This is a genomic window from Nonomuraea sp. NPDC059194, assembly GCF_042754765.1.
GTDB lineage: Bacteria > Actinomycetota > Actinomycetes > Streptosporangiales > Streptosporangiaceae > Nonomuraea.
Map to the genome: position 1 here is coordinate 56,407 of NZ_JBHZBH010000018.1, position 107,974 is coordinate 164,380.

The 107,974-nt window shown below is 70.7% G+C and carries 113 protein-coding genes and 2 pseudogenes (2 of these 115 running past the window's edge); 66 read left to right on the plus strand and 49 right to left on the minus strand.

What is annotated here, in order from left to right; translation table 11 throughout:
• The 6 genes from ACFXJ8_RS22215 to ACFXJ8_RS22240 form a co-directional block, all read left to right on the plus strand.
• A protein-coding gene (locus ACFXJ8_RS22215) for a DHA2 family efflux MFS transporter permease subunit (RefSeq protein ID WP_379645828.1) crosses the window boundary here: on the plus strand, window positions 1-285 show its 3' portion. Its footprint begins 1,161 nt before the window's first position; the window shows 285 of its 1,446 coding nt (coding positions 1,162-1,446); its start codon lies off the left edge, out of view; its stop codon occupies window positions 283-285.
• 20 nt (window positions 286-305) lie between these two features.
• Window positions 306-665, plus strand: coding sequence for a cupin domain-containing protein (locus ACFXJ8_RS22220; RefSeq protein ID WP_379645829.1), 360 nt, complete (start codon window positions 306-308; stop codon window positions 663-665).
• Between the two features lie 125 nt (window positions 666-790).
• The gene (locus ACFXJ8_RS22225; RefSeq protein WP_379645830.1) at window positions 791-1,399 is read left to right on the plus strand and encodes a hypothetical protein; all 609 of its coding nucleotides are present in this window, start codon (window positions 791-793) and stop codon (window positions 1,397-1,399) included.
• Between the two features lie 55 nt (window positions 1,400-1,454).
• Window positions 1,455-2,021 (plus strand): CGNR zinc finger domain-containing protein, encoded by a 567-nt coding sequence (locus ACFXJ8_RS22230; RefSeq protein WP_379645831.1) that lies wholly within the window; start codon window positions 1,455-1,457, stop codon window positions 2,019-2,021.
• A gap of 73 nt (window positions 2,022-2,094) precedes the next feature.
• Entirely contained in the window at window positions 2,095-2,547 is a 453-nt protein-coding gene (locus ACFXJ8_RS22235; RefSeq protein WP_379645832.1) for a VOC family protein, read from the plus strand.
• Window positions 2,548-2,550: 3 nt separating this feature from the next.
• The gene (locus ACFXJ8_RS22240; protein WP_379645833.1) at window positions 2,551-3,411 is read left to right on the plus strand and encodes a pyridoxamine 5'-phosphate oxidase family protein; all 861 of its coding nucleotides are present in this window, start codon (window positions 2,551-2,553) and stop codon (window positions 3,409-3,411) included.
• Between the two features lie 46 nt (window positions 3,412-3,457).
• Here the strand turns inward: ACFXJ8_RS22240 and ACFXJ8_RS22245 are convergent, their stop codons facing one another.
• The 5 genes from ACFXJ8_RS22245 to ACFXJ8_RS22265 form a co-directional block, all read right to left on the minus strand.
• Window positions 3,458-4,069 carry a copper resistance protein CopC gene (locus ACFXJ8_RS22245; RefSeq protein ID WP_379645834.1) on the minus strand — a complete coding sequence of 204 codons (612 nt, stop codon included), beginning with the start codon at window positions 4,067-4,069 and terminating at the stop codon, window positions 3,458-3,460.
• Window positions 4,066-5,286 (minus strand): Dyp-type peroxidase, encoded by a 1,221-nt coding sequence (locus tag ACFXJ8_RS22250; protein ID WP_379645835.1) that lies wholly within the window; start codon window positions 5,284-5,286, stop codon window positions 4,066-4,068. Before ACFXJ8_RS22250 ends, ACFXJ8_RS22245 begins: the two co-directional genes overlap by 4 nt.
• A complete protein-coding gene (locus tag ACFXJ8_RS22255; protein ID WP_379645836.1) occupies window positions 5,279-5,866 on the minus strand; it encodes a copper chaperone PCu(A)C in 588 nt (195 codons plus the stop codon). Before ACFXJ8_RS22255 ends, ACFXJ8_RS22250 begins: the two co-directional genes overlap by 8 nt.
• A 126-nt stretch (window positions 5,867-5,992) precedes the next feature.
• Window positions 5,993-6,553, minus strand: coding sequence for an MFS transporter (locus ACFXJ8_RS22260; RefSeq protein ID WP_379645837.1), 561 nt, complete (start codon window positions 6,551-6,553; stop codon window positions 5,993-5,995).
• Window positions 6,554-6,674: 121 nt separating this feature from the next.
• Entirely contained in the window at window positions 6,675-8,162 is a 1,488-nt protein-coding gene (locus tag ACFXJ8_RS22265) for an MFS transporter (RefSeq protein WP_379645838.1), read from the minus strand.
• Window positions 8,163-8,325: 163 nt separating this feature from the next.
• On the opposite strand from ACFXJ8_RS22265, the gene ACFXJ8_RS22270 reads away from it, so the two are divergent.
• A complete protein-coding gene (locus tag ACFXJ8_RS22270; RefSeq protein ID WP_379645839.1) occupies window positions 8,326-8,967 on the plus strand; it encodes a response regulator in 642 nt (213 codons plus the stop codon).
• Between the two features lie 24 nt (window positions 8,968-8,991).
• Here the strand turns inward: ACFXJ8_RS22270 and ACFXJ8_RS22275 are convergent, their stop codons facing one another.
• Both ACFXJ8_RS22275 and ACFXJ8_RS22280 read right to left on the minus strand, forming a co-directional pair.
• The gene (locus tag ACFXJ8_RS22275) at window positions 8,992-10,638 is read right to left on the minus strand and encodes a GAF domain-containing protein (RefSeq protein WP_379645944.1); all 1,647 of its coding nucleotides are present in this window, start codon (window positions 10,636-10,638) and stop codon (window positions 8,992-8,994) included.
• Between the two features lie 77 nt (window positions 10,639-10,715).
• Window positions 10,716-11,186: a hypothetical protein gene (locus ACFXJ8_RS22280; protein WP_379645840.1), complete on the minus strand. Its 471-nt coding sequence runs from the start codon at window positions 11,184-11,186 to the stop codon at window positions 10,716-10,718.
• A gap of 179 nt (window positions 11,187-11,365) precedes the next feature.
• Between ACFXJ8_RS22280 and ACFXJ8_RS22285 the strand changes: the two genes are divergently transcribed.
• Window positions 11,366-11,995 carry a helix-turn-helix domain-containing protein gene (locus tag ACFXJ8_RS22285; protein WP_379645841.1) on the plus strand — a complete coding sequence of 210 codons (630 nt, stop codon included), beginning with the start codon at window positions 11,366-11,368 and terminating at the stop codon, window positions 11,993-11,995.
• A gap of 10 nt (window positions 11,996-12,005) precedes the next feature.
• Here the strand turns inward: ACFXJ8_RS22285 and ACFXJ8_RS22290 are convergent, their stop codons facing one another.
• The 5 genes from ACFXJ8_RS22290 to ACFXJ8_RS22310 are packed head-to-tail and all read right to left on the minus strand — an operon-like array spanning window position 12,006 to window position 16,041.
• The gene (locus ACFXJ8_RS22290) at window positions 12,006-12,947 is read right to left on the minus strand and encodes an asparaginase (protein WP_379645842.1); all 942 of its coding nucleotides are present in this window, start codon (window positions 12,945-12,947) and stop codon (window positions 12,006-12,008) included.
• Window positions 12,940-13,734, minus strand: a complete 795-nt coding sequence (locus tag ACFXJ8_RS22295) for an amino acid ABC transporter permease (RefSeq protein ID WP_379645843.1) — start codon at window positions 13,732-13,734, stop codon at window positions 12,940-12,942. The genes ACFXJ8_RS22290 and ACFXJ8_RS22295 overlap by 8 nt, the downstream gene beginning before the upstream one ends.
• On the minus strand, window positions 13,731-14,375 hold the full coding sequence (locus ACFXJ8_RS22300; protein WP_379645844.1) for an amino acid ABC transporter permease: 645 nt from the start codon (window positions 14,373-14,375) through the stop codon (window positions 13,731-13,733). Before ACFXJ8_RS22300 ends, ACFXJ8_RS22295 begins: the two co-directional genes overlap by 4 nt.
• Window positions 14,375-15,292, minus strand: coding sequence for a glutamate ABC transporter substrate-binding protein (locus ACFXJ8_RS22305; RefSeq protein ID WP_379645845.1), 918 nt, complete (start codon window positions 15,290-15,292; stop codon window positions 14,375-14,377). The genes ACFXJ8_RS22300 and ACFXJ8_RS22305 overlap by 1 nt, the downstream gene beginning before the upstream one ends.
• Before the next feature lie 20 nt (window positions 15,293-15,312).
• A complete protein-coding gene (locus tag ACFXJ8_RS22310) occupies window positions 15,313-16,041 on the minus strand; it encodes an amino acid ABC transporter ATP-binding protein (RefSeq protein WP_379645846.1) in 729 nt (242 codons plus the stop codon).
• Window positions 16,042-16,187: 146 nt separating this feature from the next.
• Between ACFXJ8_RS22310 and ACFXJ8_RS22315 the strand changes: the two genes are divergently transcribed.
• A complete protein-coding gene (locus ACFXJ8_RS22315; protein WP_379645847.1) occupies window positions 16,188-17,327 on the plus strand; it encodes an ROK family transcriptional regulator in 1,140 nt (379 codons plus the stop codon).
• A gap of 149 nt (window positions 17,328-17,476) precedes the next feature.
• Here the strand turns inward: ACFXJ8_RS22315 and ACFXJ8_RS22320 are convergent, their stop codons facing one another.
• Complete coding sequence (locus tag ACFXJ8_RS22320) at window positions 17,477-17,626, minus strand: hypothetical protein (protein ID WP_379645848.1); 150 nt, start codon at window positions 17,624-17,626, stop codon at window positions 17,477-17,479.
• 164 nt (window positions 17,627-17,790) lie between these two features.
• Here ACFXJ8_RS22320 and ACFXJ8_RS22325 point away from each other — a divergent pair, with 164 nt between their 5' ends.
• Window positions 17,791-17,922 carry a hypothetical protein gene (locus ACFXJ8_RS22325; RefSeq protein ID WP_379645945.1) on the plus strand — a complete coding sequence of 44 codons (132 nt, stop codon included), beginning with the start codon at window positions 17,791-17,793 and terminating at the stop codon, window positions 17,920-17,922.
• Window positions 17,923-18,144: 222 nt separating this feature from the next.
• On the opposite strand, the gene ACFXJ8_RS22330 is transcribed toward ACFXJ8_RS22325, so the two are convergent.
• The gene (locus ACFXJ8_RS22330) at window positions 18,145-20,103 is read right to left on the minus strand and encodes a DUF4132 domain-containing protein (RefSeq protein ID WP_379645849.1); all 1,959 of its coding nucleotides are present in this window, start codon (window positions 20,101-20,103) and stop codon (window positions 18,145-18,147) included.
• Between the two features lie 333 nt (window positions 20,104-20,436).
• The gene (ligA, locus tag ACFXJ8_RS22335; RefSeq protein ID WP_379645850.1) at window positions 20,437-22,527 is read right to left on the minus strand and encodes an NAD-dependent DNA ligase LigA; all 2,091 of its coding nucleotides are present in this window, start codon (window positions 22,525-22,527) and stop codon (window positions 20,437-20,439) included.
• 180 nt (window positions 22,528-22,707) lie between these two features.
• On the opposite strand from ligA, the gene ACFXJ8_RS22340 reads away from it, so the two are divergent.
• The 3 genes from ACFXJ8_RS22340 (at window position 22,708) to ACFXJ8_RS22350 (ending at window position 26,108) form a co-directional block, all read left to right on the plus strand.
• Entirely contained in the window at window positions 22,708-22,926 is a 219-nt protein-coding gene (locus tag ACFXJ8_RS22340) for a hypothetical protein (RefSeq protein WP_379645851.1), read from the plus strand.
• Window positions 22,927-23,190: 264 nt separating this feature from the next.
• Window positions 23,191-24,312 carry a tyrosine-type recombinase/integrase gene (locus ACFXJ8_RS22345; protein WP_379645852.1) on the plus strand — a complete coding sequence of 374 codons (1,122 nt, stop codon included), beginning with the start codon at window positions 23,191-23,193 and terminating at the stop codon, window positions 24,310-24,312.
• A 335-nt stretch (window positions 24,313-24,647) separates the two neighbouring features.
• Entirely contained in the window at window positions 24,648-26,108 is a 1,461-nt protein-coding gene (locus ACFXJ8_RS22350; RefSeq protein WP_379645853.1) for a hypothetical protein, read from the plus strand.
• Between the two features lie 35 nt (window positions 26,109-26,143).
• On the opposite strand, the gene ACFXJ8_RS22355 is transcribed toward ACFXJ8_RS22350, so the two are convergent.
• Window positions 26,144-26,755: a hypothetical protein gene (locus ACFXJ8_RS22355; protein ID WP_379645854.1), complete on the minus strand. Its 612-nt coding sequence runs from the start codon at window positions 26,753-26,755 to the stop codon at window positions 26,144-26,146.
• Window positions 26,756-27,064: 309 nt separating this feature from the next.
• Between ACFXJ8_RS22355 and ACFXJ8_RS22360 the strand changes: the two genes are divergently transcribed.
• A complete protein-coding gene (locus ACFXJ8_RS22360; RefSeq protein ID WP_379645946.1) occupies window positions 27,065-27,226 on the plus strand; it encodes a BRCT domain-containing protein in 162 nt (53 codons plus the stop codon).
• Between the two features lie 4 nt (window positions 27,227-27,230).
• Here the strand turns inward: ACFXJ8_RS22360 and ACFXJ8_RS22365 are convergent, their stop codons facing one another.
• Window positions 27,231-27,479, minus strand: a complete 249-nt coding sequence (locus ACFXJ8_RS22365) for an SCO4226 family nickel-binding protein (RefSeq protein WP_379645855.1) — start codon at window positions 27,477-27,479, stop codon at window positions 27,231-27,233.
• Between the two features lie 525 nt (window positions 27,480-28,004).
• Here ACFXJ8_RS22365 and ACFXJ8_RS22370 point away from each other — a divergent pair.
• The 12 genes and pseudogenes from ACFXJ8_RS22370 to ACFXJ8_RS22425 all read left to right on the plus strand — a co-directional run bounded on the left by ACFXJ8_RS22370 (window position 28,005) and on the right by ACFXJ8_RS22425 (window position 35,164).
• The gene (locus ACFXJ8_RS22370; RefSeq protein WP_379645856.1) at window positions 28,005-28,538 is read left to right on the plus strand and encodes a hypothetical protein; all 534 of its coding nucleotides are present in this window, start codon (window positions 28,005-28,007) and stop codon (window positions 28,536-28,538) included.
• A 187-nt stretch (window positions 28,539-28,725) separates the two neighbouring features.
• Entirely contained in the window at window positions 28,726-29,682 is a 957-nt protein-coding gene (locus ACFXJ8_RS22375) for a TIGR03619 family F420-dependent LLM class oxidoreductase (protein ID WP_379645857.1), read from the plus strand.
• A 232-nt stretch (window positions 29,683-29,914) separates the two neighbouring features.
• Window positions 29,915-30,424, plus strand: coding sequence for a hypothetical protein (locus tag ACFXJ8_RS22380; protein ID WP_379645858.1), 510 nt, complete (start codon window positions 29,915-29,917; stop codon window positions 30,422-30,424).
• Window positions 30,421-31,650: an SRPBCC family protein gene (locus ACFXJ8_RS22385; RefSeq protein ID WP_379645859.1), complete on the plus strand. Its 1,230-nt coding sequence runs from the start codon at window positions 30,421-30,423 to the stop codon at window positions 31,648-31,650. Before ACFXJ8_RS22380 ends, ACFXJ8_RS22385 begins: the two co-directional genes overlap by 4 nt.
• A gap of 29 nt (window positions 31,651-31,679) precedes the next feature.
• Window positions 31,680-31,880 (plus strand): annotated as a pseudogene (gene gvpJ / locus ACFXJ8_RS22390) (gas vesicle protein GvpJ); the annotation flags it as partial.
• 229 nt (window positions 31,881-32,109) lie between these two features.
• Window positions 32,110-32,889: a GvpL/GvpF family gas vesicle protein gene (locus ACFXJ8_RS22395; protein WP_379645860.1), complete on the plus strand. Its 780-nt coding sequence runs from the start codon at window positions 32,110-32,112 to the stop codon at window positions 32,887-32,889.
• Window positions 32,889-33,161, plus strand: a complete 273-nt coding sequence (locus ACFXJ8_RS22400; RefSeq protein WP_379645861.1) for a gas vesicle protein GvpG — start codon at window positions 32,889-32,891, stop codon at window positions 33,159-33,161. Before ACFXJ8_RS22395 ends, ACFXJ8_RS22400 begins: the two co-directional genes overlap by 1 nt.
• Before the next feature lie 4 nt (window positions 33,162-33,165).
• Entirely contained in the window at window positions 33,166-33,489 is a 324-nt protein-coding gene (gene gvpO / locus ACFXJ8_RS22405) for a gas vesicle protein GvpO (protein ID WP_379645862.1), read from the plus strand.
• Between the two features lie 4 nt (window positions 33,490-33,493).
• Window positions 33,494-33,850, plus strand: a complete 357-nt coding sequence (gene gvpJ, locus ACFXJ8_RS22410) for a gas vesicle protein GvpJ (protein ID WP_379645863.1) — start codon at window positions 33,494-33,496, stop codon at window positions 33,848-33,850.
• Window positions 33,840-34,628: a GvpL/GvpF family gas vesicle protein gene (locus ACFXJ8_RS22415; RefSeq protein WP_379645864.1), complete on the plus strand. Its 789-nt coding sequence runs from the start codon at window positions 33,840-33,842 to the stop codon at window positions 34,626-34,628. The genes gvpJ (ACFXJ8_RS22410) and ACFXJ8_RS22415 overlap by 11 nt, the downstream gene beginning before the upstream one ends.
• On the plus strand, window positions 34,618-34,848 hold the full coding sequence (locus ACFXJ8_RS22420) for a gas vesicle protein (protein WP_379645865.1): 231 nt from the start codon (window positions 34,618-34,620) through the stop codon (window positions 34,846-34,848). Before ACFXJ8_RS22415 ends, ACFXJ8_RS22420 begins: the two co-directional genes overlap by 11 nt.
• A gap of 7 nt (window positions 34,849-34,855) precedes the next feature.
• Window positions 34,856-35,164 carry a gas vesicle protein K gene (locus ACFXJ8_RS22425; protein ID WP_379645866.1) on the plus strand — a complete coding sequence of 103 codons (309 nt, stop codon included), beginning with the start codon at window positions 34,856-34,858 and terminating at the stop codon, window positions 35,162-35,164.
• Window positions 35,165-35,201: 37 nt separating this feature from the next.
• Here the strand turns inward: ACFXJ8_RS22425 and ACFXJ8_RS22430 are convergent, their stop codons facing one another.
• Entirely contained in the window at window positions 35,202-35,771 is a 570-nt protein-coding gene (locus tag ACFXJ8_RS22430; protein ID WP_379645867.1) for a TetR/AcrR family transcriptional regulator, read from the minus strand.
• Window positions 35,772-35,828: 57 nt separating this feature from the next.
• Here ACFXJ8_RS22430 and ACFXJ8_RS22435 point away from each other — a divergent pair, with 57 nt between their 5' ends.
• The gene (locus ACFXJ8_RS22435; RefSeq protein ID WP_379645868.1) at window positions 35,829-36,755 is read left to right on the plus strand and encodes an ATP-binding cassette domain-containing protein; all 927 of its coding nucleotides are present in this window, start codon (window positions 35,829-35,831) and stop codon (window positions 36,753-36,755) included.
• Window positions 36,752-37,534 carry an ABC transporter permease gene (locus ACFXJ8_RS22440; RefSeq protein ID WP_379645869.1) on the plus strand — a complete coding sequence of 261 codons (783 nt, stop codon included), beginning with the start codon at window positions 36,752-36,754 and terminating at the stop codon, window positions 37,532-37,534. The genes ACFXJ8_RS22435 and ACFXJ8_RS22440 overlap by 4 nt, the downstream gene beginning before the upstream one ends.
• A gap of 45 nt (window positions 37,535-37,579) precedes the next feature.
• On the opposite strand, the gene ACFXJ8_RS22445 is transcribed toward ACFXJ8_RS22440, so the two are convergent.
• Together ACFXJ8_RS22445 and ACFXJ8_RS22450 are read right to left on the minus strand one after the other, a co-directional pair.
• Entirely contained in the window at window positions 37,580-38,923 is a 1,344-nt protein-coding gene (locus ACFXJ8_RS22445) for an APC family permease (protein WP_379645870.1), read from the minus strand.
• 213 nt (window positions 38,924-39,136) lie between these two features.
• Window positions 39,137-40,024 carry a helix-turn-helix domain-containing protein gene (locus ACFXJ8_RS22450; protein ID WP_379645871.1) on the minus strand — a complete coding sequence of 296 codons (888 nt, stop codon included), beginning with the start codon at window positions 40,022-40,024 and terminating at the stop codon, window positions 39,137-39,139.
• A gap of 105 nt (window positions 40,025-40,129) precedes the next feature.
• Between ACFXJ8_RS22450 and ACFXJ8_RS22455 the strand changes: the two genes are divergently transcribed.
• A complete protein-coding gene (locus ACFXJ8_RS22455; RefSeq protein ID WP_379645872.1) occupies window positions 40,130-40,954 on the plus strand; it encodes a phytanoyl-CoA dioxygenase family protein in 825 nt (274 codons plus the stop codon).
• Here the strand turns inward: ACFXJ8_RS22455 and ACFXJ8_RS22460 are convergent.
• A complete protein-coding gene (locus ACFXJ8_RS22460; protein WP_379645873.1) occupies window positions 40,894-41,262 on the minus strand; it encodes an ROK family protein in 369 nt (122 codons plus the stop codon). The genes ACFXJ8_RS22455 and ACFXJ8_RS22460 overlap by 61 nt on opposite strands.
• A 334-nt stretch (window positions 41,263-41,596) precedes the next feature.
• Here ACFXJ8_RS22460 and ACFXJ8_RS22465 point away from each other — a divergent pair, with 334 nt between their 5' ends.
• The 5 genes from ACFXJ8_RS22465 to ACFXJ8_RS22485 are packed head-to-tail and all read left to right on the plus strand — an operon-like array spanning window position 41,597 to window position 46,354.
• A complete protein-coding gene (locus ACFXJ8_RS22465) occupies window positions 41,597-42,910 on the plus strand; it encodes a glycoside hydrolase family 36 protein (protein WP_379645874.1) in 1,314 nt (437 codons plus the stop codon).
• Window positions 42,911-42,945: 35 nt separating this feature from the next.
• The gene (locus tag ACFXJ8_RS22470; RefSeq protein ID WP_379645875.1) at window positions 42,946-43,812 is read left to right on the plus strand and encodes a carbohydrate ABC transporter permease; all 867 of its coding nucleotides are present in this window, start codon (window positions 42,946-42,948) and stop codon (window positions 43,810-43,812) included.
• Window positions 43,813-43,818: 6 nt separating this feature from the next.
• Window positions 43,819-44,625, plus strand: a complete 807-nt coding sequence (locus tag ACFXJ8_RS22475; RefSeq protein ID WP_379645876.1) for a carbohydrate ABC transporter permease — start codon at window positions 43,819-43,821, stop codon at window positions 44,623-44,625.
• Window positions 44,626-44,635: 10 nt separating this feature from the next.
• Complete coding sequence (locus ACFXJ8_RS22480; RefSeq protein WP_379645877.1) at window positions 44,636-45,952, plus strand: ABC transporter substrate-binding protein; 1,317 nt, start codon at window positions 44,636-44,638, stop codon at window positions 45,950-45,952.
• Window positions 45,953-46,003: 51 nt separating this feature from the next.
• On the plus strand, window positions 46,004-46,354 hold the full coding sequence (locus ACFXJ8_RS22485) for a hypothetical protein (RefSeq protein ID WP_379645878.1): 351 nt from the start codon (window positions 46,004-46,006) through the stop codon (window positions 46,352-46,354).
• On the opposite strand, the gene add is transcribed toward ACFXJ8_RS22485, so the two are convergent.
• Window positions 46,323-47,264, minus strand: coding sequence for an adenosine deaminase (gene add, locus ACFXJ8_RS22490; protein ID WP_379645879.1), 942 nt, complete (start codon window positions 47,262-47,264; stop codon window positions 46,323-46,325). The genes ACFXJ8_RS22485 and add overlap by 32 nt on opposite strands.
• A gap of 68 nt (window positions 47,265-47,332) precedes the next feature.
• Window positions 47,333-48,247, minus strand: a pseudogene (locus tag ACFXJ8_RS22495) (RNA polymerase sigma factor); the annotation flags it as partial.
• 127 nt (window positions 48,248-48,374) lie between these two features.
• Between ACFXJ8_RS22495 and ACFXJ8_RS22500 the strand changes: the two are divergent.
• Window positions 48,375-48,995, plus strand: a complete 621-nt coding sequence (locus tag ACFXJ8_RS22500; protein WP_379645880.1) for a TetR/AcrR family transcriptional regulator — start codon at window positions 48,375-48,377, stop codon at window positions 48,993-48,995.
• Between the two features lie 6 nt (window positions 48,996-49,001).
• Here ACFXJ8_RS22500 and ACFXJ8_RS22505 read toward each other — a convergent pair whose 3' ends face one another.
• Window positions 49,002-50,054: a winged helix DNA-binding domain-containing protein gene (locus tag ACFXJ8_RS22505; RefSeq protein ID WP_379645881.1), complete on the minus strand. Its 1,053-nt coding sequence runs from the start codon at window positions 50,052-50,054 to the stop codon at window positions 49,002-49,004.
• An 89-nt stretch (window positions 50,055-50,143) separates the two neighbouring features.
• On the opposite strand from ACFXJ8_RS22505, the gene ACFXJ8_RS22510 reads away from it, so the two are divergent.
• From ACFXJ8_RS22510 to ACFXJ8_RS22520, 3 genes are all read left to right on the plus strand, one after another.
• Complete coding sequence (locus tag ACFXJ8_RS22510) at window positions 50,144-51,790, plus strand: acetolactate synthase large subunit (RefSeq protein ID WP_379645882.1); 1,647 nt, start codon at window positions 50,144-50,146, stop codon at window positions 51,788-51,790.
• Entirely contained in the window at window positions 51,790-52,776 is a 987-nt protein-coding gene (locus tag ACFXJ8_RS22515; RefSeq protein ID WP_379645883.1) for a tyrosine-type recombinase/integrase, read from the plus strand. The genes ACFXJ8_RS22510 and ACFXJ8_RS22515 overlap by 1 nt, the downstream gene beginning before the upstream one ends.
• Window positions 52,777-52,877: 101 nt before the next feature.
• Window positions 52,878-53,684 carry an endonuclease/exonuclease/phosphatase family protein gene (locus ACFXJ8_RS22520; protein ID WP_379645884.1) on the plus strand — a complete coding sequence of 269 codons (807 nt, stop codon included), beginning with the start codon at window positions 52,878-52,880 and terminating at the stop codon, window positions 53,682-53,684.
• Window positions 53,685-53,691: 7 nt separating this feature from the next.
• On the opposite strand, the gene ACFXJ8_RS22525 is transcribed toward ACFXJ8_RS22520, so the two are convergent.
• From ACFXJ8_RS22525 to ACFXJ8_RS22535, 3 genes are read right to left on the minus strand one after another with little or no spacing between them, the layout of a single operon-like run.
• Entirely contained in the window at window positions 53,692-54,468 is a 777-nt protein-coding gene (locus ACFXJ8_RS22525) for a MauE/DoxX family redox-associated membrane protein (protein WP_379645885.1), read from the minus strand.
• 9 nt (window positions 54,469-54,477) lie between these two features.
• The gene (locus ACFXJ8_RS22530) at window positions 54,478-55,074 is read right to left on the minus strand and encodes a cell wall protein (RefSeq protein WP_379645886.1); all 597 of its coding nucleotides are present in this window, start codon (window positions 55,072-55,074) and stop codon (window positions 54,478-54,480) included.
• Window positions 55,075-55,084: 10 nt separating this feature from the next.
• Entirely contained in the window at window positions 55,085-55,534 is a 450-nt protein-coding gene (locus tag ACFXJ8_RS22535) for a hypothetical protein (RefSeq protein WP_379645887.1), read from the minus strand.
• Window positions 55,535-56,066: 532 nt separating this feature from the next.
• Here ACFXJ8_RS22535 and ACFXJ8_RS22540 point away from each other — a divergent pair.
• Both ACFXJ8_RS22540 and ACFXJ8_RS22545 read left to right on the plus strand, forming a co-directional pair.
• On the plus strand, window positions 56,067-56,720 hold the full coding sequence (locus tag ACFXJ8_RS22540) for a lysophospholipid acyltransferase family protein (protein WP_379645888.1): 654 nt from the start codon (window positions 56,067-56,069) through the stop codon (window positions 56,718-56,720).
• 76 nt (window positions 56,721-56,796) lie between these two features.
• Window positions 56,797-58,392, plus strand: coding sequence for a penicillin-binding transpeptidase domain-containing protein (locus tag ACFXJ8_RS22545; protein ID WP_379645889.1), 1,596 nt, complete (start codon window positions 56,797-56,799; stop codon window positions 58,390-58,392).
• On the opposite strand, the gene ACFXJ8_RS22550 is transcribed toward ACFXJ8_RS22545, so the two are convergent.
• Window positions 58,393-59,376: a DNA-binding protein gene (locus ACFXJ8_RS22550; RefSeq protein ID WP_379645890.1), complete on the minus strand. Its 984-nt coding sequence runs from the start codon at window positions 59,374-59,376 to the stop codon at window positions 58,393-58,395. It abuts the gene before it with no gap.
• A 324-nt stretch (window positions 59,377-59,700) separates the two neighbouring features.
• Here ACFXJ8_RS22550 and abc-f point away from each other — a divergent pair, with 324 nt between their 5' ends.
• A complete protein-coding gene (gene abc-f / locus ACFXJ8_RS22555) occupies window positions 59,701-61,278 on the plus strand; it encodes a ribosomal protection-like ABC-F family protein (RefSeq protein WP_379645891.1) in 1,578 nt (525 codons plus the stop codon).
• A gap of 652 nt (window positions 61,279-61,930) precedes the next feature.
• Here abc-f and ACFXJ8_RS22560 read toward each other — a convergent pair.
• A complete protein-coding gene (locus ACFXJ8_RS22560) occupies window positions 61,931-62,218 on the minus strand; it encodes a DUF3040 domain-containing protein (RefSeq protein ID WP_379645892.1) in 288 nt (95 codons plus the stop codon).
• A 132-nt stretch (window positions 62,219-62,350) separates the two neighbouring features.
• Between ACFXJ8_RS22560 and ACFXJ8_RS22565 the strand changes: the two genes are divergently transcribed.
• The 4 genes from ACFXJ8_RS22565 to ACFXJ8_RS22580 all read left to right on the plus strand — a co-directional run bounded on the left by ACFXJ8_RS22565 (window position 62,351) and on the right by ACFXJ8_RS22580 (window position 70,064).
• Complete coding sequence (locus ACFXJ8_RS22565; protein ID WP_379645893.1) at window positions 62,351-65,233, plus strand: Rv2578c family radical SAM protein; 2,883 nt, start codon at window positions 62,351-62,353, stop codon at window positions 65,231-65,233.
• Window positions 65,234-65,305: 72 nt separating this feature from the next.
• Window positions 65,306-65,428, plus strand: coding sequence for a hypothetical protein (locus tag ACFXJ8_RS22570; protein ID WP_379645894.1), 123 nt, complete (start codon window positions 65,306-65,308; stop codon window positions 65,426-65,428).
• 76 nt (window positions 65,429-65,504) lie between these two features.
• Window positions 65,505-68,582 carry a PDZ domain-containing protein gene (locus tag ACFXJ8_RS22575; RefSeq protein ID WP_379645895.1) on the plus strand — a complete coding sequence of 1,026 codons (3,078 nt, stop codon included), beginning with the start codon at window positions 65,505-65,507 and terminating at the stop codon, window positions 68,580-68,582.
• A 120-nt stretch (window positions 68,583-68,702) separates the two neighbouring features.
• Window positions 68,703-70,064: a glycosyltransferase family 4 protein gene (locus ACFXJ8_RS22580; RefSeq protein ID WP_379645896.1), complete on the plus strand. Its 1,362-nt coding sequence runs from the start codon at window positions 68,703-68,705 to the stop codon at window positions 70,062-70,064.
• A gap of 174 nt (window positions 70,065-70,238) precedes the next feature.
• Here the strand turns inward: ACFXJ8_RS22580 and ACFXJ8_RS22585 are convergent, their stop codons facing one another.
• The 3 genes from ACFXJ8_RS22585 to crcB (ACFXJ8_RS22595) form a co-directional block, all read right to left on the minus strand.
• The gene (locus ACFXJ8_RS22585) at window positions 70,239-70,949 is read right to left on the minus strand and encodes a S1C family serine protease (protein WP_379645897.1); all 711 of its coding nucleotides are present in this window, start codon (window positions 70,947-70,949) and stop codon (window positions 70,239-70,241) included.
• A 47-nt stretch (window positions 70,950-70,996) separates the two neighbouring features.
• On the minus strand, window positions 70,997-71,356 hold the full coding sequence (gene crcB / locus ACFXJ8_RS22590; RefSeq protein ID WP_379645898.1) for a fluoride efflux transporter CrcB: 360 nt from the start codon (window positions 71,354-71,356) through the stop codon (window positions 70,997-70,999).
• Between the two features lie 68 nt (window positions 71,357-71,424).
• Entirely contained in the window at window positions 71,425-71,868 is a 444-nt protein-coding gene (crcB, locus tag ACFXJ8_RS22595; protein WP_379645899.1) for a fluoride efflux transporter CrcB, read from the minus strand.
• A gap of 87 nt (window positions 71,869-71,955) precedes the next feature.
• Here crcB (ACFXJ8_RS22595) and ACFXJ8_RS22600 point away from each other — a divergent pair, with 87 nt between their 5' ends.
• A complete protein-coding gene (locus ACFXJ8_RS22600; protein WP_379645900.1) occupies window positions 71,956-72,693 on the plus strand; it encodes an HNH endonuclease family protein in 738 nt (245 codons plus the stop codon).
• Here the strand turns inward: ACFXJ8_RS22600 and ACFXJ8_RS22605 are convergent.
• A complete protein-coding gene (locus tag ACFXJ8_RS22605) occupies window positions 72,656-73,474 on the minus strand; it encodes an SGNH/GDSL hydrolase family protein (RefSeq protein ID WP_379645901.1) in 819 nt (272 codons plus the stop codon). The two genes, ACFXJ8_RS22600 and ACFXJ8_RS22605, sit on opposite strands and share 38 nt — an antisense overlap.
• Window positions 73,475-73,650: 176 nt before the next feature.
• Here ACFXJ8_RS22605 and ACFXJ8_RS22610 point away from each other — a divergent pair, with 176 nt between their 5' ends.
• A complete protein-coding gene (locus ACFXJ8_RS22610) occupies window positions 73,651-74,868 on the plus strand; it encodes an isochorismate synthase MenF (protein WP_379645902.1) in 1,218 nt (405 codons plus the stop codon).
• A 10-nt stretch (window positions 74,869-74,878) separates the two neighbouring features.
• Here the strand turns inward: ACFXJ8_RS22610 and ACFXJ8_RS22615 are convergent, their stop codons facing one another.
• The gene (locus tag ACFXJ8_RS22615) at window positions 74,879-75,502 is read right to left on the minus strand and encodes a YigZ family protein (protein WP_379645903.1); all 624 of its coding nucleotides are present in this window, start codon (window positions 75,500-75,502) and stop codon (window positions 74,879-74,881) included.
• A gap of 72 nt (window positions 75,503-75,574) precedes the next feature.
• Here ACFXJ8_RS22615 and ACFXJ8_RS22620 point away from each other — a divergent pair, with 72 nt between their 5' ends.
• The 7 genes from ACFXJ8_RS22620 (at window position 75,575) to ACFXJ8_RS22650 (ending at window position 80,537) form a co-directional block, all read left to right on the plus strand.
• Window positions 75,575-75,913, plus strand: coding sequence for a YciI family protein (locus ACFXJ8_RS22620; RefSeq protein ID WP_379645904.1), 339 nt, complete (start codon window positions 75,575-75,577; stop codon window positions 75,911-75,913).
• Window positions 75,910-77,118, plus strand: coding sequence for an RNA polymerase sigma factor (locus tag ACFXJ8_RS22625; protein WP_379645905.1), 1,209 nt, complete (start codon window positions 75,910-75,912; stop codon window positions 77,116-77,118). Before ACFXJ8_RS22620 ends, ACFXJ8_RS22625 begins: the two co-directional genes overlap by 4 nt.
• 39 nt (window positions 77,119-77,157) lie before the next feature.
• A complete protein-coding gene (locus ACFXJ8_RS22630; protein ID WP_379645906.1) occupies window positions 77,158-77,964 on the plus strand; it encodes an alpha/beta fold hydrolase in 807 nt (268 codons plus the stop codon).
• Between the two features lie 21 nt (window positions 77,965-77,985).
• Window positions 77,986-78,555 carry a TetR/AcrR family transcriptional regulator gene (locus ACFXJ8_RS22635; protein WP_379645907.1) on the plus strand — a complete coding sequence of 190 codons (570 nt, stop codon included), beginning with the start codon at window positions 77,986-77,988 and terminating at the stop codon, window positions 78,553-78,555.
• Window positions 78,552-79,079 (plus strand): hypothetical protein, encoded by a 528-nt coding sequence (locus ACFXJ8_RS22640; protein ID WP_379645908.1) that lies wholly within the window; start codon window positions 78,552-78,554, stop codon window positions 79,077-79,079. Before ACFXJ8_RS22635 ends, ACFXJ8_RS22640 begins: the two co-directional genes overlap by 4 nt.
• Window positions 79,080-79,167: 88 nt before the next feature.
• The gene (locus ACFXJ8_RS22645; RefSeq protein ID WP_379645909.1) at window positions 79,168-79,443 is read left to right on the plus strand and encodes a hypothetical protein; all 276 of its coding nucleotides are present in this window, start codon (window positions 79,168-79,170) and stop codon (window positions 79,441-79,443) included.
• Between the two features lie 14 nt (window positions 79,444-79,457).
• Window positions 79,458-80,537: a tetratricopeptide repeat protein gene (locus ACFXJ8_RS22650; protein WP_379645910.1), complete on the plus strand. Its 1,080-nt coding sequence runs from the start codon at window positions 79,458-79,460 to the stop codon at window positions 80,535-80,537.
• Between the two features lie 23 nt (window positions 80,538-80,560).
• On the opposite strand, the gene ACFXJ8_RS22655 is transcribed toward ACFXJ8_RS22650, so the two are convergent.
• Window positions 80,561-80,971, minus strand: coding sequence for a MarR family winged helix-turn-helix transcriptional regulator (locus ACFXJ8_RS22655; RefSeq protein ID WP_379645911.1), 411 nt, complete (start codon window positions 80,969-80,971; stop codon window positions 80,561-80,563).
• 63 nt (window positions 80,972-81,034) lie between these two features.
• Between ACFXJ8_RS22655 and ACFXJ8_RS22660 the strand changes: the two genes are divergently transcribed.
• Window positions 81,035-81,472 (plus strand): MarR family winged helix-turn-helix transcriptional regulator, encoded by a 438-nt coding sequence (locus ACFXJ8_RS22660; RefSeq protein ID WP_379645912.1) that lies wholly within the window; start codon window positions 81,035-81,037, stop codon window positions 81,470-81,472.
• Here the strand turns inward: ACFXJ8_RS22660 and ACFXJ8_RS22665 are convergent.
• Window positions 81,469-82,374 (minus strand): arginase family protein, encoded by a 906-nt coding sequence (locus tag ACFXJ8_RS22665; RefSeq protein WP_379645913.1) that lies wholly within the window; start codon window positions 82,372-82,374, stop codon window positions 81,469-81,471. The two genes, ACFXJ8_RS22660 and ACFXJ8_RS22665, sit on opposite strands and share 4 nt — an antisense overlap.
• Window positions 82,375-82,790: 416 nt before the next feature.
• On the minus strand, window positions 82,791-83,381 hold the full coding sequence (locus tag ACFXJ8_RS22670; RefSeq protein ID WP_379645914.1) for a TetR/AcrR family transcriptional regulator: 591 nt from the start codon (window positions 83,379-83,381) through the stop codon (window positions 82,791-82,793).
• A gap of 81 nt (window positions 83,382-83,462) precedes the next feature.
• Between ACFXJ8_RS22670 and ACFXJ8_RS22675 the strand changes: the two genes are divergently transcribed.
• A complete protein-coding gene (locus ACFXJ8_RS22675) occupies window positions 83,463-83,870 on the plus strand; it encodes a VOC family protein (protein ID WP_379645915.1) in 408 nt (135 codons plus the stop codon).
• Here the strand turns inward: ACFXJ8_RS22675 and ACFXJ8_RS22680 are convergent.
• Window positions 83,863-84,720, minus strand: coding sequence for an aldo/keto reductase (locus ACFXJ8_RS22680; protein WP_379645916.1), 858 nt, complete (start codon window positions 84,718-84,720; stop codon window positions 83,863-83,865). The genes ACFXJ8_RS22675 and ACFXJ8_RS22680 overlap by 8 nt on opposite strands.
• A 489-nt stretch (window positions 84,721-85,209) precedes the next feature.
• Here ACFXJ8_RS22680 and ACFXJ8_RS22685 point away from each other — a divergent pair, with 489 nt between their 5' ends.
• The gene (locus ACFXJ8_RS22685; RefSeq protein ID WP_379645917.1) at window positions 85,210-86,259 is read left to right on the plus strand and encodes a hypothetical protein; all 1,050 of its coding nucleotides are present in this window, start codon (window positions 85,210-85,212) and stop codon (window positions 86,257-86,259) included.
• Between the two features lie 62 nt (window positions 86,260-86,321).
• On the opposite strand, the gene ACFXJ8_RS22690 is transcribed toward ACFXJ8_RS22685, so the two are convergent.
• A complete protein-coding gene (locus tag ACFXJ8_RS22690) occupies window positions 86,322-87,164 on the minus strand; it encodes an NAD(P)-dependent oxidoreductase (RefSeq protein ID WP_379645918.1) in 843 nt (280 codons plus the stop codon).
• A gap of 54 nt (window positions 87,165-87,218) precedes the next feature.
• Here ACFXJ8_RS22690 and ACFXJ8_RS22695 point away from each other — a divergent pair, with 54 nt between their 5' ends.
• The gene (locus ACFXJ8_RS22695; RefSeq protein ID WP_379645919.1) at window positions 87,219-90,143 is read left to right on the plus strand and encodes a BTAD domain-containing putative transcriptional regulator; all 2,925 of its coding nucleotides are present in this window, start codon (window positions 87,219-87,221) and stop codon (window positions 90,141-90,143) included.
• 9 nt (window positions 90,144-90,152) lie between these two features.
• Here the strand turns inward: ACFXJ8_RS22695 and ACFXJ8_RS22700 are convergent, their stop codons facing one another.
• The 5 genes from ACFXJ8_RS22700 to ACFXJ8_RS22720 all read right to left on the minus strand — a co-directional run bounded on the left by ACFXJ8_RS22700 (window position 90,153) and on the right by ACFXJ8_RS22720 (window position 94,281).
• Entirely contained in the window at window positions 90,153-90,521 is a 369-nt protein-coding gene (locus ACFXJ8_RS22700; protein WP_379645920.1) for a DUF4440 domain-containing protein, read from the minus strand.
• Window positions 90,522-90,693: 172 nt separating this feature from the next.
• Window positions 90,694-91,431, minus strand: coding sequence for a polysaccharide deacetylase family protein (locus tag ACFXJ8_RS22705; protein WP_379645921.1), 738 nt, complete (start codon window positions 91,429-91,431; stop codon window positions 90,694-90,696).
• 77 nt (window positions 91,432-91,508) lie between these two features.
• Window positions 91,509-92,267, minus strand: coding sequence for an ATP-binding cassette domain-containing protein (locus tag ACFXJ8_RS22710; RefSeq protein ID WP_379645922.1), 759 nt, complete (start codon window positions 92,265-92,267; stop codon window positions 91,509-91,511).
• On the minus strand, window positions 92,264-93,292 hold the full coding sequence (locus tag ACFXJ8_RS22715; protein WP_379645923.1) for an ABC transporter permease: 1,029 nt from the start codon (window positions 93,290-93,292) through the stop codon (window positions 92,264-92,266). The genes ACFXJ8_RS22710 and ACFXJ8_RS22715 overlap by 4 nt, the downstream gene beginning before the upstream one ends.
• Window positions 93,289-94,281 carry a sugar ABC transporter substrate-binding protein gene (locus ACFXJ8_RS22720; protein WP_379645924.1) on the minus strand — a complete coding sequence of 331 codons (993 nt, stop codon included), beginning with the start codon at window positions 94,279-94,281 and terminating at the stop codon, window positions 93,289-93,291. Before ACFXJ8_RS22720 ends, ACFXJ8_RS22715 begins: the two co-directional genes overlap by 4 nt.
• A gap of 201 nt (window positions 94,282-94,482) precedes the next feature.
• On the opposite strand from ACFXJ8_RS22720, the gene ACFXJ8_RS22725 reads away from it, so the two are divergent.
• A complete protein-coding gene (locus ACFXJ8_RS22725) occupies window positions 94,483-95,121 on the plus strand; it encodes a TetR/AcrR family transcriptional regulator (protein ID WP_379645925.1) in 639 nt (212 codons plus the stop codon).
• A gap of 22 nt (window positions 95,122-95,143) precedes the next feature.
• On the opposite strand, the gene ACFXJ8_RS22730 is transcribed toward ACFXJ8_RS22725, so the two are convergent.
• Both ACFXJ8_RS22730 and ACFXJ8_RS22735 read right to left on the minus strand, forming a co-directional pair.
• The gene (locus ACFXJ8_RS22730) at window positions 95,144-95,944 is read right to left on the minus strand and encodes an HpcH/HpaI aldolase/citrate lyase family protein (RefSeq protein ID WP_379645926.1); all 801 of its coding nucleotides are present in this window, start codon (window positions 95,942-95,944) and stop codon (window positions 95,144-95,146) included.
• Window positions 95,941-97,128 carry a CaiB/BaiF CoA transferase family protein gene (locus ACFXJ8_RS22735; RefSeq protein ID WP_379645927.1) on the minus strand — a complete coding sequence of 396 codons (1,188 nt, stop codon included), beginning with the start codon at window positions 97,126-97,128 and terminating at the stop codon, window positions 95,941-95,943. Before ACFXJ8_RS22735 ends, ACFXJ8_RS22730 begins: the two co-directional genes overlap by 4 nt.
• Before the next feature lie 32 nt (window positions 97,129-97,160).
• On the opposite strand from ACFXJ8_RS22735, the gene ACFXJ8_RS22740 reads away from it, so the two are divergent.
• Window positions 97,161-97,784 carry a GntR family transcriptional regulator gene (locus ACFXJ8_RS22740; RefSeq protein WP_379645928.1) on the plus strand — a complete coding sequence of 208 codons (624 nt, stop codon included), beginning with the start codon at window positions 97,161-97,163 and terminating at the stop codon, window positions 97,782-97,784.
• A gap of 14 nt (window positions 97,785-97,798) precedes the next feature.
• Here the strand turns inward: ACFXJ8_RS22740 and ACFXJ8_RS22745 are convergent, their stop codons facing one another.
• Both ACFXJ8_RS22745 and ACFXJ8_RS22750 read right to left on the minus strand, forming a co-directional pair.
• On the minus strand, window positions 97,799-98,563 hold the full coding sequence (locus tag ACFXJ8_RS22745; protein WP_379645929.1) for an inositol monophosphatase family protein: 765 nt from the start codon (window positions 98,561-98,563) through the stop codon (window positions 97,799-97,801).
• Between the two features lie 3 nt (window positions 98,564-98,566).
• Window positions 98,567-99,961, minus strand: a complete 1,395-nt coding sequence (locus ACFXJ8_RS22750; protein ID WP_379645930.1) for a PucR family transcriptional regulator — start codon at window positions 99,959-99,961, stop codon at window positions 98,567-98,569.
• An 89-nt stretch (window positions 99,962-100,050) separates the two neighbouring features.
• Here ACFXJ8_RS22750 and ACFXJ8_RS22755 point away from each other — a divergent pair, with 89 nt between their 5' ends.
• From ACFXJ8_RS22755 to ACFXJ8_RS22775, 5 genes are read left to right on the plus strand one after another with little or no spacing between them, the layout of a single operon-like run.
• Entirely contained in the window at window positions 100,051-101,133 is a 1,083-nt protein-coding gene (locus ACFXJ8_RS22755) for a DUF917 domain-containing protein (protein ID WP_379645931.1), read from the plus strand.
• The gene (locus tag ACFXJ8_RS22760; protein ID WP_379645932.1) at window positions 101,130-102,440 is read left to right on the plus strand and encodes a hydantoinase/oxoprolinase N-terminal domain-containing protein; all 1,311 of its coding nucleotides are present in this window, start codon (window positions 101,130-101,132) and stop codon (window positions 102,438-102,440) included. Before ACFXJ8_RS22755 ends, ACFXJ8_RS22760 begins: the two co-directional genes overlap by 4 nt.
• 29 nt (window positions 102,441-102,469) lie before the next feature.
• Window positions 102,470-103,783 (plus strand): purine-cytosine permease family protein, encoded by a 1,314-nt coding sequence (locus ACFXJ8_RS22765; RefSeq protein WP_379645933.1) that lies wholly within the window; start codon window positions 102,470-102,472, stop codon window positions 103,781-103,783.
• 14 nt (window positions 103,784-103,797) lie between these two features.
• The gene (locus ACFXJ8_RS22770; protein WP_379645934.1) at window positions 103,798-105,315 is read left to right on the plus strand and encodes a hydantoinase/oxoprolinase N-terminal domain-containing protein; all 1,518 of its coding nucleotides are present in this window, start codon (window positions 103,798-103,800) and stop codon (window positions 105,313-105,315) included.
• Window positions 105,308-106,366, plus strand: a complete 1,059-nt coding sequence (locus ACFXJ8_RS22775) for a DUF917 domain-containing protein (protein ID WP_379645935.1) — start codon at window positions 105,308-105,310, stop codon at window positions 106,364-106,366. Before ACFXJ8_RS22770 ends, ACFXJ8_RS22775 begins: the two co-directional genes overlap by 8 nt.
• A gap of 258 nt (window positions 106,367-106,624) precedes the next feature.
• Here the strand turns inward: ACFXJ8_RS22775 and ACFXJ8_RS22780 are convergent, their stop codons facing one another.
• Window positions 106,625-107,167, minus strand: a complete 543-nt coding sequence (locus tag ACFXJ8_RS22780) for an SMI1/KNR4 family protein (RefSeq protein ID WP_379645936.1) — start codon at window positions 107,165-107,167, stop codon at window positions 106,625-106,627.
• A gap of 318 nt (window positions 107,168-107,485) precedes the next feature.
• Here ACFXJ8_RS22780 and ACFXJ8_RS22785 point away from each other — a divergent pair, with 318 nt between their 5' ends.
• On the plus strand, window positions 107,486-107,974 hold the 5' portion of the coding sequence (locus ACFXJ8_RS22785) for a GNAT family N-acetyltransferase (protein WP_379645937.1). 327 nt of this gene lie beyond the right edge of the window; the window shows 489 of its 816 coding nt (coding positions 1-489); the start codon lies at window positions 107,486-107,488; its stop codon lies beyond the right edge, outside the window.

Genomic DNA, 107,974 nt, shown 5'->3' on the forward strand with positions numbered 1-107,974 from the left:
GTCCCCGCCGACCTCGCGGCCGTCACCTCCATGGCGGTGTCGGTGCGCGGGCTCGGCATGTCGCTCGGGGTCGCGGTCTTCGGTACCCTGCTCGCCAGGCAGACGGACGGCCGGACCCCGAGCGCGGCGGCCACGGCGGCGGCCATCCCCGAGGTGCTCGTGTGGGGCGTCCCCGTGGCCGTGCTGCTGGTGGCCGTGATCGCCGCCCTCCCCTCTCGGCCGTCCGGGGTCGCGTCGGCCCAGGTGGCGGGCCTTGTAGGGGGTGAAACTCCGGTGCGAGACTGAAGCCGACGGGAGGGGACGTCATGATCGAGGTCAAGAACATCGACAAGCCGGACGAACATCGCGACTTCCCGAACGGCCGCCTGGAGGTGTGCAACCTCAGCGGCCTGACCTTCGGCGTGGCCACGTTCGAGCCCGGATGGCGCTGGTCGGAGTCGGTCAAACCCATCGCGGGCACCGACTCGTGCGAGGTCTACCACAACGGGTTCGTCGTCTCCGGCAGGCTCCGCATCCGGATGAACGACGGCGCCGAGGCCGAGCTCGGGCCGGGCGACGTCTTCGTCTGCCAGCCTGGCCACGACGCCTGGGTGGTCGGCGGCGAGCGGTGCGTGGTCTACGACTTCTCCGGCGGCGCCGCCGAATACGCCAAGCCGCAGGGCTAGCGGCCGCGCGCCCTGGTTGGGGCTTTCCGTGCCGTTGCTTGTGCCAACCCTGCATCTGCGCGGCTCGACCGGGTGGTGCGGCCGCCGTAGCCTCGGAGATCGGGAGGGGCGCCTAAGGAGGCATCATGTTCATCCAGGTCATCAAGGGCCGCACCGCCGATCCCGCACAGCTGCGCGCCGCGCTCGACCGCTGGGTGGAGGAGCTGTCGCCCGGCACGCCGGGCTGGCTCGGCACGACCGCGGGCGTCACCGACGACGGCACCTTCGTCAACCTGGCCAGGTTCGAGTCGGAGGAGGCGGCCCGCGCCAACAGCGGCAGGCCCGAGCAGCACCAGTGGTGGACGGAGACCTCGAAGCTGCTCAGCGGCGACGTCGTCTTCCGCGACTGCCGCGAGGTCGTCTCGTTCCTGGGCGGCGGCTCGGACGAGGCGGGGTTCGTCCAGATCATCGAGGGCAGGACGCGCGACGTGCAGCGGATGCGCGAGCTCAACGACCTCTACGAGGCGCGTTTCCAGGACTTCCGCACCGACGTCATCGGCGGTGTGGCAGCACTGTACGGCGAGGGCGCGTTCACGCAGGCGATCTACTTCACCTCCGAGGCGGCGGCGCGCGAGGGCGAGCTCAAGCAGCCGCCCGCCGAGCTGAAGGAGCTGTTCGACGAGGAGATGGCGCTCTACGAGGGCGACCTGGTCTTCCACGACCTGCGCGACCCCTGGCTGTTCTCCCGGCGCTGACGCCGGCCGGCGGCTTCTCATGGCAACGGTGCGCCAAGCCCATTAGCCTGGTGGGATGCTCGCCCTCGACTTCGTCAGCACGCTCCGCGCCGGGCGCTCGGGCCTCACCGACAACCTCGCCGACCCCGGCGCGCTCACCGCGTGGGCCCGCTCGCACGCCGACGACCTCGGCCTGGACCCCGGCTTCGCCGCCACACCCGAACAGTGGAGCCAGGTCGTGGAGCTGCGGCAGGCCGTCAGGGCGCTGTTCGCCAGGGCCGTCGCGCCAGGCCCGCCCAGCGCGGCCGACGCGGCCCGGCTGCCCCCGTTCGACCAGGCGCTGGCCAGGGTGAACGCGGCGGCGCTCGCCGTACCCACCGCTCCTCGGCTGGCCTGGGACGAGGCCGCGCCCACGCTCACCCACGTTCCCGTGGGACCTGCCGAGCAGGCGCTGCCCGCGCGGCTGGCACAGGCGGCCATGGAGTTCCTGGCCGGACCCCAGGCCGCCGAGCTTCGCGCCTGCCCCGCCCCCCGGTGCGTGCTGTATTTCGTCAAGGAGCACCCGCGTCAGGAGTGGTGCTCGACCGCCTGCGGCAACAGGGCCAGGGCCGCCCGCCACTACCGCGCACACAAGGGCGAGTGACGCACGTCACTATTTTCTAACGGAACAGTGCTCAAAACTCCGTTATATTCGTCATATCGGATCACACGGAGGAGTGAGCATGTCCGCATTCCAGACCGGCCACATCGGCCTCAACGTCACCGACCTCGACCGGTCGGCCGCCTTCTACCAGAGCGTGTTCGGCTTCGAGATCAGCGGCAGATCCCAGCAGGAAGGCAAGGAGTACGCCTTCCTGTCCCAGGACGGCACGCTCGTGCTGACCCTGTGGCGCCAGAGCGAAGGCCGCTTCCCCACCGCCACCCCTGGCCTGCACCACCTGTCGTTCCGGGTCGAGGGCCTCCATGAGGTACAGCAGGCCGAGGCGGCACTGCGCGAGATCGGCGCGACCATCCACCACGGCGGCATCGTCCCCCACGGCGAGGGCGCCTCCTCGGGCGGCGTGTTCTTCGAGGACCCCGACGGCATCCGCCTGGAGATCTTCGCCCCCGACGGCGCCGGCGACCGTCCCGCCCCCAGCGGCTCGGCCCCGACCTGCGGATTCTTCTAGGCCATGGAGCACCGGGGAGAAACCGCCGTCCAGCGCATGGCCGGCGTGCCGCGGGCGGGAGCGTGGGGGTCGGCCAGGGTCAGGCCCGAGATCCCCGACGCGGCCGCCGACTTCCTGCGCCACCAGCGCATGCTGGTCATCGGCGCGACCGACACCCGCGGCCGGATGTGGGCGGGCGCGCTGACCGGCCCTGAGGGATTCGCCCAATCGCTGGACGAGCGGCGCGTGATGATCGGCGCGTTGCCGGGGCCCGGAGACCCGCTGGAGGGCGCGTTCGAGAGCGAGCGCGAGCTCGGCGTGATCGCGATCGAGCCCGCCACCAGGCGCCGGATGCGCGTCAACGGCACCGCCCACGCCGCGGGCGCGGGCCTGCTGGTGCACACCGACCAGGTGTACTCCAACTGTCCCAAGTACATCCAGGCCAGAACGATCGTCCCTGGGCCCGGCCACGTCTCACCCGTGGCGCGCTCGACAGACGTGCTCGACGCGCGGCAGCGAGAATGGATCTCCCGCGCGGACACCTTCTTCGTGGCCACCCACGCCGAGGGGCTCGGGGCCGACGTCTCGCATCGGGGCGGCAATCCAGGCTTCGTCACCGTGTCCGGCGAAAGGCACCTGGCCTGGCCCGACTACGTGGGCAACATGATGTTCATGACGCTGGGCAACCTGGAGCTCGACCCGGCATGCGGGCTGCTGTTCCTCGACTACAACAGCGGCGACGCGCTGCACCTGACGGGCCGGGCCCGGGTGAAATGGGGTTCGGAGCGGAGCGTCGGCTTCGAGGTGGACGGCGTGGTGGAGATCACCGGGGCCTCGCCGCTGCGCTGGGAGTTCGGCGACTACTCCAAGCACAACCCTGCCTGAGGGATGCCCCTCCCCGCTTCTCGCGCGAGGGAGGGGCCCGTCATCATTAGGGCTTCGGGGGCTCCCGCATCACCTCGTCCTCGCCGGGCTCCTTCCTGCCCCGCCTGACCAGCAGCAGAGCCGCGCCCGCCAGCGCCACGACGGCGCCGGTCGCCCACAGCCACACTGGCACACCCTGCTCGGCCGGCTTGTCCGCCCCGGCGGCAGTCGCAGGCGCGGCGGAGGGCTCGGGCGCCGCCGAGGCCACCGTGGCGGACTCAGAGACAGAGGGGGTGGGGGTGGTGGAGGCGGCCCCCTTCACCGTGAACGGGATCTCCCCCTCGATCGGGTGCCCGTCGGAGGAGACCACGCGCCACCCGATGACGTAGCGGCCCGGCGCGGGCGGCTGCGGCACCCGCACCGTGACGACCGCGCCGTCCACCTCGGGCTTTTCCACGGATACGGCCGTGCCGCCCTCGTCGTGCAGCACGACGGCGGGCAGCCGTACCCGCGAGGTGAACTCCAGCTCGATCTCCTCCACCGCCGCCACCGCGGCGTTCCTGGCCGGCGAACTGCTCTTGAGCCGGTCGTGGGCCAGCGCCTGCGGCGCGCCGTACCCGACGAACAACCAGCAGGCGGCCAGCACCAGCAGGCTCCTGCGGACCAATGTGTTGATCATGACAGCAGGCTCTCCCCAATCCAGCCGTCGGGCCCGCAGCCCGGCGGTACGGCGAAGACCGCCGAACCGATCGGCGTCGTCCATTCGTTCAGCAGGTCCACCTCGGCCAGCCGTTCCTGGACGGGCACGAACTGGCGGGCGATGTCGGCCTGGTAGGAGGCGAACAGCAGCCCGGTGTCCGCCCTGCCGTCGGCGGCCACGCCCTCGTCGTAGTTGTAGACCCTGCGCATGATCCGCAGGTTCGGATCGGCGACGCGGGCCCTGCGGATGTGGGCGTACTCGGAGATGACGGGAAACCCGGTGGCCGTGAGCTTGGCGAAGTCGGGCTCGTCGTGCTCGGTCCCGCCGGTCAGCGGCGCGCCGTCGGCCAGGCGGCGGCCCACCGTGAACTCCTTGGCCACGACGTCGGCGGCGTCCCAGGTCTCCATCTCGGCCCTGATCCGCCGCAGCACCAGGGTCGTGCCGCCGCTCAGCCAGCCGCCCTGCTCCGGAACCCAGACCGCCCGCTCGAACTCGGGCGTCCCGGGCACCGGGTTGACGGTTCCGTCGAGTTGTCCCATGACGTTGCGTTGGGTGGTGCCGCTGCGCTGGGCGTGCGCGGCCCGCCGGAACCCGCGCTGTGTCCAGCGGACGCGGGCGAACGACCTGGCGTCCTTGACGACCATCCGCACCGCGTGGGCGACGGTGAGCGGGTCGTCGGCGCAGACCTGGACGAGCAGGTCGCCACCGCTCCATCGTTTGTCCAACTTGTCGATCGTGAAGGCGGGCAGCGCGGCCACCGGCGCGGGACGCCGCTTCTCGCGCCCGACCGCCGCGAACAGGCCAGGCCCGAACCCGAACGTCACGGTCAGCCGCGCCGGCAGCGACGCCAGTTCCGGCTCGGTGTCGGCCAGCGCGGGCCGCCCCTGGGTCAACCTCCGGGCGTCGTCGGTCAGCAGCCGCATCATCCTGGACACCTCGTCGCGGCCGACACCCTCGCGCAGGTCGAGGCCGACGAACACGGCGTGCGCCTGCGGCGCGGTCGCCACGCCCGCCTGGTGCGGGCCGTGGAACGGCTCGACCGCACGAGCGTCGGCGAGCGCCGTGCCCGCAGTCGCGGCGGCGGCACCGGCGGTCCCGACGACAGCACCGGCGGGCCCGACGACGGCGGTCACGGCCGCCGCGGCGCCGCCCGCGAACAGCCGGCGGCGGTGCACCGGCAGCGTCGGCTCAGCCATGGCTGCCGCCCATGTCCATGCCCGGCTGGTAGTCCTCCTTGGCCCCGGCGAAGTCCTTGCCCATCGCGGTGAAGACGAACGTGCCGCCGCCCTCCAGGTCCAGCGTGAACGACACCTCCGCGCCCGGCTTCACCTCCTCGGTGACGCCCATGAGCATGATGTGGTCGCCACCGGGCTTCAGCTCATGGGAGCCGTTGGCGGGGATCACGAACCCGCCCTTCTTCGGCTGCATCACCATCTTTCCCTTGGACTCGACGACCTCGTGCAGCTCGACCTTGGGCGACAGCGGGCTGCTGCCCGCGACGACGGTGACGGGCTTGCCCGAGGTGTTGACCAGGGTGCCGAAGGCGGCCGTCATCCCCTTCTTGGTGGTCTTGATCCACGGGTCGGTGATCGTGAGCGGGGCCCCGTTGGCTGATGGCGCGGCCGAGGGATCGGCCGCGGGATCGGCCGACGGGTCGGCCGGGGAGGTCGCCACCGCCAGGCTGGGGGCGGGGTTGGCCGCCTCCTGGGAACCGCAGGCGGTCACGCCTGCCAAGGCGGCCACACTGATGGCGGCGAGGATGACGCGCGAGAACATGGGAAAGCCCTTCTTCCGGCTGAGCCGGTTACTGGTGCCACGGCACTGTTGTGAGCTCGGCGCTGCCCATCACGGGGGAACACAGCACAGGGGAACGCCGAGTAACGCTGACGCTCGTGGGTGAGGTCAGGCGGTAACGGTGCGGGTGACGCCAGGAGGGCCGCGCCTGTCGAGGTCGTGGCCGAGCAGGATCCAGCGCGGGATGACCGGCGTCGCGGCCGGCGCGGCGAGGACCGTACGGCCCGCCGGGTCGACGAACGCCAGGAGCGTGAAGAGCAGGCGCACGGCCAGCCGCCTGAGCAGGGCCCAGATGGCCCGCTCCCCGTGGGACAGCCACAACGCCGTCAGCCCGACCGCCCACCCGTGCATGACCAGCATGCCGAGCCCCGGCACCAGCCCCGACTGGCCGTGCCCGTGGGCGACGGCCACCGGCTCCACCGCGTGGGCGGTGGAGAACAGCACGTGCAGCACCGCCTGCGAGGCGGCGAGCGTCGCGAGGATCACGCCGAGCGAGCGCTCCCGCCCGGCCAGCGCGTGCGCGGGCAGGAACGCCAGCAGCAGCGCGAGCAGCGCGGACGGCGTCGAAACCGACCCGCCGGCGAAGGTGTGGGCGGCGATGCCGAGCAGGACGGAGACCGCGGCGAAGGCGGCGGCTCGCAGCGCTCGTAGCGGCATCGTGGCTGACATGGCGCCGCCATCATCGCACGATGCCCCGCCGCGCCCCAAAGCGGCTCCTTCCGCCCACCTGCCGCGGACAGCGGAAGGCTCCGGTACGGCCCGCGGGAGCCGTACCGGAGCCTGTCTGTGATCAGGCGGAGATCGTGCTCTCGTCCTCGGCGGGCGTGGGAGAGACGGCCGCGGGAGCCGTACGGCGCAGCATCGCCATCGCGGTGACGCCCGCCAGCAGGCAGCAGACCGTGCCGACCCACGCGCCGAGCGACATCGCGGAGCTGAACGCGTCGCGGGCGGCCGCGACGATGCCGGGGTCGCCCGCCACCACCGCCTGCCCGATCGACTCGCGCGCGGCGGCGGGCGCCGAGCCCGGCATCCGCGAGGTGTAGACCGCCGCGAGCACGCTGCCGAGGACCGCGATGCTGAGCGCCATCCCGACCTGCTGGACGGTGTCGTTCAGGGCCGAGCCCGCTCCGGCCCGCTCGACGGGCACCGCGCCCATCAGCGTCGTGTAGGCCGCGGGCCCCGCCAGGCCGCCGCCGATCCCCATGACCAGCATGGAGGCGAACATCCCCCAGTAGCCGCCGGTCGTGGCCAGCAGCACGAAGGATCCTGCCATCACGACCATGCCGGCCACGATCAGCGTCCTGTTGCTGACCTTCTGGCCCAGCACCACGCCGACGTAGTTGAAGACCGTGGCCGCGATCGCGTACGGCAGCAGCCCCAGACCCGCCTCGGTGGGGCCGAGCCCGAGGACGAACTGCAGGTACTGGGTGAGCATGAGCATGACCGCGCCGATGCCGAACGACATCAGCAGGATCGAGAACGACGCACCGGTGAAGTCGCGGCTCCTGAACAGCTCCAGCGGCAGCATCGGGTGCGGGGTCCTGCGCTCCCAGAGCACGAAGACCGCGAGCGTGACGGCGGCGAGCACCGCCACGGGCACGTTCACGCCCTGGTGGGGCGCCTCGATCACGACGTAGACGAGCGCGGTCAGCCCGACGGTCGACAGCAGCACGCCGAGCGGGTCGAGCCTGCGCTCGGGGCCGCGCCGCTCGGGCATGAGCACGTAGGCGGCCACGATCGCGATCACCGCGACGGGGACGTTGAGCAGGAACACCGACGCCCACGAGAAGCGCTCGATCAGGAAGCCGCCCAGCGTCGGCCCGCCGATCACGCCGACCGTCGCCACGACGCTCCAGGCGGCCATGGCCTTGCGCCGTTCGTCTTCGTCGAACGTCGTGATCAGGATGGACAGCGTCGATGGCATCAACATGGCACCACCGACGCCCATGAAGGCGCGGGCGGCGATCAGCTGCCATGGTTCGGACGCCATCGTGGCCAGCAGCGACGCGCCGCCGAACAGCGCGAGGCCGATCACGAGGAAGCGGCGCCTGCCGTACCGGTCGGACAGGTTGCCGGTGGTGAGCAGCAGGCCGGCGTAGACGAGCACGTAGGCGTTGATGATCCACTGGATGTCGGACGGGGTGGCGCCGAGGTCCGTCATCAGGGCGGGGATGGCGACGTTGAGCACGGTGGTGTCGATGACCAGCACCATCAGGCTCAGGCAGAGGACGACGAGCACCCACCAGCGGCGGGGGTCTCGTCCGGCGTGTGCTGACACGTTCGGGTTCCTTGTCGTCAGAGGGAGACAGCATTCGAGATATGTCGCGGTGCCTGCGTGCATCACTATGACGCCATAATGGCATCATCGCAAGTGCGTGCTGTCACCCAGCGCGGGACTTTGGTCCCTACCAGCGCGGACGAAGGAGCGTTAGCGTCGGAGCATGATTCGCGTGTTCCTCCTCGATGATCACGAAGTCGTGCGGCGGGGCGTCGCCGCCCTGCTGGAGTCGGAGGACGACATCGAGGTGATCGGCGAGGCGGGCACCGCGGCCTCGGCCATCGCCCGCATCCCCGCGCTGCGGCCCGACGTGGCGGTGCTGGACGTGCGGCTGCCCGACGGCAACGGCGTCGACGTCTGCCGCGAGGTCCGTTCCGCGCTGCCCGAGCTGCAGTGCCTGATGCTGACCTCCTACGCCGACGACGACGCGCTGTTCCAGGCGGTCATGGCGGGCGCGGCCGGTTACGTGCTCAAGCAGATCCACGGCTCCGACCTGGTCGGCGCGGTGCGCACGGTCGCCGGCGGGCAGTCGCTGCTCGACCCGCAGACGACGGCGGCGATGCTGCAGCGGCTGCGCGAGCAGGTCGACAGGAAGGACCCGCTGCGGGCGCTGTCGGAGCAGGAACGCCACATCCTGGAGCTGATCGGCGAGGGGCTGACCAACCGCCAGATCGGCGAGCGGCTCCACCTGGCGGAGAAGACCGTCAAGAACTACGTCTCCAACCTGCTGAGCAAGCTCAACATGCAGCGCCGCACCCAGGTCGCGGCCATGGCCGCCAGGATGAAGGCCGACCGCGGGCGATGACGGCTCCCCCGCCCGCCGGCAGGATCACACCGGCACCCGCCACCGCAGCCGGGTCCCGCCCGTGACGGGCGTCTCGACCTCCAGCGTGCCGTCGAGCTGAGCGGCGCGGTCCTCCAGGTTACGCAGGCCGCTGCGGCGTCCGCCGGCGCCCACGCCGACGCCGTCGTCCTCCACCACGAGCGTGAGCGCGCCGTCGGCGACCTCCACGGACACCTCCGCTCTCGACGCCTTGGCGTGGCGGACCACGTTCGACATCGCCTCGCGCAGCACCGCCAGCAGGTGGTCGGCGACCGCGTCCGGCACCTCGTGGTCGAGCCTGCCCTCCATGCGCAGGCCCGGCATGAACCCGAGATGGCCCCTGGCGTTCTCGACGAGGTCGACGACGCGGGCCCGCAGGCTCGGCGAGTCGGGCTCGTGCGGCACCTGGAGGGCGAAGATGGTGGAGCGGATCTGCCTGATCGTCTCGTCCAGCTCGTCGATGGCGTGCTGGACGCGCCCGGCCGCCTCCGGGCGCTGGATCAGCCGTACCGCGCCCATCAGCGTCATGGCGACGGCGAAGAGCCGCTGGATGACCACGTCGTGCAGGTCCTTGGCGATGCGGTCGCGGTCCTCCAGCAGGCCGAGCCGCTCGGCGTCCCTGCGCGCCTCGGCCAGTTCGAGCGCGACCGCGGCATGCCCGGAGAAGTCCTCGAGCATCTCCACATCCGCGCCGGTGAACGGCAGCCTGCCCGGGCGCTTGAACAGCGCCAGCACACCGCGCACCGAGGGCGCGGCGCCCAGCGGCACCAGCAGTGCCGGCTCGTCGGGACGGCCGGCGTCCGGCACGCCCGTCTCCACCCGTGACTCGCCGCGGGTGAAGACATCGCCGACGGCGCTGTCCCCCAGCGGGAAGGGAATGCCGCGCAGGTCGTCGCCGTCCTCGCCCTCGGCGACCGCCACCCGCAGCGCCGCGCCCGAGGCGTCCGGCAGCAGGACGGTGGCCACGTCGGCGCCGGTCATCCTGCGGGCGCTGGTGGCCAGCATGCGCAGCACCTCGTGCGGCTCGGCCCCGGACAGGAGACTGGTCGTGATCTCCGTGGAGGCCCGCAGCCGCGTCTCCCTGCGCCGCGTCTCCTCGTACAGCCTGGCGTTCTCCACCGCGACGCCCGCCGCCGTGGCCAGCGCGATGACGATCGCCTCGTCCTCCTCGTCGAACTCGCCGCCGCCCCGCTTCTCGGTCAGATACAGGTTGCCGAACACCTCGTCACGGACCCTGATCGGAACGCCGAGGAAGGTGCCCATCGGCGGGTGACCGGGCGGGAAACCGTACGACTCTGGGTGGTCGGAGATCCGGCCCATCCGCAGCGGCCGCGCGTCCTTGATCAGCAGCCCGAGCAGGCCCAGACCGTGCGGCCAGTGCTCGATCCTGGCGATCTCCTCCTCGCTCAGCCCCACGGGGATGAACTGCAGGAGCGTGCGCTCCTCCCCCACCACGCCCATCGCCCCGTAGCTGGCATCCACGAGATCGGTGGCCGTCTCCACGATCCGGCGCAGCATGGTCTCCAGGTCCAGGTCGCTGCCCACCGCCACCACCGCGTCCAGCAACGCGTGCACCCTGTCACGGGTGGCCAGCACGGCGTTCAGCCGTACCTGGAGCTCCGCCAGCAGTTCGTCGAGCCGCATGTTCGGCATCAGCGGATTGGACACATCTGGAAGTGTTCCACTGGTACGGCAAAACGCCCACCACTGGCGGGTGGCCGTTTCTTGGTCTATTTCAGGTACGGACTGCGGACCAGCTTGCCGAGGCCGAGGGTGTCGCCCGCGTGGGCCAGGGCGAGGACGAGCAGCGCGATCGCGCCGGCGAGGCACCCGACCACCAGCGGATGGCCGACCTGGGGCAGCTTGGCCGCGCACACCAGCGCGAGCGTGATCCACGCCCCCACGGCCGCCGCCCTGGTGGCGACGCCGAGCACGAGCCCGAGGCCGAAGCCGAGAAGTGCCAGCATGAACAGGCCGTCCACCCACGGCTGTCCTGACTGGAGCGCGAGGTCGCCGTTCTCGAGGAAGGCGCCGGTCGGGCTGCCGCCGTAGATCCACACCTGGTCGGCGGGCGTGCCGAGGCCCATGCCGAAGCCCCGGTCGACATAGACCCACAGCAACAGCGAGCCGATGCCGATGCGGGCCAGCGCCCACACGTAGTCGAGGAGTCTGGAGCTGAGGGCGATGCTCTGGGTAACCACCCGTCCAGGACACCGCATCCCCGGCGCCGGCGGCAGTGCCGTGCGGCCCCTGTGCGTGGGACTTTGGTCCTCATCCGCGGCGTACGGAGGTCCCGGCGACGGAGGTCCGACGGCCATGGCGGGCCCGCGCGAGGGGTTCATAGCGTCGAGACGTACGACGACGAGGAGGAGGAGCCCCGATGACCAGCGACCTCGGACGCAGGATCCGTCACCACCGCGAACGTCTCGGCCTGACCACCGACGAGGTCGCCGAGCGGGCCAAGCTCGCCCCCGGCTACCTGCGGCTGCTGGAGGAGAGGGTGGCCACGCCCGGCATGGAGACGCTACTGCGGCTGGCCGATGTCCTCGACACCACGGCCAGGGACCTGCTCGGCGACGACGTCGACCGGCCGCAGGGCCGCGCTCCCGCGGCGGCCGCCCCGCGACTGGAGGAGCTGTCGCGCGAGGAGTGCCTCAGGCTGATCGCGCCCGGCGGGGTGGGCCGGGTGGCCTTCGACGGCCTGCGCGGGCCGACGGTGCTGCCCGTCACCTACCGGCTGGACGAGGGGGCGATCGTCTTCCGCACCGCGTACGGCGGGCCGATGGACGAGGACCTGCGGACCGGTCTCGAGGGCGTCGAACGGAAGGTCGGCTTCGAGGTGGACCGGATCGACGACGCGATGCGGGAGGGCTGGAGCGTGCTCGTGCAGGGCCCCGCCCACCACGACGTCACGGGGCCCGACGTGCGACCATGGGCGGGCGGCGACCGGACGCTCTATGTGCGGATCGTGCCCACCCAGATCACCGGCCGCCGCATAGTCGCCTCCTGACCCGGGGGATCTACACCGCGTGGATCTCGCCGACGGGCACTCCGCCGCCCACGACCGGGATCCTGGCGAAGGCGTCGGCCCCCGAGACGTCGCAGCCCATCCGGCCCAGCACCGACAGCGCGATCGCCGTCGTCGCCCTGGGACTGCCGTCGATGACCTTGACCGCCGCCGTGTGACCTGACTCCGTGGCCGCGACGAGCACGCCCTCGGCGCCGCCCTTCACGACCGCTCCCGGGATCGCACGCATCAGCTCGGTGTTCTGGTGCCCGGTGCCACCGACGTACTCGGGGTGCTCGCGCATCGCGTCTGCGACCCGCCGCGGGGCGCTGCCCGGCGCGGCCAGCACGAGCGCCTGTACGGCCCTGGCCAGCCCCGTCAGCGACAGCCCGAACAGCGGCGCGCCGCACCCGTCGACGGCCACGGCGGCGGCCCGTTCCTTCGACAGCTCCTCCACCCATGCCCTCACCTGGAGCTGGAGCGGGTGGTCCGGGTCGAGGTAGGAGGCGGTGTCCCAGCCGCCCGCGACGGCGGCGGCGAGCATCGCGGCGTGCTTGCCCGAGCAGTTCATCCGCTCGGGCGATCTGCCGTGCCCTTCGCGGATGAGCCGGTGGCGGGTGCTCTCGTCCTCCGGCCAGTCCTGGGGGCATCGGAGGTGGCCGGGGCCGAGGCCGTACTCGCCGAGGAGGTCGGCGACCAGCCGTACGTGGAAGTCCTCGCCCGTGTGGCTGCCCGCGGCGATGGCCAGGCGCGGGCCGCTCAGGGCCGCGCCCGCGGCCAGGCAGGCCAGCGCCTGGAACGGCTTGGCCGACGAGCGGGGCAGGACGGGGGCTTCCACGGGGCCGAGCGCCACCTCGGCGCGGCCGTCGGGGGCCAGGCCGACCGCGCTGCCGTAGTGGACGCTCTCCACGAAGCCCGAGCGGACGACCTTCGCGAGCGTGGCGAACTCAGGCACGGGCCTTACTCCTTTGCTCCAGCACCCTGGCGAGCTTGGACAGGGAGGCGTTGACCACCAGGTAGATGAGCGCCGCGACCAGATAGGACTGGATGACCAGGCCGTTGTAGGCGGTCAGGACCTTGCTGGAGAACAGCAGCTCGCCGTAGCTGACGATGAAGCCGAGCGAGGTGTCCTTGAGCAGGCCGACGGACTGGCTGACGATCGAGGGCAGCACCCGGCGCGCGGCCTGCGGCAGCACGATCATCCGCATGGTCTGCAGGCGGGTGAGGCCGACGGCCAGGCCCGCCTCGCTCTGCCCGCGTTCGACCGACAGGATGCCCGCGCGGAAGATCTCGGCGAAGGCGGCCGAGTTCGACACGGTCAGCGGCGCCGCGAGCTTCCAGAACAGCGGCAGGTCGAGACCGTACCTGGGCAGCGCGAACAGCACCACGTACACCAGCAGCAGCGCCGGGATGACCCGCACCACCTCGATGTAGGCGGCGGAGGGGACCCGCACCCAGCGCCGCTCGGACAGCCGGCCGAGGGCCAGCAGCAGCCCGAGGGCCATGGCCAGCGCCGCCGACACGACGGCGGCAAGCGCGGTCGAGCCCAGCCCGCCGAGCAGGTAGCGCCACATGGGCCAGGTGGCGTACGGCTGCCAGCGCGCGTAGTCGAGCTGCCCGTTGGCGGCGAACTGGCGGACGGCCAGCGCGACGAGCGCGACGGCGGCCAGGACGCCCAGGACGGTGGCGATGCGGATCCTGCGCCTGGCGCGCGGGCCTGGCTCGTCGAACAGCACGCTCATCGGACCATCACCAGCCGTCGCTCGAGCCGTCCCGTCACGAAGCCGACACCGGCGGCGATGAGCGCGTACACCAGGCCCACGCCCACGAAGATCGGGATGGGCTGGGCCTCCACGAGGTTCACCCGCTTGGCCTCCTCCGTCAGGTCGACCACGCTGATCGCGCCCGCCAGCGTGGTGTTCATGAGGAGCGCGATGGTGATGTTGCCGAGCGGCTGCACGACCGTGCGCAACGCCTGGGGGAGGATGACGTGCCACAGCGACTGCCGGAACGTCAGCCCGAGCGCCCTGGCCGCCTCGCCCTGGCCCTTGCCGACCGCGTTGACGCCCGAGCGCAGCGCCTCGGCGATGTAGGCCGCGGTGTAGAGCGAGATCACCACCATCGCGGTCACCAGCTCGCTCCCCTTGATCCCGATCTCGGGCAGGCCGAAGTAGGCCAGGGTGAGCAGGACCAGCAGGGGAAGGTTCTGGAACGCCTCCACGTAGGCGGTGCCCATGGCGCGCAGCACGCCCACCGGGCTGACCCGCATGGCGGTGATCAGCACCCCGAGCACCGCCGCGCCGGCGAACGACGCGACGGCGAGCTGGAGCGTCACGACCAGTCCCTGCCAGAGCTCGGGCAGGTGGTCCAGCAGGACGGACATCAGGAGCCCGGCACCGAGCCGATCTGCGGCGGGGCGGGCGCCTCGCCCTTGACGACCGTGCCGATGGAGTTCTTCCACGCCTGTTGCCAGACGCCGGTGCTCTGCGTCTTCTTCAGCCAGTCGTTGACGAACGTCTTGAACTGGTCGTCGCCGTGCTTGAGGCCGATGCCGTAGGGGTCCTGGGTGAAGGGGTTGCCGATCACCTGGATGGACGGGTCCTTCTGGGCGTTGGCGATCAGCAGCGTCTCGTCCTGGACGTAGGCGACGCCGCGGTCCTGCTTGAGCGCCTGCATGCATTCGGGATCGCTGCCGAAGGTGACGATCTCGGCCTGCGGGGCCAGCTTCTTGATCGCGGGGATGGCCGGGGTGTTGGCGCCCGCGATGACCTTCTTGCCGTTGAGGTCCTCGGGCTTGGCGATGCCCGTGGTGCCCTTCTTGACGGCGATCGTGAGGCCCGAGGTGTAGTACGGCCCGGCGAAGGCGACCTGCTCGGCCCGCTCCGGCGTGATCGTGTACGTCTGGAAGACGACGTCGACGGTCCCGTTGGCCAGCAGTGCCTCGCGCGTCTCCGACGCCGAGTTGACGATCTTCACCTTCGGCTCGCCGATGATGTACTTGGCCAGCGCCTTGCCCATGTCGGCGTCGAAGCCCTCGACCTCGCCGCTGACCGGGTTCTGCTGCGACAGCAGCGGGGCGTCGAGCGAGCCGCCGACGATGAGCTCGCCGCGCTTCTTGATCTTCTCCATCGTCGAGCCGGGCAGGATCGCGGCCGCGTCTGCGACGGGGGCCTTGGCCAGCAGCTCGTTCGCGGCGGGCTTGGCCTCTCCTGGTACGGCGGGGCTGCCTGCGGACTCCGAGCTGGAACAGGCGGCGAGGCCGAGCAGCGACACGGCGACGACAGCGACCATCTTCTTCATGGGCACCATCCCTTGCGTTCTTAGTGAGTGAGTACCTTGGCCAGGAAGTCCCTGGCCCGGTCCGTCTGCGGGTCGTCGAAGAAGGTCGCGGGGGCGCCCTGCTCGACGATCTGGCCATCGGCCATGAACACCACGCGGTCGGCGGCCCTGCGCGCGAAGCCCATCTCGTGGGTGACGACGACCATGGTCATGCCATCGCGGGCGAGGCCGGTCATGACGTCCAGCACCTCGCCCACCATCTCGGGGTCGAGGGCGGAGGTCGGCTCGTCGAACAGCATCACCTTGGGCCGCATGGCCAGTGCACGGGCGATGGCCGCGCGCTGCTGCTGGCCGCCGGACAGCTGTCCGGGCAGCTTGCCCGCCTGCTCGCCGATGCCGACCCTGTCGAGCAGCTCGCGGGCGCTCTTCTCGGCGTCGGCACGGCCGGCGCCGCGCACCTTCATCGGGGCGAGCGTGATGTTCTCCAGCACGGTCTTGTGCTGGAACAGGTTGAAGGACTGGAAGACCATGCCGACGTCGGCGCGCAGCCTGGCCAGCTCGCGGCCCTCCAGCGGGGCGGGCACCCCGTCGATGACGATCTCGCCCTGCTGGGCTGTCTCCAGCCGGTTGAGGCAGCGGCACAGCGTGGACTTGCCCGACCCCGACGGGCCGATCACCACGACGACCTCGCCGCGCGCGACGTCGAGATCGATGTCGCGCAGCGCATGGTGGCGGCCGAACCACTTGTTCAGCCCTCGTACCCGGATCATCCAGCCCTCCCACGGTCACGGCATCGCTTTGGCAGGGATGCCATGACACTTCCTTCGATATCGAAGACAAGGCGGAACGTAATGGATGATTTCGCGATAAGTCAACACATTGTCGTACGAAGGTAAAGCGTGGTATTCATCTGCTCATGTCTGGCAAAGAGCGGCTGCCCGTGACGGGGGCGCAGGGGGGACTGCTGCGGCTCGTCGCCACCGGCCAGGCCGAGTCACGCGCCGATCTGGCGCGGCTTTCCGGCCTGGCCGCCTCCAGCGTGTCACTGCGGGTGGAGGAGCTGCTCGAGGCCCGCCTGCTGGTCGAGGAGGGCTCGGGCACCTCGCGTGGCGGGCGCAGGCCGCGCAGGCTGCGGCTGGCGCCCAGCGCGGGCCTACTGGCGGTCGCCGACCTCGGCTCCCATCACGTACGGCTCGGCCTGCTCGACCTGAGCGGGGCGCCGCTCGCCGTACAGGAAAGGGCCTGTGACATCGGGGCCGGGCCCGAAGCGGTGCTCGACTGGATGGCCGACGCCTTCGACGACCTGCTGCGCACGCACGCCCCGCCGGGCATGCCGCTGCGCGGCGTCGGCACCGGCATCCCCGGTCCTGTGGACCCGGCGTCGGGGCGCGTGGTCGGCCCATCCCGCATGCCGGGATGGAACAACTTTCCCGTCGCCGACCACCTGGGCGCCCGCTACGACCTGCCCGTGCTCGTGGAGAACGACGCGAACCTCCTGGCCGTCGGCGAGGCCCGCTCGTGGCCCGGCGCCGACAACCTCATGGTGCTCAAGACCGGCACCGGCATCGGCTGCGGTGTGATCGTCAACGGACACCTGCACAGGGGCAGGGGTGCGGCGGGCGACATCAGCCACGTCAGGGTGCGCACCGACTCCTCCGTCATGTGCTCGTGCGGCCACCCCGACTGCCTGGAGGCGTACGCCAGCGGCGCGGCGCTCATGTCGGCGCTGGCCGAGGCGGGGATCGCGGTGGACCGGCCGGCCGACATCGTCGGCCTGGTGAGTGACGCGGTGCCGGAGGCGACCAGCCTGACGCGAAGCGCGGGACGGCTGATCGGCGAGGTCCTCACGGTGCTCGTGAACTTCTTCAACCCGGACGTGATCGCCGTCGGCGGCAGCCTGTCGGCGGCCGAGCCGCTGATCGCGGCGATCAGGGCGGCGGTGTACGAACGCTGCCTGCCGCTGGCCACGCGCGACCTGGAGATCGCTCCCGCGCGGGCGGGCAAGGACGCGGCCCTACTGGGGGCGGGCGCGCTCCTGCTCGACGCCGTGCTCTGACCTCCGGCGATCCCCTTCCACCTGCCCGTTCCGGCAACCCTCCGTCGCCCGTTCGAGGCCGCCTGCGCCAAGCGCCATACCCACGACGGCACCACCTTCGCCAATCCGCGCAGCGCGGCCGCAGGCACGCTACGCGCCCAGGACCGGCCCTACTTCTGCGAGCTGACGTTCTTCGGGTACGGCGCGCTCCCCCTGCCGCCCGACGACGACTCCGCGCTGGCGACCCGCCTGCGCGAGCTGCCGCACGGCGAGATCATGGAGTGGGTGGCCACGCAGGGCGTGCAGACCACGGCGGCCACGCCCGTCGCCGGGATCGTGGCCGAGACGATCGAGCAGGTCCAGGAGCGCGTCGAGCAGATCGCCGCCGCCCGCGCCGCGCTGGGCGATCGCCTACAAGCTGCCGGCCACCGAGAAGATCACCAAACTGCTCCGTGTCGAGTGGAACACGGGCCGCACCGGCATCATCGCCCCGCGCGCCGTCCTGGAGCCGGTCGAGCTCGACGGCAGCACCGTCACCTACGCGACCTTCTCTGAACTACCGAAACCAGCGTTGCCCGGCAGGTCGAGCGGCACGTCATCGGTCACCGTCGCTTGACGCGACGCCCGGGGCCGGGCATGAAGTGGCTACGCGGCTGGACACACGGTGGATCCGTGTGATCCACCGTCGTGTCTGCCGGAGGGTGTCAGGCATCGAGAGCTGAAGGTACTGGGAGGCCGGCTCCCGGACCGAACCGGTATTGGAAGGACCATGACGTGGTCCGCCCGGCGACCTCGGGATAAATCGCACGCGATTGCGGAGGTTCCCTTCCCGCGTGCGTCAAGCCCGGATCTGACGGGTGATGGAGGGGTCGGTGATGGCGGTGTCGTTCGCCAGCAGGAAAGCCTTGCTGAGGATGAGCGCCAACCGGCCGTCCTCCTCGAACGGAAGGAACAGCCCGGCATGGGGGTCGCGTCCGGAGACGATGCACAGGTAGGCGTCGTTGGGTTCCATCAGGATGTTCGCCGACCCCAGATGGATCTTGTAGGTGCGTAGATCGCCTCGAACCAGCAGGAAGCGGTCCGTCATGGTGCATCGGTCCGCGATGGTCGTACGCCCGATCAATCGGGACAGGGCGTCGCGCCGGACCTGGGCGCTCTCGGCCAGGTCGCCGAAGCCGTAGGACTGCCAGTAGTCCCCGTGGCCGTTGGGGTCCAGGCCGGTGGAGGTGACACCGACGGCCAGGTCGGCGTCTCGCAGCGCCTCCGACAGGATGAGCGGAGGAACCTCGGCCAGCGGGACCCGCGAGATGCCGGCGAGGAAACGGATGTCGCCGCTGACGCAGATGGAGACGGGGCCGACGTTGTCCCGCTCGGCGGACCCCTCGTCCAGGTGGAAGTCCCAGGTGACGGTCAGGCCGCCGGGCAGCTTTTTGGTGGCCGTGCACTCACCGGACCCTCCGGCCCAGTCCCAGTGGCCCAGCGTCATGCCAGTCCAGCCGCGGTCGGTGAGCAGTGTCTTGGCCTGGCCGTACCGGAGCAGGTGGTTGGAGAAGCGGCGCGAGTGGTCGCGTGTCTCCTCCTCGGCGGGGGTGAGCAGGTAGACCTCGCGGAAGGCCTGCTTGTACGGCTGGCGCAGCTCCTTGCCCTGCACCACCTCCCGCCAGGCGCGCACCTCCTCCAGGGACGCGCGGGCCGGATGCCACAGCCGCACCGGCACCTCCGGCACGGTCAACCCCAGCTCGGCGCGCCACACACCGGGCGAGACCTCGAACTCCCAGATCAGCCGATCGGTGACCGAGTGACCCTCCAACTGCCGGTACGGCGGAGCCATCTCGCCGGTGCATCCGGCCTCCAGCGCCCTGATCAGGGTGGCCTGCTGCTGCGCGGTCTGCTTGGCCAGCTCGCGCAGCCGCTTGACCTCATCGGGGTGCTCCCGTTTGACCGCCGCCGGGACCGCCTTCAGCTTCTTGTCCCCGTGCCACCACGACAGCTCGACCTTGCCGTCGGTTGAGATCACCGCCGTGTGCTCGCCGACGGCCTGCCGCAGCCGCCCGTCGGGTATCCGGAACGCCACCTCCAGCCGGTTCGCCAGGGCGGCCTCGATGCGCTTGAACATGCGGTCAAGTTGCTTGGGCACCCCGGCATGCCGGGTGGCCTGGCGGGCGGCCCGCAGCGCGGAGATCGCCTCGGGCGTCGGGTGCTCTTCCACCGCGCGGGCGATCTCGAACAGCAGCCCCTGCGACGGCAGGGTCTTGGCCTGGGTCGGAGCCACCGCGATCCCGCGCAGCAGCCTGTCCAGCAGCTCGGGCAGCCAGGGCTCGTCCCGGAGGAGCGCCAGCCGTACGGCCCGGCCGATGGTCCTCTTCTCTCCGTCGTCGAACGCCTTCTCCGCTCTGTAGGGAATCTCGCCAGCGTGGATCGCCGTGACGCGGGCCTCGGCCGCCTCCAGAACCGTCCGGGCGAAGTCCAGGTAGCCGGGCCGGCCGCCGAGCCATTCGATGACGGCGGGCAGCGGGGCAGCGTGGTCTGGCCGTTCTCGCATCGCCTTGGCCATCGCCTCGGCGAGCAGCGCCCGCAGCTCCACGTCCCAGCCGAACACCACCTCCATCTCGGCGACCGCGATCGGCCCGCGCTTCTCCGCGAACTGGGCGCTCACTTCGGCGTCCATGCCCGCCAGCCCCGCCGCCGCCATCACGGAGAAGGGTTCGTACGGTTGGTGTTCGTACCGTCGGTGTTCGTCCAGCAGGTATCCGACCAGCTCGCGGGCCGCCACGGCCAGCCGCTGCTCGTCTACCACGTACGGTGCCGATATCAAGCTGCCGTCGACGGTCCGGACCGCCGCGCCCAGCCCGGCGCTCAGCTGGGAGGCCTCGGGCCAGTATGTGGGGTCATTCGCGGTCCCAGTGATCAAATTGTGCAGGCGCTGCGCGAGGGGGGAGAGGTGCATGCCGATGGTTCCTGTCAGAGGTGGATCTGGCGGGTGATGGGCGGGCCGGTGATGGCTATCGAACCGTCGCCGCGTCCAGGCCGATGCGGTGATCGGTTCAATCGCCTCGTATAGGTCTCTACGAGGTGATTGCTACGTGGCTGATTCGAGCTCGTCGATCAGATGAGATGACTCCGGTCCTGATCAGATGAACGGGCCGACGAGGCCGGCGAACTCCTCCGGGCCGACGATCCGCACGCCTAGGCTCTCGGCCTTGGCCCGTTTGGAGCCGGCCTTGTCCCCGGCCACCAGCAGCGACGTCTTCGCCGAGACGCTGGAGGAGGATTTGCCTCCGGCGCGTTCGATCAGCTCGTTCATCTGGTTGCGGGTGAGCGCCTCCAGCGCTCCGCTCATCGCGCCGGTGACCACGACGGACATCCCGGCCAGTGGCAGCTCGGACGCGCCGCTCGTGTCGGTGTCGGCTTTGGCATCGGCGTCAGGAGCGGTGGGTGGTGTCCAGCCCGGCTCGGTCATGGTGACCCCGGCCTTGACCAGTTTCTCGATGAGGTCGGTGAGCTCGACCAGCTCCGCCACCACCCCTGGGGCCTTCTTCGGGCCGATGCCCTCCACCGCCTCGATCGCCTTGGCATCGGCCGCGCGGATGGCGTCCATGCTGCCGAAGTGCTTGGCGATGCGGCGGCTCATGGAACGGCCGGTGCCGCGCACGCCCAGCGCGCAGAACACCCTGCTGAGCGGTTGCGTCTTGGCCCGCTCGATGGCGGCCAGCAGGTTGTCGGTGCTGGTCTCGCCCATCCGCTCCAGGCCCAGCACCTGCTCGCGGGTCAGGAAGAACAGGTCGGCGAAGTCGGCGATCAGCCCGGCGTCCAGCATCTGCTGGATGCGGTTCTCGGCCAGGCCCTCGATGTCGAGCTGGTCGCGGCCGGCGGCGTAGCCGATGGAGGCGATCACCCGGCAGGCGCGCCCGCGTACGCACCGCCACCGCTCCTGTGAGGCGTCGATCGCGTCGCCGCACAGCGGGCAGACCTGCGGGATCGGGATCGGCCGCTCGTCGCCGGTGCGCAGGTGCACGACCGGGGCCTCGACCCGGGGAATGACGTCGCCGGCCTTGTAGACGACCACGGAATCGCCGAGCATCAGGCCCCGGCGGGTGATGTCGGCAACATTGTGCAAGGTTGCGTAAGTGATCTTGCTGCCTTCTAGATCGACCGGCTCCAGCACGGCGCGCGGGGCGATGATGCCGCTGCGGCCGACGTTCCACTCCACACCGAGCAGTTTGGTGATCTTTTCGGTGGCGGGTAGTTTGTAGGCGATCGCCCAGCGGGGCGCGCGCGAGCTGAAACCGGCCTGGGCCTGGTCGGCGGCGAGATCACACTTGATCACGATGCCGTCGATGCCGAAGGCCAGCTCGGCGCGTTTTGCGGCGATCTGCTCGACCCGCTCCTGGATCTGCTCCAGGGTGGTGGCGACGATCCCGCCGACGTCGGTGACGGCGGGGGTCTGCACGCCCTGGCCGGCGACCCACGTCATGACCTCGCTGTGCGGCAGCTCGCGCAGTCGCGCGGCCGGTTCGGAGATGTCGTCGGGGTGTGGCAGCGCGCCGTAGCCGAAGAACGTCAGCTCGCACACGTAGGGCCGGTCCTGGGCGCGCAGCGTGCCGGCGGCGGCGCTGCGCGGGTTGGCGAACGTGGTGCCGTCGTGCGCCTGCCGCTTGGCGCACGCGTCCTCGAACTGCGACGTGGTCATCATCACCTCGCCGCGCAACTCCACCGTGACCGGCTCGGCCAGCCTGGCGGGCAGTCCCACGATGGTGCCGATCGCGTGGCTCACGTCCTCACCCTTGGTGCCGTCGCCCCGGGTGACCAGCTGCATCAGCCGCCCGCCGCGATAGCGTGCGGCGATCGCCAGCCCGTCGAGCTTCGGCTCCACGCTCCACGCGGTCACCGGCCGGCCCAGCCTGCGCTCCAGCGACGCGGCCCATTCGACCAGCTGCCCGGCGCCGAAGACGTTGTCCAGGCTCAGCATCGGCACCGTGTGCGGCACGTCGCCGACCACCGCGCCACCGGCCACCTTGCCCGTCGGCGAGGACGGCAGCACCTCGTCGGGATGCTCGGCCTCATACGCCTGGATGCCCCGGACCAACCGGTCGTAGGCGTCGTCGTCCAGCGTGGAGGTGCCGTCTCCGTAATAGGCGGCGGCGGCGTCCAGGGCGAGCTGAACGGCTTCGGCATAGGCGCTCTGATCAGCAAAGAGAGTGCTGGGAGGTGCGTCGGTCATGATCCCATCATCGCGCCCGGCACCGACAATTTTCGGCCTCCGGGACGCGACCCCGAGCCGGAGTATCCCTCTCGGGTATGGCCGTCGGAGAGATGCCGCACTGGAGGGCGGCCCGTCGTGTCAGCCAATCAGCCGGCGATCCAGGCGGTGTGAGGCATCGGCGCCGGGAAGGCACCTGTCGTGGTCGCCGAGCTGGTCGAGGTCGGGCCGCTCATCGACAAGCTGGTCAAGGCGGGGATGAACATGACGGAGCCGGGCGTAGCCGCCCCGGATCTCCTGGAGCCGTCGGCACCCCCGGATCACCCGGAGCCTTCGGCGCCCCCGGATCCGCTGGAGCCGTCGGAACCGCCGGTGCTCCCGGTGCTCCCGGTGCTCCCGGCGGCGATTCCGGCAGTGTGACGACGGCGGTCGCGTTGCCGCTGACGGGTATGTCCGTCGTGGTCACCGGCGCGATGAGCGGGCCGCTCGAAGCCTTGTCACGCAACGAGATGAACCAGCGGATCCGTTGACTGCACCATCTGACGGATCCGCTGGCGCTCCTGGGCGACGGGCGTAGACCATCTCTCCTCATGGTTGGGAATGGTGAGTTCTCTGGTGCGCACCGCGCTCTGATGGACGGCAAGAGAGATCTGCCGAGGATCGGTGCGGTGGAGAAGGGCGACAGTGCCTCAGCCGTACATCGTGGTCGATGCAGCAGAACGCGAGATCGAGCCTGTCAGCCGGTATCTGAGGGATCTCCTCATCGGGGACGTAAGCCCGCTGACCTGCCGTAGCTACGGTCACGACCTGTTGCGCTGGTTCCGGATGCTGTGGGCCGTGGACGTCGGCTGGGAACAGGCCACCGAGGCGGAGACCGCGACCTTGGTGGGGTGGTTGCGTACGGCGCGGAATCCTCAGCGACGCCGCCGCGATGGCACAATGCCGCCGGGCGTGGTTCACCCCACGACGGGGAAGCCGACCTTGGGCTCGGGGTACGCGCCACGAACCATCGCCCACAACTTGTCGGTGGTGCATGGCTTCTACGCCTTCCACCTGCTCTTCGGCCGGGGCCCGCTGGTCAACCCGGTACCCGAGAGCAAGGCTCGGCGCCAGGCTCTGGCCCACCGTTCTCCGATCGAGGCGCCCCTTCCGCATCGACGCGGCCGGCTGCGGCCGAAGATTCCGGTCCGGCAGCCACGCGCGATCCCGGACGCCCAGTGGAAGAAGCTGTTCGCGCAGATGCGCTGCCCTCGCGATCGTGCCCTTCTGGCCTGCTACGTCTCCTCGGGCGCCCGGGCCTCGGAGTTGCTGGGCGTGGGCGTCACCGATATTGACTGGCGCAAAGGCCAGGCCTGGCTGATCTCCAAGGGCACGCGGGCCCGCCAACCCGTTCCGCTCTCGCCCGAGGCCCTGGCATACCTGGCCGCCTACCTGGACGAGGCAGGCCTGCCCGGTGCCGGTGTCCCCGTCTGGCGCACCAGGCGCGGAGAGCCCCGGCCACTGACCTACTGGGCAGCCCGCCGGATTCTCCAGCGCGCCAGCCAGGCGCTGGGTGCGAACTGGACCCTGCACGACCTGTGGCACACCGCGGCTACCCGGCTAGCGCGCGATCCGGAAATGACACTGGTCGAAGTTCAGACGATTCTGCGGCATGCGCATCTCAGCACCACCGCGCTCTACACAGAGGTCGGTCTGGACGATCTGATCGACAAGCTTGCCGAGCACTACGCCCGGCCGATCCAGCCGCAGGCCTGGACGCAGAACTATGCCGCAGACGACATCGAGGCGGTGTTCGGTGCCGGGTAGCGCGATCGGTGACAGCTACCGGATCAAGGGGCCGACGACTAACCGGGTGCGGCGCCACGACGCGGCACAGATGGGCAACTTCGAGCCCACTGCGGTGATCGCCGCACCTCCTCCACCTCCGATGCGGCCACCGCGGTCCCTCGGAGACCTGGCCCATGCTTCGGCCGAGGAGATCGCGCAGATCTCGGCCGGTCACTTCGCCAGGACGAGCCAGCATCGCCGGATGTCCCGGAACGGCATGCACGATTTCCTCGACCAGCTCGCGACTCATCCTGGCCAGACCTGGCAGGAGCGTTGGGAGGCCTCTGGACATGATGAGGGCAGGTCCGTGGCCGATGGCCGGTGATGACCGTGTTCGACGCAACGCCTTGAACCTCGCGGCAGGTCATGCCTTCGCTATGCGGCTGATCCGGCCGTCCCTGTTGGGATTTCGCGTCAACCGGTTCTTCGCCTACGCGCCATGGTTCCGCCGCGTCGCTCAAGATCCCCTGCTGGAGGAGTTCTGCCGAAGGGCTGATCAACTGCCCGTCTCGTCCGGCCGCCGTTCCCGGGCCAAGTTCGACCTGTGCTGCGCCCTGACCATCTTCGGGATCGATCTGGATGGGCTGACCCCCGAGGCGTTCCTGCACTACGCCACCGAGTCGCGCACCCACGGCCTGGCCGATGGACGCTCCGGAAGCTTCGCTGGCGTGCTGGCCTGGCCTATCCTGCATGAGATCGGACAGTTCCCGGCTTCCACCCCGAAGACATTGCGCGCTGCTGTGACCCGCGGGCAGCTGCCGGTGGAGGAGATCGTCGACCGCTACGCGCTGCGCAACCAGGACGTTCGCGATCTGCTGGTCGACTATCTTCGCCGACGCGCAGCCGAACTCGACTACGCCAGCCTGCGAGGCGTGGCCAACCTGCTGGGGCGACTGTTTTGGAAGACGATCGAGGACATCAACCCCGACCAGGCCGACCTGCGTCTGTCGGAGGAGGTCTTCACGCTCTGGAAGGAACGAATCGCTAGCCTCCCGAACGGCCAAGCACGCCTCGACATCGACAGCCCGCTGCTGGCGGTCCGGGCGCTCTACCTAGACCTGCACACCTGGGCCGTCGCCGAGCCGGAGCGCTGGGCCCGCTGGGTGGCCCCCTGCCCGATCCGTGATGCCGACCTGCGCTGGTCGCACCACCGCCGACGCCGACTGCAGGAGCGGGTGGCGCACCGGACCCGGGATCGTCAACCGCTGCTGCCGATCCTGTCCCAGCACGTCACCGACAAATGGCATCGGTTGCGCAAGCTGCTGGAAGAGGCGCGGCGAGTGGGACTTGGCGAGGAGTTCATCGTCGGCGGTGTCACCTGGCAGCGCCTGTCGACCCGAGACCAGCGCCACAACCGGCCGCCGATCCATGCGCTCAATCGCGCTACCGGCGAGGTGGTCAAGCTCTCTCGCGAGGAGAATCTGGCCTTCTGGGAGTGGGCCGTCATCGAGACGTTGCGGCTGGCGGGCCTGCGGGCCGAGGAGCTGACCGAGCTCAGTCATCTGAGCCTGCGCCAATATCAGCGCCCCAACAGGGAAGTGGTAGCCCTGCTTGTCGTCAGTCCGTCCAAGAGTGATCGCGAGCGCGTCGTCCCGATGTCGGCCGAGCTGTTCCATGTCTTTGCCCAGGTCATCAGGCGCCATCGTGACGAGCACGGCACCGTTCCCGTCTGCGCTCGCTACGACCTGCACGAGAAAGTCTGGAGCGAGGAACTGCCCTACCTGTTCCAGACGGTCCACAGCGGTTCGCCGCGGGCCATCCCGGTCAGTCGATGAGGTTCACTGTGAGGATCCCGTGCCCGTCTGCTTGATCAGGTCTGGATCCTGTCCAACGAGTTGTCGATGTGATCCAGAAGGGCGTTGACGGATGCGCTGTCGTATCCCGGCGACCACTCGCGATTAACCGAGTACGCTTTCAATCTGAGATCGATGATGTCCACCAAGGACACGGGGGGCCTTTTCCCTTCCAGGCCCCCGATGACCTGGCTGAGGAAGTCGTCGACGTACGACCGGGGGTATGGCGACCGCGGCACGGTCGGGAGCCTGGTCTCGCGGATCTCCCGTATCAGTTGTTCCGGTGGCACCCGCGGTAGCGCCGCCCGAGCGGCGGCGGCGCGTCGTTGTCGCGCCTTGGCCCACGACGAGGATGGGTCGCGCAGGCCGCGTGTAGCGAGCTCGCCGGTCAAGACCCCCGCTCCGCCCAGGGCGAGGACCAGGCCGATCCGCAGCGTCCAGAAGGCCACGGCGGCGGCGTTCGCCTGCCTTTCCTCATAGCTGGAAGGCCCTGACCTGCTGCTGGAGCACCAGTCGTCGCGGTTCATCCGGTCAAAGCCGCACCTGGGCTGCTCGGCGTCCCCCGACGTCAGCAGCCAGATCCCCAGCACGACCACCCCGATACCCAGCATCACCCAGCCCCACTTCATGGCCCCTTCGTGACGCCCGGGATGATATTTGGCCACATCCGCCTCCTGAACGGTTGGGTCTGATGATCGAATTATCCTCCTACGTATGCCACCCTGGTCTGTATTCTCTGGCGGTCGTTACTGTCTGTGGTGGTTGCCGGGTGCACGAGTCTTTTGAGTGCAGTTCATCGTTCACGACAATCCGGTAGGCCGTTCGTCGCGGAACTACATCGCTCACGTTGATCTGGATCGGTTTGGGCTTGCCGACCAGATGCGCAAGAAACGCCTCAGCCACCATCACGCCACCGCCGCCCGCTTGGTGCAGAGAAGATCGAGCGAGCCGGAGGAAGGGCCTCCTCCAGCGTGTCGGCGAAGACGTCGATGCTGGTGGCAGGCGAGAAGGCGGGCTCGAAGCGAGCCAAGGCCGAGAGCTTGGGCGTCAGGATCGCGAGCCCGGACGAGTTCGCCGCCCTGGTCGGGGAGTTCCTCTGAGGGGTCAGACGGTCAGCGGCACCTCGTGGATCTCGTCGGCGGGGTGCCCTGCCCGCTGGTGGATGCGCATGACGGCCTCCGCGTCAGGAGCCTCCGACAGGCAGTAGACCACGCCATCTGTCGGGTCGGCCCACGCGTGCTCGAAGGCCACTCCCTCCTCGGCCTGTATGGCGAGGTCGGCGGCGTGTGCCTCCTGAAGCTGCTGGTCGGTGATGCCCATCATGTTGTGATGGACGTCCATGAACTTCGCCATGGCTTCCTCCTCAGACGGCTGGCCTGCGGTGAACCTTTCCCAGACTAGATCGGGCGTTGAGCCTCGGTCTCCCAAGGCTTCTCCAAATAGACCCACGTAGACCCACGCCGCGCGGGCCATCCAGCTCGCCCAGACCCACCCCCCGACCCGTTCGGTTCTCTTCCCACCGAACAACCCGCGCGAGCGGACCCCCGGCTGCAAGGCGGTAGACACCCCTTCCCACCGAACCACCCCACTCGACCGGAAGAACCAGGCACGTTCTCCCCACCGGACCAACCCGCCGAGCCGAACAACCGCGCGAGCGGACCCCGGCCGCAAGGTAACGTGCGCCCCTTTCTGCCGAGCCGCATCACTCCCTCGGAAGGCGGCCTCTTTATGCTGGCTCCGCTGGCCTACACCTCGTCTGGCGGCATGACCACGGAGTATGCGCCGATGGCACAGACCGGCTGGATGAGCCGGTGGCACGGACCGGTGGGAGCGAGCGGCCCGCTTGCCTTGACGCCAGGTTGACGCCATAGTGGCGTCATGGATCTCGCGCCCTACGTCGACTACCTGCGCCAGGAGCTGGCGGCCGCCGCCGAAGTTGGTGGCGAGCAGGCCCGCGCGCTCGCCGAGCGTCTCACCGGACCGTTGGAGTCGGCGACCAGGCTCGCCCTGCTGGAGGCGCTGTCGAAGGCGGCCGACGAGATCACCCGCGACCTCGCGCCCGGCTCGGTCGACGTCCGCCTGCGCGGGCGCGACCCGGACTTCGTCGTCAGGGCGCCGTTCGACGGTTCGGAGGCGGGCTTCGACTCCGCACCGGCCGGCACGGGCACCGCCAGGACGCCCGCTCCCCCACCGCCGCAGGAGGGCGAGGAGGGCGGCACCTCGCGGATCAACTTCCGGTTGCCGGAACACCTCAAGTCCAGGGTGGAGGAGGCGGCGAGCAGGGAGAGCCTGTCGGTGAACGCCTGGCTCGTCAGGGCCGTCGCCGCCACCCTCGAACCCGACGAGAGCCGTCGCGGCGGCCACCGCGGGACCACCTCGTCGACACGGCGCTACACCGGCTGGGTCCGCTGACCTGCCCGCCTACCATGGGTTTCCACGTCAGCATCGCTGCCCACCCGGTCAGCACCCGCGAGCCCCCTTCGAGAAGCCCCGCGAGCACCCCGCCGCTCGACCATCGGTGACGGTGATCGCGCGGATTGTCTTGACGCCAGTATCAGGGTTCTGCGGATTGCCTTGACGTCAGTGTCAGGGTTCTAACGTGGCCGAGTCCTCCGGCTCGAGCACCGACACGCCGCCAGAGCGCGAGCCCGTCGAGCGCGAGCCCATGAAGCGCGAGCCCCTCGAAGGGATGCCGATGAAGTTCGGAATCAGCTACAGCACGCCCTACTACGGGGTGGACCCTGAGGCGATTGTGGCCTTTGCCCGTCTTGCGGAGGAGTGCGGTTTCGAGTCGCTGTACCTGCCCGAGCACATCGTGCTGTATCCAGGTGCGACCGTGGGGCCGTACGAGATGCCGCCGTCGCTGCCGTACGTCGATCCGCTCGACTGCCTGAGTTTCGTCGCCGCGGCCACGGAGCGGATCCTGCTCGGCACTGGTGTGCTGCTGCTGCCGTACCATCACCCGGTGATCCTGGCCAAGCGTCTGGCCACCATCGACGTGCTGTCCAAGGGCAGGATGCGGCTGCTGACCGCAGGGCTGGGCGCGCTGCCGGGCGAGGCGCGGGCGATGGGGGTCGACTTCGCCACCCGCGGTCGCCGCGCCGACGAGGCGATCGACGTCCTGCGGTTGCTCTGGGCCGGCGGCGAGGAGGGCGTCAGCTTCGCCGGGGAGTTCTTCTCCTTCGACAACCTGTGCAGTTTCCCCAAGCCGCACGAGGCCACGCGACTGCCGATCCACATCGGGGGATCGAGCCGGGCGGCCGCGCGCCGGGCCGGCAGGCGCGGCGACGGCTTCTTCCCCGGCGGCGCGCTCGACGCGAACGAGCGGGCCGTGCAGTGGGAGCTGGTCCGGTCGAGCGCCGCAGAGGCGGGCCGCGACCCGGAGGCGCTGGAGTACACCCGCTTCGGGTCGATCGACATGCCCGTCGAACGGGTCGAGGAACTCTCGGCGCAGGGGGTGACCCGCATCGTCGTGAATGCCGCCGCCACCGAACCGGACCAGCAACGAGAGGAGCTGTCGGCGTTCACCGAGCGATTCGGCCTGCTCATGAAATAGCAGCCGGTACGGCGGCGCACAGGCTGCTTTCGACCCTCCCTTGGCACACAAGCCGACCAGCGAGAACGTCAAGTTTGTCCCTCTTTTCTAACTAGTGGGGTGCTTGTCGGGTTTTGCGGGAAGAGGTGGACCGGCTTAGGGAGGCGGAGGCCTCCCGCAGCGGATCGCAGCTCTGGTTCACACCAGGGGCGGCGGTCGAGCTGGAAGCAGGGAAGGGCAAGGAGCGGTCATCATGAACGACCGAACGCGGATAGCGATGGCAGTCGTAGCCGGGTACTACCTCGGCCGGCGTCACAAGTTGCGCCTGGCAGCCGCGCTAGCCGCCGCTGGGCTGGCCAGCCGCATGAAGCGGGGCGAGGGCGGCCTGCTGCAGCAGGGCACCAAGCTGCTCGGTTCGTCCCCGGAGCTGCAGCAGCTGACCAGCCGCCTGCGCGGCGAGCTGGTGGAGGTCGGGAAGGCCGCCGCGGTGGCCGCGACGAGCAGGCAGGTCGACATGCTGACCTCGCGGCTCCACGACCGCGCCGAGGCGTTGCGCAAGCCCGGCGGCGCCGGGAAGGCAGACGAGGCCGAGCCCGACGAGACCGAAGAGTACGACGAGTACGACGAGTACGACGAGGAGGAAGAGCCCGAGGAGGAGCCCAAGCCCAAGCCCAAGCCCAAGCCGGCGACCAAGTCGGCGCCGAAGGCACGGCGTGAACGTCCCGCCCGACCGGCCGCCAGGACACCGAGGTCGGTGCGATGAACGCGGCCAAGGCCTCTGTTGCGGAGACGGCGAAGGCCTCTCCCGTGGGGACGATCCTGAAGGAACTGCCGACCGACAAGCTCACCCAGGAGCTGCAGAACCTGCTCCTGGCGCTCGCCGAGCGCGCGTTGCAATCGGTGACCGGCAAGGTCGAGGGGATGGCCGGCCGGTTGACCGATTTCGCGGAAGGCGGCGGGTCCAGCCTGCTCGGCGCCATCACCGGGTCGAAGCCGTCGGGCGGCGGAGAATCCGGTGGTCTGGGGCAGAACATGGCGACGGGGGCGGTCAAGGGGGCCGTCAAGGGGGCGCTCAAGGGGCTGCTCGGTGGCCTGACCAAGAGCGGCAAGCTGAAGCTGACCAACATCGTCGAAACGGTCGACATCGGCGCTCCGCTTCGGGTCGTCTACAACCAGTGGACCATGCTCGAGGACTTCCCGAACTTCATGAAGAAGGTCGAGAGCGTCAAGCAGGAGTCCGAAGAGACGAGCACGTGGAAGGCGCAGGTCTTCTGGTCGCATCGCAACTGGAAGTCGACGGTCGTCAAGCAGGTTCCGGACGAGCGGATCATCTGGCGCTCCGAGGGGGACAAGGGGCACGTCAACGGCGCGGTGACCTTCCACGCCCTCGCCCCGGACCTCACCCGCGTGCTGCTCGTCATGGAGTACCACCCGCAGGGGCTGTTCGAGCGGGTCGGCAACCTCTGGCGCGCGCAGGGACGGCGGGCGCGCCTCGAGCTCAAGCACTTCGCTCGCCACGTCATGACCCAGACGATGCTGCACCCCGACAAGATGAGCGAGAACGGCTGGCGGGGTGAGATCCACGAGTCTCAGGTCGTCAAGGACCACGAGACGGCCCTGCGGGAGGAGCAGGAGGCCGCCGAGGAGGAGCGTCCGGAGGAAGAGGCGGAGCTGGAGCCTGAGGAAGAAGAGGCGGAGCTGGAGCCTGAGGAAGAAGAGGCGGAGCTGGAGCCGGAAGAGGCCGAGGAAGAGGAAGGCGAAGAAGAAGAGGAGGAAGAGGAGGAAGAGGGCGAAGAAGAGGAGCCCGAGGCAGAGGAGGAGGCAGAGGAAGAAGAAGAGGAAGAGGAACCAGCTCCTGAACCCGTCGTCGCACGGGAGAGGCCGAAGAAGGCGGGCGTCGAGCGTCCGGTACGCCGCCGCGCGGCCGACGAAGCAGCCAAGCCTTCCCGGCCGGCTCGCAGCAGGACAGGCTCGAGCCGTACGCGGTGAAAGCAACGACCACCAAGGAGAGTCACGGTATGACGGTGCAGCCCGCGACAGGCGGAGGAAACGGCCGCCCATCCGGTACGAGCCTGGCGGACGTCATCGACTCGATCCTCGACAAAGGGCTCGTCATCGACGCGTACGTCAGCGTCTCACTGATCGGCATCGAAATCCTGAGCATCGACGCGCGCATCGTCGTGGCCAGCGTGGACACCTACCTTCGCTTCGCCGAGGCGACGAACCGGCTGGACCTGACGAAGACCAGGAAGCCGGGCGTTCCGGAGATGCTGGAGGGCGTGACGCAGGGCCAGGCGCCGGACGAGGCCGAGCAGATCGAGCAGGTCGAGCAACTCGGTGGCACCCGGGGCTCGCTGGAGGCCGCCGGTGAGAAATTGGGTGACTTCGACTTCGAGGACGAGCCCGAGAAGGCGCGCCCCCGCAAGGCAAAGCGAGAGGAGGGCTGACATGGCCGAGACCCCTCCCGAGGAGCAGCGGGTCGGATGCTACGTCTACGGCATCGTGCCCGCGGAGGTCGAGGTCGACGACGGCGCCGAGGGGGTGGGCGACCCACCGGCGAGGGTACGGCCGCTGCGGCACGGCAACCTCGCCGCCCTGGTGAGCGACATCGCACTCGACCGCCCGCTCGGCACGCCCCAGGACCTGCTCGCGCACGAGCAACTGCTCGACGCGACCGCGGCGGAGGTGCCGGTGCTTCCGATCCGTTTCGGCGCCGTGATGACGACCCACGACGCGGTGGTCGAGGAGTTTCTGTCCCCGTACCACGACGAGTTCGTCGCCGCCCTCGCCGAACTGGAAGGCCGCGCCCAGTACGTGGTCAAGGGGCGCTACGTGGAGGAGATGGTGCTCACGGAGGTCCTCGACGAGAACCCCGAGGCCGCGCGGCTGCTGGAGGAGATCCGCGAGCTGCCCGAGGACGCCTCGCGCAACCAGCGGATCCAGCTCGGCGAGCTGATCAGCGAGTCGATCACGGCCAAGCGGGATGCCGACACCGAAACGCTGCTCAAAGGCGTCGAACAGGTCAGCATCATGTCCACCGTCCGCCAGCCGTCGCATGAGCAGGACGCCGTGCACGTGGCCCTTCTCGTGGAGACCGGCCGGCAGGGCGAGCTGGAGCGGGTCCTGGAGGAGTTCGGGAACCGATGGGCCGAGCGGATCACGCTGCGCCTGCTCGGTCCGATGGCTCCGTACGACTTCGTCGTCTCGCAGGGCCAGGGTGATGGGTGATGGGTCTGTTTTCCTCCGTCTTCGGCCTGCCGCTCTTGCCGCTCAAGGGGCTGATCCGGCTCGCGGAGGTGCTGCGGGACGAGGCCGACCGCCAGCTCCACGACCCTGCGGAGGCCAGGCGTGAGCTGGAGGAGATCGAGGCGGCGCAGGCGGAGGGCCGGCTCTCCGAGGAGGAGGCGGCCGAGGCCATGAGCCTGGTCCTCCAACGGCTGACCGGCCAGGCCGCCACGCAGCAGGACACGGGTCTGCCGAAGGACACGGAAAGGAGGTGACCCCGTGCCTGCCAAGCGCAGGGTCGCACGTCCCGACGACGACCGGGAGGAAAGACCTGCCGAGCTGACGGCCACGACCGCGAGCCAGGCAGGTCTGCGCCACATCGTGGACCTGACGGCGCGAGAGGCGGAGAGCGTCACGCTGGTGGAACCGGTCGAGGATGGGTGGGTGGTGGAGGTCGAGGTCATCGAGGACCGCCGCATCCCTTCGTCCGGCGACATCCTGGCGCTCTACGAGGCCGACCTCGACACCGAGGGCAACCTTCTGTCCTACCGGAGGAAGGGACGCTACCGGCGAGGCACCGGCGACATGCCTCGCGAGAGGTGATGACATGACGGAAGCCTCACGATTCGTGCCCGCCGTACGCCAGACCTCTTCACCCGCAATGGGCGGACGGGAGCCCGCCAACCTCGGCGACATCCTGGAGAGGGTGCTCGACAGAGGCGTGGTGATCGCGGGAGACATCAAGGTGAACCTGCTGGACATCGAGCTCCTCACGATCAAGCTCCGCCTGGTGATCGCCTCGGTCGACACGGCCAGGGAGATGGGCATCGACTGGTGGGAGCACGACCCGTGGCTCACGGGCGACAACCGCGGGCTGCTGGAGGAGAACCGCAGGCTCCGCGAGCGGCTGACCGCGCTGGAGGAGCGGCAGTCCCTGGAGGCCGGGACATCGGATGATGAATGAGTACGGGACCTATCTCTACGCGGTCGCGCGCGACACCGGCCATGCCTGCCCCGAAGGCCTGCTCGGCGTCGCCGGCACCCCGGTACGGGCCATCCCGCAGGCCGGACTTGTCGCGTATGTGAGCACCGTCCCGCTGGACAGGTTCGGCGCCGAGCCCCTGCGAGAGTCGATGGAGGACCTCGACTGGCTGAGTGAGACCGCACGGGCCCATCATCACGTCGTGGAGGCGGTCGCCGAGGACCAGCCGGCCGTGCCGGTCCGGCTCGTCACCGTCTACAGCGGGGACGAGCAGATCAGGGAACTGCTGAGCCGGCGGCACGACGACTTCGCGGAGGTGCTCACCCGCATCGCCGGTCGGCAGGAATGGGGCGTGAAGGCCTATGTCGACCTGGCGGCGGCCGTCGCCGAAGAGCAGGCGGTGGAGGCGGGCGGTCCAGGAGCGGCCTACCTCAGGCGGCGCCAGGCGAGCCTTCACGGCCGCGAGGAGGCCTGGCGCCAGGCCGCCGCGTTCGCGGAACGCATCCACGACGCCCTCTCAACCGTCGCCATCGCCAGCCGGAGGCACCGGGCCCAGGACCCGCAGCTGTCGGGCCGCACCGAGCTGATGATCCTCAACGGCGCCTACCTCGTCGAGCGCGACCGCGGCGAGGAGTTCGCCCGCCTGGTCGACGAGCAGCGCGGGCAGGGCGCCGACGTCGAGCTCACCGGGCCATGGGTGCCCTACTCCTTCACCGACCTCGCCGATCCGGCGGAACCGGAGGTGCTCGGTGACGGTTGACCAACCCCGGGGAGCGGCGCTGGCCAGGGAGGGGCGTCTGCCGCCCGAACGGGTGGCGCTGGTCGACCTCCTGGACCGGTTGCTGGCGGGCGGCGTGGTCGTCAGCGGCGATCTGGTCCTGTCCATCGCCGACATCGACCTCGTACGGATCTCCGTACGCGCGTTGATCATGTCGGTGCGGGAATGCGACTCAACGCAGGACCACAGCATCCGGAGGTGAGCACACGATGGAGACCGAGACCGGCAGGCCGGCACGCACGAGCAGGCTGCGCATCGAGACCGATGCCGAGGCCATGGAGCGCGACCTGTCACGCCTGGTGCTCACTCTCGTCGAGCTCGTCAGGCAGTTGGTGGAGCGCCAGTGCGTGCGGCGGATGGAGCAGGGAGACCTGTCGGACGAGCAGATCGAGGTGCTCGGCCTGACGCTGATGCGGCTGGAGGAGGCGATGACGGAGCTGTGCGAGCGGTTCGGGCTGACTCCGGCCGACCTCAACCTCGACCTCGGACCCCTCGGAACGCTGCTACCCGAGGACTGACGGACGCTGCCCACGGTCCGCTGAGCGCGTCGGCCCTTCAGGTCACCACCCCGTTCTCGAAGGTACGGATCACCGTGGCGGTGATGCCGTGGCGCGGCAGTTCCCCCTTCTCGGCCGCCTCCCATCCGGAGTAGGTCAGCGCCCAGATCACGCTCTGGATCCACTCCGGCGTGGACTTGGGATCGAAGACGCCCTCCTGCTGGCCGCGCTTGATCAGGTCGAGCGTCGTCGGCACCGTCATGTCGGGCTCGAAGCAGTCGGTGAACTCCTCCAGCACGCGCGGGTCGCCGAACAGGAACGTCAGCCGGTCGCCGACCTCGACCATGGCCGCCAGCAGGCGCCGCATCGCCTCCAACGCGGGCCCCTGGTCGATCGCGGCCGCACGGACGGAGTCCTCCACCGCGCGGAAGGAGTCGACGATCGCCGCCTCCATCAGCTCGTTCCTGTCGGCGAAGTAGCGGTGCAGCGTGCTGCGCCCGACCTGCGCGGCCGCGGCGATGTCGGCCAGCGTGGCCTTGCGGTCGCGGGCGAGTGTGGCGGCGGCCGCCGCCAGGATCGCGCGGCGCGTGCGACTACGGGTCCCGGACTCTGGCGTCGAACTACCCACTCCCAAACTCTAACATGGGCGTTTGACTTTGGGACATTGACGTCTCATTCTGAAGCAATGAACTCCTATTCACTGGTCGCTGAAGGGCTGTGCAAGCGCTTCGGCGGCAGCCTCGCACTCGACGGGTTCGACCTCGCCGTGCGGGAAGGGACGGTCTGCGGACTGCTCGGTCCCAACGGGGCGGGCAAGACCACCGCCGTGCGCATCATGGCCACGCTGCTGCGAGCCGACGGGGGCCGGGCCACGGTCGCCGGTCTCGACGTGGCCGCCCAGCCGGCGAAGGTCCGCCAGGTCATCGGCCTGGCCTCCCAGGAACCCGCCGTCGACGAGATCCTCACCGGCAGGGAGAACCTGGTGATGTGGGGCAGGCTCTACCACCTGGACGCCAGGCAGGCCAGGCGCAGGGCCGACGAGCTGCTGGAGCAGTTCGGGCTCACCGAGGCGGCCGGCAAGCGGATCAAGCACTACTCCGGCGGGATGCGCCGCCGCCTCGACCTGGCCGCCACCTTCATCCAGGCGCCCCGCGTGCTCTTCCTCGACGAGCCGACGACGGGCCTCGACCCCCGCAACCGCAACGAGGTGTGGCAGGCCGTCCGTACCCTGGTCGCCAACGGCAGCACGGTGCTGCTGACCACCCAGTACCTGGACGAGGCCGACCAGCTCGCCGACCAGATCGCGGTGCTGCGCGACGGCAGGGTGATCGCCGACGACACCCCCGAGCGGCTCAAGTCCTCGATCGGCGGCGACCAGCTCGACCTGGTGCTGCGCGACTCGAAGGACCTGCCGGAGGCGAGCGACGTCCTGTCCGTGTTCGGCCCGCCCGTGGCCGACCCCGACACGCGCAGGCTGACCGCGCCCGTCGCCGACCGCATGCACGCTCTCGGCCAGATCATGCGCGCGCTGGAGGCCAAGGGGATCGAGGTCGAGGACGTGGCCCTGCGCCGCCCCACGCTCGACGAGGTGTTCTTGAAGGTGACGGCATGACCCACGTGTTCTCCGACGGCTGGGTGATTGCCAGGTCCTATCTGCTGCACTGGGTGCGCAACCCCACCGCCATCCTGTCCGGGCTGCTGTACCCGATCGTGATGGTGCTGCTGTTCGGCTACGTCTTCGGCAGCGCGATGGACGTCGCGGGCGCGGGCGACAACTACAGGGAGTACCTGATGCCCGGCATGTTCGGGCAGACGATGGCCGTCGGCATCACGGCCACGCTGATCATCGTCACCACCGAGGCCTCCAGGGGCGTCACCGACAGGTACCGCTCGATGCCGGTTTCGCAGACGGGCGTGGTGCTCGGCCGGGCCATCTCCGACATGGTCAGCTCGGTGCTGGAGCTGACCATCCTCATCGCCTGCGGCGTGGCGGTCGGCTGGAGCTGGCACAACGGCCCGCTCAACGCGCTGGCCGCCGTCGGACTGCTGCTGCTCCTGCGCTTCTCGCTCATCTGGGTGGGCATCTTCGCCGGGCTGAAGCTCACCCCGGAGGCGGCGGGCGCCTCGTGGATGCTCATGTTGCCGCTCACCATGGTCGCCAACACGTTCGTCTCCCCCGCGCAGATGCCGGGGTGGATGGGGCTGCTGGCCGAGTGGAACCCGCTGTCGGCCACGGTCGCCGCCTGCCGCCAACTGTTCGGCAACCAGGGGTTCGCGGGCGAGTCGTGGGCGGCGCAGCACGCGCTGCTGCTGGCCGTCGCCTGGCCCGTGGTGATCACGCTGGTGTTCCTGCCGCTGTCGGCGCGCGCCTTCAGGAGGCTGAGCCGCTGACCGCGCGGCCGTGCCGTACACGGGATGTACGGCACGGCCGCCCGCTCAGACCGTCTCGCCCTCCTCCTGCCGCTGGCGGCGGGTGAAGGCCCAGTTGACCACCCACAGCAGCAAGCCGATGCCGAGCAGGACGCCCGCCGTGACGTACACGGCGCCCGGCCGCCCGGTCAGCGGGCTGGCCAGCACGATCGCCATGACCGCGCCGATCACGGGCAGGACCGTCGGCGCCCGGTAGTGATTGTGCTCGACCTCCTCCTTGCGCAGCACCAGCACCGCGATGTTCACCACGGCGAAGACGCACAGCAGCAGGAACGCCGTGGTCTCGCCGAGCCCCGAGATCTCACCGGTGGAGATGAGGCCGATGGCCAGCGCGGTGGTGAACAGGATCCCGACGATCGGGGTACGGCGGCGCGGGTCCACCAGGCCGAGCGAGCGCGGCACGACCCGCTCGTTGGCCAGGCCGTACACCAGGCGGGAGGCCATCATCATGTTGATCAGCGCGGAGTTGGCCACCGCGAAGATCGCGATCGCGGCGAACAGCTGGGGCGGGAAGCCCAGGCCGCCCGCCTTGACCACCTCCAGCAGCGGCCCGGTCGACTTCTCCAGGACGTTGGAGTCGACCAGAAGCGAGGAGGTGAGCGCGACCAGGATGTAGACGGTGCTGGTGATGGCCACGCCCAGGAAGATCGCGCGAGGAAAGTTGCGCGAGGGGTCCTGGGTCTCCTCGGCCATGTTCACCGAGTCCTCGAACCCGACGAAGGCGAAGAACGCCAGCGCGGTGCTGCCCAGCAGGGCCAGCAGCAGCCCGCTGGAGTCTTCGGCCTTGATCTCCAGCAGGCGCGACGGCTCTCCCGCGCCCGTCGCGACCGCGTAGACGCCGATCAGGATGATGATGAGCAGGCCGGTCAGCTCGATCAGGGTGAAGACGATGTTGGTCTTGACCGACTCTGACACGCCCCGGTAGTTCAGCGCCGCGACGGCCACGATGAAGATGATCCCGACCACGATCGAGGGCAGGGTGACGAACTCCTGCAGGTACCGGCCGCCGATGGCGCGGGCCGCGGCGCTGGCCGAGGTGAGGCCCGAGCACATGACCGCGAAGGCCACCATGAACGTGAGGAACGGCTTCTTGAAGGCCAGTTGCGTGTAGAGGGCGGCGCCCGCCGCCCTCGGGTACTTGGTGACGAGTTCGACGTAGGACATGGCCGTGAACAGCGCGATCACGAAGCCGATGAGGAACGGGATCCACAGCGCTCCGCCGACCCTGCCCGCGACCGAGCCGGTGAGGGCGTAGACGCCTGTGCCGAGGATGTCACCGACGATGAATAAGATCAGCAGCTTTGGTCCGATGGCGCGCTTCAGCGACACCTGTGTGGGGGGCGTTGTCATGGTGGATGCCGTGCCCAACTTTGTTGATGTTGACACTCCCCATTGACTTCTCCCCGCCATGAATGACAGGGATTCTCCCGCCTCGCCCCGGCTACGCGGTGCGCAGGAAACTGCTTGAGATGACGGACCTGGATCTTGGGCAGGTGGCGGTGGCGGCGGGCCTCATCAGCCCCTTCCACTTCAGCCGGCACTACGGACTTCCTCCCAGGGAGTTCAGGGCCAGGCTTCCGCACCCTGAAAGATCTTCGAGGCGCCTGCCCGGGACTCCTGTGGATCAGGAGGTCTGAACTCGCCCGCAGGGGTGCCGTCACGCCGGTAGTCCGTCGGGGTCTGGTGAAGGGAGCCGGTGAAGGCGCGGTAGAAGGAAGAGCGGGTCTGGAAGCCGCTGGCGTGGGCCACCCTGTCGATGCCCCAGTCGGTGACCAGCAGCAGCCTGCACGCGTGGGCGACGCGCAACCTGGTCACGTACTGCCACACCGACATGCCCAGCGCCTGTTTGAAGGCCAGCGCCGCGTAGGTCGGGTGGACCGAGGCGGCGCGGGCGATCTCCTCCACCGTCAGCCGTTCGGTGTAGCGGCGGGCGACGACGGCCAGGATGCGCTCGGCTGACCTGGCCTGCGCGGCGCCGGCGCCCGTCGCGGAGGGAAGGCCGCCGCCGCCCAGCCGGGCCAGGCGGGCGTGCATTTCGAGCAGGCAGATCTCGGCGGTCTGGGGGGCGGGTTCGTGGCGTAGCTCCTGGTCCCAGCGGTGCATGAGAAAGCGGTCTGGGGCGGCTTCGGCGGCTGTGCCGTACAGGAACTCGCCGGTCAGCATGCGGTCCACCGCGCCGAGTAGCGGCTCGTGGCCGATGACGGCACTCAGGGGGACGGTGGCCCAGAGGAAGTCGACGCCCTCGGCGGTGAGCAGGCGGTGCGGGTAGCCGCCCCAGAAGACGGCGAGGCGCCCCGGCGGCAGGTCCACGGTGCCGTCGATGGTCGCGTAGGTGGCGGTGCCGGACAGGACGAGGTTGAACTCCAGCTCGGGGTGGATGTGGGCGCGCTGCATGGGGCCTGAGGTGACATGGAACGCCTGAAGCCCGATCACCTGGACGAGGGATCGCACACCTTGAGAATATGCGACACCTCGGAGATCTCAGGCGGATGACCGGCCCGGGCTGATCGCGGCAGAGTGGCGGACAGCTCCCCACTCTCACGGAGGTTTCCTGAAATGTCTGAACTTGATGACTTCATGTTCGACCTCAACGGCTACCTGATCCTCAAGAACGCCGTCGACGCGGACCTGCTCGCGCGGCTCAACGAGGAGTTCGACGCCTTCCCGCGCGACCTCGGGCGCGGTGAGTGGTACCGGGGCGGCCAGCGCCGCGACTACACCCCGGAGACAGGGTTCGAGCTGCACCAGGCGGTCGCCGCGGGCCGTCCCTTCGAGGAGCTGATCGACCACCCGAGTTGGTTCGAGCTGGTCAAGCACTACGCGGGGGAGGAGGACAGCTACATTCCCGGCGTCTTCGTCGACGAGACGATCGCCTCCATCCGCGAGTCGGGCGGCCACCACCCCGTGCACTCGGGCGGCTACCGCACCGCGCTGCGCTGCGGCTACCGCTACGACCACGGCGTCTTCCGGTGCGGGCAGGTCAACATCATCCTCGCGCTCACCGACATCGGCGAGGGCGACGGCGCGACGATGGTGGTGCCGGGCTCGCACAAGTCGAACTTCAAGCATCCGCTGGGCGGCGACTACGCCAAGGGCGATCGCATGGACGCTCTGCCCGGCGCGATCCCCGTCTACCTGGAGAAGGGCGACGCGCTGCTCTTCGTGGACGGACTCATGCACGGCGGCTCCACCCGCACCAACCCCGGGGAGCGCCGCGTGCTCATCTACCGCTATGGCCCGGTCTGGGCGGGCAGCCGCTACGGCTACGTCTACGACGACGCCTGGCTCAAGGAGCTGACCGAGCAGCGCCGCAACGTGCTCTACCCCGTTCCGCGCGTCAAGGTCGGCGGTCCCTGCCCCGCGGAGCCAGGCGACAGGTGAATCGACGGCGGGATCAGCGGCCCCGCGCCGGTGGCGAAGAGCTGCCTGTTGAGGTGGTCGACGGCGTGGTCGATCGCGCCGACACCACGCACCACGTCGTTCGAGCCGCGAGCCACGCCGCGCCTGCTCTCGGCCAGGGCGACGAGCCTGCTGTCGTTCTCGATCAGCACCTCGCAGGGGAACATCTCGCGCAGCCGTTCCGCCAGGTCGACGCCGGTCCACGAGGGGATCGCCGCGGAGTAGGTGATGTGGCCCACGGGTGTGACGATGCCCGTGGTGCCGACGGCCACCGTCCAGAGGTCGGCCACGGTCTTGGATGTTGTGTGCTCCTATGTCGACGCCGACCAGGACGCCGCTGTCGGTGCGGAACCGGTAGCGGCGGGCCGGCTGGGTGACGGTGACGGACCTGCTCCGCGCAGGGCTCTGATCGTCGATAGCGAGCTGAGTTGCCGCAGCCGCGACAGGTCTCCACCGCCGACATAGGTAGGTCTCCTCTTTAACTCGACTCTACGGCTCGATCACAGATCTTTCAAAAGTGATCAATTAACGCTGTTTTGCGGCGAAATTCGGCATTGCCGGTCATTAGGAGCCGTGCTACTAATGAACCACTCCTTCGTAACTGAGCGAAAGCGAGATAGTCTGATGCCGTTCGCTGATGTTGGCGAGCTCACCGGCGCCCCCCGTCAGGCGTTGATCTTCGAGCATGGATGGCAGTCGTGGAGCCCCACCGGGGCCTATCACTTGGACGAGTCGCCGCCGAGAGCCGCCAGCGAGACGATCCAGACCCTTTGCTATCGGCCTGAGACACCTGTCCCCTCAGGGGTGTTCCAGGGCGAGGGACTGATCGCGATCGATCCCGGCGACGGCGCGCCCGTCTCTGTCTGGTCGGCGCCGAGCCCGCTTGAGATCCCCTCCATCCGCGTCCGCGAGGAGGGGGGACGCCTGGTGGTCTCCGCCGACGGCCCCGTGCGGCACTGGCAGGCCGAAGGCGGCCTCGACGCCGCCCTGCGCGGCTGGGCGGACACCATGGCCGAGGGATACGCCCCCGAGCGTTTCCCCGCCGTCCCCCCGATGTGGTGCTCCTGGTACGGCTACTGGGGCAAGGTCACCGACGCCGACATCGTGGAGAACCTCCGCCTGGCCGCGCGGCACGGCATCGACGCCGACATGTTCCTCATCGACGACGGCTACGAGGCCGAGATCGGCGACTGGCTGGAGCTGCGCCCCGAGTTCGGCTCTCTCGAACGCGCGGTCGGCACGGTCAGGGAGATGGGCAAGCGGGGCGGCATCTGGCTGGCCCCCTTCCTGGTCGGTCACCGCAGCCGGATCTTCCGCGAGCACCCCGACTGGCTGGTGGGCGGCGCGTACGCGGGCACGATGTGGGACCAGGATCTGGCCGTCCTCGACGTCACCCACCCCGACGCCGCCGCGCACCTGGTCAACGTCTTCGAGAGCCTGTCACGCATGGGCCTGACCCATTTCAAGCTCGACTACGTCTACGCGGGAGCGCTGGCGGGCCGCCGCCACCAGGACGTCGAGCCGATCATCGCCTACCGCATGGGCCTTGAGCTGATCAGGCAGGGCGTGGGCCCCGAGGCGACCATCCACGGCTGCGGCGCTCCGATGCTGCCCAGCCTCGGCCTGGTCGACATCATGCGGGTCAGCCCCGATATCGCGCCGACGCTCCTGCCCAGGGCGGGCGACATCAGCCAGCCCTCACAGCTCGGCGCCAGGCTGACGGGCGCGGCCAGGGAGTTCCTGCACGCGCGCTGGTGGGTCAACGACCCCGACTGCCTCATGGCCCGCCCCGAGATGGAGGCCCGCGAGGAGTGGGCCGCGCACATCGACGCCACGGGCGGCCTGCGCGGTTCGAGCGACCCGATCGCCGCGCTTGACGAATGGGGCTTGGCGACCACCAGACGGCTGATGGTCCCGACCAGGACGGATCCGTCGTGACGGTCGCCACGGCGGGTCGCCGTGGCGGACGACCGATGCGTGACTGGTACGCCTACCTGTTCATCGGGCCCAGCCTGTTCGGCGTCGTCGCCTTCCTCGTGCTCCCTGTCGTCATTGTCTTCGCGCTCAGCTTCTTCGACTGGGAGCTGTTGTCCGACCCGACGTTCGTCGGGCTGGACAACTACCGCCGCCTGGCAGCGGACGGCACCGTGTGGAGCTCGTTATGGGTGACGGTCCTCTACGTGCTGCTGTGCATCCCGTTGCAGACGGTCCTGGCCCTGGTTCTGGCCATGGTGGTGAACCAGAAGGTCAAGGGAGTGAAGTTCTTCCGCGCCCTGTTCGTGATCCCGTGGATGGCCACCCCGATGGTGCTCGGCCTGATCTGGAGCTGGATCTTCGACCCCAAGGACGGCGCGATCAACCAGGTGCTCGACCTGTTCGGCATCACCGGGCCCGCCTGGCTGTCGGAGTCGTCCCTGGCGCTGCCCGCGGTCGCCCTGGTGAGCGTGTGGCAGCACACCGGCTACAACATGCTGTTCTTCCTGGCGGGACTGCAGGGCATCCCGAAGGAGCTCTACGACGCGGCCTCCTGCGACGGGGCGACGCCACGCCAGCGCTTCTTCAGGGTGACGCTGCCGCTGCTCAACCCCACGATGTTCTTCGTCACGGTGACCAACATGATCGGCGCTTTTCAGGCGTTCGACACGATCTACTCGATGACCGCGGGCGGTCCGAGCGAGTCCACCGCGGTGATCAACTACAAGATCTTCCACACCGCGTTCAGGGAGTTCGACTTCGGCTACGCCGCGACGCTGTCGATCGTGCTGTTCCTCGTCATCCTCCTGGTGACGACGGTGCAGATCAGGTTCTTCAGCAAGCGCACCACCTACGACATGAGCTGAGGAGCCATGAAGCGATTTCTGCTCTACGCCACGCTCGTCGTCGGCTCGGTGATCTCCGTCTTCCCCTACCTGCTCGTGGTGCTGACCGCGTTCAAATCCCAGACGCAACTGCACACCACCGAGCCGTGGCTGCCGGGAAGCCCGCCGACCACGGAGAACCTGAGCACCCTGCTCGGCGGGGAATTTCCCAGCTACATCCTGAACACCCTGCTCATGACGGCCGCGCTGACGATCGGCCAGCTGGTGTTCACCACGTTCGCGGCCTACGCCTTCGCCAGGCTCCGCTTCAGGGGCAGGGACGTGCTGTTCTGGCTGTTCGTGGCCACGATGATGGTGCCTGTCGCGGTCACGGTGATCCCGCTCTTCCTCATCATGCGGGAGCTCGGCCTGATCAACACCTGGGGCGGGCTGCTCGCGCCGTACATCCTGGGCACGCCGTACGGGATCTTCCTGATGCGGCAGTTCTTCCGCGGGCTGCCCGCGGGACTGGAGGAGGCCGCGCGCATCGACGGCGCGGGCCCGATGACGATCCTGGTGCGGGTGCTCCTGCCGCTGTGCAAGCCCGCGCTCGGGACGCTGGCGATCATCACGGTGATCTCCTCGTGGAACAGCTTCCTCTGGCCGCTGATCATCACCAGCGGCGACGAATCGAAGGTCATCACGGTCGCGCTGGCCGCGCTCAAGGTTGGGATCGGCGTCGACTACACGAAGATCATGTCGGGTGGACTCATCGCGCTCGTGCCGATGGTTTTGATCTTCATCTTCTTCCAGCGATACATCGTCCGGTCGGTCGTCCTGACCGGTTTGAAGTGAAAGGCGCACGATGACTTCCCCCCGTATTCGCTTCGCCGCCGCGGCACTCGCCCTGTTGTCACTCACCGCCTGTGGTTCGAGCGGGGACAAGAGCGAGGGCGGCAACGTGACGCTCACCTATCGCATCTGGGACGAGCAGCAGAAGGTCGGCCTGGACAAGGTCATGGCCGCCTTCGAGAAGGCCAACCCGACCATCAAGGTCAAGATCGAGGTCATGCCCTGGGAGGAGTACTGGACCAAGCTGACCGCCGACGCGGTGGCCGGCAGCGCTCCCGACGTGTTCTGGATGCAGGTCACCTACTTCCCCGAGTTCGTCACCAAGGGCGTGCTGGCCGACCTGAGCCCGCTCGGGCTCGACGGCGCCAAGTACCACCCCAACGTCGTGGCCTCGAACACCTACAACGGCAAGCTGTACGGCGCGCCGAAGGACTGGGGCATGCCCGGCATCCTCTACAACAAGGACCTGTTCAAGAAGGCGGGCCTGGAGATGCCCGACAAGCTCACCTGGGCCCCTGACGGGTCGGGCACGCTGGTCGAACTGGCCAGGAAGCTCACCGTGGACGAGGCGGGCAAGCACCCCGACGAGGCGGGCTTCAACGCCGACAAGATCAAGACCTACGGCTTCTCCTCCACCAACCACTCCCAGACCCAGTGGATGAACTGGATCGAGTCCAACGGCGGCAAGCTGATCGACAAGCCGTTCGGCAAATACACCTTCAACGACGACGCCTCGGCCCAGGCCGTGCAGTTCGGCGTCGACCTGATCTCCAAGTACCACGTCTCGCCGCCCGCCACCCAGACCAACCCGCCCACGGGCAAGGCGGCGGACATGTTCAAGGCGGGCCAGGTTGCCATGTACCCGGCCAACAACGCGCTGCTGCCCTTCGTGGCGCCCGAGGCCGACTTCGAGATCGGCGTCGCGATGATGCCCGAGGGCCCCAAGGGCCGCTCGGCCAACATCAACGGTCTCGGCGACGCGGTCTATGCCAAGAGCAAGCACCCCGACGAGGCGATGAAGCTGGTCAAGTACCTCGCCTCGGAGGAGGCCCAGAAGTCGATGGCCGACCAGGGCTACAGCTTCCCGGGGCTCATCGGTGACGACCTGGCCCAGGGCTACGTCGACTTCTGGAAGAACACCAAGAAGATCGATGTCTCCCCGTACCTGGAGGAGTCGAAGGGCACCACGTTCAACATGCCGATCGTGACCGGCTGGACGGGCTTCGAGCCGAAGCTGGTGTCGATCTTCAACGAGGTCTACCTCGGCAAGATCACCGCGAAGCAGGGCGTGGAGCAGGCCGTCACCGAGGGCAACGCGACCATCAAGTAGGAGAACCCCATCGCGTTCACCCGGCGTTCACTCATCGTCGGCGGCGCGAGCGTGGGCCTCGCCGCCGCACTGGGGACCACCCCGGTGCGGCGGCTCTTCTACCGCCTCCGCGTCGGCACCGAGATCTCGCCCGTCGGCAGGGCCATCACCGCCCCGGCGAGAGGCGGCCGCGCTGACGGCAGGCCGATCGTCCGTGGGCCGGCGTTCACCACGACCGAGGAGATGCTGACCCTGGTCGGCGCGGGCAAGGGCACCTATCCCGTACCCGCCCAGGCCGCCCAGTTCTACGCGCGACCCGATGTGGCCTACGTCCCGATCCATGATGCGCCGTCCTTCGAATGGGCCCTGGTCTGGCGCAATACCGGCGAGGTCATCCCGCTGGTGCGGCGAGCCACGCGCTGATGCCCTCCAGCAGCTCAGCCTTCATCTCCGCGGGGGCGAACGACGCGGTGACCGAGGCCGCGGCCAGCTCGGCGAGGGTCTCGTCGCTGTCACGGGCGTCGGCGTACTCCTTCAGCAGCGAGGTCTCGCCGTCGGTGTTGAGGGTGACGACCAGGCCCTCCCGTCTGAGGCGGGGCAGTGGGTGCTCGGCGCGCGACGGCACGATGCCGAGCAGGACGTTGGAGAACGGGCACACCTCCAGCGGCACGCGGCGCTCGCGCAGTTCGGCCACCAGGGCGGGGTCTTCGAGCACGCGGACGCCGTGGCCGATCCGCTCGGCGTGGCCCGCGTCGAGCGCCTCGCGGACGCTGTCGGGCCCCGCGGTCTCTCCCGCGTGGTGCACCAGGTGCAGCCCCGCCTGCCTGGCGACCTCCAGCACGTCGGCGAAGGGTGTCAGCGGGTAGGTCTCGTCTCCCGCGAGCCCGATGGCGACGACCTCGTCATGGGCGGTGGCCAGCTTGAGCGTCTGCCACAGGCGTTCGGCGGGACGCCGCCTGGAATGGTCGAGGATCAGCCGGCAGCTGATGCCGTGTTCGGCCTCGCCCTCCGCCAGCCCTTCGAGCACGGCCAGCAGCGGCATCTCCAGGTCGCCGAGCCGTTCGCCATGGGAAGCGGCGGTGAAGGTGACCTCGGCGTAGCGGGTGCCCTGGGCCGCCTCGTCGGCGCAGAACTCGCGGGCGATCCTGCGGAAGTGTTCGGGTGTGCGCAGGGCGCCACGCACCCGCGCGTTGTGGTCGGCGAACTGGCGGAAACCGGTGAAGACATCGGGGCGCGGCGTCTGGACCCCGAGCTCTCGCAGGGTGGCAGGGCGGACCGTGCTCTCCAGGTGAACGTGCAGGTGGGCCTTGGGCAGCCGCGCGATGTCTCTCACTGGTGTGATCCTAGGCAGGTCACGCCGTCCGTTACATCTGCTTTTTCTCCGGTACGGCAGGCAGAGGGTCAGTTGATGTAGTCGCGCAGCGCCTCGGCCCTGGAGGGGTGGCGCAGCTTCGACATCGTCTTGGCCTCGATCTGCCTGATGCGCTCCCTCGTCACGCCGTACACCTTGCCGATCTCGTCCAGCGTCATCGGCTGGCCGTCGGTCAGGCCGTACCGCATCGAGATCACCCCCGCCTCCCGCTCGGACAGGCTGTCGAGGATCTGGAGCAGCTGGGCGCGCATGAGCGTGAACGACACCTGCTCGGCCGGCGAGGGCGACTCGGAGTCCTCGATGAGGTCGCCGAGCTCGCTGTCGCCCTCCTCCCCCAGCGGGGTGTGCAGGGAGATCGGCTCGCGGGCGTAGCGCTGCACCTCCACGACCTTGTCGGGGGTCATCTCGACCTCGACGGCGATCTCCTCGGGCGTCGGCTCGCGGCCGAGGTCGGTCAGCAGCCGGCGCTGCGCCGACGACACCTTGTTGATCACCTCGACCATGTGCACCGGGATGCGGATGGTCCGCGACTGGTCGGCCATGGCCCTGGAGATGGCCTGCTTGATCCACCAGGTGGCGTAGGTGGAGAACTTGAATCCGAGCGTGTAGTCGAACTTCTCGATGGTGCGGATCAGGCCGAGGTTGCCCTCCTGGATCAGGTCGAGGAAGAGCATGCCGCGCCCGGTGTAGCGCTTGGCGATCGAGACGACGAGCCGCAGGTTGGCCTCCAGCATGCGCTGCTTGGCCAGGGCCCCGTCCTCGGCGATCCACTCGAGGTCGGCCCGCAGCTGGGCGGGCAGGTCGGGTTCGGTCTCGAGCCGTTCGCGGGCGAACAGCCCCGCCTCGATCCGCTTGGCCAGGTCGATCTCCTGCTCCGCGCTGAGCAGCGGGACCTTTCCGATCTGCTTGAGGTAGTCCTTGACGGTGTCGCGGGTTGCTACGGCCTCGTCCATCAGGGTCGCGGTCATTCGTTCCTTTCCAAACTTAGTACGGACATAAGATTAGGCTTGACTCCGGCTAGTGTCAACCTAAAATGATGTCGAACCTAAAAATTTGTGAGAGGGTGTGCCCATGAGCATCGACGCGTTGGGTTTGAGGGAACAGAAGAAGCGAGAGACCAGGCAGGCCATCTCTGACCACGCTACCCGGCTGTTCGTGGAGCGTGGGTTCGAGAGGACCACGATTTCCGACATCGCCGCGGCCTCCAGGGTCGCCAAGATGACGGTGACGAACTACTTCCCCCGCAAGGAGGACATGGCGCTCGACCACCACGAGGAGTTCGTGGCCTCGCTGGCCGAGACGGTCAGGCAGCGTGCGGCCGGCGAGTCCGCGCTGGCGGCCCTGCGGCACGCCTTCCTGTCGGCGGTGGAGCGGCGCGACCCGGTGATCGGGTTCGCGCCCGAGCCGTTCGCCCGCATGATCGCCGACAGCCCCACGCTGGTCGCCCGCCTGCGCGACCTGCACGAGCAGCGGGAGGAGGCGCTGGCGGCCGAACTGGGCGGCGACCTGCGGGCCAGGGCCGCCGCGGGGATGCTGGCCGGTGTCCACCGGGTGCTGTTCGCCGAGCTGATGCGGCGCACGCTGGAGCGCGAGGACGCCGACGCCGACGCCGCCGCCATGCGGGAGGCGGCGACGACGGCGTTCGACCTACTGGAACCGTCGCTCGGCGGTTACGCCGTGCGCGAGGCGTAGCGGCGGCTACGCGGTGATCCTGATCTCCGCGTCCGGCCGTCCGGCGAAGGCGAGCATCCGGTGCGCCTCCTCCATGACCTCGCCGGGCAGCTCGCGAAAGGGCCTGATCTCCAGGCCCGCCCCGGTCAGCCACCACATGCCGGCCACGTACCCGTCGACCAGGACGACCGGGTTGGTGACGGCGCCCACGCACACCTGCTTGCGGTGCTCGTCGGCCATCATGCGGGTGCGGTCGTCGTAGGCGAGGACGAGGTTGTCGAAGTAAGGAAGGAACCGCACGGGCGCGGGGGTGTCCTCGGGGGTCAGCTCGGCGTCGGGCAGGTCGTAGAGGTCGCGGCCCGCCTCGTCGGTGTAGCGGCGCAGCGGCATGCGCTCGACGACCTCGCGCAGCCTGGTCAGGCCCGACCACATCTGGATGTCCTTGGCGCTGGCCGGGCCGAAGGCCGCCAGGTACCGCTCGATCATCGTCTCCACGTCGAGTTCCGTCGACAGCGGGGCGCCGATCCACTCCTCGGCGAGCGTGAACGGTGTGGCGCCGCCGTTGCCCCAGATGCCGTTGGGCGGGGTGTGCACGAGGGGCAGCAGCGCCTGGGCCGACCAGCCGAGCGCGAGCGGCTCCACCTCGGGCCAGCGCGCCGCGAGCAGGTCGCGCAATTGGGGGCGGGTCAGGGTGCGGCCCGCGAGGTGTTCGCGAGCCAGCGCGGCCAGCTCGTCCAAGTCGACGCCGTTGGTCGCCTTGCCGAAGGCGGCCTGGCGGGAGCGAGTGAGGCAGATCTGCGTGATCGGGCGCAGCCACAGGTAGTCGTCGGCGGCGGTCAGGTGCTGGGTGCCGCGCAGCAGCGAGCCGCGCACGACGTGCCTGCCGTACAGGAGGCTGGACAGGTCGTCCTGGGTGAAGCTCGCCAGGCGCGTCCACAGGCCGAAGTAGGGGGCGTCGATCTCCTGGCCCTGCACCGCCACCAGCCTGCGGATCGCCTCGATCGGCGACAGCTGCGCCCGGCGCAGCAGGAGCTGGCGGTCGAGGGCGGTGCGGTTCAGTGTCCTGCGCGTCAGCTTCATGACGGCGACGCTACGGCCTATCGCGGAAGAGTTCGTTCCTCAATCGTGCGGCGCGAAATTTCCTGTCCGTTGCCGTTGCTTGAAAGTTCATGAGTAGTACGGCTGCCACGTTGCTGGTCCGAGCGCTGGAGGCGGAGGGCGTGAAGTACGTCTTCGGCATCCCGGGCGAGGAGAACATCCATTTCGTCGACGCGTTGAACGACTCGTCCATTCGCTACGTCCTCGTCCGCCACGAGCAGGGCGCGGCCTTCATGGCGGAGATCTACGGCAGGCTGACGGGCGAGCCGGGCGTCGCCTCGGCGACACTCGGTCCAGGCGCCATCAACCTGCAGCTCGGCGTCGCCGACGCCACCACCAACAGCACACCGGTGGTCGCCATCTCCGCGCAGGTGGGCCTCGACCGCATCTACAAGGAGTCGCACCAGATCGTGGATCTGGTGTCGCTATTCAGGCCGATCACGAAGTGGTCGGAACTGGTGCCCACCGCGGCCGCCGTACCCGAGATGCTGCGCAAGGCCTTCAAGACCGCCCAGACCGAGCGGCCGGGAGCGGTCTACCTGGCGATCCCCGAGGACGTGGAGAAGGCCGAGGTCCCCGACGACCTCAGGCCGCTGCCGGTGAACGTGGTGCGCCCGGTCGACCCGTCGGCCGCGCAGCTCGCCCGCGCGGCCGACCTGCTGGCCACGGCCGTGCGGCCGGTCATCCTGGCGGGCCACGGCGCCACCAGGGCCGGCGCCCGCGACGCGCTGGTCCGCTTCTCCGAACGGCTCGGCCTGCCGGTGGCGACCACCTTCAACGGCAAGGGCGTCTTCCCCGACGACCACCGGCACGCGCTCGGCGCGTTCGGGTTCATGCGCCACGACCACGTGAACTTCGCCTTCGACGAGGCCGACGTGCTGATCAGCGTGGGGTACGAGCTGCAGGAGTTCGACCCCGTGAAGATCAACCCCGACCGGTCGAAGAAGATCATCCATATTCACCAGTTCCCCGCCGAGGTCGACGACCACTACCCGGTGGCGGTCGGCGTCCAGGGCGACATCTCCAGGTCGCTGCACGCGCTCGGCGAGGCCGTGCACCGCCGCTTCGCACTCAGCCCGACCGTGGAGAAGGTGCGGCGGCTGATCAGGGAGGAGTTCGAGCAGGGACAGGGCGAGGACGGCTTCCCGCTGACGCCACGCCGGATCGTCGCCGACATCAGGCGGGCCATGGGACGCGACGACATCGTGCTGGCCGACACCGGCGCGGTGAAGATGTGGATGTCGCGCATGTACCCCACCTACGAGCCGAACACGATGCTGGTCTCCAACGGGCTGTCGTCCATGGGGTTCGCGGTGCCCGGCGCGATCGCCGCCAAGCTCGCCCTCCCCTCGCGCAGGGTGCTTGCCGCCACCGGCGACGGCGCGTTCCTGATGAACTCCCAGGAGCTGGAGACCGCGGTGCGCGAGCGCGTGCCTATCACCGTGCTGATCTGGGAGGACGACGCCTACGGGCTCATCGACTGGAAGATGGGGCTGGAGCTGGGGCGCAGCTCCAACATCGCGTTCGGCAACCCCGACTTCGTGAAGTACGCCGAGAGCTTCGGGGCCAGGGGCTACCGGGTGGGCTCGGCCGCCGAACTGCTGCCCACGCTGCGCGAGGCGCTGGACGGCGAGGGCGTGTCCGTGGTCGTCGTTCCCGTGGACTACTCGGCCAACCTGGCGCTGACCGAGTCGCTCGCGGGCCTAAGATCGCCTTGATGGACGCGCCTGCCGTACAGACCGAAGGTCAGCGGTCCTCGCCGGCGATGCGGCCGGCCGGCGACCCGTACCACGTCTACCTCGACTCCCTGGCCAGCGCGGAGTCGAGGCGGACGATGCGGGGCTGTCTCGACCGCATCGCGCGGGTGCTGACCGGCGACGACACGGTCACCGGCGCGGGGATGCCGTGGCACCTGCTGCGCTACGAGCACACCGTGCGCCTCAGGACCGTGCTCACCGAGCAGGGCTGGTCGCCCGCCTACGTCAACAAACACCTGGTGGCGTTGCGGCGGGTGCTGAAGGAGGCCTGGCGGCTGGGGCAGACCAGCGCCGAAGACTACGCCAGGGCCGCCGACCTGGCCCCCGTCACGCACACGCGGCTGCCCGCCGGTCAGCACGTGCCGCCGGAGGTGGTGGGCGCGGCCCTGTCGGCCTGCGACGACTCGCCCGCCGGGCGGCGCGACGCGGCGCTCATCGCGGCCCTGTACTCCACCGGCTGCAGGCGGGCGGAGATCGCCGGGCTCGCGCTGGCCGACTACGAGCCGGCCGCCCGCTCGCTGCGGGTGCGGGGCAAGCGCGACAAGGAACGGCTGGTCTACCTGACGAGCGACGCCATCGGCCTGCTGGAGCGGTGGCTGGCCGTGCGCGGACCGGCCGCGGGGGCGCTGTTCTGCCCGATCAGCAGGTCGGGACGGCTGCGCACCCGTGACGAACGGCCCGTGCCGCTGACCGGGCAGGGCATCGCCGACATCCTGGCCAGGCGGCTCGGCGAGGCGGGGGCGGGCAGGCGGACCGCGCACGACTTCCGCAGGACGTTCATCGGCGAGCTGCTCGACGCGGGGGTCGACCTGGCGACCGCGCAGGCGCTGGTGGGCCACTCCTCTCCCGCGACGACCGCCCGCTACGACCGGCGTCCGGAGAACACCCGCCGCGAGGCCGTCGACCGGCTCAAACTGCCCCAGGCCCGGCCCCTCACCTTCGGCTGAGCATCACTCATCGGGGACGCTGGGATGGATGGCGACCACGATGGTGGTGCGACACTGGCGGGCATGATCCTCCCGTTCCCGACGATCCGGGCGGCCCGCGGATGACCACGCTGCGCGTCGTCACGCTGAACCTCTGGGGCACCAACGGCCCGTGGCCGCAGCGGCTGGAGCTGATCAGGCGCGAGCTCACCCTCCTGCAGCCCGACGTCGTCGGGCTGCAGGAGGTCGTGCGGCAGAACGGCGACTGCCAGGCGCAGGCGATCGCCGACGGGCTGGGCTACGAGATCGCGTACGGCCCTGCCTGCGAATACGACGGCCGGATCCTGGGCAACGCCATCCTGAGCAGGACGCCCATCCGCGAACAGCGCGAGTTCGCCCTGCCTGTCGGCGGCGCCGAGCCGCGGGCGCTGCTGTACGCGCTCGTCGAGACGGCCTACGGCGCGTTACCCGTCTTCGTCACCCAGCTGAACTGGCAGCAGGCCCACGGCGCCATCCGGCTGGAACAGGCCAGGTTCACCGTGTCGCGGGTGAGCGAGCTCGGCGGGCACGACCTGCCCCCCGTCATCATGGGTGACCTCAACGCCGACCCCGACGCCGACGAGATCCGCTACCTTCGCGGCCTGGCGGTCGTCAACGGCGAGAGCGTCTACTTCGCCGACGCCTGGGCCTACGGCGGAGACGGCTCGCCCGGCGCGACCTTCGACCGGGCGAACGACTACGCCAGGCAGTCGCGCGAGCCCTCCCGGCGGATCGACTACATCTTCACCGGCGGCGACGAGCAGTTGCGCGGCGAGCCGCTGCGCACCGCGCTGGCCTTCACCGCGCCGGAGGTGCTCGATGGCGTCCGGGTCTGGCCGTCCGACCATTACGGCCTCGTCAGCGACATCGTCGTGGCGCCACGGAGCTGATCCGGCCTCAGGCGGCGGCAGGTTCCTCGACGAGGGCGACGCGGACGGACGACGGGTCGGCGTCGGAGAGGGGGATGGCGAAGACCGCCGTCCGCTCACCCGCCGCGTAGCTGGCGAACCGGTGGGAGTTCTCGTCCCACACGTCCTGGACGTCCGAGGTGAGGTGCGCGGAGACGGAGCAGTAGGCGGGGCTGAGGTAGAGCAGGCGCAGGGAGGCCTCCAGCGGGACGTCCCCCGGCGACGGTACGGCCAGCGGCTTGCGGATCCGGACGAGGAGCCGGCGCAACGGTCGCAGCCAGTGCCGGTCCAGCTCGGGCGACAGGGCCAGCAGGACCACGCCCTGCGCCACACCCAGCAGGACGAGCGGGGTGTCCGGCTGGAACGGCGTCGCCCAGACGGCGATGACGCTCATGGCCAGCAGCAGTCCCGCGCGGGTGAAGCCGCGCCAGTTCACCGGCTGGGCGTGGGCGCCGAGGCAGCCGCACGACGAGGTGGGGGTGGCCAGGGCGGAGTAGGCGAGGTAGGCGAGGAATCCGGTCGAGAGCGCGGCGGCGGCCGTACCCTCCGCAGGTAAGGAAGGCGGCAGCAGCAGCACCGCCGCCACCGCCAGCTCCACCAGCCCGACGAGCCGGAGTGCGGGGATCGCGCGCGCCGAGCCGACCAGCCGGGCCAGCGCGGTCCGTCCGGCCTGCGATCGCATCCGCCGGTCGAGGAGTTTCAGCAGCGCCGCCCAGACGAGGAAGGCGGCGATCACGTACGGCTGCAGCGCGGCGATCCCTTGCATGTGTCGCTCCTAGTGCGGGGAGAAGACGGTGGCGATGTCGACCTCGTTGGTGTCGGGCCGCCAGGCGCCCAGGATCTGCACGTGCTGACCGACGCGCAGCGAGGAGAGGTCCGCGGTGGCTGGGGAGTCGGAGTGGATCGCGACCGACCTGCCGGGCACGACGTGACAGAGGACCTCCTTGCCGTTGTGGTCGAGGTGGATCTTCTCGCTGGTGATGTTCTGGACGTGGCCCTTGATGTTGACGATGTTGAGCCACACCGACTCGGCGGCGAGCACGCCGTCCGGCATGCGTACGCCCCTGGCGTAGAGGCCGTCGCCGGGCTTGGCCTGGTCGAAGCCGACAGGGCCGAGCTTCCAGAGGCTGGTGCCGTCGACGACCCTGATGTTGTGGAACACCAGGTTCGAGCCCATGACGAGCAGGACGTTGTCCTTGATGGAGCGGATACGTCCCTCGGCGAAGTCGGGGTCGGGGGCTCCCGGCTCGGCCTGCGGCGCCCTGGCGCCGAAGGCCGCCTCGGCGCCGAGCGATCCCAGCGCCGTCGCGGCGACCACACTGGCCCCGCCGCCGAGCACGGCGGACCTGAGCATCTGCCTTCTGCTGGTCATGATCAGCCCCCTAGGCGGTCGAGATCTGGCACGGGCGCAGCCCGGTGGAGAGGCTGGCGATCTTGCTGTAGGCGGCCGGGGTGAGGTCGATCAGGCGGTTGCTGGCGCAGGTGGATCCGCAGCAACTGCGCTCGCCGCAGAACAGGTCGGTCTGCGGGCCGCAGTCGGCGATGGCGGTGATGACGCTGGCGCCGCTGCACAGCGCCGTGGTCTTGTGACGGAAGCCGCAGGTGCGGCGGGACAGGGAGTCTCCGCACCTGTCCGGGCGGGTGATCGCCCAGCAGGCGTCGGAGGTGTTGGGCCATGCGTGCTGCATGCTGCCCGAGTTGCAGGTGCCGCAGGCGCCCTTGCCTGTGGTGCTGCACGGACCCCAGGCCGTCCCGCAGCAGAACCACGAGACTTCGCCGAGTACGGGGCCGAGTAAGTCGATGGGCGGGTCGGTGGGCTTGCTGCGCGCCATGCGCGTCCTCCTTGGGTGGGCTTGCGGCGGTCCCCCGATGAAGGTGCAGCTGGTCCTGAAACTTTCCGACTTACCTCATGAGTACCATGTAAGTATCTTTCGTCAATGCCCAACTTCAGGGCGGCCGGCTCGGCCGGCGTACGGCTCGGCCGCGCGGTCGCCGCCCGGATTTCCCTTCCCGTTATGCCCAAGCCGCACAAGGTGCGTTGACCTGCGCTTTCACCGCTTCGTACGGCCGTGGGCGACCGGATCGTGACGCACTCTTGGGGCTGGATGGAATAGCGACCACCTGACGTCCGTTAGAGTCGACAAGGCCGCTGTGGTCTGTGTCCCCCGGGCCGCAAATTACCGCCTTCACGGAATACCGTTCGGCTGGAGCCGTGTTGTGCATCTCGCCGAGGAGGCGACCGCCACAGCGGCCTTCAACGTGACGACGGCGCTCCACCCATCGGGTGGGGCGCCGTCCTCGCGTACGGACCCGAGCGCGGCGCACTAGGGTTGGCTTCGCCGTCCACACGACCCAGGAGAGCCGTTGCTGTACCAGATGGTGAAGTTCGTCGCCGCGCCGATGGCGCACGTGATGTGGCGCCCGCACATCTCCGGCGCCTACCACGTCCCGGCCAAGGGACCTGCCATCCTGGCGGCCAACCACCTGGCGGTGATCGACTCCTTCCTGCTGCCCGCTCTCCTGCCCCGCCACGTGACCTTCGCCGCCAAGAGCGAATACTTCTCCGGCAACCCCGTCTCGCAGTGGTTCATGCGCCTGGGCGGCAGCCTGCCGACCGACCGTGAGACGGCCACCGCCGCGCAGGCCATGCTCGACGGCGCGGCCGAGCTGCTGGAGCGGGGCGAGCTGTTCGGCATCCACCCCGAGGGCACCCGCTCCCCCGACGGGCGCCTGTATCGCGGCAAGATCGGCGTGGCGTGGCTGGCGCTGAAGACGGGCGCGCCGGTTCTGCCCGTGGCGCTGTCGGGCACCGAGAAGGTGCTTCCCGCCGGTGCCAAGGTGCCGCGCTTCACCAGGATCGGCATCAAGATCGGCGCGCCAATGACCTTCGAGGGCGACTACAGGAACGCCCGTGACCGGCGCAGGGTCACCGACGAGATCATGGTGGAGATCCAAAAGCTGTCGGGCCAGGAATACGTCGCCGCTTACGCCGCGAGCGTGAAAGCTGGCCTGTCGTGAAGTGGCGTCGCTAGGCTCGTGAGCCCAATCGACGAGCGGGGGATGACTCGTGCCGCGTGGCCGTACGATCGCGATCGTGTCAGGAGTCACCGTCCTGGCGGTGGGGGCCGCCGCGGGCGGCGCCTACTGGCTGCTGCACACCCGCGGCTCCGCTGAGGAGAGCGCCAGCCGCTTCGCGGCGGCCTGGCAGGCCGACGACACACTGAAGATGATGGCCGAGCTGGCCGCGCCGCAGCCGCTGGCGGCCGCCTACGACCAGCAGCGCAAGGGCCTCAACGTCCAACGCGTGACGATCGCCCTCGGAAAGGTCGTCGACCATGGCGACGACACCGCCACGGCGCCCTACACCGCCACGCTGGCGCTGAAGAACATCGGCGACTGGTCCTACACCGGGCAGATCGACCTCAAGGTCACCGACCGCGAGTGGAAGGTCGACTGGTCGCCCCGGACCCTTCATCCGGCCATGACCGGCACCGCCGCCTTCAAGCTCAAGACCGAATGGCCGCGGCGGGGCGCCATCACCGACTCCTCGGGCGAGCGCATCGACACCGGCTCGGTCGGCGGATCGGTGCAGCAGCTGGCCGGTTTCCTCGACAAGGCCAGCGCCAAGGACGTCGCCAAGCTCGGCCCCTCCTACAAGGAGGGCGACGCGATCGGCCGCGGCGGCCTGCAGGAGAGCTTCCAGAAGCGGCTGGCCGGCACCCCGGCCACCGAGATCATGCTCGGCGACAAGGTCCTCACCACGATCAAGGGCGAGGCCGGCAAGCCGGTGGAGACCACGCTCGACCCGCGGGTGCAGGCGGCGGCCGTCGCCGCCGTCCGCGACCTGCCCAAACCCACCTCTCTTGTCGCGGTACGGCACGGCACGGGCGAGATCCTCGCCGTCGTCAACAACCGCGGCGGCTTCAACAGGGCGCTCGACGGCCGCTACCCGCCGGGATCGACGTTCAAGGCCGTCACCGCGCTCGGCCTGCTGACCGAGGGCGTCTCCCCCACCGAGCGGGTGACCTGCCCCAAGTACGCCACCATCGGCGGGCTGAAGGTGCGCAACTCCGAGCACGCCGAGTACGGCTCGCTCACCTTCTCCGACTCCTTCGCCTACTCCTGCAACACCACCATCGCCCCCATGGCCGCCGAGCGGCTCGGCTCCGACAAGCTGCTGAAGGCCGCGGAGATGGTGGGCTTCAACCAGCCGCTGTCCATCGGCGTCCCCGCGGCCAAGGCGAGCTTCCCCAAGGCCGAGTCCGACGCCGAGCTGGCCGCCGAGTCCTTCGGCCAGGCCAGGATCACCGCCAGCCCGCTGGTCATGGCCTCGGTGGCGGCCGCGATGGCCGACGGCACCTGGCGCCCGCCGACGCTGGTGCCGGGCCTGAAGCAGAAGGCCGAGGAGGTGAAGCTGCCGGACGGCGTGGCCGACGACCTGCGCGCGATGATGGCGGCGGTGGTCACCAAGGGCACCGCCAAGGCGGCGGGCCTGCCAGGGGGCACCCGCGGCAAGACCGGCACCGCCGAGTACGGCAGCGGGCCCGAGCTGCCCTCCCACGCGTGGTTCATGGGCTACCGGGGCGAGGTGGCCTTCGCGGTGGTCGTGGAGGGCGGTGGCGGCGGCGGCAAGGTGGCCGCGCCGGTCGCCGCGACGTTCCTGCGCGAGCTGCCCTCCTCCCTCCCCTAGCTAGGCGCCTGCCAGGTCGGCGGCGATGTGGGTGACGGCGGTCATGGAGCCGTAGGACAGCAGCATCACCGTGCAGTGGTCGCTGTGGTGGGCGTTGGTGGCCTTCCAGGCGGCGACGTCCTCGTCGGTGAGGTCGGCGGGGGCCAGGCCGGCCATGATCGCCACCTTGGCGCCGAGCCGTTCGTCCCGTGTCAGGTCGCCACCGTCGAACAGGTCGTGGCCGTGGGGCTGGATCCTGCCGCGGTGCTTGGCGATGACCTGCCGTACCACCGCCTGCGCTGCGTCGGTCAGCAGCCCGGCCCCCTGCGTCGCGGCGGCCTCAAGTGCGGCGTAGGCCCGCCCGATCGGGGTTTGGCCCGCCCACGTGGGCGCCGTACCAGTGGGGCAGCGCTCCAGCAGGGACGCCGTCGTGCCGGGCGCGGCCTCGATCCCCCGCAGCACGGGGGCGCCGTCGAAGGGCGGCTCGTCGTCGGCGTCCATGGTGCCGGGGGTCAGCCCCGCCGGCAGCATCGCCGAGACCAACCGGTTGGTGAAGTGCGTGAACAGGGCGGTGCCGAGGAATTCCGGCACCGTCAACGCGGCGAACGGCGCGGGCGGGGTCGCGGCGACGGCTGTGGCCCTCGCCCAGGCCAGCACCTCGGCGAGCTCGGGATCGGAGGGCAGGCCACCGTCCTGCGCCTCGGCCGCCGGCCCTGCCGCTCCGGTCAGCCGCAGGACGGCCAGCCAGGCGGCGCTGTCGTAGCCGCAGCCGTTGGCCTGGGACACCCCGAGGGCGACGAGGGTCTTGTGCAGCGCCGGGGCCTGGCCCGACAGCTGCGATTCGCGGGCCAGCGCCCAGCCGGAGGCCAGGACCTCGGGGGCGGGCGAGGTCATCATCACCGCGGGGCCGATGCTGGAGAAGTCGGCGTCGACCTGGCGGTAGACCTCGGCGACCAGTCCCCTGGCGCGTTGTGCGGACACCGGCCTGACATGGCGGACCACCATGGGAGCAACCTTTCGTGGGGTTTCGGGATCTCGATGATCGCCACTCCACGCGGCCCCGGTCGTCACACCGGCGAAGACATTGCGCGCTACGCCCTGGGGGTTACGGCGCCGCGCAACCCACTTCCCGCGCGGTAGTCCACCGATAATTCGGTCGCTCGCAATCCACCCCAGTCGCTAGGGTGGCCGACATGGGTTCATGTTCAGGGATCGCGAACCGGCTGGAGTTCATCTGATCTCCACGCGGTGACGACTCTCGGCCACGGTCGATCGAGTCGCCCCTTTCGCGTCCCCTGAACCATCTTTCATGAACCTGGAGGCTCTCCCATGAGCCAACTCACCCTTCGTGACGTCCACAAGTCCTACGGCGAGCAGGCCGTACTCGACCAGGTGTCCTTCACCGTCCGCACCGGCGAGCGGGTCGGCGTCATCGGCGAGAACGGATCGGGCAAATCCACCCTGCTCCGCCTCATCGCCGGTGTGGAGCAACCGGACGGCGGCGAGGTGACCGTCGTCGCCGAAGGCGTCGGGCACCTGGGCCAGACCCTGGATCTTCCGCCAGGACACACCGTGCAGGACGCCGTCGACGCGGCCCTGGCCGACCTGCGCGACCTGGAGCGGCGCATGCTCGCGGCCGCCGAGGCCGAGGACATGGAGGCGTACGGCGAGCTGTTCACCGCCTTCGAGGCTCGCGGCGGCTACGAGGCCGACGCGCGGGTCGAGGCCGCCATGCACGGCCTCGGCCTGGCCGGCATCACCAGGGACAGGACGCTGGGCAGCCTGTCGGGCGGCGAGCAGTCGCGCCTGGCGCTGGCCTGCGTGCTGGCTGCCAGCCCCGAGCTGCTGCTGCTCGACGAGCCGACCAACCACCTCGACCAGCAGGCCGTCACCTGGCTGGAGAACCACCTGCGCGCCCACCGGGGCACCGTCGTGGCCGTCACCCACGACAGGTCCTTCCTCAGCCGGTTCTCCACCGCGATCCTCGAGGTCGACCGCGACGTGCGCGCCGTCACCCGCTACGGCGACGGCTGGGACGGCTACCTGACCGCCAAGGCCGCCGCCAGACGCCGCCGTCAGCAGGACTACGACGAGTGGCTGGCCGAGATCGAGCGCCAGTCCAGGCTGGCGGAGTCCGGGATCGAACGGCTCGGCGCCGGCGAGCGCTCCGCCGACCGCCCCCGTACGGCGGGCCACCGCCGATCGCACGAGGCGGGGCTGTCCGGCGTGGTCCGCAACGCGAGGGAGCGGCTGCGGCGGCTGGAGGAGAACCCGGTGCCTAAGCCGCCCGACCCGCTGCGGTTCGCCGCGCGCCTCGAAGGCGGACGCGGCGACGGACTGACCGCCACCATGGAGGAGGTCACCGTCGGCGACCGGCTGCGGGTCGACCGCCTCGGCGTCGCCCCCGGCGAGCGGATGCTGGTGACCGGCCCGAACGGGGCGGGCAAGACGACGCTGCTGCGCGTGCTGGCCGGCGACCTGACCCCCGATTCGGGCAGGGTACGGCGACCGCGCAGGATCGGCTACCTGCGCCAGGAGGTGCCGAGCGTGCCGCCGCGCCGGTCGGTGCTCGCCGCCTTCGCCGAGGGACTGCCGGGCCCCATCGACGAGCACGCCGACACGCTGCTGTCGCTTGGCCTGTTCTCCAAGGCGGACGTGCTGCGGCCCGCCGCCACCCTGTCGGTCGGGCAGCAGCGCAGGCTGGAGCTGGCCCGCCTGATGAGCAGGCCCGCCGACCTGCTGATCCTCGACGAGCCGACCAACCATCTGTCGCTGGCGTTGGTCGAGGAGCTCGAGGAGGCTCTCGGGGGGTACGAGGGGGCGCTGGTTGTGGTGTCGCATGATCGCAGCTTCCGCGAGGGCTTCGAGGGGACCCAGGTGACGCTGCGGGAGGGGCGCCTGCTCTGAGCGAGCACCCTCGGCTGAGGGTTCACGTGGCGGGGCACGGTCCCCCGACCCCAGGGCTGCGCCTGGCCCCCGGCCGGACTTGGCCTGCCGCGCCTTGGGCTGGGGCTGGGGCAGGCACGGCCCACCAAGCCTGAGGTCGGATCAAGGACACGGCCCATCAGCCCACGGTTGACCCCAGCCCACCGGCCGGGCGTCGCCGACTCATTCGGCGGCGGCGGGCCCCGTCCCATCGGCCGGGCGTACGTTCGGCGGCGGCTGGCCCGGACTTCCGGCTGGACACCGCTCGCTGGTTCGGCTGTGCCCGGCCATCGGTTCAGCAAGCCGCCGCCATCGACACAGCCGGAGCGCTGGCCGTACACCAGCAGCCCCCGAGGGCACGGACAGACCCGGAGCGCTGGCCGTACACCAGCAGCCCCCGAGGGCACGGACAGACCCGGAGCGCTGGCCGTACACCAGCAGCTCTCCGGGCGGCGCGGACAGGGCCGGGGCGTCGGCAACCCGCCCAGGACATGGGCCCAGGGAGCATCGCCGGGGCAGGGCGCGCCGCCCGCCGGAGGGTCTGGGACGTCGGGCATAGACCCTGCGACGCGGTACCAGCGGAGGCATGGACACCCGGCGGGGGACGGCCAGGACCTGGCGGATGCGGCTGCCGTCAGAAGGCCAGCGCGGCGGCCTCGTGGCGCAGAACCAGCACGAGCAGCGTAGCCACCAACGTGGCGATCAACAGCCAGCTGATCACGATGATGACGGTCGAGCGGCGCGGGCGGCGTGTGGGGACTTCCTCACCGCTGGCCTTGGCCGCGCGGCGGCGCTCGGACTCCTCGCTGCGCCGCACGCGGTCGTTGAACGACTCCAGCCGCGCGACGAGTCGCGGATCCTCGTCGACGAGGTGGCGCTCGATCTGTGCCAGCATCCGCTCCTCGTCCTGCGACCAGGCCATAGTGCACCTCCGAACGCAAGCTCTGTGCCCCGTTTCCTGCCCAACCGTGAAGATCATTATCCGTTCCGAGGGCAGTGAATTACGGGCTCTTTCCAGTTGCGATCACTATCGAACCTGCGTTCTAATCATGTCATGCGCTGGGACAACCTGCGTCTCACCGACGCCGGCGACGACGATTCCGCCATGCCGCTGTTCGCTCGCGGCGCGGTGGCGCGCACGTTCGACACTCCCGAGTTCAAGGGGATGACCTTCTACGAGATCCACGCCAGATCGATCATCAACAAGGTCCCCGCTGCCAGTCGCGTGCCCTTTTCCTACACGATCAACCCTTACAGGGGGTGCAGCCACTCCTGCACCTATTGCCTGGTGGGCGACACTCCCGTCCTGATGGCCGACGGGACCACCAAACCCATCGCCGACCTGCGTCCCGGCGACCTGATCATCGGTACGGCCGAGCGCGACGGATACCGGCGCTACGTCACCACCAAGGTCCTCGACCACTGGTCGACGATCAAGCCCGCATACCGGATCACCCTCGCCGACGGCACAACCCTGGTGGCCAGCGGCGACCACCGCTTCCTGACCACCGGAGACAGGGGCTGGCGCCACGTGACACGCGGGAGCGTCTGCGCGCGCCTGGATGCCGACGACGAGCGAGGTGCGACCACGGACGCGTTGCCGAATGGTGATGGCGGTCACCGGCACGCGGGCGCGGACGACGATCCGTCCCGCGTCGCACCGAGCGACAGCAAGGGACCGCCTGCGACCGTGGACGCCGGCCCACGCTACGCCTCCCCGACCACCGGCGGAGACCGGCATGCGACGCTGGATGACGGCCAGAGCCGCGTCTCGCCGATCAGCACCGAAGAGCCGCGTACGACCATAGACGACCGCCAGAGCCACGTGACACCCACCGACGGCGGCGACCAACATGCGACGCTGGATGACGACCAGAACCACGTCTCGTCGATCAGCACCGGGGGGCCGCGTACGACCGTAGATGACCGCCAGAGCCACGTGACACCCACCGGCGGTGGCGACCGACATGCGACGTTGGATGACGGCCAGAACCACGCGCCACCAATCGGCGGCGAGGGCTGCCCGGCTAGCGCGGGCGACCCCCCCTGCCGCGTATCACCGATCAGCGACGGAGACGGGCATACGAGCGACGGTGACGGCCCCCGCCACGTCTCCTCTGCCAGCGGCGGGAAGCGGCTCTCGACTGCGGACGACGCGGGACGCGTGGGCGCGGGCGGCGTCCGGCCTGCTCTGACCACCGACGACCGCCTGGTTGGCGTGGGACGCTTCGCCGAGCCGCCCAAGCGGGACGAAGACTACGAGCTCGGCTACCTCGCGGCCATGGGGTGCGTCGCCAGAAGGCCAGAAGGCCACGAGGAGCCGACAGCAGGCGAAGGGACGACAGCGGGCGAAGGTGTGGCGCCGAACGAAGGGGCGGCGACCGAAAGCCGTGTGAAGACGGTGACAGGCGACACGGCCACGGCGGCTGCGGGTGGCGCGATCACGACGGCCGCATTCCGTACGGCGACGACGGCCGCACCTCCGACGGCGGTGGCGGGGAGCCGCATCAGAATGGCGGTCGCGCGCACCGACGAAACGGCGGCGACCGACGGGGCGGAGCAGCACACGGCCGAGCAGCACACGGCCGAGCAGCACACGGCCGAGCAGCACAGAACAGGGCAACCCGGAGCAGGGCAGCCCAGGACGGAGCAGCCCAGGACGGAGCAGCACGGGGCGGTGGCGGGAAGTGAGGAGGTGCCGGAGGGAGCGAGCGAAAGGACCGCCGGTTCCGCCGTCGCGGAGAGCACGCGGTTCCCCTCCCGGGAATGGGCGAAGGGATTTCTCGCGGGAGCCTTTGACAGGCACGGGCCGGGACTCGGGCTCGACGACCGCGACGTCCGCGACCACGGCGGCGGCGACCGCGGTGACCGCGACGGCGGCGACGGCGACGACGGCGGCAGGCTGATCAGGCGCTGTCTGGGCGAGCTCGGTCTCACCCCGCCCACGGTCGGCGACACCGCCGGGCGGTTGCGCTTCTTCCACACCGTCGCCCCGGCCACCGCGTGGGAGCCTGACCTCGACGGCGTCGCGGTCACGACCGCGGAAGGCCTGCGGGTGAGGTCGGTCGAGCCGTTGGGCGTCGATCTGCCGATGTTCGACATCACGACGGGCACGGGCGACTTCATCGCCGACGGCGTCGTCTCGCACAACTGTTTCGCCCGCAAGACCCACGAATACCTCGACCTCGACGCGGGCCACGACTTCGACTCCAAGATCGTGGTGAAGGTCAACGCCGCCGAACTGGCCCGTAAGGAGCTGGCCGCGCCCCGCTGGAGCGGCGACCACATCGCGATGGGCACCAACGTCGACTGCTACCAGCGAGCGGAGGGCCGCTACCAGCTGATGCCCGGCATCCTGCGGGCGCTGGGAGAGGCGGCCAATCCGTTCTCCGTTCTCACCAAGGGCACGCTCATCCTGCGCGACCTGCCGTTGCTGGTGCAGGCGGCGCGGGTGACCGAGGTGAGCGCGGCGGTGTCGGTGGGCTTCCTCGACGAGGGGCTCTGGCGGGCGGTGGAGCCCGGCACGCCCAACCCGAGGAGGCGGCTGGAGGTCTGCCGGCGACTCAACGACAGCGGCATCGCCTGCGGTGTGCTGATGGCGCCGATCCTGCCCTACCTGTCCGACGCGCCAGAGCAGTTGGCGGAGACGGTCGGGCAGATCGCCGCGGCAGGCGCGACCCACGTCTCGCCGATCGTGCTGCACCTGCGGCCGGGAGCGCGCGAGTGGTTCCTCGGCTGGCTCTCGCGCGAGCATCCGCGGCTGGTGCCGCGCTACCTGGAGCTGTACGGCAGGGGCGCCTACGCGCCGAAGGCCTACCAGGACAAGGTGACGGCCCACGTCAGGCACCTGGCCGAACATTTCGGGATCGGCCGTTCCCCCTCATGGCGGATATCACCGGACAAGCCCCCTCAACCCGAACAATTGTCCCTCTTGTGAGACAAAGTAGCCATTTGGGTATTACGGCGATGGTGCCCGAACAGCGGGCTGAGACCTCGGGGGTAGAGAGCAATGGCAGAGCCGCGCAAGAAACCCGCCGCCAAGACCGGCAAGGCCAAGAAGGCGAGCATCAAGGCCACGCGTCTGTCGAAGAACGCCAAACGCGAGGCCGGCAAGAAGCCGGAAGGCGAGTAGGTTCCCCCACTCCACGACGGTGCGATCATGATCAGGCAGCCGGGCGCCCGTCCGGCTGCCTGATCACGGAGCGACCATGACGGCCTACCTGCGTTTCCCAGCGATCTTCAAAGACGTCGTCGTCTTCGCCGCGGAGGACGATCTGTGGATGGTCCCCGCGCGGGGCGGCCGCGCCTTCCGGTTGACCGCGGGCCTGGCCGAGGCCGGATACCCCCGCTTCTCACCGCGCGGCGACCAGATCGCCTTCGTCGGCAGGGAGGAGGGCCCCGAGGAGGTCTACGTCATGCCCGCGGGCGGCGGGGCGGCCAGACGCGTCACCTTCCACGGCGCCCGCTGCACGGTCAGCGGCTGGGACCCCCACGACAGGGTGCTGTACGCCAGCGATGGCCAGCAGCCGTTCGAGGGGCAGAAGTGGCTGCACAGGGTACGGCCCGGCGGGATGCCTGAGCGCCTGCCGTACGGGCCTGCCACCAGCATCAGCCACGGACCACGGGACATGATCGTGCTGGGCCGCAACACCGCCGACCCGGCCAGGTGGAAGCGCTACCGGGGCGGCACGGTCGGCGACCTGTGGATCGACCCGACGGGGCAGGGCGACTGGCGGCGGCTGATCAGCCTGCCGGGCAACCTCGCCTCGCCGTGCTGGAGCGGCGAGCGGGTCTGCTTCCTGTCCGACCACGAGGGCACCGGCAACGTCTACTCGTGCGCGCCTGACGGCTCCGACCTGTGCAAGCACACCCACCATCGCGACTACTACGCCCGTAACCTGTCCAGCGACGGCCACACGCTCGTCTACCACGCGGCGGGCGACCTCTACGTTCTGGAGCTGGAGGGCGAGGCCCGGCGGGTGGAGGTGCTGCTGGCCAGCTCCCGCACGCAGCGCAACAGGCGCTTCGTCGAGGCCGCCGACTACCTCGACAGCGCGACTCCGGGCCCCGACGGCAGCGCGCTGGCCATCACCACCCGCGGCAAGGCTTACACCTTCGCCGGCTGGGAGGGTCCGGTCCACCAGCACGGGGAGGTCGACGGCGCCCGCTACCGCTTCCTGACCTGGACCAGCGGGGGCGGTCTGGTGGCCGCCGTCAGCGACGACGGCGACCGCGAGGTGCTCGTCCTGCTCGACGGCAGGAGTCAGACCCGCCTCGACCGGCTCGACACCGGGCGCGTCACCGACCTAGTCGCCGCGCCCGAGGGCGAGCTGATCGCGCTGACCAACCACCGGCACGAGCTCCACGTCGTCGACCTGGCCCAGCGGACCGCCACCCTCGTCGAGGCCAACCCGCACGCCGCGATCGAGGACCCCGCCTGGTCGCCCGACGGCCGCTGGCTGGCCTACGCCGCGCCCACCAGCGCCCAGCACACCGCGATCAGGCTGCATCACGTGCCCTCGGGCCGTACGGTGACCGCCACCCACCCGGTGCTCAAGGACTTCGGGCCGGCCTTCGATCCCGAGGGCGACTACCTCTACTTCATCGGCCAGCGCGTGTTCAACCCCGTCTACGACGCGCTGCAGTTCGACCTCGGCTTCCCGCTCGGCACCCGGCCCTACGCGATCGCGCTGCGCGACGACGTGCTCTCCCCGTTCGTGCCCAAGCAGCGGCCGCTGACGGAAAAGGACGACGATGAGGAGGAGGACGACGGCGGGGACGAGCCGGGCGAGCTGGTCATCGAGGTCGAGCGCCTGCCGTACCGGATCACCGCCTTTCCGCTGCCGGAGGGGCGCTACGAGCGGCTGGCCGGGCTCAAGGGCAAGGTGCTGATCCTGTCCAGCCCGATCGAGGCCGACGACGGCACGCTGCACCTGTTCGACTTCGACAAGCAGAAGAACGAGGCCTTCGCCGACGACGTCAGCGACTTCGTGCTGGCCGCCGACCACAGGAGCCTGCTGTATCGCTCGGGCGACCGGCTGCGGCTGCTCAAGGCCACCGAGGTGCCAGACGGCGACGACGAGGGGCATTCCAGGCAGAGCGGGTGGATCGACCTGTCCCGCGTCAAGGTGTCTCTCAGCCCCGAGGCCGAGTGGCGGCAGATGTTCCGCGAGGCGTGGCGGCTGCAGCGGGAGAACTTCTGGTCCGCCGACATGGCGGGGCTCGACTGGCAGGCCGTCTACGACCGCTATCTGCCGCTGGTCGACCGGGTCACCACCCGCGGCGAGTTCTCCGACCTGCTGTGGGAGCTGCAGGGCGAGCTCGGCACCAGCCACGCCTACGAGAGCGGCGGCGAGTACCGGCCCGGGCCCGACTACACCCAGGGCAAGCTCGGCGTCGACTGGGAGTTCCGCGACGGCGCCTACGTCATCGGCCACATCGTCCAGGGCGACCCGTGGGATCCGCAGGCCACCTCGCCGCTCAACAGGCTCGGTCTCGACGTACGGCAGGGCGACGCGCTCCTGGCCGTCAACGGCATCCCCGTCGGCGAGACCATGACCCCCAACCAGGCGCTGGTCAACCAGGCGGGCCAGGAGGTGGAGCTCACCCTCGCCAGGCAGGGCCGTACCTTCACCGCGACCGTGCGCGCCATCGCCGACGAGCAGCCGGCCCGCTACCGCGACTGGGTCAACCTCAACCGCGCCCGCTGCCACGAACGCAGCGGGGGCCGTGTCGGCTACGTCCACATCCCCGACATGGGCACCGCGGGTTTCGGCGAGTTCCACCGCGCCTACCTGGCCGAGTACGACCGGCAGGCCCTCATCGTGGACGTCAGGTTCAACGCGGGCGGCAACATCTCCGCGCTCCTGCTCGACAAGCTCGCCCGCCGCCGCGTCGGCTACGACCATCCGCGCCGCGGCGACGCCGAGCCGTACCCTCCGGAGTCGCCGCGCGGGCCGCTGGTGGCCATCACCAACGAGTGGGCGGGCTCCGACGGCGACATCTTCAGCCACACCTTCAAGCTGCTCGGCCTCGGCCCGCTCATAGGCAAGCGCACGTGGGGCGGCGTCATCGGCATCTGGCCGCGCCACCGCCTGGCCGACGGCACGCTCACCACCCAGCCGGAATATTCCTTCACCTTTATCGAGGGCGGCAAGGAAGTGGAGAATTATGGGACAGACCCCGACCTAGAGGTCGATATCACCCCGCAGGACTACGCCCGCGGCATTGATACGCAGCTGGAGACAGCCATCGATCTCGCGATGGAACGGATCTTTCACAGCTAACCTTCAGTCTTTGCAACCTTCTACATCATTTACGCGTCTAAAGGGCGAAAGCGGGGGAACGCGCCACGGGGACAGACAAGCGCGTGAGCCCGGAGGCAGACGAGAAGGGGATCTCTACAGGTGCGTGCACTGGCAGGCAAGGGCAAGGCGGCCGTCTACCGGCTGTTCGAGGCCAACAACCGAAGGCGCGAACGCGCCGCGCCACCCCCGTCCACACACCAGATCAGGATCCTGCTCCTGCACGCGTACGGCATGGGCGGCACCATCAGGACGGTGTTCAACCTGGCCAGCTACCTGGCCTCGACCGGACGCGACGTGGAGATCGTCTCCATCCTCAAGGAGGCGGAGGAGCCGTTCTTCCCCATCGACCCGAGGGTGAAGTTCCGTTTCCTCGACGACCGGCTCGTCCCGCGTACCGGTCTGCGCGGCCGGCTGTCGAAGATGCCCAGCAAGCTCATCCCGCCGCAGGAGGCGGCCTACCACCGCTTCAACGTGTGGACCGACCTGCAGCTGGCCCGCTGGATCCGCTCGGTCGACACCGGCGTCATCATGGCCACCAGGCCCGGGCTCAACCTGGCCCTGGCCCAGCTGGCCCTGCCGAGCGTCATCACCATCGGCCAGGAGCACGTGGCCCTGCAGGGACAGCCGCAGGAGGTGCAGGAGCTCATCAAGCGCCGCTACCGCAACTTCGACGCGCTGGTCACCCTCACCAAGGCCGACCTGCGCGACTACCGCGAGACGCTGCGGCGCAAGCCCAGGAAACTGGCCCGCATCCCCAACGCCGTGCCGCCCATGACCGGCGAGATCTCCAAGCTGGACAGCAAGGTCGTGGTCGCCGTCGGCCGGATGACCAGGCTCAAGGGTTTCCACCGCCTGATCACCGCGTGGGAGACCGTGGCCGCCGCCCACCCCGACTGGACGCTGCGCATCTTCGGCGCGGGGCCGCAGGAGGACAACCTGCGCGCCCAGATCGCCGAGGCCGGGCTGCAGGACAAGATCGAGCTGCCGGGGCCTACCGCCGACGTCGGCGCGGAGCTGGAGAAGGCCTCGATCTTCGCGCTCAGCTCCCGGCACGAGGGCTTCCCCATGACGATCCTGGAGGCGATGGCCAAGGGGCTGGCGATCGTCAGCTTCAACAGCCCTCACGGGCCCAAGGAGATGATCACCAACGAGGTCGACGGGCTGCTGGTCAAGCCGCGCACCAACGCCAACCTCGCAGCCGCCCTCATTCGCGTCATCGAGGACGAGGAGCTGCGTCACCGGCTGGCCGAGAGTGCCTTGGCGACGGCCGCCACCTACGACGTGGAGTCCGTCGGCGCCAAGTGGGACGCGCTGCTGGAGGAGCTGCTGGCCCGCCGCAACGGCACCTACGTCAAGCCGGCGCCCGCCGTACCCGCGCAGGAGGCGCCCGTGTCGCCCGCCGAAGCCGGGACAGCCGTGAGCGCGAGCGAACACCATGAATGTGCCGGTCCTCTCCGGTAGAGTCGGCTCGTTCCGCGATAGCCAAGCGGGACATGCTGGACGGCCGCCGGGCGGGCGGTCGCAGCGCGGGGAGACTTCTAGGGGTTGCCCGAGTCAGTGAACCGCGAACCACCAGACCCGACCTCGAGGTCGGGAGTTGGAATCCCTCGCCTTCAGCTCAGGCGGGGGAGGACGTCAAACCGTCTCCAGCTCCACTACTCTCAGCGCCTGCCGCTGTCCCGTCCGCGCCCGCATCGGTTCGGGCAGCGGCGCGGGCGAGGTCACCAGGCCGAGGAAGGCTCGGCGCACCTTCCCCTCCCTGATCAGCGCGGCGATGATCGACCGTGTCGTGGAGTTCATGGGTACGGCCAGGCCCACCCCGATCCCCGCCACGGCCGTGTTGACGCCCACCACCCTGGCCTGCGAGTCGGCCAGCGCCCCGCCCGAGTTGCCGGGATTGAGGGCCGCGTCGGTCTGGATGACGTCCTCGATCAGCCGCCTGCCCACCGGCAGCGACCTGCCGAGCCCCGAGACCACGCCCGCGGTCACCGAGCCCGCCAGGCCCAGCGGGTTGCCCACCGCGACCACGAGCTGGCCGACCACCAGGCCGTCGCTGTCGCCCAGGACGGCGGGCGGCGGCGTCGCCCCCTGGGCCCTGATCACCGCCAGGTCCGACAGCGGGTCGCGCCCGACGACCACGAAGTCCCCGGCCGAGCCGTCGCCGAAGGCCACGCTGCCCGTCCGGGACGAGCCCACCACGTGCGCGTTCGTCAGCAGGAAGCCGTCGGCGGTGAACACCACGGCCGAGCCGCTGCCGCTGCCCGCGCGCACGCTTGCCACCTTCGGCATCAGTTCGGCGGCGACGGAGGAGACGGTGCGGGAGTAGGGGTCGAGGGGATCGGACATGCGAGACCTCCCGAGGTCGATTACACGATTACACGGTAACTCGCGCCTCATCCGATGGCGATCGCCAGCACGCCCCCGAGCGTCGCGGCCCCGAGTCCCGCCAGGACACTGATCACGACGTTGGCCACCGCCAGCGGCCGCATCCCCTCCTCCGCCAGCCGTACCGTCTCGAAGCCCAGCGTCGACCAGGTCGTCAGCGCGCCGCAGAAACCCGTGCCCGCCAGCGTCATCACCCCCGACGACACCTGCGCGGCGGCCAGGAACCCGAGCACCGCGCAGCCCGTGACGTTCACCGCCAGCGTCCCCCAGGGGAATGGCGAGGTGAGCCGCGCCTGTATCCACCGGTCCATCAAGTAGCGCAGCGGCGCGCCCACCGCGGCGCCCAACGCCACCAGCAACACGCTCATCGCCACACCGCCCGCTTGCGAACGGCTCGCGAGCCCGCTCATCCCAGGACCGCTCATCCCAGGACCGCTCATCGCAGGGCCGCTCTGGCGAGGCGGATGCCCGCCAGCACCGCCGCCAGCGCCACGAGCACCGTGGCCGCCAGGTACACCAGTGCCATGACGGCCGCGCCCGAGGCGAGCAGCCGCTGCGCGTCGACCACGTACGTCGAGAACGTGGTGAACCCACCCAGCACCCCCACCCCCAGCAGTGGTCGGGCCAGCGGATGCGCCCCCGGCCGTTCGGTGATCACCACCATGAGGATCCCGATCAGCAGGCATCCCACCACGTTCGTCACGAACGTCGCCCACGGGAAGGCGCCGGCCGCATGAGGGAAGGCGACACCCAGCCCGTACCGCGCCAGCGCCCCCGCCATCCCGCCGACGGCGATCGCCGCCAGCACCCGCCATCGCGGCGGCCCCGCCTCGTCACCGAGGTCAGGGTCACCGAGGTCAGGGTCGATCGGCTCCTTCACCGCACCTCCCACTGGAAGACCTGTGTCAAATCCCGCTGAAGCGGGAATTTAGTCAACCTGTGCCCATGGATGGCCGGGAGGCGCCACTTGAGCACGCGGGACGCGGTCGTCGTGCTGACCGCCGCCGTACTTCTGGCAGCCCTTCTGGGAAAGCAACCCGAGCAGACGGCCATCGCCGCGGCCACCCCGCTCGACAATCCCGACGGCACCCGTCCGGGCCTCGCCCCCATCACCAGCGCGGGCGACAGGACCGACGCCCGAAACCTCATCAGCCGGTTACGCGTGAAGGGCATGGGACCCAAGACCGGTTACAGCCGTACCCGCTTCGGCGACAACTGGGCCGACACCGCCGCCGGCCTGCCGTACGCGGGCAACGGCTGCCGCACCCGCGACGACCTGCTCGCCCGCGACGGCCACGACCTGGCCTACCGCAAGGGCTCCCCCTGCGTCGTCGTCGCCCTCAGCCTCGACGACCCCTACACCGGACGCACCATCGCCTGGCGCAAGAGGCACGCCGACGACATTCAGGTCGACCACGTGGTGCCGCTGTCCTACGGCTGGCGGATGGGCGCCACCCGCTGGCCGCCCGCCAAACGCCTGCGCTTCGCCAACGACCCGCTCAACCTGCTGCCTGTCGACGGCGACACCAACGAGGCCAAGGGCGGCTCCGGCCCCGCCTCCTGGCTGCCGCCCCAGCGCCGGGTCCGCTGCGCCTACGTCGTCCGCTTCGCCCAGGTGGCGCTGAAGTACGGCCTGGCCGTCACCAGAGCCGACAAGGCCACCATGCTCAGACAGTGTCGTCCGACCAGTCGAACCCGTTCTTGAACGTGATGTCGGACAGCACCCGCTGCCCCTCGGAGTTCGGGTGGAAGTAGTCCCACTTGCTCACCAGATCAAGCGTGAACGGGTAGGAGAAAACCGCTCCCCCGTCCGTACGGCACCGCGGCCCGAACGCCGCACACGCCCGCGCCCACTCCTGGTTGAACGCCATCACCCTGGCCCGCACCCGCGCCCGCCGCCGCACATCGGCCCGCTTGGTCGAGGTCGGGTTGGCCAGCATCGCCTGGCAGACCCTGCCCAGCCCCCAGAACGTCCGCGCGATCGCGTCGTCCTTGCCCACCCTCCACAACCGCCGCAGATCGGGAATGCTCGCCACGAACACCCTCGCCTGCGGGAGTTCCGCGCGCAGCCTGCCCATCGCCGCCCGCACCCGCTGACTGAACACCGTGACGGAGGTCATCGCCTGCTCGGTCCGCACGCACGCGTCCTGTGCGCCCAGCAGGATCGTCAAGTACCCGGCCTTGGCCTCGATCGCCCTGTCGACCTGGCCCATCAGGTCGGCGCTGGTCGAACCGGGCGAGGCGAAGTTGCGGTTGTGGCCCAGCATCGCGGGACCCCGCTCGGCCAGCCGTACGTAATGGCTGCGCACCTGCGCGTTGTCGCCCGCCGACCATGAGCGCGACGTGCACGAGACGTACCAGCCGCAGGCGTTGAATCCCGCGCTCACCGAATCGCCCAGCGCCGCCATCACCTCGGGCACCGGCTCCGCCGCGACAGGACCGGACCCCGAGACCAGAATCACAGCGGCGAGCACGCGAAGGATCATGGCCCCAAGGTAGGGACCGGCGCCGGGCCAGGCCACGCCTCGAACCCACTTCCTATCGAGGCTTGACACAACCAGGTTGAGCCCTATACCACTGGGTGTCCGAATTTCCCCTCTACGGTGGGGCATGGTGGGGGGCCTGAATCGAACACGTTCAGTTCCGTCATAGCATGTCTTGAGTGAGTGTCGCGCTCGGAATAACCCGCCCTCTGCCGGTTCGCACCATCCCGATCGGGGACCCCGGCAACCTGCTCTCCCGCCTGCCCTCCACCGCGCCCTACGCGTGGATCAGGCACGGCGAGGGCCTCGCCGGCTGGGGCGAGGCCGCCAAGGTGACGGTGCCGCCAGGCCCCGACCGCTTCGGGTGGGCACGCCAGTGGCTCACCTCCGTCTTCGGCGACGCCCACACCCGAGGCGGCATCGGCCCCGTCGCCTTCGGCACCTTCACCTTCGACGAGAACTCACCAGGCTCCACTCTCGTCGTCCCCCAGACCGTCCTGACCCGCCGCGACGGGGAGGCCTGGATCACCACCGTCGGCGACCCCGGCCCGGCCGAGCCGCTCACCCCCATCACCTTTCCGGGTCGCATCAGTTACGGCGACGGCAGCCTCACCGCTCCCGCGTGGGAGACCATCGTCGCCCGCGCCGCCCGGCGCATCCGCGAGGGCGAGCTCGAGAAGGTCGTGCTCGCCCGCGACCTCACCGCCACCGCCCAGCACCCCATCGACGTCCGCCTGCTGCTCACCCGCCTGGCCGAGCGCTACCCCGACTGCTACACCTTCTCCGTGGCCGGGCTCGTCGGCGCCACCCCCGAGCTGCTCATCCGCCGCACCGGGCAGCAGATCGAATCACTCGTCCTGGCCGGCACCACCGCCCGCGGCACCAACCCCGCCGACGACATCGCCCGCGGCGCGGCCCTGTTCGCCTCCACCAAGGACCGGCACGAGCACGAATGCGCCATCGCCTCGGTCCGCGAGGCGCTCACCCCGCTGGCCGCCAAGCTCAACGTGCCCGACGAGCCCGAACTCCTCGTCCTGCCCAACCTCCAGCACCTGGCCAGCCACGTCACGGGCACCCTCGCCGACGGCGCCTCCGTCCTCGACGTCGTCGCCGCCCTGCACCCCACCGCCGCCGTCGGCGGCACCCCCACCGACACCGCCATCAGGCTCATCCGTGAGCTCGAAGGCATGGACCGCGCGGGCTACGCGGGACCCGTCGGCTGGATCGACGCCCACGGCGACGGCGAATGGGGCATCGCGCTGCGCTCGGGCATCGTCGAAGGCCGCCGCGCCCGCCTGTTCGCCGGCTGCGGCATCATGGGCACCTCCGAGCCCGCCAGCGAGCTCGCCGAGGCGCAGACCAAGTTCCGTGTCATGCAGTACGCGCTGGAGGGCTGAGCCCGACGCCTCACTCTTCGGGGACGTGGATCGCCGCCTCGACCGCGACCGCGGCCCGACCGGCGGTCAGCGTGGCCACCCAGTCGGTGAAGGAGGCCACCTGGTCCTCCCCCACCGCCACCGAGAACGACACCTCGGCCCCGTAGCCCACCTCCCGCACCGGGTACGGCGACGCGCGAAGGTCGTTCTCCAGCCGCCCGGCCTGCTCGTGCCCGACCGCCACGCGCACGAGCTTGGCGGGCACCATCCGCACGGGCTCCACCCGGTCGAGGGTCTCGGTCACCGCCGAGCCGTACGCTCTGACCAGGCCGCCCGCGCCGAGCAGCACGCCGCCGAAGTAGCGGGTCACCACCGCGACCACGTCGTTGAAACCGCGCCCCACCAGCGCCTGCACCATCGGCGTGCCCGCGGTGCCGCCCGGCTCGCCGTCGTCGTCGCCCTTCTGCAGCCGCTGGCCGATGACGTAGGCGGTGCAGTTGTGGGTCGCGCCGGGGTGCAGCCTGCGCCGCTCGGCGATGAACGCGGTGGCCGCCTCCACGCTCTCCGCCGGCGCCATGGCGCAGATGAAGCGTGACCTCTTGACCTCGGTCTCGTGCTCGGCGGGGGTTTTCAGGGTGAGGTAGGGAAGGGCCACCGACTCAGGCTAGCGCCTTTACAATGTAGATTCCTTGGAGGGTTGTCGGTGCCGGAAAGTAAGCTCGAGGGCGTGAAGTACGTGCTGATGATCGGTTCCGACGTCTCCGCGCCGCCCGAGGTCCTCGAAAGCCAGCAGCGGGCGGGCTGCGGCGGCTGGAGCGAGGAGATGGAGGCGCGGGGCGTGGTGCGCGGCGGGGCGGGGCTGCGGCCCAGCTCGGAGGCCACCACCGTGCGGGTGCGTGAGGGCCGTCTGCTGCGGACGGACGGGCCGTTCGCCGAGACCAAGGACCAGATCGGCGGCTTCGTCGTCATCGAGTGCGCCGATCTGGAGGAGGCCGTCGAGATCGCCGCCAAGCACCCGTCCGCCCGCTTCGGCCAGATCGAGATCAGGCCCGTCTGGGAGCCATGACGGGCGCGGGTGACACCGCGCGGCGGACCGTGATCGAGGAGGTCTTCCGCGCGGAGTGGGCGCAGGTCGTCGCCACCCTGATTCGGGTGACGGGCGACTGGGACCTGGCGGAGGAGTGCGCCCAGGACGCCTTCGCCGCGGCCATGGAACGCTGGCCGGGGGAAGGCGTCCCCGACAGGCCGGGCGCGTGGCTGACCGTCACGGCCCGCAACCGGGCCACCGACCGCCTGCGCAGGCAGGCCGTCGGCGCCGCCAAGCTCCGCGAGCTGGCCGCGACCGCGCCCGGACCGCAGCCGGAGGTGGACGACTTCCCCGACGACAGACTGCGGCTGATGTTCACCTGCTGTCATCCGGCGCTGTCCTTCGAGGCGCAGGTCGCGCTCACCCTGCGCACCCTGACGGGGCTCGGCACCGAGGAGATCGCCCGGGCCTTCCTGGTGCCGGAGCCCACGATGTCGCAGCGACTGGTCAGGGCCAAGCGCAGGATCAGGGACGCGGCGATCCCGTTCGCCGTGCCGCCCCCCGAACTGCTGCCCGAACGGCTCGACGCCGTCCTGGGCGTGCTGTATCTGCTGTTCAACCAGGGTTACACCGCGCACGGGCTGTGCGACGAGGCCATCGGGCTGGCCAGGCTGCTGGCCGCGCTCCTGCCCGAGGAGCCTGAGGCGGGCGGGTTTCTGGCCCTGATGCTGCTGCACGACGCCAGGCGGACGGCCAGGCTCGACGGCGAGGGCGTGCTCGTCACGCTCGACCGCCAGGACCGCAGCCGGTGGGACCGCGCCCAGATCGACGAGGGCGTGGCCGTCCTCGACTCGTGCCTGGAGCGCGGCCGCCCCGGGCCGTACCAACTCCAGGCCGCCATCGCGGCCTGCCACGCCACCGCCGCCACCGCCGAGGAGACCGACTGGAGGCAGATCCTCCTGCTGTACGGCACGCTGGCGCGCCTGCTGCCCTCCCCCGTGGTGGAGCTCAACAGGGCGGTGGCGCTCGCCATGGTCGAGGGCCCGCAGGCGGGTCTCGGCCTGGTCGGCACGCTCACCGGCCTCGACGGCTACCACCTGCTGCACGCCACCCGCGCCGACCTGCTGCGCCGCCTCGACCGGCCGGCCGAGGCGGCCGAGGCCTATCGCCGGGCGATCGCGCTGGCGGGTGAGGAGGCCGACCGCCGCTACCTGCGCGGACGGCTGGCGGAGATTTTCCGCTGACCTCTGTCGGTCCCGGCCCGTCTCGTTCGTCGGTGGGGCATGAACACCACAACGATGGACGTCAATGGGGTGCGGCTCGCCGTGGAGACCTTCGGCGAGCCCGCCGACCCCGCCATCCTGCTGATCGGCCCCTCCCTGCTGTGGTGGCCCGAGGAGTTCTGCCGCGGGCTCGGCGGGTTCGTCATCAGGTACGACCCGCGCGACTGCGGCCGGTCGGCCGTCTCCGCCGCGCAGGCTCCGCCGTACACGCTGCGGGATCTGGTGGCCGACGCGGCGGCGCTGCCCGCCGCGTTCGGCGCGCGCCGGGCGCACGTGGCCGGGCTCTCCACGGGCGGCTGGATCGCGCAGTTGCTCGCCCTCGACCACCCCGCTCTCGTCGCCTCCCTCACGCTGATCGCCACCAGGCCCACCGCGCCGGGGCCCGCCGACCCCGACCTGCCCGAGCACGCCGAGCACGTGATGGCCTACGTGAAGAACGGTCTCGACTGGTCGGACCGCCGGGCGGTGGTCGAGCACCTGGTCGGCTTCGAGCGGATCATGGCGGGTGCCGGTCCCTTCGACGAGGACGCGGCCAGGAGAAGGGCCGAGCGCCACCGCGACCCGCTCGCCGCCACGGTCAACCTCGCCTACGTCGACCACGGCGCGCGATGGCGCGAGCGGCTGGGTGAGATCAGCGTGCCCACGCTGGTCGTCCACGGTGAGGCCGACCCGTTCTTCCCGATCGGCAACGGTGAGGCGCTGGCCAGGGAGATCCCGTCGGCCCGCCTGCTGGCCGTGCCGGGCGCGGGTCACGTGCTGCCCCGGCAGGCGTGGGAGGCGATCGCCACCCACTTGATAAATGACTGACCGGTCATTCATAATAAGCCCATGCCCAAGAGAATCGACCACGGCGCGCGCCGCGAGGAAGTCCTCGCGGCCGCGGTGCGGGTGTTCGCGCGCAAGGGCTTCGCCGCCTCGCGCATCGACGACGTCGCCGCGGAGGCGGGCATCGCCAAAGGCAGCGTCTACCTCTCCTTCGACAGCCGAGACGCCCTGCTGAAGGCCGCCTTCGAGTCCTACGCCGCCCTCGCCGCCGACGTGCTCGCCGACCTGGGATCCGGTCCCGCGCTCGACCGGCTCGCGACGCTGGTGCGGCGGATCGTCGCGATGCTGGCCGCCCACCCCGACCACGCCCGCGTCCTGGTGGACCTGTGGGCGTCGGGGCAGCCGCTCGACATGGCCGCCGTCTACCGCGACTACCGCGCCGTCATCGAGAACCTGCTACGCCAGGCGCGCGAGGAGGGGGCCCTGCGCGCGGGCATCGGCCCCGAACACGCCGTGGTCGTCGTCGCCGCCGTCGAGGGCTGCCTGCTGCAGTGGCTCGTCGACCCCGAACTGCCGATCGCCGACCTGGCCGGCCCCGTCATCGACGTCTGTGTGGAAGGAATCAGGGCATGACGCTCACCGAACACCTGATCGCCCCCGGCGCCACCAGGGGCGAGGCCGTGCTGTCGTTCGGCACAGCCTTCGCGGGCGGCGCGCTGTCGGTGGCGCTCGCGCTGACCGCGGCGCTTCCGGCGCCGGCCGTCGCGGTGATCGCGGTCATCGCCTTCGACCTGTACGGCGGAGCCGTCGTCAACGCCACCCACGCCGCCAAGCTCCGCTTCCACCGCCGGGGCCGTACGGCCAGGCACCACGTGGGTTTCGTGGCGGTCCACGTGCAGCCCTTCGTCCTGGCCTGGGCGGTGCCGGGGTTCACCTGGACGGCGGCGGCCGTGATCTACGCCTCGGCGCTGGCGGCGGCGCTGGCGGTGACGGCGGCCCCGCTGCCGCTCCGCAGACCCGCCGCGTTCGCCGCCACCGCGCTCGCGCTCGTCTGGACCACGGCGGTGGCGGTGCCCGGCGCGCTGGCCTGGTTCGCGCCCGTCCTGCTGATCAAGCTCCTGCTCGGCCACCTGCTTCCCGAGGAGGCGGCGGCCTGATGTTTTCTGGGCCAGTCAAGTCGGATGAAAGGGATTTGTAACCGGAATCGAGTACAAAGCTCGCATCAACCGGTGAACGGAGACGCACATGTCCGCACACGACAGCGAGCCGCGGACCGAGACCAGACGGCGGCTGGCAGCGGGACTGCTCACGCTCCTGCTGTCGCTGTCCACCGGCGCGGCAGCGGCCACCGCAGGCTCGGCCGACGCCGCTACGGCCGACGCCCCTGTGGCGGACGCCGCTGTGGCCGACGCCGCTACGGCCGATGCCGCTACGGCCGACGCCGCTGTGGCCAGACCCAGGCCCGACAGGTCGGGCAAGCTGATTCTCAACCACAACGAGACCGTCCTGGCCCGCGCCTGAAAGCGCCACGACTCATGGCAACCGAGCACACCGTCATCGACTACCTGACCGAAGCCGCCCGGCACAGGAACGCCGGCGACTACTCCGCCGCGTTGGAGCACGCCGTCCAGGCGCGTACGTTGCTGACCGAAGGCGGCACGGCCGCGGCGCTGGCCGGGGTCCTGCTGATGGAAGGCGGGCTGCGGCGGCACCTCGGTGACCTGACGCGGGCCGCCGACACCCTCGACAGGGGGCTCGCGCTGGCCGAACAGGGACAGCCCACGGCCGAACAGACCCGGCTGCTGCTGAACCTCCAGGCCGAGCTCGCCGCCGTCCACCGCAGCGGAGGCGACTACGAGCGCGCCGAACGGCTCCTGCGCGCGGCCATCGCCCGCGCCGAACGGCTGCCGGGGCCGGAGCCTCCCGAGCTGGCCAACCTGCTCAACGAACTGGCCGTGACGTTCAAACACAGCGGCCGCTTCGCCGAGGCCGAACAGCTCTACCTCAAGGTCCTCGCGCTGCTGGAGCAGGCGCTGCTCCCCCACCACCTCGACCTGGCCGCCGTCCACCACAACCTCGGCGGGCTCGCCCACGCCAGAGGCGACTTCGCCGCCGCCGAACCGCACGCCCGCCGTTCACTGGCGTTGAGCGAGAACGCCCTCGGCGCCGATCATCCCGTGGCCGCCGCCGACCGTGCCGCCCTGGCCGCGATCCTGGACGCCCTCGGCCGGCACGAGGAGGCTGAGACGCTGCTGCTGCAGGCGCTGGCGGTCTTCACCCGCGTCTACGGTGACGACCACCACGACATCGCCGTCACCTGCAACAACCTGGCCGCGATCGCCTACCGGCGCGGCGAGCTGGCCAGGGCCGAGCAGCTCTACCGGCGCTCCCTGGCCATCAAGGGGCGGACGCTCGGCGCCGTGCATCCGGAGCTGGCTCCGACGCTCAACAATCTGGCGCTGCTCAGAGAGGATCAGGGCGACCGGGCGGAGGCCGCGGCGCTCTATCACCGTGCCATCGCGATCCTGGAGGGCGCCGTCGCGCCCGACCATCCCGTGCTCGCCACCTGCCGCGCCAACCACGCCGCACTCGAACGCGCGCAGGGCGGTCGATAAGAGCGGCCCGTGCCTCTCGTTCCTCAGCCGCCCAGGTTCGCCGACATCCTGGTCAGGACGTCGATGGTGGAGGTGTACTCCTCGGGGTCGATCCCCTCGGTCACTTTCGTACGGCCGGCCGAGATGCGGTCGAGCAGGACCGCGTGGGCCCGCCGTCCCTCCTCGGTGAGGGCGACCGGCTCGCCCGTCTCCAGCCAGCCCTTCTCGCGCAGCTGTTCGACGTACGGCCGCAGCGACGGCTCCTCGTCGCTGAGGAAAGGGCTGAGCTCGGCGTCGAGGTCGGCCACCGAGCGCGCCCGCCTGGCCAGGACGTTCATCACCTGCCAGTGCCGCCGTGTCACCCCTTCCACCGCGAGCAGGTCGTCCAGCGAGCCCTCGATCAGCTCGTGCAGATGTTTGACCCAGTAGCCGATGGGCCGGTCCACGTTCCGCATGTGTCCTCCACTCGTACATGTCTTATGACAACTATATGTACAAATACATGTAGAATGGCAAGCATGGAAGAGCCAGTCGCCGCCGTCGAGCGCGCCATGGTGGAGATCCGCCGCCGCCAGAGCCGTCGTAGCCTGCACAGACTTGGCGGGGGCGGTCTCGATCCGGCGCTGTTCGGGGTGGTCGACGCGGTGGAGGAAGAGCCGGGCGCCACCGTCTCCTCGATCGCCGACCGGCTCGGCGTCGACCAGCCGCGCGCCAGCCGCCTGGTCGCCAGGGCCGTCGAGGAGGGGCTGCTGCGCAGGATCGCCGACCCGGCCGACGGCAGGCGCAGCACGCTGGAACTCACCGCGCGGGGCGTCGAGCAGGCTGACCAGGTGCACAGGTGGCGCCGCCAGGTGTTCGGCGACGCGATGCGCGAGTGGTCCGAGCAGGACCGCCGCGAGTTCGCCCGCCTGCTCACCGCCTTCGTCGCCGCACTGCGCCCCGGCATCCGGGGCTAGCGCGGTGGCAGGGTGCCGGCGTGGGCGAACGCGTCGGCCAGGCATCCCGCGAGGTTGTGCTGGGCGCGCCGATCGGGGTCGAGCGCCGGGTTGTAGATCGTCACGTCGAGGCCCGCAGCCCGCTCGTCGGCCAGCAGCGTTCCCGCCAGGACGGCGAACTCCCGCCTGGTGAATCCGCCGGGCAGCCGGTAGTCGACCGCCGGCATCAGCTCGTCGTCGAGCACGTCGGCGTCGACATGGACGAGGAACCTCTCGACACCTGCGCCGTCCAGGTGGGCCAGCGCCCGCCTCGCCGTACCCTCCGCTCCTGCCCCGCGCATCTCGGCGAAGGAGACGACGAGGGCGTCGGTGGCGCGCAACGCCGCGCCGGTGTCGCGCTGCTCGTCCGGGTCGCGGTGGCCGATCACCGCCGCGGCGCGGCTCGGGACGAGCGGCCGCGAGCCGTCCAGGTCGGCGATGAGGTCCGTGCCGTTGCCGAACGCGAGGTACAGCTCGGAGTCGGACGCCTCACCGGTCGGCGACTGCTCGGGCGGATAGAAGTCGGTGTGCGCGTCGAGGAACACCAGCCCGTGCGACCCTTTGCGGCGCAGCGCGAGCAGGCTGCCGAAGATGACGCTGTCGTCACCGCCGAGCACCACGGGGAATTCACCCGCTTCGAGCGCGTCCGCCACGACCTCGGCCTGGCGCAGCGCGACGTCGGCCATCGCGTCGGCGTTGAGCAGCCGGCTCGGGTGCGTGCGCTCCGGCGAGTACGGCGGCGCCTCCACCACCGCCCCGAGGCTCGCGCCGATCGACTCGGCGAGGCCCGCGTCGAGCAGCGCGCCGCCGAGCCGTTCGACGCCGGGAACCAGGCCGAGGTTGGTCCGCACCTGGATGATCACAAGAAGGTCAGGGCGTGGCATGCCGCCTCCTCTCCCCCGCCGTCCCCCTACCCCAGTCCGGCGCACGCCACCACGCCCCACATCGAGGCGCCCCCACCCGCGAACGCGCAGCCCGCCGTCGCGGCGCGCCGAAGCGGCGCAGAGGAGCCGGGCAGAGGAGCCGGGCAGAGGAGCCGGGCAGAGGAGCCGGGCAGAGGAGCCGGGCAGAGGAGCCGCACGGAGGAGCCGCACGGAGGAGCGAGCCGGAGGTCGGCTCGCCCGCCCGGTCGCGGGCGTGAGGGAGTGGGAGCGGAGGCCGGTTCACGCGCCACGGTCGCGGACACGTCGGAGCGGGGCGGAGGAGCGGGGCGGAGGTCGGCTCGCCCGCCCGGTCGCGACGCGTCGGAGCGGGGCAGGGCGGAGGAGCCGGGCAGAGGAGCGGGATCCGACCCAGGCAGTCACGCGCGCAGCGACTCCAGCAGGCGCGACAGCGCGGCCTGGGTGTCGGCCAGGTCACGGGGGTCGGCGGTGGAGGCCAGCCACAGCGCCGCCTCGTTCATCGCGCCCGACAGCAGCCTGGTCAGCGGCGCGACCGGCTGCGCGGCGATCACCCCCGCCGCCATCAACCCGGCCAGCGCCTCGGACAGGTGACGGGCCGAGGCGGCCTCGTCCAGCGCCCGCCACTCGTTCCAGCCGAGCACGGCGGGCCCGTCGACGAGCATGATCTGCTGCGCGTCGGGGTCGGCGCTGGCGGCGAGGAAGGCCTGGCACCCGGCCACGAGCTGCTTCCACGGGTCGTCCTCGGCGTCGGCGGTGGCGGCCACGCGCTCGCCCACCTCCTGCTGCACCTGTTCGAGCACCGCGCGGAACAGCTCGGCCTTGCTGTCGAAGTGGTGGTAGAGCGCGCCCTTGGTGACGCCGGCGGCGCGCACGATCTCCGACAGACCGACGGCCGGGTAGCCGCGGGAGGCGAACAGCCGCCTGCTCTCCCGCAGCAGGGTAAGCCTGGTCTGCTCGCGTTGCGCCGCCCTGACGTTCTGCGCCGTCATCTCTCGCACCCCTTTGACATACCGCCGGTATGCGAACTATCGTGCTCCACATACTAACGGTATGCGAAAAGGGGCACCGCCATGAAGATCAGCAGCTTCTACCCGGTCATCTGCACCAACCGCCTCCAGGAGTCGCGCGACTTCTACACCGGCCTGTTCGGCTTCGAGATCACCTTCGAGGCCGACTGGTACATCAGCCTGCGCCGCGAGGCGCATGAGCTGGCGCTGCTCGACCCCGCCCACCCGACCATCCCCGCCGGCTTTCGCGACACCCCCGTCCGGGGCCTGATTCTCAATTTCGAAGTCGACGACGTCGACGCCGAATGGGAGCGCCTCGTCGTGCAGGGCGGCCTGCGCGCCGAGCTGGAGATCCGCACCGAGGACTTCGGCCAGCGCCACTTCATCGTCGCCGACCCCAACGGCGTGCTCGTCGACGTCATCACCAACATCCCGCCCGTGGGCGAGTACGTCGACCAGTACGTCAGCTGAGTTGCGGCAGTATGGCCAGCTCGTCCGCGCCGAGCTCCAGGTCCGCCGCCGCGGCGGAGTCGGCGATCGAGCCGGGACGGCTGGCTCCGGGGATCGGGAGGACCCGCGGCGACAGTGACAGGTGCCAGGCCAGGCAGACCTGCTGCGGGCTCACCCCGCGCTCCTTGGCGATGGTGTGGAAGGGCGTCTCACCGGTGGGACCCTCCTCCTCCAGCGCGCTGCGCGAGATGCCGCCCAGCGGGCTCCACGGCAGGAAGGCGATGCCGAGCTCGGCGCAGAGCCGCAGCTCGCGCCCGCTCTCCAGGACGGCCGGCGAGAACCGGTTCTGGACGGAGACCAGGCGGTCGCCGAGCTCACGGTGCGCCAGCAGGATCTGATCGGCGTCGACGTTCGAGACCCCGGCCATCAGGATCTTGCCCTCGTCGAGCAGGTCGCGCAGCGCGCCGACGGACTCGGCGAAGGGCACCTGAGGATCGGGCTTGTGCAGCTGGTAGAGGCCGATGGCCTCGACGCCGAGCCGTTCGAGCGACCCCTCGCAGGCCCGCCTGAGGTGGCGGGGATCGCCGTTGACGGTCCACGAGCCGTCGCCGGGGCGGCCGCGGCCGCCCTTGGTGGCGATCAGCACGTCGTGGCCGCGGGTGGCGCGGGCCAGCAGGAGTTCGTTGTGGCCGACCTCGTCGGCGTGCCAGTGGTAGGAGTCGGCGGTGTCGAAGAGCGTGACGCCCGCGTCGAGGGCGGCCTGGACGGTGGCGATCGCGCGGGCCTCGTCGGGGCGGCCCTCGATGGACAGCGGCATCGCGCCCAGGCCGACGGCCCCGACCTCCACGTCGCCGATCAGACGGCCGCGCATGTGACAACCTCCTCGATGACGCCGGGCAGCCAGTCGCCGACCTGGGAGAAGACGAAACCCAGGCCGGTCGCACGGCTGGCGTCCATGGTAAAGGGCCGCTCGAAGGAGTACGGCGAGGGGTCCTGACCTCTCGCCGCCACCGGGGAGCGGCGCAGCCGTACGTCGACCTGCTCGTCGAGCTCCTGACATAGAGCGACTGGTTCGTCCGCCGGAGAGTGGCTCCAGCAGGACGTTCGTTATCTGCGCGCGCCGTTTCGTCACTTTCCGCATGGTTGCGATTACGTTGAGTGACGGAGCCGGGTCGGCTCTCTGGTCTGCCCGCCGGGCGGCATCGCGCACGCATCGGGACGGCCATCGCCGGCCATCGGGATGTGCTCAAGTGGCGCCTCGACCTGCGAGGCATGGGGTGTGACCGGGAGTCCGGCCGCCCGGCTCCTGTCCCACCGGGTGGTAGCCGACCAGGCTTCCCCATGACATCAGGAGTTCCATATGCGATTCGCGTCGAAAGCGTGCGCCGTATTCGCGACCACCGGGCTGGCCCTGGGGCTGGCCACCATGCCTGCCCGGGCGGAGGCCGCACCCGTCGCCTGCGACGTTCCCGCGCTGAAGGCCGCCATCGTGGCGGCCAACATGAGCGGCGGCACCCTCGACCTGAGCCGGAAGTGCGTCTACACCCTTACCGCGGCTCACGACGGCGTCAACGGGCTGCCCGTGATCACGAACAACGTCACGATCAACGGCAACTTCGCCACCATCGAGCGCCAGAGCGCCGATCTGTTCCGCCTGTTCGAAGTGGCTCCCGGCGCCAGGCTCACCCTCAGGGGGATCACGCTGCGCAAGGGCGACCTCAATGCCTCCGCGGACGGCGGCGCCGTCCTCGTCGACGCGGGCGGCCGCCTCGACGTGAGGGGCAGCAGCATCAGGGAGAACACCGCCCGCAACGGCGGCGGCATCTTCACCGCCGGCAGCACCTCCGCCAACGGCAGCTCGATCAGCGAAAACACCGCGACCGGGTTCGGCGGCGGCATCGGCGTGGGCGGTCCCAGCGGTTCACTCACCATGAACGGCTCAGCGGTGACGGGCAACGAGGGCAACTTCTCCGGCGGCCTGGGCTTCGACTTCGGGACCACCGGCATGATCCAGGCCACGGCCATCAACAACAACAAGGCCAACGTCAACGGCGGCGGGCTGGCCAACGACGGCACGCTGACCGTCAGGGCCAGCCAGTTCATCGGCAACAAGGCCGGCGGTGACGGCGGCGGGCTCGCCAACGACCGGTCAGTGACGATCGTCAACTCCACCTTCTACGCCAACACCGCCAACCGTGGCGGCGGGGTGGCCAACTTCAACGCCCCCAGCCAGCCGACCGCGACCGCGACCATCAACACCTCCATCATCGTCGGGAACGTCGCGAACACGACCGCGGGCGGCGTCTTCAACAGCGTCGGCACCACCACCCTGACCAGGAGCGTCGTGGTCGCCAACACGCCCAACAACTGCCTCGGCAGCACACCGCCGGTCAACGGCTGCGTCGGCTGAGCCGTAACGCCCCGAAAGTCCCCAGCACGGCGGGGCAGCGAGCCGGCTGCCCCGCCGTACCTCTACTCCTTGATCATCTCCACCAGCCTGGTCAGGCTGTCGCCGCCGTGGCCGGCCTCGACCGCCCGGTCGATCAGCCGCTGGATCGGCAGCAGCACGTCGGGCCGCAGGCCCAGCTCCTTGCTGGCGTCGATGAAGTTGGGCAGGGCGAGCTGGTTCATCGCCAGCGCCGACACCTCGGTGGCGTACTCGCCGGAGACGATCTCCTCGGCCGCCTCCGGCGTAGCCGCCATCATCGCCGACAGCCATGCGGTCAGCATGGGAGCGAACTCCCGCACGTCTCCGCCCGCCGCCCGCACCATCGCGAACGCGTGGTAGATGCCGCCGAACATGCCGTACATGCCGCTGAGCAACGCCAGGTCGTACAGCGCCGCGGCGCCCGCGTCGGCGCCCATGAACCGCGCCTCGGCCAGCGTCTCCAGCGTCGCCCTGTGCTCGGCGAACGCCTCCTGCGAGCCGCTGTAGAGCACCAGCGCGCCGGGGCCCGCGATCATCTGCGGCACCGCCATGATCCCGCCGTCAACGTAGCGGCCGCCCAGCTCGGCCACGCTCGCCGCCACCTCGCGGGCCTGCGAGGGCGTGCCGTTGGTCAGGTTGACCAGCACCTTCCCCGCCAGCGAGCCCGCCTGTGCCAGCACCTGGTGCACCGCGTCGTTGTTCACCAGGCACGCCACCACGAGGTCGGCCGCCCCGACCGCCGCCGCCACGCTCTCCGCGTGCTGCGCGCCCGCCACGTTCTTGCCCGGCGTACGGTTCCACACCGTCGTCCGATGTCCCGCACCCACGAACGCGCCCGCGAGCGCCTTTCCCATCAGGCCAAGCCCGATCACCGTTACTGAACTCATGTCCACCATCCTGCGGAGACGCGCTCTCGATCCGCTCTCGATACGGTGTCGGGCATGCGCTTCGCGATCCTCGGCCCCCTGGAGGTCCATACCGACGACGGCAGGACCGTCCGCGTCCGCGAGCGCAAGGTCCGCACCCTGCTGGCCGATCTGCTCGCCCACGAGGGCCAGGTCGTGCCCGCCGACCGCCTCATCGACGACCTCTGGGGCGACGAGCCGCCCGCCGACGCGCCCGCCGCGCTGCAGACTCGGGTCTGGCACCTGCGCCGCGCCCTCGACACCGCCGAGCCGGGCGCCCGCGACCTGGTCGTCTCCCAGGCTCCCGGCTACGTGCTGCACGCCGCCGACCTCGACGCCGCCCGCTTCCGCGCGCTCGTCGCCGAAGGCCGCCTCGACGAGGCGCTCGGCCTGTGGCGGGGGCCCGCGCTGGCCGACTTCGCCGACGCCGTCTTCGCCGCCGCCACCATCACCCACCTGGAGGAGCTGCGCCTGACCGCGCTGGAGGATCAGGCCGAGCGCCACCTGGCCCTCGGCGTGCAGGTCGAGCTGGCCGCGCTCGTCGCCGAGCATCCGCTGCGCGAGCGGCTGCGCGCTCTTCACATGCGTGCCCTCTACCGGGCGGGCCGCCAGGGCGAGGCCCTCGACGTCTACGCCCAGGGCCGCGCGCTGCTGGCCGACGAGCTCGGCCTCGACCCCGGCCGTGAGCTCACCGCGCTCCACGAGGCGATCCTCCGGCAGGACCCCTCGCTCGACCCGCCGCCCTCGCAGCTGCCCGCCGCGCTGACCGACCTGGTCGGCCGCGAGCACGCCCTGCGGCACGTGCGGTCGAGCCTGGACAGGTTCAGGCTCGTCACCCTCACGGGTCCTGGGGGCGTCGGCAAGACCAGCCTGGCCGTCGAGGCGGCGCGCGGCCATCCGGGCGCGCGACTGGTCGAGCTGGCCGACAGCGGCGACCCCGCGCAGGCCGTCATCGAGGCGTTCGGCCTGCGCGACGAGAGCGATCTCGCCGCCGCGCTGCGCGCCCAGCGGACCTCCCTGCTTGTCCTGGACAACTGCGAACACCTCATCGAGCCGACCGCCGCCCTGACGGCCGGGCTGCTGCGCGACGTGCCGAGCCTGCGCGTGCTGGCCACCAGCAGGGAGCCGCTCGCCATCCCGGGCGAGCACGCCTACGCCGTCCCGCCCCTCGACACGGAGTCGGCGACCCTGCTGCTCACCACCCTCGCCCCCGGCCTGACCCCGGACGAGGCGGCCGCTCTCGTCCCCCGGCTCGACGGCATCCCGCTGGCCATCGAGCTGGCCGCCACCCGGGCGCGGACGCTCGGCGTCCACGCCCTGGCCGAACGGCTCGACCAACACCTGCTCACGACCGAACAGCGCGGCACGCACTCACGGCAGCGCACGCTTCGCGCCGTCATCGACTGGAGCTGGGACCTGCTCACCGGGCCGGAGCGGACGGTGCTGCGCCGCCTGGCCGTACACGCTGACGGGTGCACGCTGGAGGCCGCCGCGCACACCTGCGCCGAGCCCGGCGTCGACCTCGCCGACACCCTCGCCCGCCTCGTCGACCGCTCGCTGCTGACGCCCGGCCCCCGCCACCGGCTCCTGCAGACGGTCAAGACGTACTGCCTCGAACGCCTCGAAGAGGCGGGCGAGACGGCCGCCACCAGGGAACGTCACGCGGCCTACCACACCGCGCTCGCCGAGCGGGCCGACCCCTGCCTGCGCGGCCCCGACCAGCGGGAGTGGCTGGCCGTCCTCGACGCGGAGGCCGCCAACATGCGGGCCGCGCTCGAGCACGCGCCCGCCGACCTGGCCCACCGGCTCGTCGACGCGCTCGCCTGGTACTGGTTCCTGCGCGGACGCCTCACCGAGGCCCGCCGCCACCTGGCCAACGCGCTCCAGCGGGGGCCGAACGCGCGCGCCGCCGCGTGGCTGGCCGCCTTCACCCTGCTGTCGGGCGAACCCGCCGACCCCGGCGCCGCGCTCGCCCTCTTCCGCGACGACGCCTTTCATGACGACGCCGCGGGCCTGGCCCGCGCCCAGTGGTTCCTCGCCTTCGCCCAGCGGGGCATCGGCGAGGCCACCCACCTCGCCGACACCGCCCTCGCCTCCTTCGGCGAGCTCGGCGACCGGTGGGGCACGGCCGCCGCCCTCAGCACCCGCGCCGCCAGGGCGCTGCTCGCCGGAGACCTCACCGCCCTCCACGCCGACGCCCAGGCCGCGCTCGACCTCTTCCGCGCGCTCGGCGACCGCTGGGGGCAGGCCCGTGCCGCCGACCAGCTGGCCACCCACGCCGAGATCACCGGCGACTACGCCCGCGCGACCGCCCTGCGCACCGAGAGCCTGCGCCTGGTCGAGGAGCTCGGCCTCACCGGCGAGATCTCCTGGCGGCTGTCGGGGCTCGGCCGCCTCGCCCTGCTGACCGGCGACCACGAACGCTCCCGCGAGCTGCACACCCGCGCCAAACGGCTGGCCGCCGAGCAGGCCAGCAAACCGGCGGAGGAGTTCGCCCAGACCGGCCTGGCGCTCACCGCCCGCCGCCAGGGACACCTGGACGAGGCCGAGGCCCACCTGCGCACCTGGCTCGACTGGATGCGCCTGATCGACGCCCGGCCCGGCGCCGCCCTCGTCCTGGCCGAGCTGGGCTTCGTCGCCGAGCAGCGCGGCGACGCCGCCACCGCCCTCGCGCTCCATCTCCAGGGGCTCACCGCCGCCCGCGCCAGTGACGACCCGCGCGCCGTCGCGCTCGCCCTCGAAGGGCTGGCAGGCGCGCATTCGCTGGCCGGGCGGCACGAGCTCGCCGCCCACCTGCTCGCCACCGCCACCGCCACCCGCCGCGCCGTCGGCGCGCCACTGCCCGCCGCCGAGCGCGGCGACGTCGACAGGATCGAGTCCCGGGTACGGCAGGCGCTGGGCGACAGGCGCGTGGAGCCGCTTGCCCTCGACGAGCTGTTCGCCCTCGTCGAGGACGGCTGACCGCTCAGGTCAGAGGCTGTTCTCGTGGACGTGCACGATGAGCCATTCGTCGTCGGAACGCCGCAGCACCGTCGTGGTTCGCACGGTCTCGCTCTGGCCCGTGACGTAGTCGACCCGCAGCAGGTAGCGGGCCAGCGCGGTGTCGCCCCACACGTCCACGACCTCGTCGTAGGCCGTCACGCCGCTCTCCTCGGGGCCGTCGGTCGGCCTGGCGTCACGCACCTTGTCCAGCTGGGCCCTGCTGGTGATCAGGTCGGGCGCCGCCGAGTCGAAGATCGTGGCCTCGGGGTGCAGCAGGCGGTCGATGCCGGCCCTGTCGCCTCTGGTGTAGGCGTCGTACATGCCGGTCACAACCGCCCACACTGCCTGGCGTGTCATCGGTGCCCTCTCATTCGTGCTCGAAATCCGGTCGACCCAGTCACTTTACTAATAGGAAACCTGCTAAGTGGACGGCCACTACGGCCCTAACCAGGCACGACAGTGGACTGGCAGGCTGGCGAGCAGGTTTCCCATTAGTAGGGCGCTCGGCCGCTGCCGCCGACCAGCAGGCTCAGCCGCACCAGAGACGATGGAAGACGTAGCCGCGTGCCTTCAGCGTTTTGATGATCTTGGGAAGGGCGGCGACGGTCTGCCGCCGGTCGCCGCCGCCGTCGTGGAACAGCACGATGCCGCCCGGCTCGACCTGCTTCAGCGTCCACCTGGCGATCGACTTCGCCCCCGGCCGCGCCCAGTCGCGGGGGTCCACCGTCCACAGCCGCAGCCGCTTGTCCAGCGCCGCCGCCCGCTTGCGGACCCTCTTGTCCACCGCACCGTACGGCGGGCGCAGGCACTGCGGCGTGTACCCGGTCTGCTTCCTGATCTCGGCGTCGGTGTCGAGCACCTGCCGTTTGAAGGCGGGCCACGACAGCCCGCGCATGTCGGGGTGCGACCAGGAGTGGTTCTGGAGGCTGTGGCCCTGCTCGAACACGCGCCTGGCCAGCGCCCTGTGCTGCCTGATGTTGGCGCCGATCAGGAAGAACGTGGCGCGCACGTCGTGCCGGCGCAGGATGTCGAGCACGCGGGTGGTGTACTCCGACGGCCCGTCGTCGAAGGTCAGATAGACCACCTTCTGATCCAGCCCCGCGGGCTGCGACACCACCAGCTTCGACACAGCAGGCTCCGGCACCGCGGGCTGCGACACCGCCGGCTGCGGCTCGGCGTGCGCGGCAGGTACCGCGCCTGAACCCGCCACCATCACCGCGCTCGTCAGCCCGGCCACGATCGGCACCAGCGCTCGCCAGCCCACCATCGTTCCCCCCTCGCCCCGTCTCTCGGCTGCCCATCCTCTCGCAAACAAAGCAGGCGAAAGATCTCTTTCTGGACATGTCACTCTCGGGTGAGTTCGTGCTCCAATTGCTCCAGCTCGGCTCCTCCGGCCATGAGCGAGGTCAGCTCCTGCCGGGAGATGTCGGCCTTGCCGTACTCGCCGAGGCTGGTGCCCCTGTTGAGCAGCAGAAAGCGGTCGCCGACCGGGTAGGCGTGGTGGGGGTTGTGGGTGATGAACACCACTCCCAGGCCGCGGTCGCGCGCCCTGGCGATGTAGCGCAGCACCACCCCCGCCTGCTTGACGCCGAGCGCCGAGGTGGGCTCGTCGAGGATGAGCACCCTGGCGCCGAAGTGGACGGCCCTGGCGATGGCCACCGACTGGCGCTCGCCGCCCGACAACGTGCCGACCGGCTGGTCGACGTCGCGGATGTCGATGCCCATCGCGCGCAGCTCGTCGCGGGCGACGCGCCTGGCGGTGGCCACGTCGAACCGGCCCAGTGACTTGACCGGCTCGGAGCCGAGGAAGAAGTTCCGCCACACCGACATCAGCGGGATCATCGCCAGGTCCTGGTAGACGGTGGCGATGCCCCTGTCGAGGGCGTCGCGCGGGCTGGTCAGCCGCGTTTCCTTGCCGTCGATGAGCAGAGCGCCCGAGTCGTGCTGGTGGACGCCCGAGAGGATCTTGATGAGCGTGGACTTGCCCGCGCCGTTGTCGCCAAGAACGCACGTGACCTGCCCGGCCGTCACGCCCATCGACACCTCGCGCAGGGCCAGCACGCTGCCGAAGGCCTTGCCGATGGCCCGGGTCTCCAGGATCAATGTTTCACCTCTTCGGCGTAGCGGCGGACCATGCGGTTGGCGAGGGTGGCCAGCAGCAGCATCGCGCCGAGGAAGAACATGAACCAGTCGGCGTCCCAGCCGAGGAAGACGATGCCCTTGTCGGCCATGCCGAAGATGACCGCGCCGATGGAGGCGCCGATCGCCGAGCCGTACCCGCCGGTGAGCAGGCAGCCGCCGATGACGGCGGCGATGATGTAGATGAACTCCTGGCCGATGCCCGCGTTGGCCTGCACGGAGGTGAAGCGCAGCGCCATGATCGAGCCGACCAGCCAGGCCGCGAACGCCGTCGTCATGAACAGCGCGATCTTGGTGCGGGCGGCGGGGACGCCGACCGCGCGGGCGGCCTGCTCGTTGCCGCCCACGGCGAAGATCCAGTTGCCCGCGCGCGTGCGCATCAGCACCCAGGTCGCCACGACGGTGACCAGGGTCCACCAGATGATCGCCACTCTGAAGCCGCTGTCGCCGATCGTGCCGCCGAACACCACCCGCGCCGAGTCGTAGCCGGAGGCCCTGCGCAGGCCGGAGACCTGGACGGTGCCGGTGATCATCTTGGTGACGCCGAGGTTGATGCCCTGCAGCATCAGGAAGGTGCCGAGCGTGACGATGAAGCTGGGCAGCCTGGTCCTGGTGACGATGAGCCCGTTGGCGTAGCCGACGGCCAGCGCGACGGCCAGGCCGACCAGCATCGCCGCCCAGACGTTGAGCCCGAAGCGGGTGGACAGCGTGACCAGCACCAGCCCCGTGGTGCCGGTCAGCACGCCCGCCGACAGGTCGAACTCGCCGCCGATCATCAGCAGCGCGATCGCCACCGCCATGATGCCGAGCGTGGCGGCCGGGTCGAGCCAGTTGGCGATGCCGCTGACCGAGCGGAACACCGCCGACTGGCTGGCGAAGAAGGCGAAGACCACGACCGCGCCGACCACCGCGCCCAGCTCGGGCCTGATCAGCAGGCGGCGCATCCGGCCGACGTCGCCGAGTCGTTCGTCGACGGTGACCGAACTCATCTGGTGCCGCTCTCGGCCAGCTTGGCGACCTGCTCGGCGTTGTCCTTGGTGACGAACCCGGGGCCGGTGTTGACCGGCAGGCCGCCGCCGACGGTGTTGAGGTTGGTCTTGTACAGGTGCAGGAACGTGATCGGCAGATAGCCCTGCAGGTACTGCTGCTGATCGACGGCGAACAGGATCTCGCCGTCCTTGATGGCCGCCACCACGTCGCCCGACAGGTCGAAGGTGGCCAGCTTGGCCTGCGAACCGGCGTCCTTGAGCGCGTCGCGGGCCGCGACGGCCACGCCGGGGTTCAGCGTCAGCACGCCGTTGATCGACTGGTCGGCCTGGACGCGCGCGGTCACCTTGGAGCTGACGTCGGCCTGGTTGGAGCCGTCGACCTGCAGCCGTTCGACCGAGCCGCCGAGCGTCGCCTCCGCGCCCTTGCACCGCTGGTCGAGGCCGACGTTACCGGCCTCGTGGATCACGCACAGCAGCTTGGTGACGCCCGCGGTCTTCAGCTGCTCGCCCGCGCCGCGCCCGGCGACGTCCTCCGACTGGCCGACGTGGGTGATCGCGCCGAACTCCTTGGAGCGGTCGAGCCCCGAGTTGATGGTGATCACCGGAATCCTGGCGGCGACGGCCTTGCCGATCGACTCCTTCAGCGCGTCGGGGTTGGCCATGGAGACCACGATCCCGTCCACCTTCTGGGAGACGGCCTGGTCGACGAGCTGCGACTGCTTGCCCGCGTCGCCGTCGCCCTGGTAGGTGACGGTGACCCCGTACTGCTTGCCCGCGGCCTCGGCGCCGTTCTTGACCACGTCCCAGAACGCGTCACCCGGGCCCGCGTGGGTGATGACGGCGAAGTTGGCTCCGCCTCCGGGCGCGGGCACCGGGGACGGCGCGGCGCTCGCGGGCGTCCCGGCGGCGGCCTGTTCGCCGCCGCCCGCCGAGCATCCTGTGAGGGTCAACGCCCCCAGCAGGGCCAGCACGATCGGAGTTCGGTTCATGCGACACCTCCATGACCATCGGCTCGTCCTCGATGTAACCGCCGCATTACCCCCACGTCAACAGTTTGTCGTGACATTAGGACTTATAGATGTGCTTGTTACCACCATCTGGCCTCTACCCCGTCTGACCCAGGATGTGCATGACGACTCGCCGGCCAAAGCCATAGAACGGAATTCTATGTTCCGCTATATGATGAGGGCATGACAGCAGCACCCATGAGCGGCCGCCGGGCTCAGGCCGCGCGCAACGACGAGCTGATCCTCCAGGCCGCCAGATCCGTCTTCACCGCCGACCCCGGCGCCCCGATCGCGGCCGTGGCCGAGCGGGCGGGCGTCGGGATCAGCGCGCTCTACCGGCGCTACGGCAGCAAGGAGGCACTGCTGCAGAAGCTCTGCGGCGACGGGCTCCAGCTCTACATCGCCGCGTGCGAGAAGTCGCTGGCCATGGACGGCGACCCGTGGGAGGCCTTCGCGACATACATGCGCGAGATCGTCGACGCCGACAGCAGCTCGCTGACCATCGCGCTGGCGGGCACGTTCCAGCCCACCGAGGAGCTCTACCGCGCCTCGGCCCGCGCCGAGGAGCTGGCCGTCGAGGTCCACCGCCGCGCGGTCGAGGCGCAGGTGCTGCGCTCCGACATCACCGTGGCCGACATCGCGCTGCTGTTCGAGCAGCTCGCCTCGGTCAGGCTGGGCGACGGGCCGCGCACCGTGGAGCTGCGCCACCGCTACCTCGCGCTGATGCTCGACTCCATGCGGATGCCGCCCGCGCACCGCCCGCTGCCCGGCCCGCCCCCGTCGGAGGCGGAGCTGGGGCAACGCTGGTCACCCACCGCCTGAGCCCCCGGCGTGCTCGGGGTGCTCAGGGTGCGAGGCGGTCGGCGAGCGCCAGGGTACGACGGGCGCGGGCGACGACCGGCGCGTCCACGAACCGGCCGTCGGCGAGGGCCACCGCGCCCACGTCACCGGCCAGCTCGGCGGCCTCGGCGATCTCCCGCGCCCGCGCCACCTCCTCAGGCGTGGGTGTGAACGCCGCGCGGATCCCCGGCAGCTGCCGGGGATGGATGGCCGCCCTGCCGAACAGCCCGAGCCCCCTGCCCCTTCTGGTGGAGGCCAAAAGACCCGCCTCGTCGCTGACGTTGGCGTACACCGACATCGGAACGGGTGGCAGCCCCGCGGCGGCCGCGGCCAGCACCGCCTGCACCCGCAGGTGGTCGAGGGCCGTCTCGTCGGTGATCGACAGTTCGGCCGCCAGGTCCTGCTCGCCCAGCGCCAGCCCGGCCACCCTGGGGTGGGCGGCGATGGCGACGGCGTTGACCACGCCCGCCGCCGATTCCAGCAGGGCGTGCACCGGCACGTCGAGGTCCACCAGGTCAAGCGTCGCGACCGACTCGACCTTCGGCACCCGTACCGCGGCCAGCGGCAGCCCCGCCAGCGCCCGCAGGTCGGCCTGCCCCTGGTCCGTGGCGGGGTCGTTGACCCGCACGTGTACGGCTCGCGGCGCGGCCCGCAGGTACTCCACGACGTTGCGCCTGGCCTCGTCCTTGCGGGCGGGCGCGACCGCGTCCTCCAGGTCGACGATGACGACGTCGGCCCCCGAGGCCACGGCCTTGTCGAACCGCTCGGGCCGGTCTCCGGGCACATACAGCCAGGTCAGCGTCATGCGATCACCCCGTTCTCGCGCAGTTTCCCGATCTCCTCGGGCTTGTAGGCCAGCTCGGCGAGCACCTCGTCGGTGTCGTGGCCGAGGGCGCGTCCCGTCCAGCGCACCTGGCCGGGCGTCTCCGACAGCCGGAACAGCACGTTCTGCACGGTGACCGGGCCGAGCTCCTCGTCGGGCAGCTCGACGAAGGTGTTCAGCGCCGCGTACTGCGGGTCCTCGGCGATGTCGCGCACGTCGTAGATCGGGGCGATGGCCGCCTGCGCCTCCTCGAAGCGGGCCACGACCTCCTCGGCGTCGCGCTCGGCGATCCACGAGCCGACCGCCTCGTCCAGCTCCTCGACGTGCTCGACCCGGCCCGCGCCGGTGGCGAACCACGGCTGCGCCACCAGGTCGGGCCGCCCGACGAGGGTGACCACGCGTTCGGCGATGGTCTGGGCGCTGGTGGAGATGGCCAGCCAGCGGCCGTCGCGGGTGCGGTAGGTGTTGCGCGGCGCGTTGCTGCTGGAGCGGTTGCCCGTCCGCTCGGGAACCGTGCCGAGCGCCTTGTAGGCGGTCATCTGCGGGCCGAGCAGGCCCAGGATCGGCTCGATGATCGCCATGTCGACGACCTGGCCGCGCCCGGTCCGCTCGCGGGCGTGCAGGGCGACCATGACGGCGTAGGACATGGCCAGGCCCGCGATGCCGTCGGCCAGGGCGAGCGGCGGCAGCGTCGGCGGCCCGTCCGGCTGGCCGGTCATCGCGGCGAACCCGCTCATCGCCTCGGCCAGCGTCCCGAACCCCGGCTGCCTGGCCATCGGCCCGACCTGCCCGAACCCCGTCATCCGCGCCACGATCAGGCGTGGGTTGAGCTTCATCAGGTCCTCGGGCGCCAGGTCCCAGCGTTCGAGGGTGCCGGGGCGGAAGTTCTCCACCAGCACGTCGGACTCGCGCACCAGGCGGCGCAGGACCTCCTGGCCCTCGGGCTTCGACAGGTCGACGGCGGCCGCGCGCTTGTTGCGCGACAGCGACTTCCACCAGAGGCCGACACCGTCCTTGGCCGCGCCGTGCCCTCGGGACGGGTCGCCCCGGCGCGGATGCTCGATCTTGATGACGTCGGCGCCGAAGTCGCCCAGCATCATCGCGGCGGAGGGTCCCGCGAACAACGTCGCGGCGTCGATCACCCGGATATCGGCAAGACTCGTCATAGTCCTATATCTTATAAGTTATGCGAGCGCCGATGAGCAAAGCGGACTACGTCTACGAGGTGCTGCTGGAGGAGATCCGCACCGGTCAGATCCCCGGCGGCACCGCCCTGCGCGCCGCCGCCGTCGCCACCAGGCTCGGGGTGTCGGTGACGCCCGTCCGCGAGGCGCTGCGCCGCCTGGAGAAGGACCGGCTGATCAGCTACGAGACGCACCACGGGGCGACCGTGGTCGACCTCGGCGACGAGGCGCTGGAAGAGTTCTACGGGGTGCGGGCCGTGGTCGAGGGGCTGGGCGCGCGCCTGGCCGCCGCCCGCATCGGTACGGCGGAGCTCGCCCAGCTCAGGCGGTTGCACGAGTCGATGGTGGCCGACGCCGCGCAGGGACGGCACGACCTGTTGGGCGGCAAGTCGGAGGAGTTCCACCTGCGGATCGCCGACATCGGCGGGCCCGCCTTCCTCGGCCGCCACGCCAGGGCGGTCAGGGCAGGTTTCCCCGTCCCGCCGGGGGCGTCGCTGTGGCTGGACGTCGAGCTGGCCGAACGTCAGCTCGCCGCGCACGAGCGGATCCTGCGGGCGCTGGAGAGCGGGGACGGGGAGACGGCCGAGCGCGTCATGATCGAGCACGTCCGGGCGGCCGCCACCCACCGCAGGTCCTGACCCAGAGCCACCGGTCAGCCTGCCGCGTCGGCCAGGGCTGAGGCCCTCAGGTCGAAGCCGCCCACGTGGGCCAGGTAGTCGCCGGGGACCAGCGGGTCGCCGAGGTAGACGCCGCCCGCCTGCCGTACCAGCAGCGCCCCCGCGGCCACGTCCCACGGGTGCGACAGCCGCCCGTAGGCCACGTCGGCCCACCCTCCCGAGACGTGCGCCAGCTTGAGCGCCGCGCTGCCCGGCCGTCTGACCGCCGCGAACGAGGTGATCATCCTGGCGTAGCGGTCCAGCGCCGCCTGGCCATGCTGGTCCAGGTCCTGCGGAGTCGGGTAGCTGCTCAGCAGCATCGCCTCACGGTCGCGCACGGCGCCCCTGGAGCGCAGCGGGGTGCCGTTGCACCAGGCGCCCTCGGTCGAGGCGGTGAACTCCTCCTCCCGCACCGGGTCGTAGACGACTCCGGCGACCAGCTCGCCGTCCACCGCCGCGGCGATCGACACGCAGAAGAACGGGATGCCCGCGGCGAAGTTGGCGGTGCCGTCGATCGGGTCGACGTACCAGGTCACCTCGCCGGATCCGGTGGTGCCGCCCTCCTCTCCCACGATCACGCTGTCGGGCCGGTGCGAGAGGATCACCTCGCGGATCGTCTCCTCGGCGGCCCTGTCGTACGCGGTCACCGGGTCGTGGAAGTCACGCTTGGTGTCGACCGGCGGCCGGGAGCGGAACGCCTTGCGCAGCGGCCCTCCCGCCGCTCTGGCCGCCTCCGACGCGATGTCCAGTAGGTGCGTCATGTCTCATATCCTTGCCGCCCTGCACGCCAGCTGCAGCGCCAGGCGCTGCTGGGGGTCGCCGAGGTCGGCCTGCAGGAGCGTCTCGATGCGCCTGATGTTCCTGCTCACGGCGTTGCGGTGCATGCGCACCTCCTCGGCGGCCTTGGCGGGCGAGCCGTGATGGTCGAGATAGGCCCTCAGGATGTCGAGCAACATCCCTGCCCTCTTCTGTTCCAGTATCGGCTGCAGCAGTTCCCGCACCGCCTGCTGCGCGGCGTCGGAGGAGTACCACTCCTCCAGCATCCGGTCCAGGCCGGCCAGGTCGTAGGTGGCCAGCGCGGTCGAGCCGCGGCGCAGGGCCGTACGGGCCTCGGAGGCCGAGGTGCGCAACCCGAGCACGCCCTGGTGGGCGGTGCTGACCCCGCAGCGCAGTTCGACGCCCGCCGGCCGTACCCGGTCGAGCAGGTGCGCGGCGTCGACGGCGGCGGTGCGCAGGCCCGCCCGCCCCAGGTCGCGCGGCGAGGTGCGGACCACGATCAGCGCGCCGTCGGCCATCGCGACGCTCCACTCGGGCCCGACCAGTTCCCGCACCACCCGGGCCGCGCGCGCCGCGACGGTGTCGAGCAGCGCGTACGGCTCGGGCCCCTCCACGCGCAGCACCACGTGCCAGCCGTCGACGGGCAGGCCGAGCGTCCGCGCCCTGGGGGCCAGCTCCTGCGCCTGCTTCTCCGGCGCGATCAGCAGCTCGGTGAGCACCTGGGCGCGCGAACGGGCGGGCGCCTCCTGTGAGGGGCCCGCGGCCGCCGCCAGCTCGGCCAGCCGCAGCACGATCCTGGTCGCCCGCCCGAGATGGTCGTGCCTGTCCGGCGCGGAGAAGTCGGCGTCCACCTCGACGCCGAGCGCCGCCGCGGCCTCCTCGGCCATCCGCGCGGGCACGCCGCCCGCGCCGAGCACACCGCGCACCGCCTTCTCGGCCCTGACCAGCGCGTCGGCGGCGTCGCCCGCGATGGCCCTGTCGATCGCGACCACCAGCTCGGCCAGATCACCGTCAGCCGCCAGCAGCGCGACCCCGGCCCGCTCGGCCAGCGCGGCGGTGCCACGCCCCACCTCGACCCCGGCCAGCGCGGCGCCCCCGCGTCCCACCTCGGCCCCGGCTCGGTCGCCGAGAACGCCGGTGTCACGCCCCGCCTCGGCCTGCGCCGTCAGCACCAGGGCCACCGCGCCCGCCGCGCCCGCATCGCGCAGCGCCACCTCCAGGCGGTACCCGGCGGCCTCGCGCGAGGCCGCCCCCGTCAGCACCAGCACCGAGCCCGGCGGCTGCTTCACCACCTGGCGCAGGTCCTCCACCAGCCTGACACCTGTCGCGGCGCGGGCGGTGCTCGGGCCTGCCAGACGTCGCAGGCCGTCCACCTCGTCCATTCCCGAAGTGTGCCACGAGCCCACTGATCAGCCAAAAGGGTTCTGTGAGCACACCAAGGGCGGCCCGTGGGCTTCCTACTGTGGGGTGCATGCACATCGACACCGGGTCACTGCCCGCCTACGCCAGGGGCTGCGCCGTCCTCGGCTCGGGCGGCGGCGGCCCCGTGACGATCGGCAGGGCCGCCGCTCTCCAGGCGCTGTCCGACCACGGGCCGGTCCGCGTCGTCCAGCCCGCCGACCTCGACCCCGACCTGCTGGTGATGCCCGTCGGCAGCGCCGGCTCGACCGCGGTGATGTCCGAGCGCGTCGGCGGCGCCGACGAGCCCCTGCACCTGCGCCAGAAGATCGAGCAGCTGTACGGCACGCCGGTCGGCGCCGTGATGGCCAGCGAGATCGGCGGCGCGAACGGCTGCCTGGCCGTCGCCTGGGCCGCCCGCCTCGGCCTGCCCATCGTCGACGCCGACGGCATGAGCCGCGCCTTCCCCCGCATGGACCAGACCGTCATGCAGCTGCGCGGCATCTCCCCCACCCCCGCGGTGCTCTGCGACGGCCGCGGCAGGACCGTGGTCATCGACCACGTCGACGGACGCTGGCTGGAGCGGCTGGTGCGCGCGGCCCTCGAACCGTTCGGCGGCCAGGTGGCCACCAGCGAGTACCTCATGCGCGGCCACCAGGTCGCCGCCGCCACCGCGCTCGGCTCGGTCACGCGCGCGCTGCGGCTCGGCGCCGATCTGCCCGCGCCCCTCGTCTCGGGCAAGATCGCCGAGACGGGCTCGATCGTCATCGAGGGCCTGGGCGCCGACCTGGGCCGGCTGGTGCGGATCGAGGCGGGCACCGAGTTCCTGGCCGTCCTGGAGGACGGCGTGCCGCTGGCGGTGGTGCCCGACGTGATCGCGCTGCTCGACGCCCGCACCGGCGAGGTCGTCGACGCCGAACACGTCAGGTACGGCCTGCGCGTGGACGTGGTGCGGGTCCCGTGCGACCCGATCTGGCACACCGAGGAGGGGCTGCGCATGGCGGGCCCGGAAGCCTTCGGACTCACCGGCCTGACGGCCCCGCCCACCCTCCCACCGCCCCAGACCCCCTCCGCTCCCCCGGCATCCCCCGAGGACGGCGCGCCCGTCCCCTCCGAGGAGCCCGGCCAGGCGACACACAGGGAGGTGACACGGTGAAGGCCGGAGTCGACGTCGGGCCCACCAACACCGACGCCGCCCTGCTCGACGAGGCGGGCGCGGTCCTTTCCACCGTCAAGGTCGCCTCCGTTCCCGGCGACCCGGTGGCCAGCGTCACCGCCGCCCTGGCCGCGCTCGCCGCCCCGCCTCCGGCCCAGGTCGCGCAGGTGGCCGTCGGCCTGCACGGCGCGGCCGCCGCCGTCGACGGCCGGCGCGGCCTGTGCAGGGTCGCGGCGCTGCGCATCGGCGGCCAGGAGGCGCAGGCCGTCAGGCCGCTGTTCGGCTGGCCCGAAGACCTGCGGCGGGCCGTCGAGGCGGGCAGCGCGATCGTGGACGGCGGCGGCGGCCTCGACCGCGAGGACTGGACCCAGCTCGACAGGGACGCCGTCGCCCGCTTCGCCTCATCCGTCGCGGGCCGGGCGCAGGCGGTCGCCGTCACCGCACTCTTCTCGCCCCTCGACGCCGAGCAGGAGCACGAGGCGGCCGAGATCGTCCGCGCCGAGCTCGGCGACCTGCCGATCGCCCTGTCGGCCGACCTCGGCACGCTCGGCCTGCTCGAACGCGAGAACGCCACCGTCCTGGACGCCGCCCTGTCCGGCTTCGCCACCGGCGTGGCCGAACGCCTGGCGGAGGCGCTGTCGCCGGTCACCGCCGTCCACGTCACGCGCGGCGACGGCACGCTGATGAGCCTGGAGCACCTGGCCCGGCATCCCGGCCTCAGCCTCGGCAGCGGCCCCGCCAGCATGCTGCGCGGCGCGGGCGTGCTGACCGGGCTGGAGGACGCCGTCGTCGCCGACGTCGGCGCCAAGCGGATCAGGGTGGGCGTGCTCGCCGGCGGCTTCCCCGAGGAGGCCGTCGCGGGGGCGCGCATCGGCGGCGTGCCCGTCGGCCTGCGCATCCCCGAACTGATCAGGGTCGCCAGGCCCTTCGAGCCGGCCGAGCTGGCCGAGGCCGTCGACCGGATGCAGCCGGGCGCGGGACGGCTGCCGCTGGTGGTCGTCGGCGGCGGGGCGCATGCCGTACCGGATGGGCTGCATCCCGAGCACGCGACCACGGCTGGCGCGATCGGCGCGGCCACCAGCCCCGTGGGCGGGCAGTACGAGCGCATCGTGCGCCTGCCCGACCGGGCCGAGCTGCCCGCGGCGATGGAGGCGGTGGTCGAGCAGGCCAGGGCCAGCGCCGTCCGCGCCGGGGCCGATCCCCTCAACGTGCGGATCCTCGAGGCCGCCGACACCACGCTGGCCTACCTCCCGGGCCCCTTCGTACGGCTGCGCGCCAGGGCCGCGGGCCCGCCCGCGCGGCTGTGACCACAACCCCCCGTGAAAGGCATGTATTGATGGCGACAACGACGACGGACGAGGACTACCCGCTGGAGCGGGTCCCGCAGAGCGCCCGCTATCCCTGGTTCAACGTGGCCGTGCAGCGCTTCGGCCAGCTGTCGGATCTGACCCAGTTCCTGCTCGGCGCCACCCTCGGTGCGGGCCTGTCGTTCTGGGGCGCGTTCTGGGCCTTCACGCTCGGCTCGGTGATCCTGGAGATCGTCTGCATCTTCGTGGGCATCGCCGGCATGCGCGAGGGCCTGTCGACCTCGGTGCTGGCCCGGTGGACGGGCTTCGGCCGCTACGGCTCGACGCTGATCGGCGTGATCATCACCCTCAGCCTGTTCGGCTGGTTCGGCGTGCAGACCGCGGTCTTCGCCGCCGGGCTGCACTCGATCATGAGCTGGCTGCCGTTGTGGGTGTGGTCGCTGATCGCGGGCCTCGGTGTGACCGCGCTGGTCATCCGCGGTTTCAAGGCGATGGGCCTGACGGCGTTCATCACCGTGCCCGCCTTCCTCGGCCTGGCCGGATGGGCGATGTGGGTGGAGATCTCCCGTCACGACCTGGGCGCCCTCGTCGCCTCGCCGCCGTTCGGCGAGCCCATCTCGATCGCCACCGGCGCCACGATCGTGGCCGGCTCATACATCGTCGGCGCGGTCACCACGCCCGACATGACCCGCTTCAACCGCAATACTAGCGATGTGATCAAGCAGACGCTGGTGGGCATCTCCCTGGGCGAGTACGTGCTCGGCCTGGCCGGCGTGCTGCTGGCCTACGCGGTGAAGTCCTCCGACGTCATCGCCATCATCACCGCCTCCTCCGGCGTGGTCGGCGTCATCGTGCTGATCTCCGCCACCGTGAAGATCAACAACTGGAACCTGTACTCGTCGGCGCTCGGCCTGCTCAACGCCGTCGAGTCCACGATCGGCATCAAGCTGAACAGGGTCGCCGTGACCGTCGGCATCGGCGTGCTCGGCAGCATCCTGGCGGCCATGGGCATCCTGGAGCGCTTCACCGACTTCCTGCTCGTCCTCGGCGTCATCACCCCGCCGATCGCGGGGATCATGGTGGCGGAGTACTTCGTGGTCAAGCGCTGGCGGCCCGCGCTCGAAGCGTCCCGCGAAGAGGGCAGGCTGCCGGAGACCGAACCCACCTGGGTGCCCGCCACGCTGGTCATCTGGGCGGCGGCGGCACTGGTCGGCTGGCTGAGCGAGCAGTACCAGTGGATCGGCATCCCGGCCCTGAACTCGCTGCTGCTGGCAGGTCTGGCCTACATCGTCGCGGGCAAGCTCGGCCTGGTCCGGGGCACCCGCGAACTCCTCACTGTCTGAAGGAACCCATCTACATGCGCATCGGCATCGACGTCGGCGGCACCAACACCGACGCAGCCCTGATCGGAGACGGCGGCGACGTGCTGGCCACCGTCAAGTCCCCCACCACGGAGGACGTCACCAGCGGGGTCGCCGCGGCCCTCGCGGGCCTCGGCGCCACCCAGGTGTCCGCAGTCATGATCGGCACGACCCATTTCGTCAACGCGCTGGTCGAGGCGGCCCGCCTGGAGCCGGTCGCCGCCGTACGGCTCGGCCTGCCCGCCACTGCCGCGCTGCCGCCCATGGTCGACTGGCCACCGCGCCTGCGCAAGGTCGTCGAGGGCGCCGTCTATCTGTGCCACGGCGGCCACGAGTACGACGGCGCCGCCATCTCCGAGCTCGACCCCGACGAACTGCGCGCGGTCGCGGCCGACATCAGGCGCAGGGGGCTGCGCTCGGTGGCGATCTCCTCGGTCTTCTCCCCCGTCAGCGACTCCTCCGAACGGCGCGCGGCCGACCTCCTCGCCGCCGAACTCGGCCCAGAGGTGCACCTCTCGCTGTCCAGCGAGATCGGCCGCGTCGGCCTGCTGGCCAGGGAGAACGCCACCATCGTCAACGCCGCGCTGCGCCCGCTGGCCGAGCGGACCGTGGCCGCCTTCGTCCAGGCGCTGCGGGTCGCGGGCATCGACGCGCCGCTGTTCCTGTTGCAGAACGACGGCACGCTCATGGACGTCTCCAGGGCGCTGCGCTACCCGGTGGCCACCTTCGCCTCCGGCCCCACGAACTCGATGCGCGGCGCCGCCTACCTGTCGGGGCTGACCGACTGCGCGGTCGTCGACATCGGCGGTACCACCACCGACGTGGGCATCCTGGTCGACGGTTTCCCCCGCGAGGCCTCGGGCGAGGCGATGGTCGGCGAGGTCCGCACGAACTTCCGCATCCCCGACGTACTGTCGATCGGCATCGGCGGCGGGTCCGTCGTCGCCGACGACGGCTCCGTCGGGCCGCGCAGCGTCGGCTACCGGCTGCCGCAGGAAGCGCTGGTGTTCGGCGGCGCCACCCTGACCGCCACCGACCTGGCCGTCGCCGCCGGACACGCCGACATCGGCGACCCCTCGCTGGTGGCCGACCTCGACCCCGCCGGGCCGTTGAAGGTGATCGCCGAGCGCGTGGCCGACGCGGTCGACAGGATGCGCACCTCGCCCGAGCCGCTGCCGGTGGTGCTGGTCGGCGGCGGCAGCGTCCTGATCGCCGACCTGCCGGGCTTCGACGACGTGCGCAGGCCCGACCACTTCGCCGTGGCCAACGCCGTCGGCGCGGCCATCGCCCAGGTGGGCGGCGAGGTGGACAAGGTCTACTCGGGCCCGCGCGAGGCCGTACTGCGAGAGGCCAAGGCCGAGGCCGTCGCCCGCGCCGAACGGGCGGGCGCGCGCACCGGCAGCGTGCGCGTCGCCGAGGTGGAGGAGGTCCCGCTGGCCTACCTGCCCGGCGACGCGACCCGCATCAGGGTGAAGGCCGTCGGCGACCTGGACTTGGAGAAGATCAATGCGTGAGATCGGCATCGAGCAGCTGGACGACATGGCCAGGGGCGCGGGCATCCTCGGCACCGGCGGCGGCGGCGACCCCTACGTCGGCAAGCTGCTGGCCAGGGAGGCGATCAGGCGCCACGGCCCGGTCAAGCTCGTCGACATCGCCGAGGTTCCCGCCGACGCGACCGTCGTGCCCGTCTCCGGCATGGGCGCGCCGACCGTGCTGCTGGAGAAGCTGCCCGCGGGCACCGAGGAACTGGCCGCGCTGCGCGCGCTGGAGGCCGTCATCGGCCGCCGCGCCACCCACATCGTGCCGATCGAGGTCGGCGGGGTGAACTCGATGATCCCCATCGCCGCGGCCGCGCAGGCCGGGCTCCCGCTGGTCGATGGCGACGCCATGGGCCGCGCCTTCCCCGAGGCGCAGATGGTGCTGCCGACGCTCATCGGCGTGTCGAACACGCCCATGGCCCTGGCCGACGACAAGGGCAACACGCTGGTGCTCAACGCCGTCTCCAACCACTGGGCCGAGCGCATCGCGCGCGCCGCCTGCGTCCAGATGGGCTGCCAGGTCTCCAGCGCGGACACGGTGCTGCGCGGCGACCAGCTCGCCGACGGTCTCGTCCCGGCCACGCTGACGCTCGCCGAGGAGCTCGGGGCAGCCGTACGGCAGGCGCGCGCCGCCCACGCCGACCCCGTCGCGGCGGCCACGTCCGCGCTCGGCGGCGTCAGGCTGTTCACCGGCAAGGTCGTGGACGTCGAGCGGCGCACCACCGGCGGGTTCGCCCGCGGCAAGGCGCTGCTGGCGGGCGAGGGGAGCTTCGAGCTCAGCTTCCAGAACGAGCACCTGCTCGCCCGCAGGGACGGCGCCATCGTCGCGACGACCCCCGACCTGATCTGCGTGCTCGACACCGACACCGGCGAGCCGGTGACCACCGAGGCGATGCGGTACGGCCTGCGGGTGACCGTGATCGGCGTCCCCTGCGACCCGCGCTGGGTGACGCCGGCGGGCCTTGATCTGGCCGGGCCCCGCTACTTCGGCTACGACTGCGACTACCAGCCCCTGCCGTCCGCCTGACCTTCCGGCTTCGAGCTGCCACTCGAGGCCTTCCCTGCCCTGGCATCACGACCGGGGCAGTTGTCGGCCGGGGCCGCGTGCGCTTTCCTCCGCCACGCGCCCCCCGGCCGTCACCCGATGCCTCCACACCCCGGCCCCGACCCCGCATCCCGCCACGGGTTGGAGGGTGCGCACGAGAAGGACAGGGTGAAGGGTCAGATCGGCTGGTTCCGCAGAAATCACCGTGCCTTCTCTGAACCAAGGCCAAGTGAGCCTTACTCAGCGGCACATCGCGTCGATGAGATCCGAGAAATGCGGGAACTCTGCTCGTGCGGCAGTCACGATCTGGGTGGGGGCACGGCGGCGGCCGGGTGCGTGCCTCTCGGCGATCGCACCGAATGCCTCATTTGGCTGCGTAAGGGAGTCGGAGTCCCTGAAGGCCTCGGCGGGGCCCAGACCGGCGGCGAACAGCCAGAGGAGGTCGCCGAGATCCCGGGCGATCAAACCGCGCTCCCCCTCGGAACCGATGTGGACAACGGGCTGGTCGATGATCGCCGCATCGGGCCGTACCAGCCAGAAGCCGGTGTAGTCACCCGCCCCGGTCGCGCCGAAGAAGCGGAACTCGCTGCCGTCGACCTCTTGGTTGCCGGTCCACAAGCGGAACCACCATGCCGTCCGGTCGGGCTCCTCGAACCGATCGTATGGCTCGAAGTCACAGCCCCGGGCCTCGTCGGTCTCCTCGTCCCACTCCCACTCGAAGCCGACCTGGGCCACCTCGGCCAGGGCAGTAGGCAATGCGAGATCTTCAGATATGTCCGCCACCCCGAAAGATTAGAACGATTGTGATTCAAGCATGGGAGGCGCCGCCGCGTCGGCGGCACACGCCCCGCATCCGAGGGAGATCAATCGTCATGACCACCTTCCACCGCCGTCGACTGACCGAGGAAGCAACTGAGGCCTCTATCTACCACGCCTGCCGTTGGACGACAGGATCGCGACAGCGCTTCGCGGCAAGAAGTGTCAGTAACGCTATGTGACGGGCAGTCCGGTGACAGGGTTGAGTAGCTCCAGCCGCTGCAGGCCCGCAGACTGTAGAATGCACATGCGAGTGCCTCAGCCGGGCATGCTGCAATGATCGTCGTGGATACGAATCCGTCGATCAAGGAATCTGGCCTTACGCTCGCGATGGAGCAGAATCTCGCCGAGCATGCCTGCCACCTGCACCGGAATCTGCAAAGCGCGTCCGTCACCGAGACCGGCGACCTGCTGATCGCCGACAGCGGCCTGGGCGACGACACCTTCAACATCGTCTCGGCGGCCCGCTTCACCCCGGCCACCGCACGGGCCCGGGCCCGCACCGCGGAAACCGCCCGGACCCTGGCCGCCACCGGCCGCCCCTTCTCCTGGTGGGTGGGCCCCGCCTCCACACCGGCCGACCTTGCCGAGCACCTCAAAGCCGCCGGGCTCGAAGCCTCGGAGACCGAGACAGGCATGTGGAAGGACCTGCGCGCGCCCCTCCCCGAGGCGCACGCCGACGGCCTGGACATCCGCCTTGCGACCACCCCCACCCAGCTCGCCGACTACGCCATGGTCCTGGCTGCGAACTGGACCCCGCCTGCCGCCACCGTG

What these genes read in the sequence shown, in the direction of transcription:
- ACFXJ8_RS22465 (WP_379645874.1), top strand. Translation starts at nt 41,597, where the DNA reads ATGCCGTTCGCTGATGTTGGCGAGCTCACCGGCGCCCCCCGTCAGGCG.
- ACFXJ8_RS22715 (WP_379645923.1), bottom strand. Translation starts at nt 93,292, where the DNA reads ATGAGTTCGGTCACCGTCGACGAACGACTCGGCGACGTCGGCCGGATG.
- ACFXJ8_RS22675 (WP_379645915.1), top strand. Translation starts at nt 83,463, where the DNA reads ATGAAGATCAGCAGCTTCTACCCGGTCATCTGCACCAACCGCCTCCAG.
- ACFXJ8_RS22660 (WP_379645912.1), top strand. Translation starts at nt 81,035, where the DNA reads ATGGAAGAGCCAGTCGCCGCCGTCGAGCGCGCCATGGTGGAGATCCGC.
- ACFXJ8_RS22625 (WP_379645905.1), top strand. Translation starts at nt 75,910, where the DNA reads ATGACGGGCGCGGGTGACACCGCGCGGCGGACCGTGATCGAGGAGGTC.
- ACFXJ8_RS22305 (WP_379645845.1), bottom strand. Translation starts at nt 15,292, where the DNA reads ATGAAGAAGATGGTCGCTGTCGTCGCCGTGTCGCTGCTCGGCCTCGCC.
- ACFXJ8_RS22415 (WP_379645864.1), top strand. Translation starts at nt 33,840, where the DNA reads ATGATGAATGAGTACGGGACCTATCTCTACGCGGTCGCGCGCGACACC.
- ligA (WP_379645850.1), bottom strand. Translation starts at nt 22,527, where the DNA reads ATGACCGACGCACCTCCCAGCACTCTCTTTGCTGATCAGAGCGCCTAT.
- ACFXJ8_RS22755 (WP_379645931.1), top strand. Translation starts at nt 100,051, where the DNA reads ATGCACATCGACACCGGGTCACTGCCCGCCTACGCCAGGGGCTGCGCC.
- ACFXJ8_RS22295 (WP_379645843.1), bottom strand. Translation starts at nt 13,734, where the DNA reads ATGAGCGTGCTGTTCGACGAGCCAGGCCCGCGCGCCAGGCGCAGGATC.
- ACFXJ8_RS22690 (WP_379645918.1), bottom strand. Translation starts at nt 87,164, where the DNA reads ATGAGTTCAGTAACGGTGATCGGGCTTGGCCTGATGGGAAAGGCGCTC.
- ACFXJ8_RS22585 (WP_379645897.1), bottom strand. Translation starts at nt 70,949, where the DNA reads ATGTCCGATCCCCTCGACCCCTACTCCCGCACCGTCTCCTCCGTCGCC.
- ACFXJ8_RS22255 (WP_379645836.1), bottom strand. Translation starts at nt 5,866, where the DNA reads ATGTTCTCGCGCGTCATCCTCGCCGCCATCAGTGTGGCCGCCTTGGCA.
- ACFXJ8_RS22350 (WP_379645853.1), top strand. Translation starts at nt 24,648, where the DNA reads ATGGCCGGTGATGACCGTGTTCGACGCAACGCCTTGAACCTCGCGGCA.
- ACFXJ8_RS22275 (WP_379645944.1), bottom strand. Translation starts at nt 10,638, where the DNA reads ATGCCGAACATGCGGCTCGACGAACTGCTGGCGGAGCTCCAGGTACGG.
- ACFXJ8_RS22520 (WP_379645884.1), top strand. Translation starts at nt 52,878, where the DNA reads ATGACCACGCTGCGCGTCGTCACGCTGAACCTCTGGGGCACCAACGGC.
- ACFXJ8_RS22225 (WP_379645830.1), top strand. Translation starts at nt 791, where the DNA reads ATGTTCATCCAGGTCATCAAGGGCCGCACCGCCGATCCCGCACAGCTG.
- ACFXJ8_RS22720 (WP_379645924.1), bottom strand. Translation starts at nt 94,281, where the DNA reads ATGAACCGAACTCCGATCGTGCTGGCCCTGCTGGGGGCGTTGACCCTC.
- ACFXJ8_RS22380 (WP_379645858.1), top strand. Translation starts at nt 29,915, where the DNA reads ATGAACGACCGAACGCGGATAGCGATGGCAGTCGTAGCCGGGTACTAC.
- ACFXJ8_RS22245 (WP_379645834.1), bottom strand. Translation starts at nt 4,069, where the DNA reads ATGATCAACACATTGGTCCGCAGGAGCCTGCTGGTGCTGGCCGCCTGC.
- ACFXJ8_RS22310 (WP_379645846.1), bottom strand. Translation starts at nt 16,041, where the DNA reads ATGATCCGGGTACGAGGGCTGAACAAGTGGTTCGGCCGCCACCATGCG.
- ACFXJ8_RS22695 (WP_379645919.1), top strand. Translation starts at nt 87,219, where the DNA reads ATGCGCTTCGCGATCCTCGGCCCCCTGGAGGTCCATACCGACGACGGC.
- ACFXJ8_RS22315 (WP_379645847.1), top strand. Translation starts at nt 16,188, where the DNA reads ATGTCTGGCAAAGAGCGGCTGCCCGTGACGGGGGCGCAGGGGGGACTG.
- ACFXJ8_RS22445 (WP_379645870.1), bottom strand. Translation starts at nt 38,923, where the DNA reads ATGACAACGCCCCCCACACAGGTGTCGCTGAAGCGCGCCATCGGACCA.
- ACFXJ8_RS22470 (WP_379645875.1), top strand. Translation starts at nt 42,946, where the DNA reads ATGCGTGACTGGTACGCCTACCTGTTCATCGGGCCCAGCCTGTTCGGC.
- ACFXJ8_RS22230 (WP_379645831.1), top strand. Translation starts at nt 1,455, where the DNA reads ATGCTCGCCCTCGACTTCGTCAGCACGCTCCGCGCCGGGCGCTCGGGC.
- ACFXJ8_RS22635 (WP_379645907.1), top strand. Translation starts at nt 77,986, where the DNA reads ATGCCCAAGAGAATCGACCACGGCGCGCGCCGCGAGGAAGTCCTCGCG.
- ACFXJ8_RS22725 (WP_379645925.1), top strand. Translation starts at nt 94,483, where the DNA reads ATGACAGCAGCACCCATGAGCGGCCGCCGGGCTCAGGCCGCGCGCAAC.
- ACFXJ8_RS22500 (WP_379645880.1), top strand. Translation starts at nt 48,375, where the DNA reads ATGAGCATCGACGCGTTGGGTTTGAGGGAACAGAAGAAGCGAGAGACC.
- ACFXJ8_RS22425 (WP_379645866.1), top strand. Translation starts at nt 34,856, where the DNA reads ATGGAGACCGAGACCGGCAGGCCGGCACGCACGAGCAGGCTGCGCATC.
- ACFXJ8_RS22220 (WP_379645829.1), top strand. Translation starts at nt 306, where the DNA reads ATGATCGAGGTCAAGAACATCGACAAGCCGGACGAACATCGCGACTTC.
- ACFXJ8_RS22240 (WP_379645833.1), top strand. Translation starts at nt 2,551, where the DNA reads ATGGAGCACCGGGGAGAAACCGCCGTCCAGCGCATGGCCGGCGTGCCG.
- ACFXJ8_RS22645 (WP_379645909.1), top strand. Translation starts at nt 79,168, where the DNA reads ATGTCCGCACACGACAGCGAGCCGCGGACCGAGACCAGACGGCGGCTG.
- ACFXJ8_RS22475 (WP_379645876.1), top strand. Translation starts at nt 43,819, where the DNA reads ATGAAGCGATTTCTGCTCTACGCCACGCTCGTCGTCGGCTCGGTGATC.
- ACFXJ8_RS22370 (WP_379645856.1), top strand. Translation starts at nt 28,005, where the DNA reads ATGGATCTCGCGCCCTACGTCGACTACCTGCGCCAGGAGCTGGCGGCC.
- ACFXJ8_RS22300 (WP_379645844.1), bottom strand. Translation starts at nt 14,375, where the DNA reads ATGTCCGTCCTGCTGGACCACCTGCCCGAGCTCTGGCAGGGACTGGTC.
- ACFXJ8_RS22605 (WP_379645901.1), bottom strand. Translation starts at nt 73,474, where the DNA reads ATGATCCTTCGCGTGCTCGCCGCTGTGATTCTGGTCTCGGGGTCCGGT.
- ACFXJ8_RS22655 (WP_379645911.1), bottom strand. Translation starts at nt 80,971, where the DNA reads ATGCGGAACGTGGACCGGCCCATCGGCTACTGGGTCAAACATCTGCAC.
- ACFXJ8_RS22510 (WP_379645882.1), top strand. Translation starts at nt 50,144, where the DNA reads ATGAGTAGTACGGCTGCCACGTTGCTGGTCCGAGCGCTGGAGGCGGAG.
- ACFXJ8_RS22765 (WP_379645933.1), top strand. Translation starts at nt 102,470, where the DNA reads ATGGCGACAACGACGACGGACGAGGACTACCCGCTGGAGCGGGTCCCG.
- ACFXJ8_RS22575 (WP_379645895.1), top strand. Translation starts at nt 65,505, where the DNA reads ATGACGGCCTACCTGCGTTTCCCAGCGATCTTCAAAGACGTCGTCGTC.
- ACFXJ8_RS22680 (WP_379645916.1), bottom strand. Translation starts at nt 84,720, where the DNA reads ATGCGCGGCCGTCTGATCGGCGACGTGGAGGTCGGGGCCGTCGGCCTG.
- ACFXJ8_RS22705 (WP_379645921.1), bottom strand. Translation starts at nt 91,431, where the DNA reads ATGGTGGGCTGGCGAGCGCTGGTGCCGATCGTGGCCGGGCTGACGAGC.
- ACFXJ8_RS22670 (WP_379645914.1), bottom strand. Translation starts at nt 83,381, where the DNA reads ATGACGGCGCAGAACGTCAGGGCGGCGCAACGCGAGCAGACCAGGCTT.
- ACFXJ8_RS22775 (WP_379645935.1), top strand. Translation starts at nt 105,308, where the DNA reads ATGCGTGAGATCGGCATCGAGCAGCTGGACGACATGGCCAGGGGCGCG.
- ACFXJ8_RS22650 (WP_379645910.1), top strand. Translation starts at nt 79,458, where the DNA reads ATGGCAACCGAGCACACCGTCATCGACTACCTGACCGAAGCCGCCCGG.
- ACFXJ8_RS22355 (WP_379645854.1), bottom strand. Translation starts at nt 26,755, where the DNA reads ATGAAGTGGGGCTGGGTGATGCTGGGTATCGGGGTGGTCGTGCTGGGG.
- ACFXJ8_RS22270 (WP_379645839.1), top strand. Translation starts at nt 8,326, where the DNA reads ATGATTCGCGTGTTCCTCCTCGATGATCACGAAGTCGTGCGGCGGGGC.
- ACFXJ8_RS22665 (WP_379645913.1), bottom strand. Translation starts at nt 82,374, where the DNA reads ATGCCACGCCCTGACCTTCTTGTGATCATCCAGGTGCGGACCAACCTC.
- ACFXJ8_RS22640 (WP_379645908.1), top strand. Translation starts at nt 78,552, where the DNA reads ATGACGCTCACCGAACACCTGATCGCCCCCGGCGCCACCAGGGGCGAG.
- ACFXJ8_RS22570 (WP_379645894.1), top strand. Translation starts at nt 65,306, where the DNA reads ATGGCAGAGCCGCGCAAGAAACCCGCCGCCAAGACCGGCAAGGCCAAG.
- ACFXJ8_RS22395 (WP_379645860.1), top strand. Translation starts at nt 32,110, where the DNA reads ATGGCCGAGACCCCTCCCGAGGAGCAGCGGGTCGGATGCTACGTCTAC.
- ACFXJ8_RS22505 (WP_379645881.1), bottom strand. Translation starts at nt 50,054, where the DNA reads ATGAAGCTGACGCGCAGGACACTGAACCGCACCGCCCTCGACCGCCAG.
- gvpJ (WP_379645863.1), top strand. Translation starts at nt 33,494, where the DNA reads ATGACGGAAGCCTCACGATTCGTGCCCGCCGTACGCCAGACCTCTTCA.
- ACFXJ8_RS22515 (WP_379645883.1), top strand. Translation starts at nt 51,790, where the DNA reads ATGGACGCGCCTGCCGTACAGACCGAAGGTCAGCGGTCCTCGCCGGCG.
- ACFXJ8_RS22750 (WP_379645930.1), bottom strand. Translation starts at nt 99,961, where the DNA reads ATGGACGAGGTGGACGGCCTGCGACGTCTGGCAGGCCCGAGCACCGCC.
- crcB (WP_379645898.1), bottom strand. Translation starts at nt 71,356, where the DNA reads ATGAGCGTGTTGCTGGTGGCGTTGGGCGCCGCGGTGGGCGCGCCGCTG.
- ACFXJ8_RS22630 (WP_379645906.1), top strand. Translation starts at nt 77,158, where the DNA reads ATGAACACCACAACGATGGACGTCAATGGGGTGCGGCTCGCCGTGGAG.
- ACFXJ8_RS22565 (WP_379645893.1), top strand. Translation starts at nt 62,351, where the DNA reads ATGCGCTGGGACAACCTGCGTCTCACCGACGCCGGCGACGACGATTCC.
- ACFXJ8_RS22740 (WP_379645928.1), top strand. Translation starts at nt 97,161, where the DNA reads ATGAGCAAAGCGGACTACGTCTACGAGGTGCTGCTGGAGGAGATCCGC.
- ACFXJ8_RS22525 (WP_379645885.1), bottom strand. Translation starts at nt 54,468, where the DNA reads ATGCAAGGGATCGCCGCGCTGCAGCCGTACGTGATCGCCGCCTTCCTC.
- ACFXJ8_RS22735 (WP_379645927.1), bottom strand. Translation starts at nt 97,128, where the DNA reads ATGACGAGTCTTGCCGATATCCGGGTGATCGACGCCGCGACGTTGTTC.
- ACFXJ8_RS22365 (WP_379645855.1), bottom strand. Translation starts at nt 27,479, where the DNA reads ATGGCGAAGTTCATGGACGTCCATCACAACATGATGGGCATCACCGAC.
- ACFXJ8_RS22535 (WP_379645887.1), bottom strand. Translation starts at nt 55,534, where the DNA reads ATGGCGCGCAGCAAGCCCACCGACCCGCCCATCGACTTACTCGGCCCC.
- ACFXJ8_RS22440 (WP_379645869.1), top strand. Translation starts at nt 36,752, where the DNA reads ATGACCCACGTGTTCTCCGACGGCTGGGTGATTGCCAGGTCCTATCTG.
- ACFXJ8_RS22455 (WP_379645872.1), top strand. Translation starts at nt 40,130, where the DNA reads ATGTCTGAACTTGATGACTTCATGTTCGACCTCAACGGCTACCTGATC.
- ACFXJ8_RS22530 (WP_379645886.1), bottom strand. Translation starts at nt 55,074, where the DNA reads ATGACCAGCAGAAGGCAGATGCTCAGGTCCGCCGTGCTCGGCGGCGGG.
- abc-f (WP_379645891.1), top strand. Translation starts at nt 59,701, where the DNA reads ATGAGCCAACTCACCCTTCGTGACGTCCACAAGTCCTACGGCGAGCAG.
- ACFXJ8_RS22285 (WP_379645841.1), top strand. Translation starts at nt 11,366, where the DNA reads ATGACCAGCGACCTCGGACGCAGGATCCGTCACCACCGCGAACGTCTC.
- ACFXJ8_RS22745 (WP_379645929.1), bottom strand. Translation starts at nt 98,563, where the DNA reads ATGACGCACCTACTGGACATCGCGTCGGAGGCGGCCAGAGCGGCGGGA.
- ACFXJ8_RS22770 (WP_379645934.1), top strand. Translation starts at nt 103,798, where the DNA reads ATGCGCATCGGCATCGACGTCGGCGGCACCAACACCGACGCAGCCCTG.
- ACFXJ8_RS22730 (WP_379645926.1), bottom strand. Translation starts at nt 95,944, where the DNA reads ATGACGCTGACCTGGCTGTATGTGCCCGGAGACCGGCCCGAGCGGTTC.
- ACFXJ8_RS22700 (WP_379645920.1), bottom strand. Translation starts at nt 90,521, where the DNA reads ATGACACGCCAGGCAGTGTGGGCGGTTGTGACCGGCATGTACGACGCC.
- ACFXJ8_RS22250 (WP_379645835.1), bottom strand. Translation starts at nt 5,286, where the DNA reads ATGGCTGAGCCGACGCTGCCGGTGCACCGCCGCCGGCTGTTCGCGGGC.
- ACFXJ8_RS22685 (WP_379645917.1), top strand. Translation starts at nt 85,210, where the DNA reads ATGCGATTCGCGTCGAAAGCGTGCGCCGTATTCGCGACCACCGGGCTG.
- ACFXJ8_RS22400 (WP_379645861.1), top strand. Translation starts at nt 32,889, where the DNA reads ATGGGTCTGTTTTCCTCCGTCTTCGGCCTGCCGCTCTTGCCGCTCAAG.
- ACFXJ8_RS22550 (WP_379645890.1), bottom strand. Translation starts at nt 59,376, where the DNA reads ATGGTGGTCCGCCATGTCAGGCCGGTGTCCGCACAACGCGCCAGGGGA.
- ACFXJ8_RS22260 (WP_379645837.1), bottom strand. Translation starts at nt 6,553, where the DNA reads ATGTCAGCCACGATGCCGCTACGAGCGCTGCGAGCCGCCGCCTTCGCC.
- ACFXJ8_RS22560 (WP_379645892.1), bottom strand. Translation starts at nt 62,218, where the DNA reads ATGGCCTGGTCGCAGGACGAGGAGCGGATGCTGGCACAGATCGAGCGC.
- ACFXJ8_RS22385 (WP_379645859.1), top strand. Translation starts at nt 30,421, where the DNA reads ATGAACGCGGCCAAGGCCTCTGTTGCGGAGACGGCGAAGGCCTCTCCC.
- ACFXJ8_RS22480 (WP_379645877.1), top strand. Translation starts at nt 44,636, where the DNA reads ATGACTTCCCCCCGTATTCGCTTCGCCGCCGCGGCACTCGCCCTGTTG.
- ACFXJ8_RS22435 (WP_379645868.1), top strand. Translation starts at nt 35,829, where the DNA reads ATGAACTCCTATTCACTGGTCGCTGAAGGGCTGTGCAAGCGCTTCGGC.